The 115,343-nt window shown below is 47.6% G+C and carries 98 protein-coding genes, 3 tRNA genes, 1 other RNA gene and 1 riboswitch (1 of these 103 cut by a window edge); of the genes, 79 read left to right on the forward strand and 23 right to left on the reverse strand.

Annotation, left to right across the window (positions count from 1 at the left end):
* The first annotated feature begins 85 nt into the window (after window positions 1–85).
* The 4 genes from secG to CI595_RS06595 all read left to right on the forward strand — a co-directional run bounded on the left by secG (window position 86) and on the right by CI595_RS06595 (window position 4,822).
* Complete coding sequence (gene secG, locus CI595_RS06580) at window positions 86–322, forward strand: preprotein translocase subunit SecG (RefSeq protein ID WP_095172505.1); 237 nt, start codon at window positions 86–88, stop codon at window positions 320–322.
* A 76-nt stretch (window positions 323–398) separates the two neighbouring features.
* Window positions 399–2,627, forward strand: coding sequence for a ribonuclease R (rnr, locus tag CI595_RS06585; protein ID WP_187144002.1), 2,229 nt, complete (start codon window positions 399–401; stop codon window positions 2,625–2,627).
* 4 nt (window positions 2,628–2,631) lie between these two features.
* Window positions 2,632–3,099, forward strand: coding sequence for an SsrA-binding protein SmpB (gene smpB / locus CI595_RS06590; protein ID WP_095172506.1), 468 nt, complete (start codon window positions 2,632–2,634; stop codon window positions 3,097–3,099).
* Window positions 3,100–3,142: 43 nt separating this feature from the next.
* On the forward strand, window positions 3,143–4,822 hold the full coding sequence (locus CI595_RS06595; RefSeq protein WP_095172507.1) for a M3 family oligoendopeptidase: 1,680 nt from the start codon (window positions 3,143–3,145) through the stop codon (window positions 4,820–4,822).
* Between the two features lie 52 nt (window positions 4,823–4,874).
* Here the strand turns inward: CI595_RS06595 and CI595_RS06600 are convergent, their stop codons facing one another.
* The 7 genes from CI595_RS06600 to CI595_RS06625 form a co-directional block, all read right to left on the reverse strand.
* Complete coding sequence (locus CI595_RS06600; RefSeq protein WP_243135117.1) at window positions 4,875–5,882, reverse strand: ABC transporter permease; 1,008 nt, start codon at window positions 5,880–5,882, stop codon at window positions 4,875–4,877.
* The gene (locus CI595_RS06605; RefSeq protein ID WP_095172509.1) at window positions 5,879–6,871 is read right to left on the reverse strand and encodes an ABC transporter permease; all 993 of its coding nucleotides are present in this window, start codon (window positions 6,869–6,871) and stop codon (window positions 5,879–5,881) included. The genes CI595_RS06600 and CI595_RS06605 overlap by 4 nt, the downstream gene beginning before the upstream one ends.
* Window positions 6,871–7,716, reverse strand: a complete 846-nt coding sequence (locus CI595_RS06610) for an ABC transporter ATP-binding protein (RefSeq protein ID WP_095172510.1) — start codon at window positions 7,714–7,716, stop codon at window positions 6,871–6,873. The genes CI595_RS06605 and CI595_RS06610 overlap by 1 nt, the downstream gene beginning before the upstream one ends.
* A complete protein-coding gene (locus CI595_RS26330) occupies window positions 7,713–7,865 on the reverse strand; it encodes a hypothetical protein (protein ID WP_167388449.1) in 153 nt (50 codons plus the stop codon). The genes CI595_RS06610 and CI595_RS26330 overlap by 4 nt, the downstream gene beginning before the upstream one ends.
* Before the next feature lie 96 nt (window positions 7,866–7,961).
* The gene (locus tag CI595_RS06615) at window positions 7,962–9,041 is read right to left on the reverse strand and encodes a sensor histidine kinase (protein ID WP_330397256.1); all 1,080 of its coding nucleotides are present in this window, start codon (window positions 9,039–9,041) and stop codon (window positions 7,962–7,964) included.
* A 2-nt stretch (window positions 9,042–9,043) separates the two neighbouring features.
* Window positions 9,044–9,709 carry a response regulator transcription factor gene (locus CI595_RS06620; protein WP_095172512.1) on the reverse strand — a complete coding sequence of 222 codons (666 nt, stop codon included), beginning with the start codon at window positions 9,707–9,709 and terminating at the stop codon, window positions 9,044–9,046.
* A 286-nt stretch (window positions 9,710–9,995) separates the two neighbouring features.
* Window positions 9,996–10,319, reverse strand: coding sequence for a sporulation initiation factor Spo0A C-terminal domain-containing protein (locus tag CI595_RS06625; protein WP_095172513.1), 324 nt, complete (start codon window positions 10,317–10,319; stop codon window positions 9,996–9,998).
* Between the two features lie 240 nt (window positions 10,320–10,559).
* Here CI595_RS06625 and CI595_RS06630 point away from each other — a divergent pair, with 240 nt between their 5' ends.
* Window positions 10,560–11,048, forward strand: coding sequence for a GNAT family N-acetyltransferase (locus CI595_RS06630; protein WP_095172514.1), 489 nt, complete (start codon window positions 10,560–10,562; stop codon window positions 11,046–11,048).
* 211 nt (window positions 11,049–11,259) lie between these two features.
* Here CI595_RS06630 and ssrA read toward each other — a convergent pair.
* Window positions 11,260–11,611, reverse strand: a transfer-messenger RNA (tmRNA) gene (gene ssrA, locus CI595_RS06635).
* 187 nt (window positions 11,612–11,798) lie between these two features.
* Here ssrA and CI595_RS06640 point away from each other — a divergent pair.
* From CI595_RS06640 to CI595_RS06660, 5 genes are all read left to right on the forward strand, one after another.
* Window positions 11,799–12,569: a Tim44 domain-containing protein gene (locus CI595_RS06640; RefSeq protein ID WP_095172515.1), complete on the forward strand. Its 771-nt coding sequence runs from the start codon at window positions 11,799–11,801 to the stop codon at window positions 12,567–12,569.
* Window positions 12,570–12,897: 328 nt separating this feature from the next.
* Window positions 12,898–13,572, forward strand: a complete 675-nt coding sequence (locus CI595_RS06645) for a response regulator transcription factor (RefSeq protein WP_095172516.1) — start codon at window positions 12,898–12,900, stop codon at window positions 13,570–13,572.
* Window positions 13,573–13,575: 3 nt separating this feature from the next.
* Window positions 13,576–15,045, forward strand: coding sequence for a sensor histidine kinase (locus CI595_RS06650; protein ID WP_095172517.1), 1,470 nt, complete (start codon window positions 13,576–13,578; stop codon window positions 15,043–15,045).
* A gap of 93 nt (window positions 15,046–15,138) precedes the next feature.
* The gene (ung, locus tag CI595_RS06655) at window positions 15,139–15,813 is read left to right on the forward strand and encodes a uracil-DNA glycosylase (protein ID WP_095172518.1); all 675 of its coding nucleotides are present in this window, start codon (window positions 15,139–15,141) and stop codon (window positions 15,811–15,813) included.
* Window positions 15,814–15,827: 14 nt separating this feature from the next.
* Window positions 15,828–17,462, forward strand: a complete 1,635-nt coding sequence (locus CI595_RS06660; protein WP_095172519.1) for a putative polysaccharide biosynthesis protein — start codon at window positions 15,828–15,830, stop codon at window positions 17,460–17,462.
* A gap of 86 nt (window positions 17,463–17,548) precedes the next feature.
* Here CI595_RS06660 and CI595_RS06665 read toward each other — a convergent pair whose 3' ends face one another.
* Window positions 17,549–21,796 (reverse strand): 2-hydroxyacyl-CoA dehydratase, encoded by a 4,248-nt coding sequence (locus tag CI595_RS06665; protein WP_095172520.1) that lies wholly within the window; start codon window positions 21,794–21,796, stop codon window positions 17,549–17,551.
* A gap of 290 nt (window positions 21,797–22,086) precedes the next feature.
* On the opposite strand from CI595_RS06665, the gene tgt reads away from it, so the two are divergent.
* The 8 genes from tgt to CI595_RS26335 all read left to right on the forward strand — a co-directional run bounded on the left by tgt (window position 22,087) and on the right by CI595_RS26335 (window position 30,290).
* A complete protein-coding gene (gene tgt, locus CI595_RS06670; protein ID WP_095172521.1) occupies window positions 22,087–23,223 on the forward strand; it encodes a tRNA guanosine(34) transglycosylase Tgt in 1,137 nt (378 codons plus the stop codon).
* A gap of 115 nt (window positions 23,224–23,338) precedes the next feature.
* Complete coding sequence (gene yajC / locus CI595_RS06675) at window positions 23,339–23,662, forward strand: preprotein translocase subunit YajC (RefSeq protein WP_065541234.1); 324 nt, start codon at window positions 23,339–23,341, stop codon at window positions 23,660–23,662.
* Between the two features lie 121 nt (window positions 23,663–23,783).
* On the forward strand, window positions 23,784–24,452 hold the full coding sequence (gene sdaAB, locus CI595_RS06680) for an L-serine ammonia-lyase, iron-sulfur-dependent subunit beta (protein ID WP_095173227.1): 669 nt from the start codon (window positions 23,784–23,786) through the stop codon (window positions 24,450–24,452).
* A 9-nt stretch (window positions 24,453–24,461) separates the two neighbouring features.
* Window positions 24,462–25,337, forward strand: coding sequence for an L-serine ammonia-lyase, iron-sulfur-dependent, subunit alpha (gene sdaAA, locus CI595_RS06685; protein ID WP_095172522.1), 876 nt, complete (start codon window positions 24,462–24,464; stop codon window positions 25,335–25,337).
* A 70-nt stretch (window positions 25,338–25,407) separates the two neighbouring features.
* Window positions 25,408–26,268 carry an AraC family transcriptional regulator gene (locus tag CI595_RS06690; protein ID WP_242987149.1) on the forward strand — a complete coding sequence of 287 codons (861 nt, stop codon included), beginning with the start codon at window positions 25,408–25,410 and terminating at the stop codon, window positions 26,266–26,268.
* Window positions 26,269–26,483: 215 nt separating this feature from the next.
* Window positions 26,484–28,322 (forward strand): NAD(P)-binding protein, encoded by a 1,839-nt coding sequence (locus CI595_RS06695; protein WP_095172523.1) that lies wholly within the window; start codon window positions 26,484–26,486, stop codon window positions 28,320–28,322.
* On the forward strand, window positions 28,316–30,064 hold the full coding sequence (locus tag CI595_RS06700; RefSeq protein ID WP_095172524.1) for an NADH-dependent [FeFe] hydrogenase, group A6: 1,749 nt from the start codon (window positions 28,316–28,318) through the stop codon (window positions 30,062–30,064). Before CI595_RS06695 ends, CI595_RS06700 begins: the two co-directional genes overlap by 7 nt.
* A gap of 79 nt (window positions 30,065–30,143) precedes the next feature.
* The gene (locus tag CI595_RS26335; RefSeq protein WP_167388450.1) at window positions 30,144–30,290 is read left to right on the forward strand and encodes a hypothetical protein; all 147 of its coding nucleotides are present in this window, start codon (window positions 30,144–30,146) and stop codon (window positions 30,288–30,290) included.
* 68 nt (window positions 30,291–30,358) lie between these two features.
* Here CI595_RS26335 and CI595_RS06705 read toward each other — a convergent pair whose 3' ends face one another.
* The gene (locus CI595_RS06705) at window positions 30,359–30,820 is read right to left on the reverse strand and encodes a helix-turn-helix domain-containing protein (RefSeq protein WP_095172525.1); all 462 of its coding nucleotides are present in this window, start codon (window positions 30,818–30,820) and stop codon (window positions 30,359–30,361) included.
* A gap of 149 nt (window positions 30,821–30,969) precedes the next feature.
* Here CI595_RS06705 and CI595_RS06710 point away from each other — a divergent pair, with 149 nt between their 5' ends.
* The 5 genes from CI595_RS06710 (at window position 30,970) to CI595_RS06725 (ending at window position 34,887) form a co-directional block, all read left to right on the forward strand.
* Entirely contained in the window at window positions 30,970–31,161 is a 192-nt protein-coding gene (locus tag CI595_RS06710) for a helix-turn-helix transcriptional regulator (protein WP_095172526.1), read from the forward strand.
* A 235-nt stretch (window positions 31,162–31,396) separates the two neighbouring features.
* Complete coding sequence (locus CI595_RS06715; RefSeq protein ID WP_279233384.1) at window positions 31,397–32,914, forward strand: YfjI family protein; 1,518 nt, start codon at window positions 31,397–31,399, stop codon at window positions 32,912–32,914.
* 88 nt (window positions 32,915–33,002) lie between these two features.
* Window positions 33,003–33,146, forward strand: coding sequence for a hypothetical protein (locus CI595_RS25995; RefSeq protein WP_156087458.1), 144 nt, complete (start codon window positions 33,003–33,005; stop codon window positions 33,144–33,146).
* A gap of 402 nt (window positions 33,147–33,548) precedes the next feature.
* Window positions 33,549–34,034, forward strand: coding sequence for a hypothetical protein (locus tag CI595_RS06720; protein WP_095172528.1), 486 nt, complete (start codon window positions 33,549–33,551; stop codon window positions 34,032–34,034).
* Between the two features lie 7 nt (window positions 34,035–34,041).
* Window positions 34,042–34,887 (forward strand): phage major capsid protein, encoded by an 846-nt coding sequence (locus tag CI595_RS06725; RefSeq protein ID WP_095172529.1) that lies wholly within the window; start codon window positions 34,042–34,044, stop codon window positions 34,885–34,887.
* Between the two features lie 184 nt (window positions 34,888–35,071).
* Here the strand turns inward: CI595_RS06725 and CI595_RS06730 are convergent.
* A tRNA-Gly gene (locus CI595_RS06730) sits at window positions 35,072–35,142 on the reverse strand.
* Window positions 35,143–35,468: 326 nt separating this feature from the next.
* Here CI595_RS06730 and leuB point away from each other — a divergent pair.
* The 11 genes from leuB (at window position 35,469) to CI595_RS06785 (ending at window position 49,540) form a co-directional block, all read left to right on the forward strand.
* Window positions 35,469–36,551, forward strand: a complete 1,083-nt coding sequence (gene leuB / locus CI595_RS06735) for a 3-isopropylmalate dehydrogenase (RefSeq protein WP_095172530.1) — start codon at window positions 35,469–35,471, stop codon at window positions 36,549–36,551.
* Window positions 36,552–36,598: 47 nt separating this feature from the next.
* The gene (gene ilvD / locus CI595_RS06740; RefSeq protein WP_095172531.1) at window positions 36,599–38,266 is read left to right on the forward strand and encodes a dihydroxy-acid dehydratase; all 1,668 of its coding nucleotides are present in this window, start codon (window positions 36,599–36,601) and stop codon (window positions 38,264–38,266) included.
* Between the two features lie 35 nt (window positions 38,267–38,301).
* Window positions 38,302–39,987 carry a biosynthetic-type acetolactate synthase large subunit gene (ilvB, locus tag CI595_RS06745; RefSeq protein WP_095172532.1) on the forward strand — a complete coding sequence of 562 codons (1,686 nt, stop codon included), beginning with the start codon at window positions 38,302–38,304 and terminating at the stop codon, window positions 39,985–39,987.
* 171 nt (window positions 39,988–40,158) lie between these two features.
* On the forward strand, window positions 40,159–41,241 hold the full coding sequence (gene serC, locus CI595_RS06750; protein ID WP_095172533.1) for a 3-phosphoserine/phosphohydroxythreonine transaminase: 1,083 nt from the start codon (window positions 40,159–40,161) through the stop codon (window positions 41,239–41,241).
* A 2-nt stretch (window positions 41,242–41,243) separates the two neighbouring features.
* On the forward strand, window positions 41,244–42,407 hold the full coding sequence (locus tag CI595_RS06755) for a phosphoglycerate dehydrogenase (protein WP_095172534.1): 1,164 nt from the start codon (window positions 41,244–41,246) through the stop codon (window positions 42,405–42,407).
* Between the two features lie 500 nt (window positions 42,408–42,907).
* On the forward strand, window positions 42,908–44,143 hold the full coding sequence (locus tag CI595_RS06760) for a DUF1015 domain-containing protein (protein ID WP_095172535.1): 1,236 nt from the start codon (window positions 42,908–42,910) through the stop codon (window positions 44,141–44,143).
* A gap of 3 nt (window positions 44,144–44,146) precedes the next feature.
* A complete protein-coding gene (hydE, locus tag CI595_RS06765) occupies window positions 44,147–45,205 on the forward strand; it encodes a [FeFe] hydrogenase H-cluster radical SAM maturase HydE (protein ID WP_095172536.1) in 1,059 nt (352 codons plus the stop codon).
* 21 nt (window positions 45,206–45,226) lie between these two features.
* Entirely contained in the window at window positions 45,227–46,648 is a 1,422-nt protein-coding gene (gene hydG / locus CI595_RS06770) for a [FeFe] hydrogenase H-cluster radical SAM maturase HydG (protein ID WP_095172537.1), read from the forward strand.
* A gap of 13 nt (window positions 46,649–46,661) precedes the next feature.
* Window positions 46,662–47,849, forward strand: coding sequence for a [FeFe] hydrogenase H-cluster maturation GTPase HydF (hydF, locus tag CI595_RS06775; protein WP_095172538.1), 1,188 nt, complete (start codon window positions 46,662–46,664; stop codon window positions 47,847–47,849).
* A 48-nt stretch (window positions 47,850–47,897) separates the two neighbouring features.
* The gene (locus CI595_RS06780; RefSeq protein ID WP_095172539.1) at window positions 47,898–48,389 is read left to right on the forward strand and encodes a GNAT family N-acetyltransferase; all 492 of its coding nucleotides are present in this window, start codon (window positions 47,898–47,900) and stop codon (window positions 48,387–48,389) included.
* A 14-nt stretch (window positions 48,390–48,403) separates the two neighbouring features.
* Window positions 48,404–49,540: an alkaline phosphatase family protein gene (locus tag CI595_RS06785; RefSeq protein WP_243135118.1), complete on the forward strand. Its 1,137-nt coding sequence runs from the start codon at window positions 48,404–48,406 to the stop codon at window positions 49,538–49,540.
* Window positions 49,541–49,673: 133 nt separating this feature from the next.
* On the opposite strand, the gene CI595_RS06790 is transcribed toward CI595_RS06785, so the two are convergent.
* Genes CI595_RS06790 through CI595_RS06800 form a run of 3 tightly spaced genes read right to left on the reverse strand, consistent with a single transcriptional unit; the run spans window position 49,674 to window position 53,725 of the window.
* Window positions 49,674–51,362 (reverse strand): [FeFe] hydrogenase, group A, encoded by a 1,689-nt coding sequence (locus tag CI595_RS06790; protein ID WP_095172540.1) that lies wholly within the window; start codon window positions 51,360–51,362, stop codon window positions 49,674–49,676.
* A gap of 12 nt (window positions 51,363–51,374) precedes the next feature.
* Window positions 51,375–53,249, reverse strand: coding sequence for an NADH-ubiquinone oxidoreductase-F iron-sulfur binding region domain-containing protein (locus CI595_RS06795; RefSeq protein WP_095172541.1), 1,875 nt, complete (start codon window positions 53,247–53,249; stop codon window positions 51,375–51,377).
* Complete coding sequence (locus CI595_RS06800) at window positions 53,246–53,725, reverse strand: NADH-quinone oxidoreductase subunit NuoE family protein (protein ID WP_033143487.1); 480 nt, start codon at window positions 53,723–53,725, stop codon at window positions 53,246–53,248. Before CI595_RS06800 ends, CI595_RS06795 begins: the two co-directional genes overlap by 4 nt.
* Before the next feature lie 395 nt (window positions 53,726–54,120).
* Between CI595_RS06800 and CI595_RS06805 the strand changes: the two genes are divergently transcribed.
* The 9 genes from CI595_RS06805 to CI595_RS06845 all read left to right on the forward strand — a co-directional run bounded on the left by CI595_RS06805 (window position 54,121) and on the right by CI595_RS06845 (window position 64,156).
* Window positions 54,121–54,717 (forward strand): TetR/AcrR family transcriptional regulator, encoded by a 597-nt coding sequence (locus CI595_RS06805; protein ID WP_095172542.1) that lies wholly within the window; start codon window positions 54,121–54,123, stop codon window positions 54,715–54,717.
* Window positions 54,718–54,727: 10 nt separating this feature from the next.
* Window positions 54,728–55,252, forward strand: coding sequence for a flavodoxin domain-containing protein (locus tag CI595_RS06810; protein ID WP_095172543.1), 525 nt, complete (start codon window positions 54,728–54,730; stop codon window positions 55,250–55,252).
* 162 nt (window positions 55,253–55,414) lie between these two features.
* On the forward strand, window positions 55,415–56,908 hold the full coding sequence (locus CI595_RS06815; RefSeq protein WP_095172544.1) for an IMP dehydrogenase: 1,494 nt from the start codon (window positions 55,415–55,417) through the stop codon (window positions 56,906–56,908).
* 116 nt (window positions 56,909–57,024) lie between these two features.
* Window positions 57,025–60,396: a 1,4-alpha-glucan branching protein GlgB gene (glgB, locus tag CI595_RS06820; RefSeq protein ID WP_243135119.1), complete on the forward strand. Its 3,372-nt coding sequence runs from the start codon at window positions 57,025–57,027 to the stop codon at window positions 60,394–60,396.
* 11 nt (window positions 60,397–60,407) lie between these two features.
* Window positions 60,408–61,295, forward strand: a complete 888-nt coding sequence (locus CI595_RS06825; RefSeq protein WP_095172545.1) for a mechanosensitive ion channel family protein — start codon at window positions 60,408–60,410, stop codon at window positions 61,293–61,295.
* Window positions 61,292–61,981: a GerMN domain-containing protein gene (locus tag CI595_RS06830; RefSeq protein ID WP_095172546.1), complete on the forward strand. Its 690-nt coding sequence runs from the start codon at window positions 61,292–61,294 to the stop codon at window positions 61,979–61,981. The genes CI595_RS06825 and CI595_RS06830 overlap by 4 nt, the downstream gene beginning before the upstream one ends.
* 66 nt (window positions 61,982–62,047) lie before the next feature.
* The gene (locus CI595_RS06835; protein WP_095172547.1) at window positions 62,048–63,136 is read left to right on the forward strand and encodes an oxidoreductase; all 1,089 of its coding nucleotides are present in this window, start codon (window positions 62,048–62,050) and stop codon (window positions 63,134–63,136) included.
* An 82-nt stretch (window positions 63,137–63,218) separates the two neighbouring features.
* Complete coding sequence (bilS, locus tag CI595_RS06840) at window positions 63,219–63,743, forward strand: flavodoxin family protein BilS (protein ID WP_095172548.1); 525 nt, start codon at window positions 63,219–63,221, stop codon at window positions 63,741–63,743.
* A 5-nt stretch (window positions 63,744–63,748) separates the two neighbouring features.
* Complete coding sequence (locus CI595_RS06845) at window positions 63,749–64,156, forward strand: zinc ribbon domain-containing protein (RefSeq protein ID WP_187144013.1); 408 nt, start codon at window positions 63,749–63,751, stop codon at window positions 64,154–64,156.
* Between the two features lie 105 nt (window positions 64,157–64,261).
* Here the strand turns inward: CI595_RS06845 and CI595_RS06850 are convergent, their stop codons facing one another.
* The 3 genes from CI595_RS06850 to CI595_RS06860 all read right to left on the reverse strand — a co-directional run bounded on the left by CI595_RS06850 (window position 64,262) and on the right by CI595_RS06860 (window position 66,199).
* Window positions 64,262–65,194: an ATP-dependent DNA ligase gene (locus CI595_RS06850; RefSeq protein ID WP_095172550.1), complete on the reverse strand. Its 933-nt coding sequence runs from the start codon at window positions 65,192–65,194 to the stop codon at window positions 64,262–64,264.
* Window positions 65,191–66,000: a non-homologous end joining protein Ku gene (gene ku, locus CI595_RS06855; protein ID WP_095172551.1), complete on the reverse strand. Its 810-nt coding sequence runs from the start codon at window positions 65,998–66,000 to the stop codon at window positions 65,191–65,193. The genes CI595_RS06850 and ku overlap by 4 nt, the downstream gene beginning before the upstream one ends.
* Before the next feature lie 126 nt (window positions 66,001–66,126).
* Window positions 66,127–66,199 (reverse strand) — tRNA-Thr (locus CI595_RS06860).
* A gap of 232 nt (window positions 66,200–66,431) precedes the next feature.
* On the opposite strand from CI595_RS06860, the gene CI595_RS06865 reads away from it, so the two are divergent.
* From CI595_RS06865 to CI595_RS06915, 11 genes are all read left to right on the forward strand, one after another.
* Window positions 66,432–67,571, forward strand: coding sequence for an ABC transporter ATP-binding protein (locus CI595_RS06865; protein WP_242987145.1), 1,140 nt, complete (start codon window positions 66,432–66,434; stop codon window positions 67,569–67,571).
* A 2-nt stretch (window positions 67,572–67,573) separates the two neighbouring features.
* Window positions 67,574–68,431 carry an ABC transporter permease gene (locus tag CI595_RS06870; RefSeq protein WP_095172552.1) on the forward strand — a complete coding sequence of 286 codons (858 nt, stop codon included), beginning with the start codon at window positions 67,574–67,576 and terminating at the stop codon, window positions 68,429–68,431.
* Window positions 68,428–69,228: an ABC transporter permease gene (locus tag CI595_RS06875; RefSeq protein WP_095172553.1), complete on the forward strand. Its 801-nt coding sequence runs from the start codon at window positions 68,428–68,430 to the stop codon at window positions 69,226–69,228. The genes CI595_RS06870 and CI595_RS06875 overlap by 4 nt, the downstream gene beginning before the upstream one ends.
* 9 nt (window positions 69,229–69,237) lie before the next feature.
* Window positions 69,238–70,278 carry an ABC transporter substrate-binding protein gene (locus tag CI595_RS06880; RefSeq protein ID WP_095172554.1) on the forward strand — a complete coding sequence of 347 codons (1,041 nt, stop codon included), beginning with the start codon at window positions 69,238–69,240 and terminating at the stop codon, window positions 70,276–70,278.
* A gap of 20 nt (window positions 70,279–70,298) precedes the next feature.
* Window positions 70,299–70,892 (forward strand): hydrolase, encoded by a 594-nt coding sequence (locus tag CI595_RS06885; RefSeq protein ID WP_187144003.1) that lies wholly within the window; start codon window positions 70,299–70,301, stop codon window positions 70,890–70,892.
* 1 nt (window position 70,893) lies between these two features.
* A complete protein-coding gene (locus CI595_RS06890; RefSeq protein ID WP_187144004.1) occupies window positions 70,894–71,751 on the forward strand; it encodes a leucine-rich repeat protein in 858 nt (285 codons plus the stop codon).
* A gap of 45 nt (window positions 71,752–71,796) precedes the next feature.
* Window positions 71,797–73,164, forward strand: a complete 1,368-nt coding sequence (locus CI595_RS06895; protein WP_095172555.1) for a vWA domain-containing protein — start codon at window positions 71,797–71,799, stop codon at window positions 73,162–73,164.
* Window positions 73,154–74,674, forward strand: a complete 1,521-nt coding sequence (locus CI595_RS06900) for an ATP-binding protein (protein WP_095172556.1) — start codon at window positions 73,154–73,156, stop codon at window positions 74,672–74,674. Before CI595_RS06895 ends, CI595_RS06900 begins: the two co-directional genes overlap by 11 nt.
* A 135-nt stretch (window positions 74,675–74,809) precedes the next feature.
* Entirely contained in the window at window positions 74,810–75,514 is a 705-nt protein-coding gene (locus tag CI595_RS06905; RefSeq protein ID WP_095172557.1) for a LytR/AlgR family response regulator transcription factor, read from the forward strand.
* A gap of 21 nt (window positions 75,515–75,535) precedes the next feature.
* On the forward strand, window positions 75,536–76,852 hold the full coding sequence (locus CI595_RS06910; RefSeq protein ID WP_095172558.1) for a sensor histidine kinase: 1,317 nt from the start codon (window positions 75,536–75,538) through the stop codon (window positions 76,850–76,852).
* A gap of 2 nt (window positions 76,853–76,854) precedes the next feature.
* Window positions 76,855–77,277: a DUF3887 domain-containing protein gene (locus tag CI595_RS06915; protein ID WP_095172559.1), complete on the forward strand. Its 423-nt coding sequence runs from the start codon at window positions 76,855–76,857 to the stop codon at window positions 77,275–77,277.
* A gap of 113 nt (window positions 77,278–77,390) precedes the next feature.
* On the opposite strand, the gene trpB is transcribed toward CI595_RS06915, so the two are convergent.
* The gene (gene trpB / locus CI595_RS06920; protein ID WP_095172560.1) at window positions 77,391–78,614 is read right to left on the reverse strand and encodes a tryptophan synthase subunit beta; all 1,224 of its coding nucleotides are present in this window, start codon (window positions 78,612–78,614) and stop codon (window positions 77,391–77,393) included.
* A gap of 33 nt (window positions 78,615–78,647) precedes the next feature.
* Complete coding sequence (locus CI595_RS06925) at window positions 78,648–79,289, reverse strand: tetratricopeptide repeat protein (protein WP_095173233.1); 642 nt, start codon at window positions 79,287–79,289, stop codon at window positions 78,648–78,650.
* Between the two features lie 171 nt (window positions 79,290–79,460).
* Between CI595_RS06925 and CI595_RS06930 the strand changes: the two genes are divergently transcribed.
* The 5 genes from CI595_RS06930 to CI595_RS06950 all read left to right on the forward strand — a co-directional run bounded on the left by CI595_RS06930 (window position 79,461) and on the right by CI595_RS06950 (window position 83,783).
* A complete protein-coding gene (locus tag CI595_RS06930; protein WP_095172561.1) occupies window positions 79,461–80,201 on the forward strand; it encodes an ABC transporter ATP-binding protein in 741 nt (246 codons plus the stop codon).
* The gene (locus CI595_RS06935) at window positions 80,201–81,118 is read left to right on the forward strand and encodes a SufB/SufD family protein (RefSeq protein ID WP_095172562.1); all 918 of its coding nucleotides are present in this window, start codon (window positions 80,201–80,203) and stop codon (window positions 81,116–81,118) included. The genes CI595_RS06930 and CI595_RS06935 overlap by 1 nt, the downstream gene beginning before the upstream one ends.
* Before the next feature lie 295 nt (window positions 81,119–81,413).
* A complete protein-coding gene (locus tag CI595_RS06940) occupies window positions 81,414–82,352 on the forward strand; it encodes a lantibiotic ABC transporter (RefSeq protein WP_095172563.1) in 939 nt (312 codons plus the stop codon).
* Between the two features lie 205 nt (window positions 82,353–82,557).
* The gene (locus CI595_RS06945) at window positions 82,558–83,544 is read left to right on the forward strand and encodes an SPFH domain-containing protein (RefSeq protein ID WP_416385727.1); all 987 of its coding nucleotides are present in this window, start codon (window positions 82,558–82,560) and stop codon (window positions 83,542–83,544) included.
* A 41-nt stretch (window positions 83,545–83,585) separates the two neighbouring features.
* Window positions 83,586–83,783 (forward strand): type II toxin-antitoxin system antitoxin, encoded by a 198-nt coding sequence (locus CI595_RS06950; protein WP_095172565.1) that lies wholly within the window; start codon window positions 83,586–83,588, stop codon window positions 83,781–83,783.
* Window positions 83,784–83,845: 62 nt separating this feature from the next.
* Here the strand turns inward: CI595_RS06950 and CI595_RS06955 are convergent, their stop codons facing one another.
* Window positions 83,846–84,643: an ABC transporter permease gene (locus CI595_RS06955; protein ID WP_369861315.1), complete on the reverse strand. Its 798-nt coding sequence runs from the start codon at window positions 84,641–84,643 to the stop codon at window positions 83,846–83,848.
* A 1-nt stretch (window position 84,644) separates the two neighbouring features.
* Window positions 84,645–85,415, reverse strand: coding sequence for an ABC transporter ATP-binding protein (locus CI595_RS06960; RefSeq protein WP_095172567.1), 771 nt, complete (start codon window positions 85,413–85,415; stop codon window positions 84,645–84,647).
* A 270-nt stretch (window positions 85,416–85,685) separates the two neighbouring features.
* Here CI595_RS06960 and CI595_RS06965 point away from each other — a divergent pair, with 270 nt between their 5' ends.
* The 6 genes from CI595_RS06965 to CI595_RS06990 all read left to right on the forward strand — a co-directional run bounded on the left by CI595_RS06965 (window position 85,686) and on the right by CI595_RS06990 (window position 92,960).
* Window positions 85,686–86,684 (forward strand): 2-hydroxyacid dehydrogenase, encoded by a 999-nt coding sequence (locus CI595_RS06965; RefSeq protein ID WP_095172568.1) that lies wholly within the window; start codon window positions 85,686–85,688, stop codon window positions 86,682–86,684.
* A gap of 1 nt (window position 86,685) precedes the next feature.
* The gene (locus tag CI595_RS06970; RefSeq protein ID WP_095172569.1) at window positions 86,686–87,366 is read left to right on the forward strand and encodes an epoxyqueuosine reductase QueH; all 681 of its coding nucleotides are present in this window, start codon (window positions 86,686–86,688) and stop codon (window positions 87,364–87,366) included.
* Window positions 87,367–87,622: 256 nt separating this feature from the next.
* A complete protein-coding gene (argH, locus tag CI595_RS06975) occupies window positions 87,623–89,002 on the forward strand; it encodes an argininosuccinate lyase (protein ID WP_095172570.1) in 1,380 nt (459 codons plus the stop codon).
* A gap of 112 nt (window positions 89,003–89,114) precedes the next feature.
* A complete protein-coding gene (gene asd, locus CI595_RS06980; RefSeq protein ID WP_095172571.1) occupies window positions 89,115–90,200 on the forward strand; it encodes an aspartate-semialdehyde dehydrogenase in 1,086 nt (361 codons plus the stop codon).
* A gap of 58 nt (window positions 90,201–90,258) precedes the next feature.
* Complete coding sequence (locus CI595_RS06985) at window positions 90,259–92,280, forward strand: DNA topoisomerase (protein WP_095172572.1); 2,022 nt, start codon at window positions 90,259–90,261, stop codon at window positions 92,278–92,280.
* Between the two features lie 5 nt (window positions 92,281–92,285).
* On the forward strand, window positions 92,286–92,960 hold the full coding sequence (locus CI595_RS06990; protein WP_095172573.1) for an acyltransferase: 675 nt from the start codon (window positions 92,286–92,288) through the stop codon (window positions 92,958–92,960).
* Window positions 92,961–93,104: 144 nt separating this feature from the next.
* On the opposite strand, the gene CI595_RS06995 is transcribed toward CI595_RS06990, so the two are convergent.
* Window positions 93,105–93,716 (reverse strand): metal-dependent hydrolase, encoded by a 612-nt coding sequence (locus CI595_RS06995; RefSeq protein WP_095172574.1) that lies wholly within the window; start codon window positions 93,714–93,716, stop codon window positions 93,105–93,107.
* Window positions 93,717–93,840: 124 nt separating this feature from the next.
* On the reverse strand, window positions 93,841–94,599 hold the full coding sequence (locus tag CI595_RS07000) for a TraX family protein (protein WP_095172575.1): 759 nt from the start codon (window positions 94,597–94,599) through the stop codon (window positions 93,841–93,843).
* A gap of 227 nt (window positions 94,600–94,826) precedes the next feature.
* Between CI595_RS07000 and CI595_RS07005 the strand changes: the two genes are divergently transcribed.
* The 14 genes from CI595_RS07005 to CI595_RS07070 form a co-directional block, all read left to right on the forward strand.
* Window positions 94,827–94,899 (forward strand) — tRNA-Ala (locus tag CI595_RS07005).
* A gap of 332 nt (window positions 94,900–95,231) precedes the next feature.
* Entirely contained in the window at window positions 95,232–96,494 is a 1,263-nt protein-coding gene (locus CI595_RS07010) for a glycosyltransferase family 4 protein (protein ID WP_095172576.1), read from the forward strand.
* A 1-nt stretch (window position 96,495) separates the two neighbouring features.
* Window positions 96,496–97,587 (forward strand): glycosyltransferase family 4 protein, encoded by a 1,092-nt coding sequence (locus CI595_RS07015; protein WP_095172577.1) that lies wholly within the window; start codon window positions 96,496–96,498, stop codon window positions 97,585–97,587.
* The gene (locus tag CI595_RS07020) at window positions 97,557–98,150 is read left to right on the forward strand and encodes a TVP38/TMEM64 family protein (protein WP_095172578.1); all 594 of its coding nucleotides are present in this window, start codon (window positions 97,557–97,559) and stop codon (window positions 98,148–98,150) included. Before CI595_RS07015 ends, CI595_RS07020 begins: the two co-directional genes overlap by 31 nt.
* Before the next feature lie 256 nt (window positions 98,151–98,406).
* Entirely contained in the window at window positions 98,407–100,134 is a 1,728-nt protein-coding gene (locus CI595_RS07025) for a [Fe-Fe] hydrogenase large subunit C-terminal domain-containing protein (protein WP_095172579.1), read from the forward strand.
* The gene (locus CI595_RS07030; protein ID WP_095172580.1) at window positions 100,131–101,303 is read left to right on the forward strand and encodes a PP2C family protein-serine/threonine phosphatase; all 1,173 of its coding nucleotides are present in this window, start codon (window positions 100,131–100,133) and stop codon (window positions 101,301–101,303) included. Before CI595_RS07025 ends, CI595_RS07030 begins: the two co-directional genes overlap by 4 nt.
* A 292-nt stretch (window positions 101,304–101,595) precedes the next feature.
* Window positions 101,596–102,075 carry a complex I 24 kDa subunit family protein gene (locus CI595_RS07035; RefSeq protein ID WP_033143449.1) on the forward strand — a complete coding sequence of 160 codons (480 nt, stop codon included), beginning with the start codon at window positions 101,596–101,598 and terminating at the stop codon, window positions 102,073–102,075.
* Window positions 102,072–103,952 (forward strand): NADH-ubiquinone oxidoreductase-F iron-sulfur binding region domain-containing protein, encoded by a 1,881-nt coding sequence (locus CI595_RS07040; protein ID WP_095172581.1) that lies wholly within the window; start codon window positions 102,072–102,074, stop codon window positions 103,950–103,952. The genes CI595_RS07035 and CI595_RS07040 overlap by 4 nt, the downstream gene beginning before the upstream one ends.
* An 11-nt stretch (window positions 103,953–103,963) precedes the next feature.
* Complete coding sequence (fdhF, locus tag CI595_RS07045; RefSeq protein WP_095172582.1) at window positions 103,964–106,660, forward strand: formate dehydrogenase subunit alpha; 2,697 nt, start codon at window positions 103,964–103,966, stop codon at window positions 106,658–106,660.
* A 50-nt stretch (window positions 106,661–106,710) separates the two neighbouring features.
* A complete protein-coding gene (locus CI595_RS07050; protein ID WP_095172583.1) occupies window positions 106,711–107,946 on the forward strand; it encodes a molybdopterin molybdotransferase MoeA in 1,236 nt (411 codons plus the stop codon).
* A 68-nt stretch (window positions 107,947–108,014) separates the two neighbouring features.
* Window positions 108,015–109,430, forward strand: coding sequence for an NTP transferase domain-containing protein (locus tag CI595_RS07055; RefSeq protein WP_095172584.1), 1,416 nt, complete (start codon window positions 108,015–108,017; stop codon window positions 109,428–109,430).
* On the forward strand, window positions 109,427–109,741 hold the full coding sequence (locus tag CI595_RS07060) for a hypothetical protein (protein ID WP_095172585.1): 315 nt from the start codon (window positions 109,427–109,429) through the stop codon (window positions 109,739–109,741). Before CI595_RS07055 ends, CI595_RS07060 begins: the two co-directional genes overlap by 4 nt.
* Window positions 109,738–110,868, forward strand: coding sequence for a molybdopterin-guanine dinucleotide biosynthesis protein B (gene mobB / locus CI595_RS07065; RefSeq protein ID WP_095172586.1), 1,131 nt, complete (start codon window positions 109,738–109,740; stop codon window positions 110,866–110,868). The genes CI595_RS07060 and mobB overlap by 4 nt, the downstream gene beginning before the upstream one ends.
* 69 nt (window positions 110,869–110,937) lie before the next feature.
* Window positions 110,938–111,015: riboswitch (cyclic di-GMP riboswitch) on the forward strand.
* A gap of 106 nt (window positions 111,016–111,121) precedes the next feature.
* On the forward strand, window positions 111,122–115,343 hold the 5' portion of the coding sequence (locus tag CI595_RS07070; RefSeq protein WP_243135141.1) for a fibronectin type III domain-containing protein. 1,316 nt of this gene lie beyond the right edge of the window; 4,222 of the gene's 5,538 nt are visible here — the first part of the coding sequence; its start codon is at window positions 111,122–111,124; its stop codon lies off the right edge, out of view.

The raw sequence follows: 115,343 nt of genomic DNA on the forward strand, positions 1-115,343 counted from the left end.
AACAGGTCGGAATCGCCGAAAAACAGTTGAAATCTCGGAAATACTGTGATACACTAATTTTGTTTGACGATTAGGAGGTGTAATCATGGAAATTTTGAGAATTGTACTGACGATTTTATTCGTTATTGATTGTATTGGGTTGACCGTTATTATTCTGATGCAGGAAGGAAAATCTCAGGGACTGGGCACAATTGCCGGTGTAGCTGATACCTATTGGGGTAAAAACAAGGGCCGTTCTATGGAAGGGGCACTGGTTAAAGCCACAAAGATCATGGGAATTTTGTTCTTCGTTCTGGCACTGGTTTTGAATCTGAAATTTTAAGAGATGGCACTCTTGCAGTCACGCAAGGGTGTCATATTTTTATAGGCGGAATACGCCTTAAGTTAGGAGTAAATATTTGAAAAAAAATGCACAAGTAAAAAAACGCAGAAAGATGCTGTATGAAATCATGTGCTGCAAAGAGTACACGCCCATGCGGGCAAAGGACCTGGCAGTGCTTCTGCAGATTCCGGCAGGAAAAAGAGATGAGCTTCATAAAACCCTGGACATGCTGCTGGAGGAAGGCAAGATAAGCATCAACAAGCGGGGCCGCTATGAGGCGGTTAGAAAAGAAAGCGGGAAGAAAGAAAAAGAGCCTTCCCGTGAATATGAGAAGAAAAATAAAGGAAAACGGGAATTTTATCTGACCGGAATCTTTGTGGGCAATGCCAAGGGGTTTGGCTTTGTGGAAGTGGAAGGTGAGGCGGAAGATATTTTTATCCCGGAGGAACACACCGGTGATGCGCTCCACAAGGATACCGTGCAGGTGCGTATCTTAAAAGAGGAGCGTGACGGGCGCCGCAGGGAAGGCGCGGTGGTCAAGGTGCTGGAACGTGGAATGAAAGAAGTCGTGGGCACATATGAGAAAAGTGACAGTTTCGGCTTTCTGGTTCCTGACAACAGAAAATTCTCCAGGGATATCTTTATTCCCATGGAACATTCTATGGGGGCTGTCAGCGGTGATAAGGTGGTTACATCTATCCGTAATTATGGCACCAGAAGCAGAAATCCGGAGGGGAAAGTAAAGGAGATCCTGGGACATCAGGGCGAAAAAGGCGTGGATGTTATGTCAGTGGCCAGAAGTTATGACCTGCCTATGGAATTTCCGGAAAAGGTGCTGAACCAGGCAGAGAGAATCAAAGATTCCCTCAATGAGGGGGACTATTACGGACGCATGGATTTGAGAGACTGGACCATGGTTACCATTGACGGTGAAGATGCAAAAGACCTGGATGACGCCATCTCTGTTACCAAGGAAGGGGAATTTTACCACCTGGGAGTGCATATTGCCGATGTAAGTAATTATGTACAGTACAACAGCGCGCTTGACAGAGAAGCACTGAAAAGAGGTACCAGTGTCTACCTGGTTGACAGGGTCATTCCCATGCTGCCAAAAAAATTGTCCAATGGAATCTGTTCCCTGAATGCCGGTGAAGACCGCCTGGCACTGAGCTGTCTGATGGATATTGATAAGAAGGGCAATGTGATCGGCCATAAGATTGCCGAGACGGTCATCCATGTGGACAGGAGGATGACGTATACAAATGTGAAAAAGATTCTTCTTCATGAAGATGAGGAGATTACCAGGGAATACGCAGAGTTGGCGCCCATGTTCTTTCTCATGCAGGAACTGTCGGGAATTCTAAGAAAGAGAAGAGGAAAGCGGGGAGCCATTGATTTTGATTTTCCGGAAAGCAAGATCAAACTGGATGAGAACGGCAGGCCCACGGAGATATATTCTTATGAACAGAACGTGGCGACAGAGATCATCGAAGATTTTATGCTGCTGGCAAATGAGACGGTTGCGGAAGAGTATTATTTCAGGGATATTCCGTTTGTATACAGAACACATGATAATCCGGACCCGGAAAAGATGGAAGCAGTGCTTAGTATGGTACGCGGAACGGGAATTAAAGTGAAAAAGGCAAAACAGGAGATACACCCAAAAGAAGTACAGCGTATTCTGGATGAGATTGAGGGTATGGACTGTGAGCCGTTCTTTTCCAGACTACTTCTGCGTTCTATGAAACAGGCCAAATACACCACAGACTGCAGCGGGCATTTTGGACTGGCGGCCAGATATTACTGCCACTTCACCTCCCCGATCAGGAGATATCCTGACCTGCAGATACACCGGATCATAAAAGAGACCATTCATGGAAGGATGACCCAGGAGAAGAAAAAGCATTATGCTGATTTTTTGGATGCAGTGGCCAACCAGTCTAGTACCCTGGAGCGCAGGGCAGAGGAAGTGGAACGGGAAACTGTGAAAATGAAGAAGGCAGAATATATGGCAGCCCATCTCGGTGAGATCTTTGAGGGGACCATATCCGGTGTTATGGAGTGGGGACTATATGTGGAGCTTTTAAGTACTGTGGAAGGGCTGGTACATGTCAACACTCTGACAGATGACTACTATGTCTTTGACAGGGAACATTACAGTCTGACCGGTGAAACCACCAAGAGACAATATGTTATGGGACAAAAGATAAAGGTACGGGTAGAGAATGCGGATATCGTTACAAAGACAGTGGATTTTTCGCCAGTAACCGAGGAGAGTGCAGAAAAGGTGAGAGGAAAGGAATAAGATAATGGGAAAAGAATCAGGGATTCGTCTGATCGCAAACAACAAAAAAGCATATCATGATTATTTTATAGAGGATACCTATGAGGCAGGGATCGAGCTTGCAGGTACTGAGGTAAAGTCCATGCGCATGGGAAAATGCAGCATCAAGGAATCATTTATCCAGATTGACCGAGGTGAGGTCTTTGTTTATGGCATGCATATCAGTCCTTATGAAAAAGGGAACATCTTCAATAAAGATCCTCTCAGAACCAGAAAACTTTTGCTGCATCAGTATGAAATACGCAAGATTGCGGGAAAAATAGCAGAGAAAGGATATACTCTGGTACCGCTTAAAGTTTACTTTAAAGGCAGCCTTGTGAAAGTGGAGGTCGGAATCGCAAAAGGCAAGAAGCTGTACGATAAGAGACAGGATATTGCCAAAAAGGACCAGAAAAGGGAAGCTGAGCGGGAATTCAAAGTAAAGAACCTGTAAGAACCGCATAGTAATAAATCCAGTGAAAAGCGAGGAGACCAATATGAAATTTTGTGACATGCCCTATGAGAGAATTGACTTTGAGAAGGTAAAAGAGGAACTGCTGGGACTGATGGAAGCCTTTAAAATGGCGAAAAGCGCACAGGAACAGTTTGAGATCCATAAAAAATATTATCGGCTCTCAGATAAAGTGTCCACACAGGTGACCCTGGCATCCATCCGGCATAGTATGGATACCACAGACGCTTTTTATGAAAAAGAAAAGGCTTATTATGATGAGCAGGTTCCCGCTTACAGCAACTTATCTGTGGAATATTTGAAACTGCTGTATCATTCTTTGTACCGGGAGGAACTGGAGCAGATAATCGGGCCTGTAGCTTTTAAGAATATGGAACTTTCCTTCCGCTCTGTGAGTGAAGCGGTGATTCCCCTCATGCAGGAGGAAAATGCCCTGGTGACAGAGTATGAAAAACTGCTGGCCGGTGCAAAAATAGATTGGGATGGGGAGACTTTAAATCTGTCTCTGTTAGGTCCTTACCTCAAGCACAAAGACCCCGAAGTCCGAAGAAAAGCCTATGAAAAACAGAATGCGTTTTTTATGAGTATTGAGGACCGGTTGGATGAACTGTATGATAAGCTGGTAAAGAACAGGACGCTTCAGGCAAAAGAGCTGGGATTTGAAACCTATACAGAACTGGGATATCTGCGCATGCAGAGGAACAGTTACCAGAGAGAACAGGTGGAGAATTTAAGGCGGCAGGTAAAGGAAGTATTTGTTCCGTTCGCGGAAAGTCTGTGTGAGCAGAGGAGAAAGCGTCTGGGGCTTTCTAAGATGTATTTTTCAGATGAACAGGTGTATGGAACAAAAGGGAATCCCCAGCCTTTTGGTACACCGGAAGAGATTCTGGAAGCCGGACAGAAAATGTACGGGGAGCTTTCCAAAGAGACTAGAGAATTCTTTGATTTTATGATAGAGAATGAACTGCTGGACGTGTTTGGAAGAAAGACAAAAGCAGTAGGCGGATATATGACGTATATACCGGACTATAAGTCTCCGTTCATTTTTGCCAACTTTAACGGAACCAGTGATGATGTGAATGTGATTACCCACGAATGTGGTCATGCGTTTCAGGGATATCTGGCATCCGAAGACTTGATTCGTGAACACGCAGATATCGGTATGGAGACTGCAGAGATCCATTCCATGTCTATGGAATTCTTTGCAGAACCTTGGTATTCACTGTTTTTTGCAGGAGAAGAGGCAAAGGCATATCAGGAAATGCATCTGGAGGATGCGGTTCTATTTATCCCGTACGGCTGCATGGTGGATGAATTCCAGCACCGGATTTATGATAAACCGGATATGACGCCGGCTGAAAGAAAATCCGTTTGGAAGGAGCTGGAACATGTCTATAAGCCTCATTTGGATTACGGCAGCCTGCAGTTCTTTGCGGATGGCGGTTACTGGCAGAGACAGCATCATATATACAGTTTTCCTCTCTACTATATCGACTATGTGATCGCACAGCTCTGTGCATTTGAATATAAAAATAAAATGCAGGAGAATTATGAGGAGGCTTGGAAGAGTTATTTAAAGCTCTGCAGACTATCTGCCTCAGATTACTTTGAAAATCTTCTTCAGAAAGCCGGTCTGCGCTCCCCCTTTGAGGATGGGTGTATCCGGGAAATAGTTGATAAATTAAGAAAAGATATCTCCAGATAAAAGAAACGGCCGGGGATTGTCCGGCCGCTGTAAAGCATATGAGTTTTCCTGCCTAGGAACTTTTGCGGTGATTTATAAAAAGATATACGGTCAGCCAGACAATACAGTGAAACAGAAGCACACAGATGTATTCCGGTATTTGTCTGGCAGACCCGGTTATGAGATCCAGAATTCCGTAAAAAGCCGCGCTGGATGGCAGCAGATACGTTAAGGTATACAGAACGCTGTCTTTTGAAAGAACCAGATAGAACAGCACCGGAGGTGCGAGAAACAGTATCATAATTATCTTGATGCAGACAATCCCGGACATAAGCCCATCTGAAAATTGTCCAATGAACAATCCCACAAGAGCAGCTAAGAAAGCGGACAACATAATGATCAAGACCAAGGGGAGCATCATGCGGGATTGTATATGCGTACAGATTAATGCTGTGAGAACAGCGGACAGCACGGCACCCATATACCCAAGAGAAATTTTCTGGACCATATAGTTCATCTTAGTCATAGGTATCACTTCATTAACAAATCCAATACCATCTTCTTTTTCGCTGATCATATTCATAGCATTGAATGTACACCCCATGAACAGTGCAGTTACCAGTGTAATGGCGGTCAAAAGTGATCTTAAACTATCATTGCTTTTGCCCGGCTGAATATCCATTTCATAGGAGGATAGTTTTAAGCGCTCCTTATATAGCTGTGGGAGGGTATTTCCTATAACAGTATTTACTTCCAGTTCATCACCGGAAAGAATAGCTGTAATGTCCTCTCCTTTTTGTATCACTCCAATAAGCTGTGTGGAAGGTTCATTGACTGCGATCCTCAGATCTCCCATATTCTCAAAAGTTTCCACCCGGCCTATGCTCTGAAGCCAAGAGGCAGTATCAGGTCTGAGATTTCCTTTGACGGCAGCAAAAGCAGTTTCACTGACAGAGGTGAAGCCAATGCTTGACAGCAGGTTGATAGCTAATCCGGCCAGGATAGGAAGGAGAAAGGTCAGAATACACATCTTGTCCCGGCGAATGTTTTTTAATTGAAATTTTATCCCAAGCAATGTCATCCCTCCTTTGCCATTTCCCGAACCAGTGCCTGGCGGACGGCTGTAAACAATAGGATAATAGCAGCTGTACAGGCAGTATAGTAGAGAATTCCCGCCGGTTTTACACCGAAGTATGCGTTTTTCATAGCCATAAACAGGTGATACATAGGATGGTACACGATCCAGTCCAAGGAAATACCCGTCTGTCCTACAAGAAATACAGGTGTTGTGATAAATACGGCAAATATAAGATACAGAAGAGAAAACTGCCGGAAACCCTGCAGGCATATAGCAAAGAAGAAGCCAGTAAGTGCCATGATAGCCGAAAGGATACCTGCCTGGACCATAACTGCAGGCAGTACAGAAAATCCCCCCAAAAGTCCCAGGTTTATCAGTGTGAGCAAAATGGAGAAGATTAAGTCTGCCAGAACGAAGAGTGTCAGTTTTGTGAGAATAAAGGCTGTCCGGCTTACCGGCAGTGTACTGTGTACCCGGATCACCCCCATCTGTTTTTCTTTGTATAGTGTTGAGGCCAGGCCAAGAAAACCTACCGCGGACAATTCAAAAAAGAGAAACTCGCAGGTGATCTCCCGCCGGCTTTTCATCTCTTTGTCATGAGCGCCTATGATTTCAGCTTTTGTTCGGTCTATAGAAGAAAGCAGTGACACTGCATAAGCTGCCCGGCTGTTGTCTGTGCTCTCCAAACCGGAAGAGACCATATATATCCGCGGAATCTGACCTGAAGCGTCGATGCCTACGGCATAGCCGTCTGAACAGGCTTCCTGCAGTTGCTTGAGGGTATCTGCTTTCACGGTTTTTTGTGCGGCTACAGTTTGAATGCCGTGAGGATCATAGAGGTATACCGGGTAAATTTCCTGATCCAGGCGTACATAGACCAGATGGATATAGCTGGAGTAGAGAATTAGGGAACCAAGCGCCAGCAGGAAAAACTTTGAAGCCACCATCAGGCGCAGATCTTTTTTAGCCAAAGACAACAGCGCATGTCCCATTATATCAGCCCCTTTCCTGTATATTGGATAAAGATGTCCTCTAAAGTCGGTTCTTTTGTATGGATACTTATGATCTTATCATGGGGAAATGGGAAAGCCTGGGTCAGCCGGGGCAGTTCAAGACTGAGAGAACAGCGTTTGTTTTCGTAGGTATATACGATTTCCGCTGCATTGCCGCTCCTTTGCTCTTTTAACCTTTTAGGTGTGTCCAGCGCTTTGATCTCACCGTCGGCAATAAAAGCCACCCTGTCACACAGCAGGTCAGCGTCCATCATGTTATGGGTGGTGAGAAAGACAGTAGTGCCTTTTCGGCGTTCCTGCTCAATGATCTTCCGAAACAGGACTGCACCTGATGGGTCAAGTCCACTGGTTGGTTCATCCAGAAACAGTAGTCTGGGATGATTCATCAAAGCTCTGGCCATACTGACACGCTGTCTCATTCCTTTTGAATAAGAAGATACCGGTTTTTTCAAAAAATCTTTTTTAAATTCCAACATCTCTAAAAGTTCCATTGCATCCCTTCTTTTACCCGCCGGATAGAAAGAGGCAAAATAATTCAGGTTATCGAGAGCGCTCAAATTAGTATAAAGATATGGAAATTCAAAAAGAACACCTATTTCATTCCGGAAGTCCTTTTGGCCTTCATTTGGTTTTTGTCCGAAAAGTGACACCTCACCATGGTAACCCCCAAGGATTCCTGTTAATATCTTCTGCGTTGTGGATTTGCCGGAACCATTTGGTCCCAAAAATCCGAAAATTTCTCCGTCTGTCACAGAGAATGTAAGGCCATGCAGCGTTTCACGGGCCTTTTTATAAGAAAAGCGCAAGTCTTTCACGTCGATCATGATCCTTCCCCCCATTTATCTTTCTGCTGTCTCTCTTTATCCGAACGGTGTCTGCTCCACCATTTCACAAAAATAACTTTAAGAGGTAAGGAGAGTATGAAAATCACAGTGAGCATAAGCCACCAATACCATTTAAGTCCTAATAACATAAAATCACCTCCCTTGTATAAGAGAGTTTATACAGGGAAGGTGAAGTCAGTATGAGGCTGCTGTGAAGTTCATGTGAAATTATGCCTTGCAGTTGGTTATGTGAGAAAGGGAAAGGAAAAGTAGAATTCTACCCCGTTATCCAGATTTTGTACCCCATAAGGAGCCTGATAGAGGCAGAGAACCTGAGCTACAATTGCCAGTCCTAAGCCGGAGCCGCTGCCGGCAGTATTTTGTCCGCGGTAGAACTTGGACCAGATTTTGGGAAGATCCTCATCCGGGATCGGGCAGCACTGGTTATATAGGGAAAAGAGCAGTTCCTTTTCCGTACAGCTTATTGTAAGACGGATTTCTCCCTTTTTTTGGACATTTTTTCCGGCGTTTTCAAAGAGATTGTCCAGCACCTGTTCCATGCGTTTGGGGTCTGCCTGAATGAGAACGGGATGATCGGGAAGCTGGTAAGTGAAACGATAATCACGATCCGGGGTGTCGAGAAGAAGGCGGCCTGCAGATGTCTCTGCCAGTTCAATGAAATCAAAGGTTTCATCTAAAAGCTCTGCGGAACCGGCTTCCATTGCAGACAGATCCAGCAGTGATACAAGCATACGGTTGATCCGGTCCTCAGCAGATAATATGGCATGGATATACTGCTGCTTTTTTGTATCATCCACCTCGTCTATTAACCCTTCTGCATAGGCACGTATAAGTCCCAGGGGCGTTTTCATTTGGTGAGACAGGTTATCAGTCAGCTCTTTTCTCTGAGCCTGCAGGAGCCGTTCTTTCTGCATATCCTTTTCAAGCTGGATATTTGCACACTCCAGTTTCTGCAGAGCATCCTGCAGATTAGCGGACATGGTATTCAGGTTTTGTGAAAGTCTGCCAAACTCATCATTAGACTTGATTTGGCAGCGCGCAGTAAGATCCAGACGAGCCATTCGCTCGGCTTCCCGGTTAATTTCATTTAAAGGTTTAGAGATCAGACGACCAAACAGATGATCTATACTTGTGATAACGGCTGCCATAAGAATAAACCATATCAGAAAGGCGAAACTGCGGTTTGTGGGAAGCTCTGAAGTAAAAAGGTAGAATAAAACAATGATTCCTCCCACCAGTTTTGAAAGCAGAAGGGTTTTTTTGCGGACAGTGTTCAAGTGAAATGCAGATACTATTTTTTCCATAGTCATACCTCAAACTTATAACCGGAGCGGATAAGGGTTACAATATGCTGTCCTTCACTGCCCAGCTTTTGGCGCAGGGTTTTCATATGGGTATCCACTGTTCTGGTATTTCCCTCAAAATCATATCCCCAGATACGGTTAAGGAGCTGGTCACGGGAAAAGACCTGATTTTTATTCAGCATAAAGAGGCGCAGCAGTTCAAATTCTTTATGAGTCAGAACCGTGTCCCTGCCGCAGACGGTGACCGTGTGGGAGGAGAGCTGCATTACGATTTCCCCGGCTGTTACAATATCATGGGGATTGACGGACATGGCCCGGCGCAGAAGGACATTGATTTTTGCGAGAAGTAATTTAGGGCTGAAGGGCTTTGTGATATAATCGTCAGCTCCGTACTCATAGCCTTTTAATTTATCTGTCTCGCTGTCTTTTGCTGTGAGAAAAATGATGGGAATATTACACATTTCCCTGGCGATTCGGCATACAGAGAGTCCGTCCAGATGGGGCATCATAATATCAAGCACTGCCAAATCTACAGGATTGTTTTTCAAGATTGTCACAGCGTCTATACCGTCATCAGCCGTTATACAGGTATGTCCGCCGCGGCGCATATAGTCCGTAAGGATTTCCTGCATACCTTTTTCATCCTCTGCTATTAATAAGAGAGCCATTTTTGCCTCCTTTTGTATTTGCTTTATCCTGTAAGGACCTGTCATAATATAGTAGAAAAGGTACGGACAGGGACTTACCTGTGTCAGCGGTCATGAAATCCGCTGGATTCGATTTCATTATATTACGTTCTAAAAGGGAATGCAAACAGAAAGAGAGCTGTCCACTTAGGAGGCATCAGATCACATATCATCCGGCAGACAGCCCTTTTTAGGTGATGTGCATTGGTGTGAGATTTATTTTTGCATTCAGGACAGGTAATTCAGTTATGGAGAAATCCGCGGTAATTCATTTATTGCAGTACACTTTGTAGGCAATAATATCTATGAATTCGCTGTTTGAAGGGCATCTGGAGAGTTTATACCCGGATAGTTCCTGCAGATATGCTTTATTATTATCCCAGCATTTTTCTATTACAGTCCGGATGTCGCGTTCCACACTGACTTTGGTAACCCCATATTTATGGGCAATGACAGGGTAGATATCCTTTGTCACTTTAAGACACTCATCATAATTTTCGGCGGCAATATGAATGGCGTCCAGCAGATAGCGGTACCCCTTATATTTTGATGTGATGCCGAATTGGCGTATGATTCTATCCTTTGTATGCATATTTATTAACCCTCCTCATATTTTCTATAATATTATAGAGGAGAAAGCTGTCAAGGAAGGAAAGTTCGACATTATAATACAAAAAAAGACCTCCGGTCCCTTTTTTTTCACCCTGCCGGACCGTTTAGGCACGGGCCAGTGTTTGACAGTTTAACCTTGCAATAGTAAAATTGTCCTGTAGCGTCATCGTATTAAAAAAGTACATCATGTATTCTATGGAATGCGGAAAGGCGGGATATTATGGCAGCAGCCAAAAGAGCCATGGATTTCGTACCGGCGAAGCCGGAAGATACACGGAGTCTGCGTCTTCTTGCTTGGAAGTCAGAAGCTCACTGGGGATATAAAAAAGAATTTATGGAGGTATTTGACCATAAGTTTAATATCACAGAACAGTTTATTTTAGAAAATCCGGTTTATGTGTGCCGGGAAGGTGGGAACCCAGCTGCATTTTGGGGCCTGAGGCGGAATGCAGAACAAGGGGAGCTGGAATACTTTTATGTGGCGGAGCAGGAGATTGGCAGAGGATACGGAACGCAGATGTGGAACCATATGACTGGCTGGTGCAAGGCACAGGGGATTCTAACAATACATTTTGTCACCAGCCCTCAGGCCACAGGATTTTATGAAAAAATGGGTGCCGTACAGGATGGAGAGTCAAAATCTATAGTGGACAATCGGCCGGTTCCGCATTTTGTATATGATATCAACAACAGCCAGACATTCCGGTGAACATCGCACGGGGAGTATTGGTGTAATGGGTCTAAATAAAAGGGCTCCCTTATAATAAAGGAACCCTTTGTCATTGGAGTAAAACGTAACGATCCGAATGCTGTGAAAAGTTCGGATCCGTTACATTTTAAGTAAAGCAGAGCCATTGAATCCAAACTTCATCCGGATTCAATGGCTCTGTGCAGGTAAGCCGCTTCCGGCGGCTTACATATAGTGGACCTGGCGGGAATCGAACCCGCGTCCGAAAGTCTATCCCTTGAGGCATCTCCCATCACAGTCATTCTTTTAACATTCCCTTATACAACCGCCGGATGACAGGCTGATGTACTTAGTAGCTTCATAAATCTTTTACTTTCTCAAAGCTTTGAAAGTAAAGGGCCCTGCAAAGTCGATGCCGGATTCCCAGGCAGCAGGTGACCTGGGGCCGACAAGCTGCAATTAGGCAGCTAACGCTAAATTATTATTGTCTGCGTTTATATTTAAGTTCCAGGTTGGTACGCAGTCCCGGAGTCTGCGGATGGCTTCCTCAACTTCAAAACCCCCGTCGAAACCAGTACAAGCCCATTTCTGGACTTCACTGTGGAAGTGTATTATAGATTATCACTTTATTATGATTTTGTCAAGGAGAAATGAAAAAAGTTTACCAGTCTTGACAGATATTTATGTCTGGGATAGACTTATTAAAAAGAAATAAAAGGGGAGAGCATAGTATCCGGGCAGCATGACGGTTTCTTTGCAGATTTGGGAAATATGAAGTTTTTTAATAAAAAAAGAAAATTGCGGCATGGTTTTTTGCTTTTGGCAATACTGATGATCATTCTTGCAGTGCCTGTCTGGGGACGGGCCGGCGGAGGGGGAAGCTCAGGAGGCGGCGGAAGTTCAGGAGGCGGGGGCGGATACAGCGGCAGCTCCGGCGGAGGCAGTTACCACAGCGGCCGTTCCTCATCCCGCAGCAATTTAGTGGGAAATATTGTTTTCGGGGTCAATGCCGTTTTGATCACCTGCGGCGGAGCTATTGTGTTTGCCCTTAAATCAAAAAAGGCGGCCATGAAAAGCAAAAATTTAATGCGGCAGTATGAAAAAATCGGCGGTAACTGGGATTACCGGGAAGTGCAGCGTCAGGTAGAGGAAGCCTACTTTCAGATCCAGGAGTGCTGGAGGCGGATGGATGCAGGCTACGCGGCGGCTTATCTCAGCGAAGAACTGCTGGAAGACTTTAATATGAAAATCCAGTGGATGGAAGTGAGGGAGGAAGCGGTGGTTCAGAAGCATGTAAAGCTTTTGAGCGCTGTGCCTGTGAGTGCTTACGATGAGCTGGGGGAGGAAAACGATTGTATCTGGTATCTGATCCACGGCAGTATGGTGGGCTATTATATGAACAGGAACACAAGGATCTGTGTGCGCGGCAACACAAAAAAAGAGAGCTTTTATGAATACTGGAAATTTATTTACCGAAATGAACGCTGGGTACTGCATGAGATCAGGCAGCAGGATGAAATGGATATCAATCAGTTTATATAAAATTAATTGTGGGTTACCATTCACAGCCGCTGTCCCGTCAAGTGCTTTTTAGGTGTCTGCTTATGAAGCCCCTAAGGCCGCCAGCGGGGTATGGTGCAAAATACTCGATTTATGTGTATCGTGAAACGTATTAATATTACTGTTCACAGATTCAACAAAATTTTCTGATATATTTAAGTACATACAATGGAACGATTCAGCCGCCAGGCAGAATCCCATGGCCAAAAGTTTTTATATGGATTTTTGCCAGTGATTGTAAAGGAAATGAACCGTTATCATAGAGTAGATCGGACAGATAAGTCTGCAGAGATAGAAAGAGGGAACCGATATGGAAAAATGCAAAATACTGGTAGTGGATGATGAGAGCAGGATGCGCAAGCTGGTGCGGGACTTCCTGGTAAAGAAAGATTTCGAGGTGCTGGAGGCCGGCGACGGTGAGGAGGCACTGGATATTTTTTATGCTACAAAGGATATTGCTCTTTTGATCCTTGATGTGATGATGCCTAAGATGGACGGCTGGGAAGTGTGCAGGGAAATCCGCAGGGAGTCAAAGGTTCCCATCATCATGCTGACTGCCAGAGGCGATGAGAGGGACGAGCTTTTGGGATTTGAGCTGGGGGTGGATGAGTATATTGCAAAGCCTTTCAGCCCCAAGATATTGGTTGCCAGAGTGGAGGCTATTCTGAGAAGAGCCAATATCTGCGGAAACAGTGATGTTTTGTCGGCGGGTGGTATTGAGGTGAACAAAGCTTCCCATATTGCCACTATTGACGGGCAGTCCATGGAGTTGAGCTATAAGGAATTTGAACTGTTGACGTATTTCCTGGAAAACCAGGGAATAGCACTTTCCAGAGAGAAAATCCTGAATTCTGTATGGAATTACGATTATTTTGGAGATGCCCGTACCATTGACACCCACGTAAAAAAGCTTCGCAGCAAACTGGGAGATAAGGGTGAATACATTAAAACAATCTGGGGCATGGGATACAAGTTCGAGGTATAAAACATGAGAAAATCAATTAAGGTGCGTCTGGCAGTATCTTTTATCGGAATTATGCTTTTATCGCTCTTGTCTATTACGGCGGTGAACCGTTTGTTTTTGGAGAAATATTATATTTCCAGAAAAGCGGATTCTCTGGAAACCGTATATAAAGCATTAAACGAACAGGCTTATAATGACCCGGAGGGCAGGACGCACCTGCAGGGACTCTGTATTGAAAAAAATATTTCCTGGGTACTTGTGGATGTGAGCACACAGGACTGGACCATCATAGCCAATGACGGGCGTAATCCCGATCTGCTGGCTACCAGGCTTCTATTTGGATATATCTGGGGAATGATGCCGGAAAACAGGGAGGTCATTACAGACAATGATTCCTACACGCTGGAGCAGAATACAGACGACAAAGAGAACGTAGTCTATCTGGACATGTGGGGTGTGATGAAGAACCGAAAGTGTGCCTTTTTGATCCGTATGCCCATGGCAAGTATCCGGGACAGTGTGGAGATCTCGAATATATTCTATATTTATATAGGACTTCTTGTGATCATGATTAGCAGTGCTGCAATTTGGTTTATGAGCAAGAGGATCACAAAACCGCTGTTGGAACTGACGGAGATCTCAAGGCGTATGAGTAATCTGGATTTTGAAGCCAGATATGAAGGCGGAGGCGAGGATGAGATCGGCACGTTGGGCCAGAACTTCAACAAGATGTCCGAGGAATTGGAGCATACCATATCTGAACTGAAAACAGCCAACAATGAACTGCAGGAGGATATTGAGCAGAAGAAACAGATTGATGAGATGCGCAAGGAATTCCTTTCTAATGTTTCTCATGAGCTGAAGACCCCTATTGCGCTGATCCAGGGGTATGCTGAGGGATTGAAGGAATGTATCAATGACGATGCGGAGAGCAGGGAGTTTTACTGTGATGTGATCATGGATGAATCTGCAAAGATGAACAATATGGTAAAAAAACTACTGACCCTGAATCATCTGGAATTCGGCAATGACCAGGCTGCCATGGAACGATTTGATCTGACAGACCTGGTAAGGGGCGTGGTACAGTCTGCGCAGTTGCTGGCAGACCAGAAAGGCGCCCAGATCTCCTTCCCCCAGTCTGAGCCTGTGTACGTGTGGGGAGATGAATTCAAAGTGGAGGAAGTGGTGACAAATTATGTGTCCAATGCCCTGAATCATGTGGATGGAGAGATGAAGATTGAAGTGAAGATGATGAGAAGGGAAAACCATGTGCGCCTCTCTGTCTTCAATACAGGAAAACCTATCCCGGAGGAGGAACTGGATAAAATCTGGATAAAATTCTATAAGGTGGACAAGGCACGGACCCGGGAGTACGGGGGAAGCGGTATTGGATTGTCAATTGTAAAGGCTATTATGGAGAGTATGCATCAGAAGTTCGGCGTGGTCAACTATGACAACGGTGTGGAATTTTGGTTTGAACTGGAAGAAAAGTGATGACGGAAAGAGGATGACAGGCGACACCTCCTTGCATTTTTCGATGGATTCTGCTAAACTAGAGAACATGATAAAAATGCAGGAGGGATGATTATGCCGCCTTTACAGGGAGAATGGCTGGAGGCTTTGAAGCCGGAATTCGGAAAAACATATTATAAACAATTGTTCGCCAAGGTGGGGCAGGAGTACCAGATGAGAAAGATATTCCCCACACCGGATGATATTTTCAATGCATTTCATTTTACCCCTTTAGATCAGGTAAAAGTGGTCATATTGGGACAGGATCCTTATCACAATGACGGGCAGGCTCACGGCCTGTGTTTTTCTGTCAAGCCGGATGTGGAAATCCCCCCTTCTCTGGTGAATATTTACCAGGAACTTCAGGAAGACTGCGGCTGTTATATACCCAACAACGGATATCTGGAGAAATGGGCAAAACAGGGTGTTTTGCTTTTGAATACAGTTCTGACTGTACGGGCTCACCAGGCCAATTCTCACAGAGGGATCGGCTGGGAGGAGTTTACGGATGCGGCGATCCGTATTCTGGATGAACAGGACCGTCCCATGGTATTCCTTTTGTGGGGAAGACCGGCACAGATGAAAAAGAGTATGCTGCACAATCCAAACCACCTGATTCTGGAAGCACCTCATCCAAGTCCGCTGTCTGCATTCCGCGGATTTTTCGGATGCCGTCATTTCAGCAAGGCAAATGCCTTTTTGCAGGAACATGGCCTGGAGCCAATTGACTGGCAGATAGAAAACAGATAAAGGAATTTGGACAAATGGGTAAAAAGAATAGTAATACATTAGTGAAAAATGCGTCTTTTTTAATGGTTGCGGCGCTGATATCTAAGATTATCGGAATGATATACAAAAGTCCCTTGTCTTCGCTCCTGGGAAGAGAGAGCTTTGCCTGCTTCCAGTTCGCGCAGAATGTATATTTTATCCTGCTGATGATCGCATCCTTCAGTATTCCGCAGGCTGTATCCAAGATCATGTCGGAGCGGATCGCATTCAAAAGATACAGAGACGCGCAGAGGGTGTTTAAGGGCGCTCTTTTATATGCAGTGATAGCCGGAGGCGCTGTTGCCCTCATATGTGTGTTCGGTGCTTCGATCCTGGTACCGGACAGCGTGGCAAATGCCAGACTGGCGCTTCAGATGCTGGCCCCTACTATTTTCATATCGGGTATTCTTGGGGTGTTCAGAGGATATTTCCAGGCCTACAGGAATATGATGCCCACGTCTATCTCGCAAATCGTAGAACAGATAGCGGTTGCGGTTGTGGCACTATTGATGGCCAATTTTATGGTTCATCATTTTGCAGGTGCAGGGGAAGATACGCTGCAGAGATGGAGCGCAGCCGGGGCGACCATTGGTACGGGAGCCGGTGTTACGGCAGCGCTTCTTTTTATGCTGTTTGTGTACAGCGTGAACAGGAAGACGATCAACCGCAGGATTGCCAGGGACAAGGTTTCTGTGGATGAGAGCTATCAGCAGGTCATGAGAAATATTGTGCTGATCGTGGCGCCCATCATTCTCAGCGCATTTATTTATAATGTGAATGGTTATATCAATGGTGTGATGTACACCAGCATTTCAGATTTCAGAGGTATGGATAATAGCCAGGTAAAAGTTCTGTATGCAGAGTTTGGATTTTTTATGACTCTGATCAATATTCCCCTGACGCTGGCTAGTACGGCTCCTACCTCCATGATTCCGGAGGTGTCCGCCCATTATGCCACAGGGGATGTGAAAGGTGCCATTGAGAAGATAAATAATGCCACATGGATCAGTATGCTGATTTCCATGCCGGCTTCCGTGGGGCTTGCCGTGCTGGCACAGCCGGTAACCGCTCTGCTTTTCCCTTCCACAGAAGGCGTAGCGGGACAATTGATGGTGCTTGGGGTGATCACGGTTATCCTGAACAGTACATCCAATATATCAAATGGGGTTCTGCAGGGCATCGGAAGGGCTAATGTCCCCATGATCAACGCGGCAATTTCCCTGGCTGTGGATATTGTATTTTTGGCGGTCCTGCTGTTTTTTACCGATGCGGGAATCTATGCCGTGGTCATTGCCATGATCGTATATGCCATTGTTATGTGTGTGCTCAATGACAGGGCCCTGAAGAAATACCTGGGATATCAGAATCCATGGAAATATGCTTACCTGCCTCCGTTTTTGGCAACAATCCCCATGGGGATCGTTGCGTTTGCCGTGTACAAAGGTGTGAGATTTCTGGTAAGATCACTGCCGCACTCCAATCTGCTGGCCTTGATCCCTTCGATTGCGCTGGCTGCTGCCGTGTATTTCATTTCCTATCTCTTTATTGCAAAACCATCCAGACAGGAACTTCTGTCCCTGCCGGGAGGGACAAAGCTTATAGTGCTGGCCCAAAAACTGAGGATCATCTGACAAGATCATAAGAAAATCATAAGAAAAGCCAGCGGGCATATCATCCTATGCAGTGATATGCCCGCTGGCTTATTCTTTTTTATCGGTCACTGCATCTTTTTGAATGCAGTGGACAGCATCAGCTTAATGCGGTTCAGCTGGTTTACCTCGCTGGCACCTGGATCATAGTCAATGGCAACAATATTGGCATCCGGATAATCCTTACGGATGGCCTTGATAACGCCTTTGCCCACAATGTGGTTGGGCAGACAGCCGAAAGGCTGTGTACACACAATATTAGGTGCTCCGCTGTGGATCAGTTCCATCATCTCTCCGGTCAAAAACCATCCCTCTCCGGTCTGGTTGCCGATAGATACAATGGGGGCTGCCATTTTTGCCAAGTCCTTGATGTTGGCAGATGGAGTAAAATGTTTGCTTTTGGCAAACTCTTTGTTGGCTGCCCCTCTGATAAATTCAATGGCTTTGATGCCCATATTGGCAGTTTTTGCAGAGGTTTTCTTGAATCCTAAATATTTTGCCTTGAAATTCTGGTTATAGAAGCAATAGCATAAAAAGTCGATCAAATCCGGGCAGACAGGTTCTGCCCCTTCTTTTTCCAGAAGCTCTGCCAGATGGTTATTGGCAGCAGGCAGGAATTTTACCAGAATTTCTCCTACAATACCTACTCTCGGTTTTTTCTCACCGGTGATGGGCAGCGTGTCAAATTCCCGGATCATCTGTCGGCAGATGCGGTTGAACTGCCCAAAAGTAATGTGTTTGGCGCTTATGAAACGGATACAGCGCTTCTCCCATTTGCGGTGCAGGGCATTGGCGGAGCCTTTGACGGCCTCGTAGGGGCGCATACGGTAGAGGCATTTCATAAGTATGTCTCCGAACACTGCGCCGAACGCCAGTCTGGAGGCCAGTTTAGCGGTGATCTTAAATCCGGGGTTTTCCTCCAGCCCGCTTAAATTGATGGAAATAACCGGTATGTAGGACATATTTGCCTTGGCAAGTGCCCTTCGGATAAATCCGATATAGTTGGAGGCACGGCATCCGCCTCCGGTCTGTGACATAATGATCGCTACCTTGTGCAGATCGTATTTGCCGGACAAGAGTGCCTGCATGATCTGGCCCACCACCATCAGGGAGGGATAACAGGCATCATTGTTCACGTATTTGAGGCCAACATCCACAGCTTCCTTGTTGTCATTGGGAAGCACTTCCAGATTGTACCCGCTGGCATTGAACGCTGCCTGCAGGATGGAAAAATGGATGGGTGACATCTGGGGGCACAGAATCGTATATTTTTTCCTCATCTCAGGTGTGAATACCACCTTTTTGATGGAGGAGGGTGATATTTTCCGTTTGATATGCTGTTCTTCCTTGACCCGGAGGGCAGCGATCAGAGAGCGGACACGGATGCGGGCAGCACCCAGGTTATTCACCTCATCTATTTTCAGGCAGGTGTAAATTTTGCCGCTGTCTGCCAGGATCTCATTTACCTGGTCTGTGGTCACGGCATCCAGTCCGCAGCCGAAGGAGTTTAACTGAATCAGATCCAGATTTTCTTTTTCCTTCACAAAGTTGGCGGCAGCGTAAAGCCTGGTGTGGTACATCCATTGGTCATTGACGCGCAGGGGGCGTTCAATAGGTGCCAGATGAGAGACAGAATCCTCTGTCAGTACGGCAATGCCGTAGGAGTTGATCAAGTCCGGGATACCGTGATGGATCTCCGGATCAATGTGGTATGGCCTTCCGGCCAGCACGATACCGCGTCTTCCTGTCTTATCCAGATAGCGGAGAGTCTCCTCACCTTTCCTGCGAATATCTTCCCTGCACTTGGCCATTTCTTTCCAGGCGGCATGGGCAGCGTCAGATACTTCTGTGGAGGGAATGTCTTTAAACTCTTCCAGCAGCCGCTCTGTGATGGTGTCCTCATTGGTCATGGCTAAGAACGGGTTGTGGAAATGGATTTCCGGATCATTCAGTTCGTCAATGTTATTCTTTATATTCTCCGCATAGGAGGTGACGATGGGGCAGTTGTAATGGTTAATGGAATCCTCAAATTCTTCCCTCTCGTACGGAATACAGGGGTAGAAGATATATTTGACCCCCTGTTTGATGAGCCACGATACATGTCCGTGAGCCAGTTTTGCAGGGTAGCACTCTGATTCACTGGGAATGGACTCAATGCCGAGTTCATATATCTTTCTGGTTGAGGTGGGGGAGAGTACCACCTGATATCCCAGCCTGGTAAAGAACGTATACCAGAAAGGATAGTTTTCAAACATGTTCAGGACTCTAGGGATGCCCACCTTTCCTCTGGGAGCTTTATCCTCTGTCAGCGGCTCATAGGAGAACAGCATTTTATATTTATATTCAAACAGATTGGGAATATGGTCCTTGTTCTTCTCTTTGCCGATTCCCCGCTCGCAGCGGTTGCCGGAGATATACTGGCGTCCGCCTGAGAATTTGTTGATGGTCAGACGGCAGTTATTGGTACAGCCCCTGCAGTTTGCCATGGTGGTTTTATACTGGAGACTGTTGATCTTTTCAATAGGAAGCATGGTAGTTTCCTGGCCTGCCGTATAGCGCTCCCTTGCGATGAGGGCAGCACCGAAAGCGCCCATGATCCCGGCAATGTCCGGACGTATGGCTTCACAGCCCGCAATGCGCTCAAAGCTTCTCAAAACAGCGTCATTATAGAAAGTTCCGCCCTGTACGACAATGTGTTTTCCCAGCTCAGAGGCATCGGAAACCTTGATAACTTTATACAATGCATTTTTTATAACGGAATATGCCAGTCCTGCGGAGATGTCTGATACCTCCGCACCTTCTTTTTGTGCCTGTTTTACTTTGGAATTCATGAAAACAGTACATCTGGTTCCAAGGTCAATAGGATTTTTGGCAAAAAGAGCGGCTTTTGCAAAGTCCTGTACACTGTAATTCAGGGAATTGGCAAAGGTCTCGATAAAGGAGCCGCAGCCGGAGGAGCAGGCTTCATTTAGCTGCACGCTGTCCACAGTATGGTTCTTTATCTTGATACATTTCATATCCTGACCGCCGATATCCAGGATACAGTCCACCTCAGGGTCAAAGAAAGCGGCTGCATAGTAGTGGGATACGGTCTCCACTTCCCCCTCATCCAAAAGAAGGGCCGCCTTGATCAGTGCCTCTCCGTAGCCGGTGGAACAGGAGTATGCGATTTTGGCTTCCCGGGGAAGGTGGCTGTAAATTTCCTGAATGGCACGGATACTGGTTGCCAGGGGATTGCCGTTGTTGTTGCTGTAAAAGGAGTAGAGCAGGGAACCATCTTCCCCGACCAGGGCTGCCTTTGTTGTGGTGGAGCCTGCGTCTATACCAAGATAGCAGTTTCCGCTGTAGCCGGAGAGTTCGTCGGTTTTCACATTGTAATGACTCTGGCGCTCATTGAATTTGTCATAATCCGCCCTGGAGGCAAACAGAGGTTCCATACGGTTGACCTCAAATTCCATATGTATATTGGCTGACAGCCTGTCGCGCATGGCAGTGACGGATACGCCGGGCGCATCCTTTTTTGCATTCAGCGCAGATCCTATAGCTGCGAACAGATGGGAATTGTCAGGTACAATGGTATACTCCTCATCCAGCTTCAGTGTCCGGATAAACGCTGTCTTCAGTTCAGACAAAAAGTGAAGCGGGCCGCCCAGAAATGCCACATGGCCGCGGATTGGCTTTCCGCAGGCAAGGCCGCTGATGGTCTGGTTGACCACAGCCTGGAAAATGGAGGCTGACAGGTCCTCCTTCGTAGCGCCCTCGTTGATCAGCGGCTGGATGTCTGTCTTGGCAAACACGCCGCAGCGGGCAGCGATGGGATAAAGCGCCTTGTAATTTTTAGCGTATTCATTCAGGCCTGCGGCATCGGTCTGCAGCAGGGAGGCCATCTGGTCAATAAAAGAACCGGTTCCTCCGGCACAGATGCCGTTCATACGCTGTTCAATATTTCCGCCTTCAAAATAAATGATCTTTGCATCCTCCCCGCCAAGCTCAATGGCTACGTCGGTTCTGGGAGCCAGTTCCTGTAGGGAGGAGGACACAGCGATAACCTCCTGCACAAAGGGAACCTCCAGATGTTTTGCGAGTGTAAGCCCGCCGGAACCGGTGATCACCGGAAGGACTAAAAATTCTCCTAATTGTTTATAAGCCTTATCCAGCAGTCCAGCCAGTGTATTCTGAATGTCTGCAAAGTGGCGTTCATAATCGGAGAAAAGGATTTCTTTTTCTTCATTTAGAACTGCGATTTTTACTGTGGTGGAACCAATATCAATTCCAAGACGGTATACATCTGCAATATTTTTATTATCTGCTGACATGGTCAGGAGACCTCCTTCATAATAAATGGACGGATTTTATGCCGTCATATATGCGTTTCTTCTTATTTATATAGTGCTATAGAAAATCATTTAACATTATACGACAATATTTCTAAAAATACAATTGCTATTTTGAAATTGGATTATTTTAGTTATATATAAGAGGGAAAGAAAATATTCCAGCCGGTTGCGTTTACATTTCCCTTATGGTAGAATAAGCCAGATGTAACTGTTCATCAGATATACAGTTACGGGCAAAAGGATTACGTTTAGAAAGAGGAAATTGTTATATGTACAAGATACTGAAACAGGAAGGCATGGCAAAACGCGCCCATTTTGAAACAGTGCACGGCACGGTGGAGACCCCTGTCTTTATGAACGTGGGCACAGTGGCTGCGATCAAGGGCGCAGTTGCCACAACGGACCTGCATGAAATAGGAACGCAGATAGAATTGTCAAACACATATCATCTCCATGTTCGCCCGGGTGACCAGGTAGTGAAAAAACTGGGCGGACTCCATAAATTTATGAACTGGGACAGACCCATACTCACGGATTCCGGCGGATTTCAGGTGTTTTCCCTGTCAAAGCTGCGGAAGATCAAAGAGGAAGGCGTTTATTTTAACTCCCACATTGACGGACATAAGATTTTTATGGGACCAGAGGAAAGTATGCAGATACAGTCCAACCTGGCGTCCACCATTGCCATGGCGTTTGATGAGTGTCCATCCTCTGTGGCAGACCGAAAATACGTTCAGGACTCTGTGGACAGGACCACAAGATGGCTTGCCCGGTGTAAGGATGAGATGGCACGGCTGAATGCAAAAGAAGATACTATCAATCCCCAGCAGATGCTGTTCGGCATTAATCAGGGCGCAGTATATGATGATATCCGTATCGCACATGCAAAAGAGATTGCCAAAATGGACCTTGACGGTTATGCAGTTGGGGGGCTTGCTGTGGGGGAGAGCCATGAGGAAATGTACCGGATCCTGGACAGTGTGGTGCCCTATCTTCCCACAGATAAGCCCACATATCTGATGGGTGTGGGAACACCGGCCAACATTTTGGAAGGTGTATCCAGAGGCGTGGATTTCTTTGACTGTGTATACCCAAGCCGGAATGGACGCCATGGCCACGTGTACACGAATTTTGGAAAACTCAATCTGTTCAACGCTAAATATGAACTGGATTCCCGCCCGATCGAGGAGGGATGCCAGTGCCCGGCCTGCAGAAGTTACAGCAGGGCCTATATCCGCCATCTTCTGAAGGCTAAGGAAATGCTGGGAATGCGTCTGTGTGTACTGCACAACCTGTATTTCTACAATACTATGATGACGGAAATACGCCAGGCTCTTGATGAAGGGCACTATGAGGACTATAAACAGCAGAAGCTGGAGCGCATGGCAGCAGGTCCTAAGGCATAAAAACAGAAAAAACGTGTAAAATATATAAAAAAACCTGAAAAACACTTGAAGAAATAAGGGAAATTGTGTATTATTGTAATAACGTTCAAAAATATAATTTGCAGGAGGAACAAAAATGTTATTAGGACAGGCAAGCGCAGGCGGCGCCGGCGCATGGGCAACCATGTTACTGCCGCTGGTTGTATTTTTTCTTTTAATGTATTTCATGATCATGAGACCGCAGAAAAAGGAACAGCAGAGAGTAAAATCCATGTTATCTTCTATGGAAGTAGGCGACAGTGTGGTAACCACAAGCGGTTTTTACGGAATCTTAATTGATATTACGGATGAAGATGTTATCGTAGAATTCGGAAACAACAGAAACTGCAGAATCCCTATGAGAAAAGCGGCTATCGCAGAAGTTGAGAAAGCCGGAGACGGAATCGCAGAAAAAGAGTAATTCAGAAGATTGAAAAGCAAGACAGGTGTTGCAGGAAAAATGGTTCTGCGGCGCCTGTTTTTTCGTGAATGAGAAACGGTCCCTTGATGGAAACAGGGACAGAATATGGAGAAATACGAACATGGCATTTATCAGTTTATTTGATGTGATCGGGCCAAATATGGTGGGACCTTCCAGCTCTCACACCGCTGGTGCGGCATCTATGGCTCTTCTTGCGCGGAGGCTTTTTCCGGGCAGGATAAAAAAAGTGCGTTTTACCCTGTATGGTTCCTTTGCCCAGACATACCGGGGGCACGGTACAGACCGGGCGCTTCTGGGAGGTATCATGGGATTTCAGACAGATGATCTGCGGATCAGGGATTCCCTGACACTGGCCAGGGAGCAGGGGCTTTGCTATGAATTTATAACCAGCAGCGAACTGGGAGATGAACACCCGAATACTGCGGATATGGATATGGAGGGCACCGGCGGAGAGCATCTTTTTGTGCGTGGTGTTTCCCTGGGCGGCGGCAAGGTGAAAATTGTCCGTTTGAATCAGATAGAAGTGGATTTTACAGGGGAGTACAGCACACTGGTTGTCAGTCAGACAGACAAGCCGGGTGTGGTGGCACATATTACCAAGGCTCTGAGCGAGAAGAATGTAAATATTGCATTTATGCGCCTTTACCGGGAGGAGAGAGGTGCCAGGGCCTATACCATTGTGGAGTCTGATGAAAAAATACCGGAGGACGTGACAGATAAGATCAGGGAAAATCCCTGTGTCTCCAACGTGATTCTGGTACAGATATAGGAGGATAGGATGGAATTCAATCAGGGCAGTGAACTTTTAGATCTATGCAGGGAGCAGGACATGCCCATCTCCAGGGTCATGAAGCTTAGGGAGACGGAATTTTCCCGGATTTCAGAGGAGGAAGTGGAGGAGAAAATGATAAAATCCCTGAATATCATGCGCCGTTCCGCAAAAGAGCCTCTGACCGATCCCAAACCCTCCGTGGGCGGTCTGATCGGGGGAGAATCTCGCAAGCTTCATCAGCACGCTTTGGCGGGAAGGTCTGTCTGCGGGACGGTGCTTCAGCGTGCGATCACTTATGCTATGGCAGTTCTGGAGGTCAATGCCTCCATGGGTGTGATCGTGGCCGCGCCTACAGCTGGCTCTTCCGGTGTGGTACCGGGAGTGCTTCTGGCTCTGCAGGAAGAATATGATTTGGCGGAAAAAGAGGTTTTAAACGGACTTTACACAGCAGGGGCTATCGGATACCTGCTTATGCGGAATGCCTCTGTGGCAGGCGCGGAAGCGGGGTGTCAGGCGGAGGTGGGCGCAGCATCAGCCATGGCAGCAGCGGCTGCGGTGGAGATGATGGGAGGCACACCCAAGCAGTGTCTGGATGCGGCCTCTGTGGCAATATCCAACCTGCTTGGTCTGGTCTGTGATCCCATAGCCGGCCTTGTGGAGTACCCATGTCAGAACAGGAACAGTGTGGGGGCAGCGAATGCGCTGATCTGTGCGGAGCAGACCCTTGCGGGGATCCCGGCAGTGATTCCTTTTGACGAGATGGCCCAGGCTATGTATCATGTGGGCAGAAGTCTTCCCTTTGAACTGCGGGAAAGCGCACTGGGCGGCTGTGCGGCAACCCCTGCTGCATGCAGACGTACTTGCGAGATCTTTGGAAACTGAGGGTTAAGAGGTGCATTTTCCACACCGACATTTTCCGTAGAAGATTTATCGGACAGATAAGCAGTGAAGGATGTATTATATATATAAGGCAGGTGAAGATATGGAGTGGATGCAGCGGATAAACCGGGTGATGGACTATGTGGAGGAGCATCTTCGGGATGAGATTTGTGAGGAAGAGATCAGTAAGATCATGGCGTGTCCGTATCAGAACTTTCAGAGTCTGTTCGGACAGGTGACAAACATTAGTTTTTCTGAATATATCAGAAGGCGCAAGCTGACTATGGCGGCATATGATTTGCAGAATACCGATGAGAAAGTGTTGGATATAGCACTGAAATATGGATATCAGTCAGGAGATGCTTTCCGTGTGGCATTCCGCAAAATGCATGGTGTCAATCCCACGGAGGTGAGACAGAATGCTGTTCCGCTGATGTTTTACTGCAGGCTTGAATTTCAGATAACTGTAAAGGGGGTAGAGTCTATGAGGTATACGATTGAAGACAAGAAGGCATTTCAGGTACTTGGAACAAGAATGACCACGCCGTACGGAGGCGGTACCTGGGCAGTGGTGAAGAGCGACGGTACCAACGAAAAGATGAAAGATATCAGCGGAGATTTTTTTGACCTGGGGCTGTGTTTTGGATTTCAGGAGGACGGCAGCAATGATTATATGTGTGCTGTCCTTTGGGATGGGCCCAAGGTAGAGGGATTTGTAACATATCAGTACCCGCCGGCAACGTGGCTTATTTTCCAGACAAAGGGGAAGATCTCAGACAATATACTGGGGAATTTATGGCGGCAGATCAATCAGGAATTTCTGCCCCAGAGCCAGTATGACAAATGCGGACTCCCCACTATTGAAAGATATGTTTTTTGGAATGAAGCTGAGGATGCAGGGGAAGTGGAAGTTTGGATACCGGTGAAATATTAATTGAGGATGTCTCATATCTATAACAGGGTATGAGACATTTTTTGTATAAAAAAGTCTGGGGAGTACCCTTAAATTATTAGAAAATTATTAAAATATCACAAAATATGTTGACGGTATTATACAAAAATGATAATTTTAAGATATAACAATTTACAATAGCAGCATATAAAAGTATGCGGCGTGTTAGCTGTACGGCGGCTCAATTGGAGGTAGATATGAGCAGATTAAGTATGATTACACAAAACAGTGCGCAGCGGACGGTGGAGGAACTTTATAAGGATCTGGAGCGGCGAATCGTTGCCAGCCCGCCGGGGTTATGTCCGGTGGATATGGCGGCATCTTTCCTGAAAATGTGCCATGCCCAGTCCTGTGGAAAATGTGTTCCCTGCCGTGTGGGGCTGGGGCAGCTGGAAAAACTGTTTGAGGATGTGCTGGATGGAGATGCCACTCTGGAGACGATAGAAGTCATTGAGAGGACGGCCAGAAGTATTTTCTATTCCGCCGACTGTGCCATCGGCTATGAAGCAGCCAAGATGGTGCTGAAGGGGATCAGAGGGTTCCGGGAGGATTTTGAAGAACATATATTGAGAGGCAGATGTTCCTGTAACTTGAATCAGCCGGTACCGTGTGTATCCCAATGTCCGGCCGGTGTGGATATTCCCGGTTACATTGCCCTTGTCAGGGAGGGCAGATACGCAGACGCAGTGCGCCTGATACGCAAGGACAATCCCATGCCTGCAGTATGTGGTCTTATTTGTGAACATCCCTGCGAAGTCCGGTGCCGCAGGACTATGCTGGATGACCCCATCAATATCAGAGGTCTGAAGCGTTTTGCGGTAGAACATGCAGGGGAAGTGCCTGTGCCCAAAGCTGCGCCGGCTACAGGGAAGAAGATCGCGGTCATCGGAGGCGGCCCGGGTGGTATCAGCGCGGCTTATTACCTGGCTTTAATGGGACATAAGGTGACAATCTATGAAAAGGAAAAACAGCTGGGCGGTATGCTGAGGTACGGGATCCCGAACTACAGGCTTCCGAGAGAGGTTTTGGATCAGGAAATAAACCAGCTTCTCAGTGTAGGGATTGATGTTGTCACGGAGGCAGATGTGGGGGAGAAGCCATATCTGCTGCAGGATATCCGCCCCCAGTATGATGCCATTTACATAGCCATTGGTGCCCATACAGACAGAAAAATAGGAATGGAGGGGGAAGATGCCGAAGGTGTAATGTCCGCGGTGGAAATGCTCCGCAGTATCGGTGACGGGGAGATGCCGGACTTTAAGGACAGAGACATTATCGTGATCGGCGGTGGCAATGTAGCCATGGATGTGGCCCGTTCCGCGGTGCGTCTGGGAGCAAAACGCGTGCGCATTGCCTACAGAAGAAGGAAAGTGGATATGACGGCCCTCCCGGAGGAAGTGGAAGGGGCCGTTGCGGAAGGATGCGAGGTCCTGGACCTTCATGCGCCGCTTTCTATAGAAAAGGATGAACAGGGCAAAGTTTCAGCACTCTGGGTACAGCCTCAGCTCATTGGAAAGATCAAAAACGGAAGACCATCTCCGGGGGATGCGGATGTGCCGAAACTCCGTCTTCCCTGTGATCAAATCCTGGTGGCTATCGGACAAGGCATTGATTCCCGGCATTTTGGGGAATCAGGCATTCCCATCACAAGAGGCGCTGCCATTGATGCCTTTGACTGGAGCGGCGTGAAGGACGCTGCAGGGGTATTTGCCGGAGGGGACTGTGTGACCGGACCGGCCACTGTGATCCGCGCTATAGCGGCGGGAAAAGTGGCGGCTGCCAATATTGATGAATTTCTGGGATATAACCACAGCATCACAAGCGGTGTGGAGATTCCCAGAGTACGTCTCCATGACCGCCCCACCTGCGGCCGCGTGAATATGAAGGAACGTGAAGCATCCGAAAGAGTGAAGGATATGGAACTGATTGAATGCGGTATGACTTCTGAGGAGGCTTCCCAGGAGGCAAGACGCTGTCTGCGCTGTGACCACTTCGGTTTCGGTGTGTTTAAGGGAGGCAGGGTGGAAAAATGGTGAATACAGAGAGAGTAAAATTGACGATTGACGGGATACAGATAGAGGCTGACAGACACAGCACCATCCTTCAGGCAGCCGCTCTTGCAGGAATCAAGATTCCCACTCTGTGCTATCTGAAAGATATCAATGAGATTGGTGCATGCCGTGTCTGTGTTGTGGAAGTGGAAGGCTATGCAAAGCTGGTAACAGCCTGTAACAACCGGGTAAAAGAGGGCATGGTGGTCCATACCAACAGTCCAAAAGCCAGAAAGACCAGAAGGACAAATGTACAGCTTATCCTATCCCAGCACAACAGTAACTGTGCCTACTGTGTCAGAAGCGGAAACTGCTCCCTGCAGAGTGTGGCAAATGATCTGAATATCATGGATGTTCCTTTTGTAAAGGAATTGCCAAAGAACTGCTGGAATATGGATTTTCCCTTGATACGGGATCATACAAAATGCATCAAGTGTATGCGGTGTGTGCAGATATGCGATAAGATCCAGTCTGTCAATATCTGGGATGTGGTAAATACAGGTTCAAGGACAACCGTGGATGTGTCCGGAAACAGAAAGATTGACGAGTCAGACTGTGCAGTCTGCGGCCAGTGCATCACCCATTGTCCTGTAGGGGCACTGCGTGAGCGTGACGATACCGAACGCGTGCTGGATGCCATTGCCGATAAGGACAAGATCACGGTGGTCCAGATCGCGCCTGCTGTGCGTGCGGCCTGGGGAGAATCCATTGGTCTGGCACCGGAATTCGCTACTATTAAGAGACTGGCCTCAGCTCTGCGGAAAATGGGATTTGACTATATCTTTGATACGGATTTCAGTGCAGATTTGACCATTATGGAGGAAGGCAGCGAGTTTCTGGAAAAACTGAAGAATAAGGAGAATGAGAAATTCCCCATGTTTACATCCTGCTGCCCCGGCTGGGTGCGTTTTATGAAATCTCAATATCCGGAGCTGGTGGATCAGCTTTCTACAGCAAAATCACCGCAGCAGATGTTCGGTGCTGTTGTGAAGACCTATTATGCAAGATTACTGGATGTGGACCCGGAGAGGATTTTCTGTCTGTCTATAATGCCGTGTGTGGCGAAGAAACAGGAATGTGCACTTCCCACTATGCGGGACGCAGGAGCGGGGCAGGATGTGGATGCATCTCTGACCACCAGGGAAGTGGACCGATTGATCCGCATGTTCCATATACTTCCTGAGACACTGCGGGAGGAGGAACTGGATATGCCTCTCGGTGTGGGTTCCGGCGCGGGCGTTATTTTTGGCGCTACCGGCGGTGTTATGGAGGCAGCTTTGCGAAGTGCTTACTATCTTGTGACCAGCAAGAACCCGGAACCGGATGCATTTCGGGCCGTCCGTGGCATGGATGGCTGGAAAGAGGCGGAATTTAATCTGGCAGGTACCATTCTCAAAGTAGCAGTTGCCAGTGGCCTGGGCAATACCAGAAAACTGATGAAAGCCCTTAGAAAAGGAAAGGTATCTTACGATTTTGTAGAGATCATGGCCTGTCCCGGCGGATGTGCCGGCGGTGGCGGCCAGCCTATCCATGACGGACAGGAGCTTGCAGGGGACAGGGGGCAGATACTGTACGGCCTGGATAAGGTCAGCAATATCCGTTTTTCCCATGAAAATCCGTCTGTGATAAAATGCTATGAGGATTTTCTGGAAAAGCCTTTGTCTCACAAAGCCCATGAACTGCTGCATACCGACCATCACGGATGGAGGATGCCCGGAGAAGAGTGAGCATTCGGAAATAACACATAAAATCCGTGGCCTTTGGGGATACTGTGTGTGAAAAACACTCTAATGCCGAGGTGACAAAATGGATAAAAAACAACAGGAAGCGTTAAACAGAAAAAAATCAAATGAAACTTTCAACAGCATTACCCAGAAAGTAAAACCCGAGAATCAGAACCAGCAGCATAATGCCAAATCTGAGGCTGTGGAGCCGAAAATCAGGCAGGTTTAAAATCGTGCTGCAAAAAAGTATAAAAACCTGCTAACAAAAGTCAATGCTTTTCTAGCAGGTTTTTATGCTTAGAAAGTCGGTATTTCTCTTGAACTACTTAATAGCTTTTCCATATTATAACATATGTCTTTGTCACAGCGCAGCGCCATATCCTGAAAATCTGATTGGTTCACATAGAAACGAAATCCTTGGCTGTCAGTTATCGTTAAGCCGTGAATATCTTTATTTTCTATTTTATAATTATGTGTTTTTAATATCTCAATAAGAAGTTCTTCTCTTTTTGCATCCTTATCTTTGATCCATTCCCAAGTGCTTTTTATTTTTTCCGATTCTGACATTTCTTCTAAAAAAACTGAAATATGGATATTAAGAGCAGCCGCGATCTTTTGCAGCTGTTCTATTTTGGGCTGGCGTTTTCCGGCTTCATATTGAGCGATCATTTGAGGAGATACTCCAAGAGAACTGCCCAATGCTTTTTGCGTCATTTTTGCTGTTTTTCTTGCGTTGCGGATTTTTTCACCGATCGTCATTTTAAATTCACCTCCCAATCTTCTTTCTATAATAGCATGGTAAAGACAGAAAATAAAGCAAAAGATTAAAAAAAGATATTGACTAAAGCATAAGATTGAGGTATGATGAAAAAGTAGTTAAGCAAATGCTTTATATTGGAGGTGAAAAAATGAGAATTGACAGAGTGAAACTGGTGACAGAACTGGCCAAAAGGGATATGACACAGAAAAAACTGGCAGAGATCGCGGGAATTTCCAGAGCTACAGTCAACTATATTAGAGGCGGAAAAAATTGTTCTGATGAAGTGGGAGAAAAAATTGCAAAGGCTTTAGGTGTTGATATAACTGAAATTTCTGAATGAAATACCTGGTGGGTGTGTGGTGTATGATGAACAGCCTGGGGATAGCAATAGTGGAAGAAAGGTGGTTGGGAGAATGTCAACGCAATACATAGGGGCCAAAAAAGTGGTGGGAGCTTTGGAGGTGGCAGAAAAAGAGAAATGTGGTTATGGCGGCAATCAGACAGCAGGTGAGTAAATGAAAGTAAATGGAGAATTGGATAATGGTCTTGTCCGTTACAAGTCTAAGAGCGAAATTATGTATTCTGATAGATTTGCGGGTTTTGTGGGTTTTGCGGGGGCAGATATTTCTAAACTTCCACTTTTTAAAACGGAATTGCTGCCTTCTGCTATTAGAGGTTTTTCTGATTCTTTGATAGAAAGTCTGCAAGTATCCTCTGGAATGGTTGCTCCGGCTGTAATGACCGTAGGTTGTTTAGGAATCCAGAAAAAGTATAGCGTCCATCCACTTCCGGACTGGTATGAACCGGGAAACCTGTATACTGCTATTGTAGCAGAAGCTTCTGAGAGGAAAAGTCCTGCTATGAAGGAAATCATGAAGCCGGTCTATGATTATGAGAGGAAGGAAAATGAGAAGCTGGCTTCTGAAATCGCCATATATGAGACAAAAAAGAAAATTCTTGAAGGAAAGATTGCAAACATCACAAAATCAGCAGTGCGTCCCTATAAAAAAAGTACAGAGGATAAACACTTTGATGTGGAGATATTGACAGATCTACAGCAGGAACTAAATGAGTTGGAAGAGGTAACACCTATAAGATTAGTGGCGGATGATGTAACTATGGAAGTTTTAGGAAAACTGATGGAGCAGAACCGGGAACGGATAGGCATCTTCTCCACAGAGGGCGGTATCTTTAACACACTGGCAGGAAGGTATAGTGATAAGACTGTAATTGATATTGTGCTGAAAGGCTATTCCGGTGACAGATTCGCGCAGGACAGAGTTACAAGGGCCGGCCAGACGCTGGACCATCCGTTAATAGCTATCCTTTTGTATGTACAGCCAATAGTCATAAAAGAAATAATGGATAACAGTGAATTTGTAGGCAGAGGATTGAATGCAAGATTCCTGTACAGCATACCTCCATCAACTATAGGAGAAAGGAAATACCGCGTGAAACAGATCAGTGATCTTGACAGGGCAGATTACTGCGACGTGATACAAAGACTGTTAGCCATACCTGTCCCGGATAAACCAAAAGCCATAGAACTGGAAGAAGAAGCTGACAGATTAGCAGAAGATTTTTTTTATGAGATAGAAGATAAAATGAAGGAAAGTTCCACAGAGTTCAAGGCTTGGCTTGGTAAGCTGCATGGAACCACAATGAGAATAGCGCTGGTCCTTCACTGCTTTGAATACATTGAGCGATCAGAGTATCATAAGATCAGCGAGCAGACCATGAGTAATGCTATTGGGATCGGAAGGTATTTCCGGTCCCACGCAGAAGCCGCGTTTAGCATAATGGGACTAACAGATCCTTCTGAGGTGAGAGACGCAAAATATATTCTGAAGCGCATAGATTCTACTGGTCTGATGGAAATAAAATTGAGGGATTTGCACGATGTTTGCCGGGATAGAAAAGGTATGGAGAAAAAAGGAGGAATGATACCCGGATTACAATGCCTGATAGAGCACGGCTATATCCGTATCCAGAAGTCAATACCCGCCACACAAAACCCGCAAAAGGGGGGCAGACCATCAGAAATTGTGTATGTAAATCCGGAGTATATCAGATGGAAGAAGAAAAAGGTATGATCAGAATAAAATCAGGTGTCAGGAACAGAAGAGGGGAGTTGTAATATATGTATTATCAACCAGTAAAAACAGAAGGAAGTGATGTAGCGTGATAAAAATAAAAATTTCCTATCAGACACCCCAGGAGCTTCAGGCGGTGATAAAACTTTTGCATCCGGTTATCAAAACCTGCAAAGTGGCAAAGGAACAGCAGGGGAAATATAAAAGGGCATATATAGTATTGGTGGTGTGATTGAAAAGATATGGCAGCAATAACGTCTATGACGGGATATCCCACTTTATGGTGTGAAAACGGCACAGAGGAATACTTTAAGCTATAAAAAATCTATTAAAAATACAAAGAAAAGACTTGCATATTTACTATTTATCTGATATAATTGTTTTATAACAAATAGAATAATTTTAGTACCCCAGCGGTTCATCTCTTTTCTGCTGGAAGTCTTGTATGAGGCGTGGGAACAGCTTAAGTCGTGGAATACGATTAAGGCCGTTCCTGCGCCTTTTCTATTTGTTTATTCCTTTTCTTCATTTAGATTTTTTAACAGTTTCGCATGGCGCACACCCGGCCGGGCAGCGGGGGATATCTGCCTGTATATAAAATAGTCCACTGGACGTTAAACAGGAAGGCAAGAGCATGGAAGAAAACATGAGTGTTACGGAGCAGACCACCCAGGCTGAGAACATGGGGAATGAAGCGGAAGTACAGGGAGCCGCCCAGGAAAATAAGGGGAAAGGACAGAAATTATTCACCCAGGAAGAGGTGAACGGTTTTGTTCAATCCCGGATTTCCAGAATGAAAGGGCAGATAGAGAAAGAAAGCAAAGCAGAGTATGAGCAGAAATTCACAGAACTGCAGGTCCGGGAGATGAAACTTTTGGTTAGGGAAAAACTGGATGAGCGGGGGATGTCCCGTGAATTAGCTGATATCATTACCTGTACGGATGAAGATGATTTAAACAGTAAATTAGATGTATTGAATAAAATATATGGCAGTAAAGCAAATGAAAAACAGACGCCCATGCCGGGATTCCGGGTTGGGGCCGTGCCGGAGGGTAATAGCTCATATCGTACCGGCACTGACCCGTTAAGACAGGCTATGGGGCTTAACAGAAAGGATTGATGAATAAATGGCAATTGATTTAGTAACACAATATCTCCCTTATGTGGATGAATTGTTTTCAACAGAAAGTAAAAAATCCCTGTTGACTAACCAGGATTTATCCTGGACAGGGGCACATACGATCAAGGTGTACAAAGTCACGACTGCATCTATGAATGATTATGGGCGTACCGGTCCGAAATCAGGGGAGTGGTCAAGATATGGTAAAGTGCAGGGGCTGGATGCTACCACAGAGGAATTTACACTGAAGAATGACCGCTCGTTTACTTTTGCAATTGATAAGCTGGATAAGGAGGAAACCAGTGACCAGCTGGCCGCTGCATCAGCACTTGCACGGCAGGTGAGGGAGGTTGTGATTCCGGAAGTTGACACTTATGTCTATGGTATCATGACAGCTAATGCAGGGCACAAACCTGCAGCCGTGGTATTGACCCCTGATAATATCTATACGGAGATTATTAAGGCCAGCAATGCCCTGGACAACTCAGAAGTGCCGGAAACAGGCCGTGTACTCCTGGTAACGCCCGATACTTATCTGCTGATGAAACAGTGTAAAGATATCACAATGGAGACTGATATCGGAAATGACATGAGATTAAAAGGTGTCATTGCCAATCTGGATGGAGCCGTGGTAATTAAAATACCATCAAAGAGACTGCCTGAAGGATTTGGGTTTATGCTGGCCCACCCAGTGGCAACCGTAGCCCCCACTAAGCTGGAGGATTATAAGACCCACCAGGATCCGCCGGGAATTTCCGGTGAGCTGGTAGAGGGCCGCATCTGCTACGATGCTTTCGTTTTAGAAAATAAGACAGAAGCTATCTATTATCAGGCACAGACTATAACAGCATAAAGATAATAAAGTGCCCCGGACTTTCTGATATGGATCGTCCGGGGCATTTGAATGGGTAAAAATAGGACAATACAGATAGAGTGCAGACTAGGACAAGAGCATATAGATCAATTAGGAGATATTACCAGAGACAAATAAAAAAGGCCTGAACCACTGTATATACAGTACATTCAGCCTTTCAATAAGCAGATAACGGGAATCGAACCCGCCTCTCCAGCTTGGGAAGCTGGCGTTCTACCGATGAACTATATCTGCATACAAGTATAATTAAGGAAAATGAAATCCCCAGACATGCACCAGCCTGCGCGTGTTCCTCCGGGATATTCATATGTGTGAACCGAGACACCGCAGATACGGGCGTAACCGCTAACCGCACTCCTCCCGGAACTGATGCGTTGAGAGTATTATAATCCAAAATATTGCTATTTGCAAGAGTAATTTTGAACTGTTATAGCTTATATAACGAAAAAGAATAGCAGACTGCCTTATTATGCCTTGAAATATAAGCGAAAAAGGATTATCATAATTAAAATACTATATTGCGATAACATACGACAATTGTACGACAGGAGGAGAATCTCATGAACTATAAAATTGCATTGATCCCAGGTGATGGAATCGGACCCGAGATTGTGGCAGAGGCTAAAAAGGTGCTGGATCAGGTATGCAGAGTCTACGGCCACAGCTTTTCTTATGAGGAGGTGCTTCTGGGCGGAGCTTCCATTGATGTGCACGGTGTGCCGCTGACAGATGAGGCTGTGGAGACTGCAAAAGCTTCGGATGCTGTGCTTATGGGGTCCATAGGAGGAGATGCCAAAACCTCTCCCTGGTATCAGCTGGAGCCTTCAAAACGTCCGGAGGCAGGACTTTTAGCAATCAGAAAAGCCCTGAATCTGTTCGCCAATCTACGTCCGGCCTATCTGTACGATGAACTGAAAGGTGCCTGCCCTCTTAAGGAGGAAGTGATCGGCGATGGATTTGATATGATCATTGTCAGAGAGCTGACCGGCGGCCTGTATTTTGGTGAGAGAAAAACCGTGGTGGAAAACGGTGTGACAACAGCCGTTGATACCCTTACATACAATGAAAATGAAATTCGCAGGATTGCTGTCAAGGCTTTTGATATTGCCATGAAAAGAAATAAAAAAGTCACAAGCGTGGACAAAGCCAATGTACTGGATTCCTCCAGACTCTGGAGAAAGGTAGTGGAAGAGGTGGCAAAAGACTATCCGGAGGTGGCACTGGAACACATGCTGGTGGACAATTGTGCTATGCAGCTTGTCCATGATCCGGGTCAGTTCGATGTCATTCTCACAGAGAATATGTTCGGTGATATTTTGTCTGACGAAGCCAGCATGGTGACAGGTTCCATCGGAATGCTCTCCTCAGCCAGCTTAAATGAGACAAAATTCGGGCTTTATGAGCCGAGCCACGGTTCGGCTCCTGATATTGCGGGAAAAGGAATTGCCAACCCCCTTGCAACTATCTTATCAGCAGCCATGATGCTGCGCTACTCTCTGGACCTGGACAAAGAGGCAGATGCTGTGGAAGCAGCTGTACAGAAAGTCCTCACTGAGGGTTACCGCACAGTGGATATTATGGCAGACGGTATGAAACAGGTGGGTACCAAAGAGATGGGAGATCTGATCGCAGAGAGGATCTGAGATTTGAATGAGATAAGATCGGATAACAGAAAGGATTGTGAAAGAGTATGAGAAGTGATGCAGTAAAAACAGGCATGCAGCAGGCACCGCACCGTTCCCTGTTCAATGCCCTTGGAATGACAAAAGAGGAGCTGGAGAGGCCGCTGGTTGGTATTGTCAGCTCCTACAATGAGATTGTACCGGGCCACATGAACCTGGATAAAATTGTGGATGCCGTAAAATTAGGTGTTGCTATGGCAGGGGGAACCCCTATCATGTTTCCGGCTATTGCTGTCTGCGATGGTATTGCCATGGGACATACAGGAATGAAATATTCTCTGGTAACCAGAGATTTGATCGCAGATTCCACAGAGGCCATGGCTATGGCACATCAGTTTGACGCTCTGGTCATGGTGCCCAACTGTGACAAGAATGTGCCGGGCCTTTTGATGGCAGCAGCCAGGATCAATGTACCGACTGTATTTGTAAGCGGCGGCCCCATGCTGGCAGGCCGTGTGCATGGGCAGAAGAGAAGTCTTTCCTCCATGTTCGAGGCTGTGGGTTCCTACAGTGCGGGAACCATGACAGCAGAGGAAGTGGAAGAGTTTGAAAATAAAGTATGCCCCACCTGCGGCTCCTGTTCCGGTATGTACACTGCAAACAGCATGAACTGCCTGACTGAGGTGCTGGGTATGGGATTAAAAGGAAACGGTACCATTCCGGCTGTATATTCCGAGAGGATCAAACTGGCAAAACATGCAGGGATGCAGGTAATGGAAATGTACAGACAGAATATCCGGCCCCGGGATATTATGACAAAAGACGCTATCATGAATGCTCTGACTGTTGACATGGCTCTTGGATGTTCCACCAACAGTATGCTGCATCTGCCGGCGATCGCCCATGAGATCGGATGGGATTTTGATATTACCTTCGCTAATGAAGTGAGTGCGAAGACGCCCAACCTGTGTCATCTGGCACCTGCAGGCCCCACCTACATAGAAGACTTAAATGAGGCCGGCGGTGTATATGCAGTCATGAACGAGCTTACGAAAAAAGACCTGCTGAATCTAGACTGTATGACAGTGACGGGAAAAACAGTAGGTGAAAATATCAAGGATTGCGAAAACAGGAACCCGGAAGTTATCCGTCCTGTAGAGAACCCTTACAGCCAGACAGGTGGTCTTGCGGTCCTGACCGGTAATCTGGCACCGGACGGCGGGGTGGTAAAACGCTCTGCAGTCTGTGAGGAGATGATGATGCACGAAGGTCCTGCGAGAGTCTTTGACTGCGAGGAAGATGCCATTGATGCCATCAAAGGCGGCAAAATCGTGGCAGGGGATGTTGTGGTGATCCGTTATGAGGGGCCAAAGGGTGGTCCCGGCATGAGAGAGATGCTGAACCCAACATCCGCTATTGCAGGTATGGGACTTGGTTCCAGCGTGGCCCTGATCACGGACGGACGGTTCTCCGGTGCATCCCGTGGGGCTTCTATTGGCCATATTTCTCCGGAGGCAGCCGTAGGCGGCCCTATTGCCCTTGTGAAAGAGGGAGATATCATCCGCATCAATATTCCGGAAAATAAGCTGGAACTGGCAGTTTCAGAGGCGGAAATGGATAAGAGAAAAGCTGAGTGGCAGCCAAGAGAGCCGAAAGTGAACACAGGATACCTGGCACGCTATGCGGCTATGGTAACCAGCGGAAACAGGGGTGCCGTTCTGGAAATCCAGAAATAAAAACAAAAAAAGATAACGGTTGGGAGGATTTCAATATGCAGTTGACAGGAGCAGAAATAGTAATCGAATGTTTAAAAGAGCAGGGTGTAGATACCGTTTTTGGTTATCCGGGCGGAACGATTCTGAATATTTATGATGAGTTATACAAACACAGCCATGAGATTCATCACGTACTCACTTCCCACGAGCAGGGAGCAGCCCATGCAGCGGACGGCTATGCCCGTTCCACAGGAAAAGTGGGGGTATGTTTTGCAACCAGCGGCCCAGGTGCCACCAACCTTGTGACAGGGATCGCAACAGCGCACATGGACTCTGTCCCCGTCGTTGCCATTACCTGTAATGTGGGGGTTCCCCTTCTTGGAAAGGACAGTTTCCAGGAGGTGGACATAGCAGGCGTTGTTATGCCTATTACAAAACACAGTTTTATTGTAAAAGACGTGAAGAAGCTGGCAAAAACCATCCGCCGTGCTTTTGTCATTGCGAAGAGCGGACGTCCCGGCCCGGTCCTTGTGGATATTACCAAGGATGTAACCGCGGCCAAGACAGAATTTGAAAACATAGTGCCAAAGCCGGTAAAACCCTCAGTGGCTGAGATTGAAGAGGCAGATCTGACGAAAGCTGCAGATATGATCCGGGAGGCAAAGCGCCCCTTCATTTTTGTTGGTGGTGGAGCCATTGCAGCGGATGCCTGGGAGGAGCTGCGCGTTTTAGCCCACAAAATCCAGGCACCTGTGACCGATTCCCTTATGGGAAAAGGTGCGTTTTCCGGGGAAGATGAGTTGTATACAGGTATGCTGGGGATGCATGGAACCAAGGCTTCCAATCTGGGTGTGACAAAATGCGACCTGCTCATTACCGTCGGAGCCAGATTCAGCGACCGTGTAACCGGCAATACCAGAAACTTTGCCAGAAACGCAAAGGTGATCCAGATTGATGTAGATGCGGCGGAAATCAATAAAAACGTGCTGGTTGACTGCAGTGTTGTGGGAGATGCCAGGGAAGTGCTGAAACGCCTCAATGACATGCTGGAGCAGAAAGAACATAAAGAATGGCTGGAATACGTTGAGGACCTGAAAGAAAAATATCCTCTGCGCTACAATGAGGAAGGTTTAAGCGGTCCGGCCATAATTGAGGAAATCTACCGTCAGACAAAAGGCGATGCCATTATCGTTACAGAAGTGGGTCAGCATCAGATGTGGGCTGCCCAGTATTACAAATATAAAACACCCCGCACATTTTTGTCCTCAGGCGGACTGGGAACCATGGGCTACGGTCTTGGTGCAGCCATAGGTGCCAAGATGGGCAATCCTGACAAGGTAGTTATCAATGTGGCGGGAGACGGCTGTTTCCGCATGAATATGAATGAAATTGCAACCGCTACAAGAAATGATGTTCCTCTCATTCAGGTAGTCATCAACAACCAGGTCCTGGGAATGGTTCGGCAGTGGCAAACTTTGTTCTATGAAGGCAGATATTCCAATACAGTATTAAAGGATAAAGTTGATTTTGTAAAATTGGCGGAAGCTATGGGGGCAGTGGGAATCCGCGTGACCACAAAGGAAGAACTCAGGGAAGCCTTAGCAAAAGCCATTGCGTTAAATACAACGGTTGTTCTGGACTGCATGATCGACAGCGACGATAAGGTATTTCCAATGGTGCCGGCAGGAGCCAACATTGAGGATGCATTTGACGAGGAAGACCTGAAAGCAAAACAGAAATAGCATGTCTTTTGCAGAAAGACAAATGTTTTTATTGACAATAATATAACAAAGGGGTAGAATACTTCTTGTCAAGCAATTTATGCCACGTGTCCTCAAAAAGGGCATGTGGCGTTACTATTAGAAGTGCTTTAGAGAGATATAAGAGTAAAGCAATAGAGGAGGAAATGACAAGTGAGCAGAGTTTATAACTTTTCAGCAGGGCCGGCGGTTCTGCCGGAGGAAGTGCTGCAGGAAGCAGCAGCAGAGATGCTGGATTATAAGGGAACAGGCATGTCCGTCATGGAGATGAGCCACCGTTCCAAAGCGTTCGAGGATATCATACATACTGCAGAGGCAGATTTGAGAGAACTGCTGCATATTCCTGACAACTATAAAGTATTATTTCTGCAGGGCGGTGCCCACCAGCAGTTCGCCATGATTCCCATGAATCTGATGAAAAATAAAGTGGCTGACTACATTGTCACAGGCCAGTGGGCGAAAAAGGCATGGCAGGAGGCACAGAAGTATGGGACTGCAAACAAGATTGCGTCCTCTGAGGATAAGACATTTTCCTATATTCCCGATTGTTCTGACCTTCCCATAAGCCCGGATGCGGATTATGTATATATCTGCGAAAACAACACGATCTACGGAACCAAGTTTAAAACACTGCCAAATACAAAAGGCAAAACTCTGGTAGCGGATGTTTCCTCCTGCTTCCTCTCCGAACCTATGGATGTGGAAAAATACGGTATTATTTACGGCGGCGCACAGAAGAATATCGGTCCTGCCGGAGTGGTGATCGCCATCATCCGCGAGGATTTGATCACAGAGGATGTGCTTCCCGGAACACCAACCATGCTGACATACAAGACACATGCAGATGCAGAGTCCTTGTACAACACACCTAACTGCTACGGTATCTATATGTGCGGCAAGGTATTCCAGTGGCTGAAGAAACAGGGCGGACTGGAAGCCATGAAAGAGCATAATGAGAAAAAAGCCAAAATCCTTTATGATTACCTGGATGAGAGCGCGATGTTTAAAGGAACCGTGGAACCGGATTCCCGCTCTCTTATGAACGTGCCTTTTGTCACGGGAGATAAAGAGTTGGATGCAAAGTTTATCAAAGAGGCTTCAGCGGCGGGATTTGTTAACCTGAAAGGCCACAGAAGCGTAGGAGGAATGCGTGCCAGTATTTATAATGCCATGCCTTTAAAAGGTGTGGAGGCTCTGGTTGCTTTCATGAAAAAATTTGAAAAGGAGAACGTTTGATCATGTACAGATATCACTGCTTAAATCCAATTTCCGGTGTGGGACTGGAGCATTTCCCGGCCAAATACGAGAGTACAGACAATATATCGGATGCCGACGCTGTGCTGGTGAGAAGTGCAAACATGCATGAGATGGATCTTCCGAAGAATGTGGTTGCTATCGCCAGGGCAGGTGCGGGTGTCAACAATATTCCTTTGGAGGAGTGTGCAAAGGACGGTGTGGTAGTCTTCAACACACCAGGGGCCAACGCCAACGGTGTAAAAGAGATGGTCATTGCCGGAATGCTGCTGGCATCCAGAGATATTGTGGGTGGTATTGAATGGCTGGAGCATCAGGATGCCACGGAAGATATCGGAAAACTGGCTGAGAAAAAGAAAAAACAGTTTGCCGGCTGTGAGATCAGCGGCAGAAAGCTGGGGATTATCGGCCTCGGAGCCATCGGTGTAAAGGTGGCAAACGCAGCCGTACATCTTGGAATGGAAGTATACGGTTATGACCCGTTTATCTCTGTGGACGCAGCGTGGAATCTTTCCAGAAGTATCCATCACATCAATGATCTGAATGTGATCTACAAGGAATGTGATTATATCACCATCCATGTGCCGCTGATCGAATCTACAAGAAAGATGATCGGCGCGGATGAGATCGCCCAGATGAAAGAGGGCGTGGTTCTTCTGAACTTTGCAAGAGATCTGCTGGTAGATGAGGAAGCTCTGGCGGAGGCACTGAAAGAGGGCAAAGTAAAAAAATATGTGACAGACTTTGCCAACCCGCTGGTGACCAGCACACCCAATACTCTGGTAACTCCCCATCTGGGAGCATCCACAGAGGAATCGGAAGACAACTGTGCGGTGATGGCAGTGAAACAGCTTATGGACTTTCTGGAAAACGGAAATATCAAGAATTCCGTAAACTATCCGGACTGTGATACAGGTGCCTGTGTGGATGTGGGAAGAGTTGCCATCAACCACAAAAACATTCCAAACATGATCAGTCAGTTTACCAGAGTACTGGGTGATGCGGGTGTGAATATATCCAACATGACTAATAAGAGTAAAGGTGACTTTGCTTATACACTCCTTGATGTGTCCACCCCTATACCGCGTGAGGTCGCAAAAGAGCTGAAAAATATACATGGTGTGTATCGTGTTCGTATAGTAAAATAATAGCTGTGATGTAACGGTTCAGTACCCTCACAGTTGCAGGCAAAGATCCATGCAGAATCGCCTTTGGCGATGGGATTTTTGCTTGGCTGTGGTACACTTTCTTACGGTCAGCGCAGTGAATGCGCAGACCTACGGAATAGTTACGCTGTGATACTAATTTTGGCAGCATGAGTCATTGTCGGGCCTGTCTTGAAACTTCGGTTTCAGGGCAGGCTTTTTGCATAAATAATTGTGCCTATTTCATTGTATTTTAAGACTATATACGGTATAATTTTACTATAGCGTTATAAAAAGACATCAATATATTTGGGGTGTGAAAATGAGCAGAAAAATGAAAAAACCGGAAACATTCATACAGAAGAGAGTCCGCAGCGCAAAGCGGATAAAATCTTTTTGCGGTGCGCTTAGAAGGAATCATAAGCGGCTTGGGAAGGTATTCCATGGTGTCTGCGAAGTCGCTGCCCATGTTATGGAGAAAAAATTATAAAGGAGAGCAGATAATGGCGGTAGTAAAACCATTTTGTGCAGTGCGTCCCCAGGAAAATCTGGCATCAAAGATCGCCGCACTGCCTTATGATGTATATAACAGAAAAGAGGCGAAAGAGGAAACCGAAAAAAATCCGTATTCTTTTTTGAAAATTGACCGGCCGGAGACACAGTTTCCGGATGATGTGGATATGTATGCACCTGAGGTTTACAAAAAGGCCAGAAAGATATTCTGGAACATGATGGAAGACGGAGATTTTCTTCAGGATGTGGACCCGAATTTTTATCTCTATGAACTGACCAGAAACGGACATGTACAGACAGGGATCGTGGCTTGTGCTTCCATTGATGATTACATGAACGGCATCATCAAAAAACATGAGAATACCAGGGTGGAGAAAGAGCTGGACCGCATTCGCCACGTGGATGTACTGGAGGCACAGACAGGTCCTATTTTCTTGGCTTACCGTGCAAATGCGGATTTCAGACACCTGATAGAGGTGAAAAAGAAGGATTTCCCTATTTTTAACTTTGTATCAGAGGATGGGATCCGGCACAGGGGATGGATGATCTATGAGTCGGCCATGACCCACAAGATAGAAAAAACCTTCCGGGCCATGGACAGCATTTATATTGCGGACGGTCATCACAGGGCAGCCTCAGCCATTAAAGCGGGGCTGAAACGGCGCCAGGAGAATCCCAATTATACAGGCAGGGAGCCGTTCAATTATTTCCTGTGTACCCTGTTTGCGGATGAGGAGCTGGAAATCCTGGATTATAACCGGGTGGTGAAAGACTTAAACGGCTGTTCCGAGGAGGAGTTCCTGGAAAAAGTAAGAGAACGATTCTATGTATCAGAACCCGGAACAGAAGCGGTATCTCCCCGGCAAAAGGGTGAATTCGGCATGTATCTGGGTGACAGATGGTATACACTCAACATAAAGGACGAATATCGTTCCCCGGATGTGGTGGACGGACTGGATGTGGCTTTGCTGCAGAACAATCTGCTGGAGCCTGTGCTGGGAATCCGGGAGCCGGCAAAAGACCCCCGCATTGATTTTATCGGAGGGATCCGGGGGCTGGGTGAGCTGGAAAAACGTGTTTTGACAGACTGTAAAGCAGCTTTTTCCATGTACCCCACTTCCATGGCAGAGCTTTTTGCTGTTGCAGATGCCGGAAAGCTCATGCCGCCAAAATCCACCTGGTTTGAGCCTAAACTCAGAAGCGGACTGTTTATCCACAGGATATAGAATATGAGAGAGCATTTATATGATAAGATCGATCGTCTGGAAGCAGGGGAATCCCTGGACAGGGAGACCTATACGGAGCTGATCGAAAAGCGGGATGAGGAACTTGCCGGTTATCTGTTTGCTAAAGCAGCACAGATGCGGGAGAAATTTTACGGCAGCCGTATTTACATAAGAGGACTGATTGAGTTTACCAATTACTGCAGAAACGACTGTTATTACTGCGGGATCCGAAAAGGGAACCGCAGGGCAGAGCGTTACCGCCTTGAGAGGGAAGAAATCCTAGAGTGCTGCACAAAGGGCTATTCTCTTGGCTTCCGAACTTTTGTGCTGCAGGGGGGTGAGGACCCCTGGTATACGGATGACAGGATCACAGAACTGGTCCGTACCATAAAGAAAAAATACAGCGACTGTGCTGTGACTCTCTCCGTTGGGGAAAAGGAGAGGGAGAGTTATGAACGGTATTTTGAAGCAGGGGCGGACCGGTATCTGCTCAGACATGAGACAATCTGCGAAAAACACTATAAAACCCTGCATCCGCCTTCCATGTCCTATGCTCACAGGCAGGAATGCCTGAAAAATCTAAAGGATATTGGATTTCAGACAGGATGCGGTTTCATGGTGGGAACACCGGGACAGACGGCGGAGGATCTGGCAGATGAACTGCTCTTTTTAAAAGAATTCCAGCCAGCCATGGTGGGGATCGGGCCTTTTATTCCGCACAGGGACACTCCTTTGGGGAATCAGGCACCGGGAAGCGCAGAGCTTACCCTGTATCTGCTGGGATTGATCCGTCTGCTGCTTCCAAAAGTCCTTCTGCCTGCCACAACTGCCCTTGGAACCATTTCCCATGACGGGCGGGAGCGGGGGATACTGGCAGGGGCCAATGTGGTGATGCCAAACTTATCGGCTTCACTGGTACAGGGAAAATACGAACTGTACGACCATAAGATTTACACAGGCGCAGAAAATGCCGCCGAACTGGAACTTCTTCGCAGCCGCATGAAAAAAATCGGCTGTGAAGTGACTGTAGACCGGGGAGACACTAAAATGGATACCCGGTAAAGAGAAAAGGAGAGGGTAAAAATGAGTTACGATCCGAAATCACTGAAAGCAGAGGAATTTATTTCTCACGAAGAAATCCAGGAGACACTTGCCTATGCTGAGGCAAATAAGCACAATGAGGCGCTTATTGACCAGATCATTGAGAAGGCAAAGCTTCGTAAGGGCCTGACCCACAGGGAAGCTTCCGTACTGCTTAACTGCGACATCGAGGAGAAGAACCAGGAGATCTATAAACTGGCTGAACAGATTAAAAAGGATTTCTACGGGAACCGGATTGTTATGTTTGCGCCCCTTTATCTGTCCAATTACTGTATCAACGGCTGTGTGTACTGTCCCTATCACAGGAAAAACAAACATATAGCAAGAAAGAAACTGACACAGGAGGAGATCGTAAAAGAGGTAACAGCTCTGCAGGATATGGGCCATAAGCGCCTTGCCCTGGAAGCGGGCGAGGACCCTCAGAACAATCCCATTGAATACATACTGGAGAGCATCAAAACCATTTACAGCATCAAACATAAAAACGGAGCCATCCGCCGTGTCAACGTAAATATTGCCGCCACCACAGTGGAGGATTACAGAAAACTGAAAGATGCCGGTATTGGCACCTACATCCTCTTCCAGGAGACCTACCACAAAGAGAGCTACAAGAAGCTTCATCCCACAGGACCAAAGAGCAATTACGATTATCACACCGAGGCCATGGACAGAGCGATGGAAGGCGGTATCGACGATGTAGGTCTTGGGGTACTGTTCGGGCTGGAGATGTACCGCTATGAATTTGCAGGGCTTCTTATGCATGCAGAGCATCTGGAAGCTGTCCATGGTGTGGGACCTCACACCATCAGTGTTCCGAGAGTGAAACATGCGGACGATATAGATCCCTCTGCGTTTGATAACGGCATTGATGATGATATCTTCGCCAAATTGGTTGCCTGTATCCGAATTGCAGTGCCGTATACAGGCATGATCATTTCCACAAGGGAAAGCAAAGAGTGCAGGGAGAGAGTGCTTCACCTGGGGATCTCCCAGATCAGCGGCGCTTCCAGAACAAGTGTGGGTGGTTACAGCGAACCGGAACCGGAAGATGAGAATTCCGAACAGTTCGATGTGTCTGATAAGAGAACCCTGGACGAGGTGGTGCACTGGCTGATGGATATGAAATATATCCCCAGCTTCTGTACCGCATGTTACAGGGAAGGCAGAACGGGGGACCGGTTTATGAGTCTGTGTAAGACAGGACAGATCCAGAACTGCTGTCATCCCAATGCGCTGATGACCCTGAAAGAGTTCCTCATGGACTATGCAAGCCCAGAGACAAGAAAGATCGGGGAAGAGCTGATCCAATCTGAGCTTGTGAACATTCCAAGGGAAAGGACAAGGGAGATCGTAGTGGAACGCCTGGCAAAGATTGAAAATGGAGAGAGGGATTTCCGTTTCTGAGAGGAGGATACACATGAGTCTGAATGCAGCACCCTCCGCAAACCGGGTACATATCAGCTTTTTCGGACGCCGTAACACCGGAAAGTCCAGCCTGCTCAATGCGGTTACCGGACAGGATATGGCAGTGGTATCTGATGTTAAAGGGACAACTACCGATCCGGTGCAAAAAGCTATGGAGCTTCTGCCAATAGGCCCTGTTTTACTGATTGATACGCCGGGGATGGATGATGACCAGGAAGGCCTTGGCATCCTCAGAGTAAAGAAAGCAGAGCAGGTGCTCCACAAAACCGATGTTGCAGTCCTGGTTGCAGAGGCAGGGAAAGAACTGACCTCCATGGAACGGCAGTTAATAGAACTCTTTGAGAAGAGAGGGCTGCCTTATCTGCTGGTCTATAACAAGATGGATTTACTGTCGGAGGAAAAAATACCGGAGACAGACCATGAAATCTATGTGAGTGCCCAGAAAGGCATCCATATCTTTGAACTGAAGGAGAAACTGGGAAGCCTTGCAGGAGAAGGGCAGGAGCATCCCCTTGTAAAGGATTTGGTATCACCGGGGGATTTTGTGCTCCTGGTGATCCCCATTGATAAAGCAGCGCCGAAGGGCAGACTGATCTTGCCGCAGCAGCAGGTCATCAGGGAACTTTTGGATACCGGAGCAGTGCCTCTTGCCGTACAGGATGACAGGGTGGAGGATGTGCTGGGGCGTCTTGGGGAGAAACCGCGGCTTGTGATTACGGACAGTCAGGTGTTCGGCAAAGTGAGCAGAGCAGTTCCGGCGGCTATACCGCTCACTTCTTTCTCTATTTTATTTGCGCGGTACAAAGGGATTTTGGACGGTGCACTGAAAGGCGCGTATACGCTTGATGATCTGAAGGACCAAGATAAAGTGCTGATCAGTGAAGGCTGTACCCATCACCGGCAGTGCAATGATATCGGCACTGTGAAGATGCCCCGCTGGATTGAAACGCATACCGGAAAGAAGCCGGAGTTTGTCTTTACCTCCGGAACCGGATTTCCGGAAGATTTGACACCGTACCGGCTGGTGGTGCACTGTGGAGGCTGTATGCTCAATGAGCGTGAAATGCAGTGGCGCAGAAATCAGGCTGTCTCACAGGGAGTGCCCATGACAAATTACGGCATAGCCATTGCGCATATGAACGGTATTTTGCAGCGGAGCCTGGAAATATTCCGGCGATGAGTAACGGATACAGGGACAGATCACTGTACCGGGCGGGAGGGTATCTTTATGGAGTTTGTTGCGATTGATGAGACAAACCGGGAATGCGTCAATGAATTTATAGAAAGCCAATGGCATGCAGCGGAGATGGTCATACGCGGCAGTGTTGTGGATATGACCGGGACAGAGGGCATTGTTGTCTGGGAAAAGGGAAATATTGTGGGACTTCTGACGTATTTGATCAGGGACGGCATCTGTGAAATCGTATCCCTGGACAGCCGCCAGGAGGGCAGAGGCATCGGAAGGACCTTAATTGAGAAGATAAAAGAGACTGCAAGAAGGAAAAAATGCAGAAGGCTTGTGGTGATCACAACAAATGACAATATCCAGGCCATACGGTTTTACCAGCGCTGCGGGTTTGATATGGCCCATCTGTATCACAATGCCCTGAACCTTTCAAGAAAGCTGAAACCGGAGATTCCTCTTATAGGGGCAAACGGAATTCCTCTGATGCATGAGATAGAATTTGTAATGGATCTGGAACCGTTGAGGAATAGATAGGGAAAAATGCTCCAATGGGAAAGAAATATGAAAAAGCAGAAGCAGGAGGACGAGAGATGTATGCAGATTACAGTAATGGCCTGGTGAATTTGTCCTGTTCTGTTTTAAAACGTTTTGGTGCTCGCTACAGCCATAAGACTTTACCCTGTGTGGACGAATGGATGAAAAAAGGGTATAAGAATATTGTAGTGGTTCTGTTGGATGGGATGGGCTGCGATGCACTGGAGTTTCATCTGAAACAAGATGGATTCTTTAAAGCGCATGATAGATGTCATATCTCATCTGTTTTTCCGCCCACTACAACGGCGGCTACCACTACCATGGAAAGCGGGCTGACACCAGTGGAACATGGGTGGCTGGGATGGAGTCTGTACTTCAGTGAAATCCATAAGATTGTAAATGCCTTTACGAATCAGGACCAGTATAAAAGAATTCCGGCAGAAGATTACCATGTTGCCAGTCGTTATATTCCTTACACAAATGTTTATGAGAAGATAAACCGGGCAGGGATTGGACATGGATATAGCGTGTCCCACTTTGGCACTCATAAAATAGAAACCTTGGATGAGATGTGCGATGAAGTTGTCAGACTTTGCGGACAGGCAGGTGAAAAATATATTTATGCCTACTGGGAAGAACCGGACAGTACCATGCATGACACAGGATGCCATAGTGAAAAGGTGACAGAACAGCTGCAGTATCTGGAAGAGAAGATCGCCATGATGTCTGAGCAATTGAATGACACGTTATTGATGGTCACAGCCGACCATGGTCATATTGATCTTTCCCATTATATTTTGACAGATTATCCGGAAATGATGGAAATGTTGAGATTTCCCATATCAGTGGAAGCCAGAGCATCGGCATTCTATGTTAAAAAAGAATTTCTGCATGAATTTGAGGAAAGATTTAACCGGAATTTTGGAAAAGACTTCCTTTTGTTTTCAGCTGAAGAAATGTTGGAAAAACAGATTTTTGGAGATGGAGTGCCTCATAAAAAATTCCGGGAGCTGTCCGGTGATTATCTGGCTGTGGGGATTTCCGATAAGGGGTTTGCCTATTCCGAAAATCTTCCTATGTTCCGTTCTAATCATGCTGGTATGACAGAACAGGAGATGATGGTTCCCCTTATCGTGGTGGAAAGGCCCTAAAAATAAATATTTATGCAAAAAAAAGAACTTTCTGTCCTGCCGTAAGACGGCCAGGCAGAAAGTTCTTTTGCTGCAGCGGGGGTACTAAAATCCCGCTGCACTATTTTTATATACTGTTTTTTACAGATCCACTTTAGTAACTGTCATTATGCAGCAGTTCATGCTCTTTGCCCTTTAACAGAGTATCATATAGTGACATGATCAGCGGATTTTCGTCAGCCTTACGGATACTGGTAACATTGTCCGCTTTGTAGAGGCCGTCTTTTCTGGCTGCTTTTGTGCGGTCTCCGGCTCTCGGCGGCTGACCGCCTCCCATGATACAGCCGCGGCGGCAGGCCATGATCTCCACAATGTGGTAGTGGGCTTCGCCGCTCTTGATCCTCTCCATGACAGTCTGGGCGTTTGCCAGACCACTGGCTACACAGACATTCAGCGGAATGCCTTTGTAAGTGACGGAGAATTCCTTGATACCCTCTTCTCCCCGGGCGCCTGTTTCCGCAACGGTATCCATGGTTGCCTTGTCATGCTTGTCTGCAAAACGGCGGAGCATAGCTTCTGTCACACCACCCGTTACGCCAAAGATAACACCGGCACCGGAACCAAAACCGAACGGCATGTCACAAGCTTCCGGAATCAGAGTCGGGAACTCAATACCGGAGTTTTTGATCATTCGGATTAATTCTGTGGTAGTGATAACAATATCTGTGTTCTGCTCTCCGTGGGTAAAACTGTTTGGACGAATGGCTTCCATCTTCTTAGCTGTACACGGCATAATGGAAACAACCACTGTCTTTTTGCCCTGGTTCTTTTCATAACCTCTGTAATATTCTTTGATGACTGCAGAGAACATTTCCTGAGGAGAACGGCAGGTGGAGAGGTTGTTCTTATACTCCGGATACTGGTCGCAGAGGAATTTCACCCATGCGGGACAGCAGGAGGTGAACAGCGGAAGTTTTGAGCTGTCACCCAGACGCTCCAGAAATTCCTTGGACTCTTCCATAATTGTCAAATCCGCGCTGAACGCAGTATCATAAACTTCATCAAATCCCATACGGTGCAGGACAGCTACCAGCTTGCCCATGACACTGTTTCCTTTGTCAAGGCCAAAGGCATCCCCTACTGCAACACGTACGGCCGGAGCTACTTGGGCTACAACCCTTGTATCCGGATCAGCAATGGCTTCCCACACTTCATCCATGTGGGTCTTGATGCTGATGGCTCCGGTAGGACAGTAGATACGGCACTGGCCGCAGCTTACACAGTCAGTCTCAGCCAGGGTCTTATTGAATGCCGGCATTGCCATGGCGTCGGTTCCGCGGAAAGCGAATCCCAGAACGCCCAGCCCCTGGATCTCGGAACAGGCACGCACACAGTCGCCGCAGAGAATACATTTGTTGGGGTCCCTGACAATAGAGGGAGAGCTGGTATCCAGTGGACGGATTTCCCTTGTGTTCTGGAAACGCACATCCGTGATATTCATTCTGTGGGCCAGATCCTGCAGTACGCATTCGCCGCTCTTTACACAGGTGGTACAGTCACGGCAGTGGGCGGAGAGCAGAAGCTCCACGATCAGTTTTCTGTATTTCTTGATCCTTCCGGAATTGGTGTAGATGACCATTCCATCTCTGGGAACCTCTGAGCAGGAGGCAAAGGTACGTCCCCTGTCATCCTCCACAGTACAGAGCCGGCAGGCGCCGAAGGTGGAAACCTCAGAGTGATAGCAGAGTGTCGGAAGATTGATTCCAGCTTTCCGGATGACGGAAAGCACATTTTTTTCATCGGTAAATTCTACTTTTCTACCGTCAATCGTCATATATCCCATATTAAAACCCTCCTATGCTTCCACGTAAATGGCATCAAAGGCACAGTTGTCTTTGCAGGCACCGCACTTGATACACAATTCGTTGTCAATATGATAAGCTTGCTTGCGCACGCCGGTGATCGCTCCCACCGGACAGTTCTTCGCACATTTTCCGCAGCCTTTACAGAACTCCGGATTGATAAGGAAGCGGCGCATGGCAGTACAGCATTTGGCAGCACATTTGTGTTCCAGAATGTGCTCCTCGTACTCATTGCGGAAGGTTTTTAAGGTGCTGATGACAGGAAGCGGGGCACTCTTTCCGAGTCCGCACAGAGCCATATTCTTGACCATGGCTGCCAGCTCTTCCAGGGTATCCAGATCCTCGATGACTCCTTTTCCGTCTACGATACGTTCCAGGATCTCCAGCATACGTTTGGTCCCTTCACGGCAGGGAACACATTTTCCGCAGGATTCCCTCTGGGTAAAGCTCATGAAGAACCGGGCAACCTCAACCATACAGGTGTTCTCGTCCATAACAACAAGTCCGCCGGAACCCATGATGGCATCGTATTTTTTAACACTGTCAAAGTCCAGACCCACATCCAGGTGCTCAGCCGTAAGACATCCGCCGGAGGGACCGCCAATCTGTACGGCTTTAAATTCTCCGCCGCCTTTGATGCCGCCGCCGATATCATAGATCATCTCACGCAGTGAGGTTCCCATGGGAACTTCGATCAGGCCTGTGTTCTCAATGGAACCGGTGATGGAGAATGTCTTTGTTCCGGGGCTTCCTTCTGTTCCTATGGTGCGGAACCAGTCAGCTCCTTTCATGACAATACCGGGAACATTGGCGAATGTTTCCACATTGTTCAGAACAGTAGGTTTGGCCCAAAGACCCTGGTCAACCGTTCTGGGGGGTTTTACACGGGGCATACCTCTGTCGCCCTCAATGGAAGCGGTCAGAGCGGAACCCTCGCCGCAGACAAAGGCACCGGCGCCCCGGTTGATATGCATATGGAAACAGAAATCCGTTCCGAGGATATTGTCTCCCAGCAGGCCCTTTTCCTCGGCCTGTGCCATGGCGTGTGTGAGCCTTTCTACAGAGAGCGGATATTCTGCACGCACATAGATATAACCGTCCTGTGCACTGACTGCGTAGGCGGCAATGGTCATTCCTTCGATGAGACGGTAGGGGTCACCTTCCATAACGCTTCCATCCATGAACGCGCCCGGGTCACCCTCGTCGCCGTTACAGACAACATAGTGTTCCTTTACGTCTGTGTGGGCAGCCACCTGTTTCCATTTCTTTCCGGTAGGGAATCCGCCGCCGCCTCTTCCCCGCAGACCGGATTTGTCCACTTCGTCAATGACATCTCTCGGAGACATGTCAAAAAGGGCTTTTGACAGGGCGCTGTAGCCGCCGGAAGCTATGTACTCATCCAGGGATTCCGCGTCAAAGCGCCCGCAGTTTTCCAGTGTGATCCTGGTCTGTTTGGCAATGAAGGGGATATCGTCCGGTGTAGGGAAGGATTCTTCCCCTTTTTTGTAGAACAGGCGTTCCACAGGTTCCTTGTTCAGGACAGTACGTTTGAAGATTTCTTCGCAGTCATCCATCTGTACTTTTACATATTGATAATGCAGGGGTTCAATCCTCATCAGGGGGCCTAATTCACAGATACCCTGGCAGCCGGTCTTCACCACTCCGATGTGGGGGACATGGCCTTCAAATTCTACGGAAACACCGGGCATGTCTTTGCAGAGCTCCTGCATTTTTTCATAGATTTTCTGTGAGCCGGTAGCGACACAGCCGGTTCCGGCGCAGATTAAGATACGGCATTCAAAAGAATCAATCTGTTTCTGGGCGGCCTCCTGCTCTTTTTTCAGAGCCTCTCTGTTTTCGATCATCATACGCTATCACCTCTCAATTCTGTGAGTAATTCCAATGCTTTTTCCGGCGTCATAGTCGGGTGTACTTCATTGTTCACGGTGAGTGTAGGAGCCAGCCCGCAGGCACCCAGGCAGGAAACAGTCTCCACAGTAAAAAGCATATCGTCTGTAGTGTGTTTCTTCTTGCTCAGGCCCAGCTCTTTTTGAAGGGCTTCCAGAATGGGCATGGATTTGCGGACATGACAGGCAGTTCCGTCACAGACTTTGATGATGTACTTTCCTTTGGGTTCAAAGGAAAAGTTTTCGTAAAATGTGGCAACACTGTAAGCTTTGGCTTCTTTCACCCCAATTTCTTTTGCCACGTAGGTCAACAGTTCGCCTGGCAGATAACGGTATTCTGCCTGAATGTCCTGCATGATGGGAATCAGTGCACTTGGCTTGCGGCCATAATGGCTAATGATTTCGTCCGTCTTCTGGTAGTAGCTCTTGTCAAGCATTCAGATACCTCCTTTAGATTTAATCATTCATGACAATAGAGAGTGAATGTGCTCTCTACTGTATTACAGTACACTTCCGCATGTGCGTTTGGGTATTTTTGCACATATACCTGTCCCCTAATTATATAATGTTAAGCGGAAATAAACAATAAATATTTTGAAAAAAACATAAAAATATACAAATTCATGAATGGTACCATAAAATTTGTATTTATACTTTCATGTACTGCTGTCTGCTCACGGTTTACGCAGGCCATCCTTCTTATACAGCAGCACTTTTCGGGCAGCATCTCCTTTAAAATTGTCTTCCGGAGCAGAGATCCGGTATTGACTATACTAACGATTGTTAGTATAATAAAAACTAACAATCGTTAGTTTGCGAGGAGGCAGGAGAGATGACAACAAAAGACAAGATTTTAAAGGAGGCCTTTTATCTGTTTTCAGAGCGGGGGTTTCATGCGGTTTCTGTCAGGGATATAGCCAGGGCTGTGGGGATCAAAGAGAGCTCTCTTTATAACCATTTCAAAAACAAGCAGGATATTTTTGACCGTATCGTGGATGTCCAGTGGGAGAATGCCAAGGCGTATTTCCGAGATAAGGAACTGCCCTTTGCCAAGGGCGATAACACAGAGATGTTTGAGGAGCGGGATATGGACAGGCTTGTGGAGAAGGTATTGTCCGTGTTTGCTTTTTTCTTTGAGGATGAGGAGAATGTGAGGTTTAGGCGGCTTCTGATCTTAAGTCAATACGAAAACCCCAGGGCAAAGGGGATCTATATCCAATTCTACAGGGAGTATATGCTGGAGTTTCAAAGCAGTCTGTTTTTGAGCCTTATGGATGCAGGGGTGCTGGAAAGAAGGGATCCGCGGATACTTGCACTGGAATTTTACGGGCCGGTTTTTTTACTGCTGCACACCTGCGAGGGTCTTAAGGAAGCGGGACCTGAATTTGAGAAACATTTGAGACAATTTATAAAAGTTTATGGAAAGTAGAGGATAAAAAATGAATATATTAGTGGTTTACAGTTCAAAGACAGGATTTACAGAGCGATATGCGGGCTGGATTGGGGAAAGGATACCCTGCACCTGTGTGAAAGCAAAGGAAGCGGAAGAAATAGATATTGAAAAGTATGACGTGATCCTATATGGCGGAGGTTTTTACGGAGGGCAGATCCAGGGGATCGCATGGCTGAAAAATAGGATTCCCCGGTTGCAGGGGAAGAGGATGGCGGTTTTTGCCACAGGTGCCACCCCGGAGGACTCCCCGGAGGTTGAAAAGGCGTTTGCTCAAAACTTAACAGAGGAGGAGCAAAAGGCAATTCCCTGTTTTTATCTGCAGAGCGGACTAAATTATGAAAAAATGGATTGGAAACTCCGGATGATGATGAAGCTTTTCTCAAAGATGATGGAAAAGAAGAAGGATAAAACCGAACAGGAAAAAATGATGGCAGCCTGTCTGAAAAATTCTTTTGACGTGGCGGATAAAAATAACCTGGAACCGCTGCTCCATTGGATCATGGAACAGTAAAGCAAAGGGGGACAGAGCAGGCTGTGGGACACAGAGCAAACCGTAACCAAAGCATTGAGATGGCATGGCTGAAACACAGGTGTTTTCATTGACAAAGAAGAACTGCCTGTGCTAGTATCAAACAAAACCAGAAACGTATTGAATACGAAAAGGAGAATTGACATGGCATTTTATTATGAGGAGCCGTCCAGAACATTTAGCGAGTACCTTTTGATCCCGGGTTATTCATCCACGCATTGCGTACCGTCCCAGGTGAATCTGAAAACCCCTTTGGTCAAATTCAGAAAAGGGGAGGACCCGGCGCTGTCTATTAACATTCCTATGGTTTCTGCAGTGATGCAGTCTGTTTCAGATGATAATCTGGCGGTGGCCCTTGCGCAGGAAGGCGGGCTTTCCTTTATCTATGGTTCCCAGCCGGTGGAAAAACAGGCGGAGATGGTGAAAAAAGTGAAACGGTACCGTGCCGGATTTGTGGTGAGCGATTCCAATGTGTCTCCTGAAATGACCCTTCAGGATGTTCTTCGTCTGACAGAGCAGACAGGCCATTCCACCATTGCGGTGACAGAGGACGGCGGACCCGGCGGGAAACTGCTTGGTATTGTCACCAACAAGGATTACCGGGTAAGCCGCATGGACCTTGATCTAAAAGTAAAAGAATTCATGACAAAACTGGACGACCTTGTATACGCAGAGGAGGAGACGACTCTGAAGGAAGCAAATGACATTATCTGGGAACACAAAATAAATTGTCTGCCTCTGGTGAACAAGAACCGGGAACTGGTGTACCTGGTCTTCAGAAAGGATTATGATACTCATAAAAAGAATGAAAATGAGCTGATAGACAGTCACAAACGCTATATGGTAGGGGCAGGGATCAACACCAGGGATTATGAAACCCGTGTTCCGGCTCTGATAAATGCAGGTGCGGATGTGCTCTGTATTGACAGCTCTGAAGGCTTTTCGGAGTGGCAGAAGATCACCATTGACTATATCAGAAAAAACTATGGGAATGATGTAAAGGTAGGAGCCGGAAATGTGGTGGATGCGGAAGGCTTCCGTTTTCTTGCCGATGCAGGTGCTGATTTTGTAAAAGTGGGGATCGGCGGCGGCGCGATCTGTATTACCCGGGAGCAGAAAGGCATCGGAAGAGGCCAGGCAACTGCAGTGATCGAGGTGGCAAAGGCCAGAGATGAATATTTTGAGGAGACGGGGATTTATATTCCTATCTGTTCTGACGGAGGCATTGTGCACGATTATCACATTACCCTGGCATTGGCCATGGGCGCTGACTTTATCATGCTTGGAAGATATTTTGCCAGATTTGATGAGAGCCCTACGAAAAAAGTCAATATCAACGGAAGTTATATGAAGGAATACTGGGGTGAGGGCAGCGCCAGAGCCAGGAACTGGCAGCGGTATGATATAGGAGGAGAGAAAAAGCTTTCTTTTGAGGAAGGCGTGGACTCCCTGGTGCCTTATGCGGGAAGTTTAAAGGATAATGTGAGCCTGACGCTGAGCAAGGTGCGTTCCACCATGTGCAACTGCGGCGCGCTTACGATTCCGGAACTGCAGGAAAAGGCTAAAATAACGCTGGTATCCTCTACAAGCATTGTGGAAGGCGGCGCGCATGATGTTATGCTGCGTGACCAAAGATAAGGGTGTATGAACAGCTGCCCGCAGCCGGCAGCAAAATTGTACAGACGGACCCGTTTTCATCCAAGGTTTACTTTTTAACGCTTTAATGATAAAATGTAACAAAAGGAGGGTGTTTTATGTCTGACAAATTATATGAATTGATGGATTGGCCTGAAATAGAGGCTATTGTATATTCCGAGGAAAGTGAACCGCGCCGCATTCTGGGGCCACGTGTGACAAAGGACGGCATCCTGATTCAGTGTTTTTTACCCGGTGCTGTGCAGGCGAAAATCCTGCTTACAAAAGAGAAACAAACGTATGATATGGTGATGGAAGATGAAGCTGGTTTTTTCGCTGTTCTGATTCCGGGAAATAAAATACCGAAATATAAAGTGGAAATGCAGGACGGGGAAGGAAATAAAAAGCAGTTCTATGACCCCTATGCCTTTGAAACGAAAATCAGCCTGGATGAGGAACAGCAGTTCTGCGCAGGTATCTGTTATGAAATTTATGAGAAACTGGGCGCGCATACCATGACCATAAATGGGGTATCCGGTGTGTATTTTGCAGTCTGGGCACCCAATGCCCTTCGTGTTTCCGTGGTTGGTGATTTTAACCATTGGGACGGCAGGATCCATCAGATGAACCGTCTGGCTGTATCCGGGATTTTTGAATTATTTATACCCGGGATCAAACCGGGCGCCCTGTACAAATATGAGCTCAAGGCAAAGGGCTCCCTTGTTTACTTAAAAGCAGACCCCTACGGAAACCAGGCGGAGCTGCGCCCGAAAACAGCTTCTATCGTGGCGGATCTGAACCATTACCAGTGGCAGGATGACCAGTGGATGAAGGACAGAAAACATATCAATGACGAGAAAAAGCCCATGCTGGTCTATGAGATGCATTTAGGCTCCTGGATAAAACCGGAGGAAGAGGGTAAACTGTTCTGTAATTACCGGGATATTGCTCCGAAGCTTGCAGAATATTTAAAAGATATGGGGTACACACACGTAGAGCTTATGCCGGTTATGGAGCATCCCTATGATGCTTCCTGGGGATATCAGGTGACCGGGTATTATGCGCCTACCAGCAGATACGGAACCTGTGAGGACTTCATGTATTTTATGGATTATCTGCACCGGCAGGGGATTGGTGTGATCCTCGACTGGGTGCCTGCGCATTTCCCGAAGGATACACCGGGGCTTCCAAATTTTGACGGTACCTGTCTGTATGAGCATCTGGACCCAAGGCAGGGGATGCATCCTCATTGGGGAACATTGATCTACAATTACGGAAGACCGCAGGTGAGAAACTTCCTTATTTCCAATGCACTTTTCTGGGTAGAGAAGTTTCATGCAGATGGCATCCGTATGGATGCGGTTGCTTCCATGCTTTATCTGGACTACGGAAAGAATGACGGGGAGTGGGTTCCAAACATCTATGGAGGCAACGAGAATCTGGAGGCAATCGAATTTCTGAAGCATCTCAATTCCATTTTTAAGAAAAGACATCCGGACGCGCTTCTGATCGCGGAGGAGTCTACTGCCTGGCCGAAGATTACCGGCAGTATTGAGGACGAGGGCCTGGGCTTTGATATGAAGTGGAATATGGGCTGGATGAATGACTTTATTGACTATATGAAAAAAGATCCGCTGTTTCGCGGAGGTGCTCACGATGAACTGACATTCAGCATGGTTTATGCGTACAGTGAAAAGTTCCTTTTAAGTCTGTCCCATGATGAGGTGGTACATTTAAAAGGCTCTTTACTTATGAAGATGCCGGGGGACAAGGCGGAGAAGTTCGCAAATTTGCGTGCAGCATATGGCTTTATGGCAGTACATCCCGGCAAGAAGCTGTTGTTCATGGGACAGGAATTTGCCCAGGAGAGAGAGTGGTCTGAGGAGAGAAGCCTTGACTGGGATCTTCTGGAACAGTCCCAACACCAGCAGTTTAAAAACTATGTGAAAGCGCTCTGGAATTTCTACAAAGGCCATCCGGCTCTGTTTGAACTGGATTATGACACGGAAGGGTTTGAGTGGATCAACCACATGGAATCCGAGAAAAACATGCTGACATTTATCAGGAAAACGAAAAAGAAAGAGGAGCAGCTGGTGATCGTGTGCAACTTCTCGTCTCTGGCATATGAAAAATACCAGATGGGAGTTCCGTATCCCGGTAAATACAAAGAAATCTTTAACAGTGATGCCGTGGAATTTGGCGGAACCGGCGTGAGAAATGCCAGGGTGAAATCCTCCAAACGGGCAGAATGCGATGAAAGAAAGAATTCCATCGTGATAGATGTTGCGCCGTTTTCTGTACAGATCTTCTCCTTTACAAAAGAGGAGAGAAAGACAACCGCTAAGGCATCTTCCGGGAAAGCTGTGAAAGATACGGCGTCTGTGAAAGCACCTGCAAAGAGGAAAGCTAAGACGACAGCAAAGAATGCCGAGATCAAGGGAAAGTCCGGAGTATCAAAAGTCCGTGTAGAGCTGGAAAAGAAAATTGAAGAGGAGCGGAAAAAAGAGCTGGAGCAGCAGGCGTTGCAAATAGCTGCGGCAGGGAAAACTGCAGAAAAGGCAGGCTCCGGGAAAGCTGAGGCAGAGACGGCAGACACCCAAATTGTTGCAAAGGCGGAGACCGGGAAAACAGCATCAGGGACAAAAGCTAAAAATTCAGCCAAATCGAAAGCTACAGCAGATCCGGATGCAAAAAAGCTGTCCGCAAAGCCGAAAGCTGAGAAAATACAGGAAGAACCGGATGCAAAAAAGATAGCCGCTAAACCGGAATCTGAGAAAATAGAGGCAAAACCGGATGCGAAAAAGATAGCCGCAAAGCCGGATGCCGAGAAGATAGAGGCAAAACCGGATGCGAAAAAGATAGCCGCAAAACCGGAATCTGAGAAAATAGAGGCAAAACCGGATGCAAAAAAGATAGCCGCTAAACCGGAAGCTGAGAAGATAGCCGCAAAGCCGGATGCGAAAAAGATAGCTGCAAAGCCGGAATCTGAGAAGATAGAGGCAAAGCCGGATGCGAAAAAGATAGCTGCAAAGCCGGAATCTGAGAAGATAGCCGCAAAGCCGGATGCGAAAAAGATAGCCGCAAAGCCGGAAGCTGAGAAGATAGCCGCTAAACCGGAAGCTGAGAAGATAGAAGCAAAGCCAGAGGCAAAAAAGATAGCCGCTAAACCGGAAGCTGGGAAGATAGAGGCAAAACCAGAAGCGAAAACGATAGCTGCAACAGCAGAGGCGGAGATTACGGAAGCAACGCCAGCTGCGAAAGAGACAGCTGCAAAACCGGAGGCTGAGAAGACTGAGGCAAAACCGGAAGCTGTGCAGGCGGAAGAAGACAAGCAGTCTGTAAGTCCTGCAGTGGAAAAGGCAGAGAAGGTTTCTGCGGCAGCAGCGAAAGCAGAAGAGACAAAAACAGCGGAGACAGGAAAGGCCGGTACACAGACCGTCCGGACAACCTCCAAAAAGAAAACAACGAGAAAGACAACCAAGAAAAAATAAGGATGAACTAAATGACAGGAATATTGGCAAGCAGCATAAATTTAGAAAAAATCTGGAACCATATCAGTGCCCAGATACCTGCCGTGGAAGCCTTTGCGTGGAAGGTGATCCTGGCGATCGTCATCTATTTTATAGCCAGCAAGGTGATCGTCAAGATATGCGCCATCATACGGGCAGCCATGAACAAGGCAGGTGCGGATACCGGTGTCATCCAGTTTTTGACCTCTTTTGTAAAAACTGCCCTGTACTTCCTGCTGATCGTAAGTATTGCAGTCCGTTTTGGGATTAAGGAATCTTCTATTGCAGCATTGCTGGCATCCGGTGGTGTAGCCATTGGTCTGGCACTGCAGGGCGGTCTGTCAAACCTGGCAGGCGGAGTCATCATCATGCTTCTGCGGCCCTTCACAGTGGGAGACTATATTATAGAGAATACCAACAGCCAGGAGGGAACTGTGGTGAAGATCGATCTGTTTTACACCACTCTCTCCACTGTGGACAACAGACGGATCACCATACCGAACGGAAATATCACCAATTCCAGCATTGTCAATGTGACATCCCAGGATAAACGGAAGCTGGAGATCAAAGTGATGATTGGCTACCAGTCAGATTTAAAAAAGGCAAAAGGGATCCTGGAAACACTGCTTCATGCGGATCCTGCTATAATGTCTGAGCAGGAGATGCTGGTATTCGTGGATGAACTGGCGGATGACGGCGTGATCCTGGGACTCAGGGCATGGGTGAAAACGGAAGATTACTGGCCTGCAAAATGGAGACTGAATGAGGAAATTAAACTGACATTTGATGAGGAAAACATTGATATTCCATATCCGCAGCTTGATGTGCATATCAAGTCCGGATTGCCGGAGGCTTTTGGCAGAGAGGAGCGCAGCCTATGAAACACAGAAAATCATGTATTGCCATCCTGCTTTGCGCCGTGATGATATTCGGCACTGCAGGATGCAGCAATACCCAGGATACAGATGCGAAAACCCAGACGGAGTCAAAAGAGGAGCAAAAGGACACAGAACAGGAAAAGAAAGAAAATCCGGATAAGGAAGTAAAAAAGGAAGATCCGCAGACCGATAAGAAAGAAAACGCAGAGACGAAAGAGGAGACAGGGACGCAGGACGGAGAGAAAGAGGCAGTGAAGAGCGATGCCGATGTGCAGGAATCGCAGGAAGAGAGCGTCCCGGTACAGACAGGGCAGGCGTTTATTTATGTTCCCGATGAAAATGCGGAAGGCTGGGATGTAAACCAGGTGGAAATCCCTCAGGTATCTGCGGATGCGCTGATTGGGCAGCTGGTGGGGGCAGGCGTTCTGACAGACAGTATAACCGTGCAAAATTTTGAGGAGACTGAGGAAGAAGGGCAGTATGTCCTGAAACTGGATCTGTCCTCAAATTTTAAAGACAGTATACGTTCTATGGGGACCGCAGGCGAGATCCTCACCATCGGCGCTGTTGTCAATTCATTTCTGGATACCTATCAGGCAGAAGCAATCCAGATTACAGTGGACGGCAGCACATTGGAAACAGGCCACGAGGTATATGAAGGATTTATGACACATATGGATTATCAGTAGCGAAAGGTGCAGCGCCGGAGTGTATTCCGGCTGCTGCATTTTCAGATTGAACGGGAGTGGTTGGCTATGAAAAAACTATTTGAACCATTACAGATAAAAAAGGTGAAGATAAAAAACAGAATCTGTTTTCCGCCGGTGGTATGTTATGCCTGGGGCACAGAGGAAGGCTATGTAACACAGGAAAATGTGGAGCATTACCGAAATGTGGCAAAAGGGCAGACAGGACTGATCATACAGGAAGCCACATGTGTGGACAGGAGCGGAAAACTTGTTTCTAACCAGCTTGGTATCTGGGAGGATGGCCAGATAAAGGGACTGTCGGAGATCGTGGACGCGGTACATAAAGAAGGATGTCCGATCTTTATCCAGATCCATCATGCAGGTGTCTCAGGCCTGGATGGAGATCTGGCCTGTCCCAGTGATTACAGTTTTTACAAAGACGGTGTCAAAAAGATCGGGAAAGAGATGACTGCAGAGGAGATACATAAAGTCCAGCAGGCGTTTACAGATGCGGCAGTCCGTGCCTGGAAAGCAGGGTATGACGGTGTGGAACTGCACGGATGCCACCAATATCTCATGTGTGAATTTTTTAACCGCTGGGTAAACCGCAGACAGGATGTATACGGAGAACACAGGGAACTGTTTGCAGTGGAAATCCTGCGTGCCATAAAAGAGAAGGTGCCGGAGGATTTTGTGGTGGGGATCCGCCTGGGAGGCTTTGAGCCAAGGCTTGAGGATGGCATCAGACATGCGGAGATACTGGAAAAGGAAGGCATAGATTTTATTGATGTATCCTATGGTTTTTCCGGTGAGGATGACCCAAAAGCTCCCGTGGATTTTCCCTATGAAACATGTATTTACGCGGCAGCTCAAATCAAACGCGCTGTTTCGGTTCCCGTTTTCGCGGTAAATGGGATCACGGACCCTGAAATGGCACAGGACATTCTGGAGCGTACCGATGTGGATATGGTGGATATTGCCAGGGGGATCATTGTGAACTACAATTGGGCCAAGGACGCCATGGAAGGCAGAGATACCGGAAAATGTCTGCACTGCAGGCGCTGTCTGTGGTGTGAAAACCCGGATACCTGCACCGGAAGAAAAATCCTCAGGAAAAATCTGCAGGGGAAAAAGGAATTTATAGACAATTTATAATTTTTAAGACACAGGAAATATCTATTTGTCTTTCATCGTGTTATTATGAATATATCGTAAAAATGAGAGAGGATGATACCACATGAAGACGCAGGTGTTGTATAAAAGCAGAACAGGCAATACGGAGAAGCTGGCAAAGGCCATATTTGCAGCAGTGCCGGGCTCAGATAAGGACATTGCCCGGCTGGACGGGCAGACAGACTATGATATGGCGGACATTTATTTTATCGGTTTCTGGACGGACAGGGGAAGTGCCAGCGTGGAAGTGCTGGATTACCTGGGATCCCTGCAGGGAAAGAAGATTGTATTGTTCGGCACTTGCGGAATGGGAGAAAGCCCGGAATACTTTAAAAAGATCGAGGAGAATATCCGGGTCTTCATAGAGGATGACAATGAATATCTGGGTGCCTTTATCTGCCAGGGGAAGATGCCTATCCAGGTCAGGGAAAAATACAACCGCATGAGAAATGGTGGCAATGATAAGCAGGTGGATGCCATGATACGGAACTTTGATATGGCTATGCTGCATCCCGATATGGATGACCTGGAGCATGCCCGCCGGTTTGTCAGCGGAATATATGAATCATTAGAGAAGGATGGAATTTGACGATCATGAAAGAAAAATTTGCAAAGTTTATGGCAGGACGTTACGGCACGGACAGGCTGAACCAGTTTATGCTGATCGTACTTTTGGTCTGCGCTGTTATCAATATGTTCATCAGGAATGGATATGTTTCCATACTGCTGACTTCCTGGGAGATCCTTTTGATTGTATTTATATACATCAGGATGTTTTCAAGGAATATTACAAAGCGTTATGCTGAGAATCAGAAATATCTCACTGTTGAGAATAAGGTGCGTCACTTTTTCGGCCAGAAAAAGTATATCCAGCAGCAGAGAAAGGATTACCACATTTACTCCTGCCCAAACTGCAAACAAAAGATCCGCATTCCCAAGGGAAAGGGCAAGGTGAGTGTGCGATGCCCGAAATGTGGAACGGAATTTGTGAAAAACAGTTAGAAATGAACCGTGACCTTTCTCACCGGACAGCATAATATAGCCCCGGCTCTGTACTTGCCTCCAATGATCAGATTTTGGTGGCACAGAGCCGGGGCTTGGATTTCGTCACAGACATTCTTCCGGACGTTTATCATATCTCAGCCCTTTAAAGACCGATTGATGTCTTTCGTCACTTCCCACTCTGGGCATATATTTCACTACACCTACTAATTTCGGCTGTATCCAGACTGCCTCCTCATTTCCATGACCGCCCGGCGTACCGGCGGGAGGATAACCGGATGGTAATTTTAGCAATTGCGCTAACGTATCGGTTCCTACCCCCATTGTTACATGTCCTTCATAGACGATAACGTGATCTTTATATTTACCGAGAACAAGGCTGATCATATTATTTTGTTTTTGGATATATCCACAGATAATAAAATCATCATCCAGCATCCGTTTTATTTTTATCCAGTCTTTCGTGCGTTTATCCTGTATATAGAGACTGTCCTTTCGCTTGGCAACTATCCCTTCTAACTCCTGCTGTTCTGCCATCTGATAAAAGGCTGTACCATTGCCCTCCACATATCTTGATAAAACCAACCGTTCGGATTCCGAGAAGGCTTTTTGCAGAAGAACCTTTCTGTCCGATAATGGTAGTGCCGTTACGTCCCTGTCTTTATAATACAAGATATCAAACGCAACGAATGTAGCGGGAAACTGTTTTGACGCAAGTTCAATTTTAAATGTATTCGTTGTAAGACTGCGGCGTTGGATCTCAAAGAAGTCAGGCCTGCCATTTTTTAATATCATCAGTTCACCGTCGAGAATGCATTTTTCTCTGGCTTGTGTCCATAATTCTTTTAACTCCGGCACTTTCAGTAACATTTTTTCATTTCGTTTATTTCTCAACTCTGTTTTGCCGCTTGGGTCCAAATAAGCAATGCATCTTTCGCCGTCCCATTTCAGCTCATAAATATACGCATCATCATCGAACGCATTCCCCTCTTGTCCAATGAGCATTGGTTTGACATTTTTGGTCTCAAAATCAATCATGCTGTGGCTTTCCTGGTCCTGCGTTTTTTAGGCGGGGTATTGTCTCCGTTTGTACCTACCTGATTAAGTGATTTTTGCAATGCCTCCATCAGATCGATCACATTTGATGGTCTTTCTTCCGGGGCTGCAGTGATCTCCTCACCATTGATCTTAGCTTCTATAATTTCTCTTAACCTTTTCTGATATTCATTATGATACTGCTCGGGGTTAAAATTCTGTACCATAGAATTCACTAAGGTTTTTGCCATGTTCATTTCCGGCTCAGTTAGGTCCGGATGAGCAATGTCCTTTGGCATTTCCTTAATTTCATCTGCAAAGAACATAGTCTCAATTAGAATTTCTTCCGCGGTGGGTATCAGCGCGAGAAGTTTTTCGGATTGTCCTAATACTGCTTTTGCAACTGCCACCTTTTTCTCCTCATACATTGCCCGCCTAAGTAATTCATAGGCCTTGTCACCACCCAGTTCCGGCACTGCATGATAAGTCTTGTCATAGAATACCGGGGGGATGCTGCTCAAATCGGCAAAATGTATAATCTGCACTGTGCGGTCTTTTTCGGTCTTGGCTTTCTCAAAATCGGCATCCGTCATTGTCACGTATTGCCCCGGGGCAAACTCGAAACCTTTTATGATATCCTGTGTTCCCACTTCTTTACCGCAATTGGCACAAACCTTCTTGTATTTGACTCTTGATCCATCTTCCTTACATAGCTGGTTAAAGTGTATATCACTATCCTGCGTCGCTGTATGGAGCGCTACAGGAATATGAACTAACCCAAATGAGATTGCTGCTTTTTGTGCTGCCATTTTTTCCACATCCTTTTTCTTTTTAGTATTTACGGTATACATAAAAATTAAAACTGGTTAAAAATGGCCGGCACTGTAACCGTGACGGCAAAAAAAAGAACCCTGCATAAATACAGGATTCCTGAAAGCTGGAAATGAGACTCGAACTCACGACCCCTTCATTACGAGTGAAGTGCTCTACCGACTGAGCTATTCCAGCTTGTGTTTCACACACAAATGATATTATACACGATTTTGAGAAAATTTCAACTATTTTTTACAAATTTTGTCCTATATTTTGCACAGGGCATTATTTTAGGTCAGTGGTCAAAGGAAAATCTGTTCGTAAAATGGATGAATTCTCTCTGAATTACGTGTCGGTAATTGACAACTCCGAACATTTGTGCCATTATATACCAGAGATAGTTTATTAAGATAAAGAAGGACACTACATGAACGATATACGACACCCGCAGGAAAATCCCGCAGATTTGGACCGGACAGGTGCGGGAAAAGATAAGTTATTGGAATTAAAAGGAATCAGTAAGAGTTTCGGTACCACAGATGTGCTCCGGGACATTGACCTCTCCATTGAAAGAGGGGAATTTATCACATTTTTAGGCGCATCCGGCTGCGGAAAAACCACAACCCTGCGTATCATCGCCGGGCTGGAGATGCCGGATAAAGGTCAGGTGATTCTGGAAGGCAGAGATGTGACCCTACTGGAACCTCATCAGAGAGATGTAAATACCGTGTTCCAGAATTATGCCCTGTTTCCCCATATGAATGTGGAGGCAAACATTGGCTATGGCCTGAAAATCCGCAAGGTTCCCAAGAATGAGATCAAAGAAAAAGTGAGAAAAATGCTGGACCTGGTCCAGCTCTCCGGTTATGAAAAACGTATGCCCTCAGAACTGTCAGGGGGGCAGAAACAGAGAGTTGCTATTGCCCGCTCTCTGATCAACAGTCCTAAGCTTTTGCTTTTGGACGAGCCTTTGGGCGCCCTGGACTTAAAACTGCGAAGAGCCATGCAGACAGAACTGAAACGGCTGCAGAAAAAGCTGGGCATCACCTTCCTGTACATAACCCATGACCAGGAGGAGGCAATCAATATGTCAGACCGTATTGTGGTCATGCGGGACGGGCAGTTTGAGCAGATCGGAACCCCGGATGAGATCTACAACCGCCCAAAGACCAGTTATGTGGCAGATTTTGTGGGCAACGCCAATATTATCTCCGGTGTTGTGGAGCGTATAGATGGGGAGCTGACAGATATCCGTGTGAACAGCCGCCTCATTACAGCCAAAACGGTGGACGGCCTGAAAGAAGGCGGCCGGGCAGTGGTGGCGGTGAGAAGGGAAAATATCAAAGTCTGCCGTCAGTGCAAAAAGGGCCTTCCGGCAGTGATCACAGATAAATCCTTTAATGCCGGACAGCTTCACATGGTCTTTAAACTGGAGGACGGCAAGGAAGTGGTTGCCAGCCATTACGGTATAGATACGGATTTGACCGTGGACCAGAAAGTCTGTGTGGGATGGGAACCGGAACACGCTGTCTTTGTGGATATGGATGAAGCGGCACAGGGGGCATGAGGATGGAAAAAAAGAAAAAATCAGGACTGTTTCTGACGGTTGCGCCCCTCTATATCTTCACCCTGGTCTTTGTGGCAGGCCCCCTGCTCTATATGATAGCACTGAGCTTTGCCACAAACAGCGACGGGTGGGGAACCGTGTGGAAATTCACCCTGGAAAATTATAAAAAGATAGCAGACCCTGTTTACCTAAAGAGTTTTACCCAGTCTTTCCAGCTTGCGTTTACCAGTACCATCTGTATTACGTTTCTGGGATATCCCTTCGGATACTTTATGGCAAAGCAGTCCGCAAAATGGAAGAAGAGGATCATGCTGCTGATCATGGTGCCTTTCTGGACCAGTTCCCTGATCCGTATGTACGGATGGATCATCCTGCTCCAGGCGAAAGGTGTCTTTAACACGCTGTTAATGAAGCTGGGCATTATCCAGGAGCCTCTGAAGATCCTATATTCCTACCCCGCAGTGGTCATTGGTATGATTTATGCCCTGCTGCCCTTTATGGTCCTGTCCGTGTATTCCAGCGTGGAAAAAATGGACTGGTCCTTGGTGGAAGCCGCAAGGGATCTGGGCGCCAGCCGTGCGAAGGCATTTATGACGGTTACGCTGAAGCTGACGCTGCCGGGACTCCTGACAGGTGTGATCCTGTCCTTTGTGCCGTCCATGGGACTGTTTTTTATTGCAGATATTCTGGGAGGAAATAAAATCGTTCTGGTGGGAAGCGTCATTCAGGACCAGCTCACAAGAGGCAGCAATTGGCCCTTTGCAGCGGCCCTGGCAGTGGTGCTTATGGCACTTACTTCCATCATGATCTACCTGTACCGGAAAATAACCCATGTAAAAGATTTGGAGGGATTCTTTTGAGAAAAAAACATAAGCTGTCAGGCATTTATCTGGCGGTCCTGCTGCTCATCATGTATCTCCCCATTGTGATGGTGGTGATATTTTCCTTTAATGAGTCCAAGCTGACAGCCAGCTTTACAGGATTTTCTTTGAAATGGTATGAAACGCTCTGGCACGACAGGGATATCAAAGAGGCGCTTTTCAACAGCATACTTCTGGGTGTCATAAGCTGCGCAATCTCCGCGGTCATCGGAACCCTGGGCGCTGTGGGGATGGCGCGGGCGGATTATAAGACAAAAGGCATGATGGAGTATCTGTCCACGGTTCCCATTATGATTCCGGAAATCATTCTGGGCATGGTATTTCTTGCCTTTTTCTCCTTATTAAACCTGCCTTTTGGTATGACAACCCTGGTAATTGCGCATACTACATTTTGTATTCCTTATATATTTATGATGGTGAAGGCAAGGCTTGTGGGAATTGACAGGTCTTTGGAGGAGGCCGCCCGGGATCTGGGGGCATCTCAGATCCGGACCTTTTTTGACATAACACTGCCGCTGATCATGCCGGCAGTCCTGTCGGGAAGCCTGCTTGCATTTGCCATGTCCTTTGATGATGTGGTCATCAGTATTTTTGTAAACGGTCCAAGGCTCAACACCCTCCCGGTGAAAGTTTACACCCAGTTAAAGACAGGGGTGACGCCGGAGATCAATGCGCTTTGCACCATAATTTTAGCGGCCATCGTACTGGTCCTGGGCATTTCTGCTTTGTTGCAGAAGAGGCAGGAACGCAGACGGGGAGAACTTTCAGAAAGATGAGGTAATAATATGAAGAGAAGATTGGCAGCCCTTACACTGTGTTTTGCAATGGCAGCTTCCATGCTTGCCGGATGCGGTGAGAAAGAGGAAGATGACAACAAGGAACTGGTCCTCTACACCTGGGAGGGCCTTTTCCCCCAGGAGGTCCTGGATGGTTTCGAGGAAGAGACCGGGATCAAGATCATAAGTTCCAACTTTGATACAAATGAGACCATGCTGGAAAAGATCCAGCAGACAGACGGAAAAGACTATGACATTGTTGTGGGTGATGACTACATTATTGAGCAGATCGTGAAAAACGGTCTGGCTAAAAAGCTGGACACATCACAAATCGGTAATTTAAAGAATATCAATCCCCTGTACCAGAGTCAGTTCTATGACCCGGACAATGAATATACCATTCCTCACGGAGCTGGTATTCCTCTGATCGTATACGATCCGGAACAGATAGACTTTGAGATCAAGGGATATGAGGATTTGTGGAATCCCAAACTGGAAGATAAGATCGCCATGATCGGCAGCTATCGCGCTGTCAATGGATTTGTACTTCAGACCATGGGAAAATCCATGAATGAGGAAGACGTACAGGTCATTGAACAGGCCGGGGAAAAATTAAAAGAGCTGGCTCCCAATATCCGAATGATCCAGGACAGTGATACTCAGAACGCCCTGTTAAACGGTGAGGCAGCCGTTGCATATCTCTACACCTCCCAGGTGACGGCAGCTCTGGCAGAGAACCCGGATTTGAAGGTGGTTTACCCGGAAGAAGGCCTGGGATTTGGCATCATGAATCTGTTTGTTCCAAAAAATGCGCCGGATGAGCTGAATGCGTACAAATTCCTGGATTACATTCTGGAACCGGAAGTTGCCGCTAAATGCTTTAATGCACTGGGATATTACTGTACCACCCAGGCAGCCGATGATTTGGTGAATCCCAACCTGGTCGTTCCGGATTCCGTGACAAAAGGCGAAATTGTGCAGAACGTGAGCGGGGAAGCCAATGAGGCTTATGAGAAAAACTGGACAGAATTCAAAGCTGCATGTGACTAAGGAAAAAGGAGGTACATACAATGCAGACAAAAGTGACAAGAGAGAAAGCATTAGAACTTCTGAAAAAATACAATAAAGAGGAATTCCATATCCTCCATGCTCTGACTGTGGAAGGCGTTATGCGCTGGTATGCAGGGGAGATGGGATTTGGGGATGAGGCTGATTTCTGGGCTTTGGCAGGCTTGCTGCACGATGTGGATTTTGAGCAGTTCCCGGAGGAACACTGCAAGAAAGCGCCGGAGCTTTTGGCCAAGATCAATGCGGAGGACGAGCTTATCCACGCAGTGGTAAGCCATGGATACGGACTTTGTTCTGAGGTGAAGCCGGAGCATCTTATGGAAAAGATCATGTTTGCGTCTGATGAGCTTACAGGTCTGATCTGGGCAGCAGCAAAAATGCGTCCCTCCAAAAGTGTCATGGACATGGAAGTGTCCAGCGTTAAGAAAAAATTCAAGGACAAGAGGTTTGCAGCCGGCTGTTCCAGAGACGTGATCAAGACCGGTGCCGAGATGCTGGGCTGGGAACTGACAGAGTTATTTGACAAGACCATATTGGCTATGCGTTCCTGTGAAGCTTCCGTGGCCCGGGAGTGTGAAGAGCTGGTAGCACAGTGATATGAATGATAAATATGAGATGAATAAGGGCAAAAGGGATGCGGAAGCATCCTTTTTGCCTGCTTACTATTATTCCCCCTGGAAAGAGGGAAGGACAAAAGAAGAGCAGGAACTTCTGCTGGGTGCAGAGGAGATGGAGATTGCGGACGGTGTGGAGGAAATTGGGAACTACACCTTTTATGGCTGTGGAAATTTAAGGCGTCTCTCGTTCACGGATTCCCTGAAGCGTATCGGCGGCGGTTCCTTTACCGGTTGTTCTGCGCTGAGGGAGCTGCAGGTCCTCATGGAGAAAGGAGCCAAAAGCTGTATAACGGATGTGGTAGCGGAAACCTTTCACGAGGTGTTTGTGGTGATCACGTTCAGGGGGACAAAGGACAGCGCCAGACTGGTATTCCCGGAGTATTATGAGGAGGGTGTGGAGAACACACCGGCCAGGATCCTGGAGACACATTTTCATGGTTCCGGATACCGCTACCGCCAGTGTTTTACAGAAAAACGTGTGGATTATCACCGCTATGACAGTTTGTTTGAGGTGGCAAAGGTATATGAAAAATCTGAGATCCTGATCCCTATGGCCATGGGGCGTCTCAGGTATCCCTATGAACTGGAGGATAAGGCAAAATTAGCGTATGCCGCGTATGTAAGAGAGCATCTGGAGGAGACGGGAGATTATTTCCTGAAACAACAGGACTGGCACAGCGCCCTGTCTTATCTGGCAGAAGAAGTATTGCAGAGATCTGACGAGATGGAGCGGCTTTTGTACCGGGCTTCCCGGATCGGACAGACAGAGGCCGTGAGTCTTTTGATGGATGAGAAGAGAAAGCGGTTTGGCAGGATCGTAAAGTCCTTTGAATTTTAACACGTAACGGTGAAGGCACCCAACCGTTACAGATGGAGTAGAGATATGGCACAGGAAATGGAAAAACGAATCAACGAAGTGTGCGTCAGAATTCTGGCAGCCTCCAAAAGCGAGCTTTATCTGCACATGCGTTTTCTGGATGTGGCCCTTGCCGCGTTTTCTTATGTGCAGGATCCGGAGATGGAGACCCTGGGAACAGACGGGGTTTACTTATACTATGATCCGGCGTATTTGGGCGGCCTGTACCGGCGGGGACGCGGGGAAGTCAACCGGGCGTATCTGCATATGGTGTTTCACTGTATATTTGCCCATCCGTGGAAGGATGTGCGGCGAAGGAAAAAAAGGGCTTGCGGACTGCTGGGGGAAGATCTGGCGGATCTTTTGTGGGAGGTCTCCTGTGATATTGCCAGTGAGGCAATGATCGATAGTATCCCCCTGCACTGTGTGCGCCGCCCCGCGTCTGTTTTGCGGAGGGAGACTTACGCGGTACTTGGACGGAAGCGCAGGGTTCTTAACGCGGAAGGCGTTTTTACCGCTCTTTTGGAGGAGAGTCCGGACCTTGAGCGGCTTCAGCAACTCAGAGGAGAATTTTATGTGGACGACCACAGCTTTTGGTCCGGCGGGAAAAGAAAGACGCCAAACCAGAGGCCAAAAGAAAACTGGGATGACATCCGCAATAAGATGGAGACAGAACTGCAGAGTTTTGGACAGGACAGCGCCACGGGAGCCTCGGAGGGGCTTTTGGAGCAGATCAAGGTGGAGAACAGGGATTCCTATGATTACCGCAGATTCCTGCAGAAATTTGCCGTGCTGAAAGAAGAACAGCAGATCGACCCGGATTCTTTTGATTACGGGTTCTACAGTTATGGGCTTTCCCTGTACGGCAATATGCCTCTCATTGAGCCGCAGGAGAGCCGGGAGGTAAAAAAGGTGGAGGAATTTGTCATTGCCATTGACACCTCCATGTCTTGTTCCGGTGAGCTGGTGAAGGCCTTTCTGAAAGAGACGTATTCCATTCTGAGGGAGACGGAGAGTTTTTTCAGGAAGATCAATATCCACTTGATCCAGTGCGACGAGATTGTGAGGTGTGATGACAAGATCACCTCCGGGGAGGAACTGGAGGCCTATATGGAACATCTGGAACTTTTAGGCCAGGGGGGAACGGATTTCAGGCCGGTATTCACCTATGTGGAGGAGCTTCTGGCAAAGAGAGAGTTCACAAGCCTGAAAGGGCTTTTGTATTTCACCGACGGCAAAGGGATCTATCCCCGGAAAATGCCCCGGTATGAGACAGCTTTTGTGCTGATGCAGAAAGAATTTGAGGAAGTAGACGTGCCCCCCTGGGCCATTAAGATCTATCTGGACCAGGAGGAAATGGAGGCATACAAAGAGGGAATCAGGGATGAACATTAAACGAGCGAAACAGGAAATTAAGGACGCCATTGAGGCGTATCTGATCAAGGACGAATATGGGGAATACTGTATTCCCGCCATCCGGCAGCGCCCCATTCTGCTCATGGGCCCTCCGGGAATCGGAAAGACACAGATCATGGAGCAGATCGCCAGGGAATGTGAGATCAATCTGGTATCTTATACCATTACCCATCACACCAGGCAGAGCGCTGTAGGGCTTCCTTTTATCAAAGAGAAGGACTATGGCGGAAAGGTCCACTCTGTGACAGAATACACCATGAGCGAAATTATCGCCTCTGTGTATGACAAGATGGAGGAGACAAAGATCAGGGAAGGGATTCTCTTTATTGATGAGATCAACTGTGTGTCAGAGACCCTTGCCCCCACTATGCTGCAGTTTTTGCAGTGTAAGACCTTTGGAAACCAGTCTGTGCCAAAGGGGTGGATGATCGTGGCAGCCGGAAATCCGCCGGAGTACAATAAATCGGTCCGGGAGTTTGATGTGGTGACTCTTGACAGAATCCGCAGGATCGACGTGGAGGAGGACTTCGGTGTGTGGAAGGAGTATGCCTACAGTGCAGGCATCCATCCCGCCGTGATCTCTTACCTGGATATCCATAAAGAAAATTTTTACCGCATGGAGACCAGTGTGGACGGGCGTATGTTCGCCACAGCCAGAGGATGGGAGGATTTATCCCAGTTCCTCTATGCCTATGAAAAGCTGGGAAAGCGGGCTGACAGGGAAGTGGTGGGACAGTATATCCAACACGGGAAGGCAGCCAGGGATTTTGCCAACTATCTGGAACTTTTTGAGAAATACAGGACAGACTATCAGATCGAGGAGGTGCTGGCAGGCCGTTTTGAAAAATTTGCAGTGGATAAGCTGAGGCAGGCATCCTTTGATGAGAGATTCAGTGTGGTGGGGCTGCTTGTAGGCCGCCTGGGAACCGGGTTCTATGCATATTACGAGAGAGATCTGTATGTTACGGTCCTCTATGAAAAGCTAAAGGACTGGAAACGAGAGATGGAAGAAGGCAATTCCCCGTCCGGGTCCCTGACAGCCATCCTTGGGCGGGAGCAGGAGGAATATGACAGGAAAGAAAATGCAGGCCAGTTTACAACGCCCGCCCGTCATGGGGCCGTAAAGATCATGGAGTTTTTAAAAGCCCGTCAAAAGGAGACGGAGGCATATGAGAGGGAAGGCTTGGCCTGGGAAGAAATATTTTCAGGGGCAGCCGGGCATTTCAGGCAGGAATCCGAAGAGCGGGAAAACCTTATAGAGGAGATTGGCAGCGCGCTGCAAAATGCCTTTGATTTTCTGGAGCAGGCATTTGGGGACAGCCAGGAGATGGTTATCTTCATCACGGAACTGAACACAAATCCCTACAGCATCCGGTTTATCAGTGAGAACGGATGTGACAGTTATTACAGGTATAATAAAAAACTGCTCTTTGAAGAGGAGCAGATGAGTATTTTAAAAGAGCTGGATGATATCGAGACGGATCTATGATCCGACCGGCTCCCGATGGGTCTGCAAACGGTTACATCTTATGTACCTTTTTCCATACCCTGTGCAGAATGGATTGAGTGGGACAAGGGATTGGGATATAATGAAAAAACAGATAAAGACAACAGGAGGAGAAAGATGCGTATAGCAGTGTGTGATGATGATGAGACTGCGGTATCTTTTTTAAGAGGACTGATAGAGACTTATCCAAAGCAGGGACTCTGTGTGGATGGATACAGCAGCGGGGAGGAACTGCTTGGCGCCGGACGTATCTATGACATGATCTTTCTGGATATTGACATGAAGGGCATAGACGGGATTGAAACGGCCAGGAGGATCCGCGCCCATGACAGGAAAGTGAAGATCGTATATGTGACCTCTTATAAGGAGTATGCAGGCAGAGCCTTTTCTGTCCATGCCTTTGGATATCTTCTAAAACCTGTGAAGCAGGAGAAGGTATGGAAGCAGGTGGAAGATGCCATGCTCTGGCAGGAGGAGGAGGCGCCTGAGGTAAAGCAGGTGGAGTTTACCACAGCAGAGGGTCTTGTACGGCTTCCCGTGGATGCGATCTATTATTTTGAGTATCAGAACCGGCGCATTTTTATAAAGACAAAGGATGTGATCCATGAAATGCGGGGAAAGATATCCGATATTGCCGGTAAGATGGCTCAATACGGATTTTCGGTTCCTCATAAGAGTTTTGTGGTGAACCTGTACCATGTGAAAAATATCAGGGGATATGAGATCCTCATGATGAATGGTGAATGGATTCCTCTGTCCCAAAAACAGGCCGTGCAGTTCAAAGAAAAACTCAGTCTATATCTGGCAGATAAAATGAGTTAGGAAGAAGGTGGCAGCAGGATAATGAATGATATTCTGACAGCAGCGGATCTGTCTGTACTGGGATTTTTGTTTTATTGGTTTATGAATCGAATCGGGGAGCGCCGTCTGAAGAAAGCATGGATTTATCCGGCAGCCTACGTGGTGTTTGCACTTTTCTATTTACTGACGCAGTTATCGCGGAGTGACGGGTTTGTTGTTTTCTCTGTGATACTGCTTGTATTTTTCTTGGAAACCTTACTGTTTAAGCCAAATGGACCGGCATACTTTTATTGTCTGGTATATTGTATCGGATATTTTCTCTGCCAGATCACAAGTGTCTATACAGTACAGTGGATCTTTACAAATATAACTACAGTAAATCTCATACGGGTGGGTTTTGAGAAGATTGACAATATGCATTTGATCCTTCTCCTGATCAAATGGTTTACGGAGTTTTTCTGGACCTTTTTCATGATAACAGTGTTAAAAAAGAAAGATGAGGAGGACAACGGATTTTTTTACTATAAATCCCAATATTTTCTCTTTCTGCTGCTTCCCGCATTTTCTGTTGTATTTATGATATCCATCATCTGGATGAGTGCGGATTTCTTTGTGCTCAGGTATGGGTACGGTCTGGTGATACTGAATATTATCCTGATATTTTCCGTTAATCTGATGCTGTTATATCTTTTCAGACAGACAGGAAAGGGAAGCCGGGCACTCAGGGATGAGAAGCTCTACAAACAGGAGTCAGAGCTGCTTTACCAGCACTATAAAACTCTGGAGGAGAGTTACCGGAGTTCCAGAAAGGCCATACATGACGCCAAAAACCATATGCAGGCGGTTGCCCGTCTCTATGAAACCGGAGAGACCGAAAAGGCAAAGACCTATGCAGAGGATGTATTTCATCTGCTGAATCAGACGGGACATACCTGGTATACGGACAACAGGATGCTGAATATCATTTTAAATGAGAAGCTGGGACAGGAATCCATGCGGGATACAAGACTGGAGCTGGATATCTGTGACAGGTGCCTGGACAGGATCCGGGAGATTGATATTACCACCATTTTCGCAAATCTTCTGGATAATGCAGTGGAGGCCATAGGGGATGGGGGATCAAAATACTTTTCCCTCCAAATACAAAACATCCACTCTTTTCTTGTGATCAAAATGGTAAACTCAAAAGGAAAAAAGAAAGAGAAAGCGGTACAGAGGCATCAGCACTTGGGACTGCAGAATGTGAAGAGTGCTCTTTTAAAATATGAGGGGACCATGAAAATATCTCAGACAGACAAAGAGTTTCAGGTTAGTATCATGATACCGGATGAACAAAAGGAAATGGAAAGGGGAGGGTGACAATGAAAAAAATCCGGAAAATGGGTCTTCTGCTCTGTGTGGTTTGTATGCTGGGCGTCCTCACGGCAGGATGCGGAAGCAGTCTTTCCGACAAATTTGATGAGGATGAGGTCAGACAAGCTGCGGAAACCATGGTGAGCCAAGTGAATTCCGGGGAACTGGAGAGTGTATACGAAGATACTTTTGCCCCGGTCATGCAGCAGGCGATCGCCCTTGAACAGCTCCAGGAAAATCTGGACTATGTCTTTGATAAGCTGGGGGAGTTTGAATCTTTTGAAAAGGTAAGTGTGACGGGAGGCCAGGACAAGGATACGGAGGAACCCTACGCGGTGGCAGTGCTTCTGGTAAAATATGAGGATGGAAAAGCCCAGTACACCGTTACCTTTGATTCAGCTATGAAGTGTATCGGATTTTACGTCAAATAGAAAATACGCAATATGTGGCAAATGCCGCCCGGACAGTCTTCTCAGTAAGGCTGTTCAGGCGGTATTTTACAGATAAAAGCATTTTTGCTTTTGAGCGGAAACGCAGTCAGTCTTTATTCAAAGAACTGTTCCCCATAACCGTAATGTTCTACCACATAGTCAATATCCTTGTCACCGCGTCCGCTTAAATTGACAAGAATAGAGCCTTGTTTCATTTCTTTGGCCTTGCGCATAGCGTACGCAACTGCGTGGGAGCTCTCGATTGCGGGGATAATACCCTCTGTGCGGGACAGCTTGAAGAAAGCATCCATGGCTTCCTCATCGCTGACGGTATCGTACTGCACTCTGCCCAGGTCACGGAGGAATGCGTGTTCCGGTCCAACAGAAGGATAGTCAAGACCGCTTGCAATGGAGTATACAGGAGCCGGTTCGCCCTTGTCGTCCTTCAGCATGATACTTTCAAATCCGTGCATAACACCCTTTTCTCCATACTGCATGGAGGCAGCATGGTCGCCCATTTTTGTGCCTCTGCCCAGAGGCTCCACACCTACAATGTCCACAGGGTCATCCACGAAAGGAACGAACATGCCGATAGAGTTGCTGCCGCCACCCACGCTGGCGCATACCACGTCGGGAAGCAGGCCTGTCATTTCCTTAAACTGTTCTTTTGCCTCCTCGCCCACTATGTACTGGAAATCCCTGACCATGAGAGGGAAGGGATGGGGGCCCACTGCGGAACCGATGCAGTAGATGGAGTCCTTATAATTTTTCGCATAAGATTCAAAGGCAGAGTCAACCGCTTCTTTCAGAGTTTTATTTCCGTGTGTGACGGGAACCACTTTGGCGCCCAGGATTTTCATGCGGGTAACATTGGGAGCCTGTTTAGCTATGTCCACCTCACCCATGTGCACCTCACACTCTAATCCAAAGAAGGCCGCCGCCGTAGCGATGGCTACACCGTGCTGTCCGGCTCCGGTCTCTGCGATCAGACGTTTTTTGCCGATGAATTTGGCCAGCAGTCCCTCGCCCATGCAGTGGTTCAGCTTGTGGGCTCCGGTGTGGTTCAGATCCTCTCTTTTCAGATAGATCTGGCAGTTGCCGATGGTCCTTGAAAGGCGCTCACAGTGATAGACCGGCGTGGGCCTTCCCTGGAATTCCTTGCGGATGCGGCGCAGCTCGCTGATGAACTGGGAGGAATGGCAGATGGTCTGGTACGCATCCGCGATCTCCTCAAAAGCCGGAACCAGCTCTTCGGTCAGGTAAGCACCGCCATAAGGGCCGAAGCGGCCGTTTCTGTCAGGGTAATGTCTCAGATAAGTTCTGTAATCTACTTCCATGGTTGTTTTCTCCTTTATGTGCATTCAAAAATTTTATTCTTGCTGGCCGTTAAGGGCATCCTTTGCCAGTTTAAAGCCGTTTTGTGCTGCTTTGGCCAGCCACAGATCTGCCTTCGCCTCGTCCTTTTCCACACCCTCCCCGTACCGGTAGAGGATTGAGAGATTGTACTGTGCGGCAGGGATATTGGCGTTTGCTGCCTTTTCAAAAAGCTGGAATGCCCGCTGCGTGCTCTCGGGCACAGCCTGACCGCTTAAAAAATATCCGCCCATGCAGCACATGGCCCGGTAATCACCCTGTTCCCCGGCTTTTTTGTACCATCCAAAGGCTTTTTCGTAATCCTGTTTTGTTCCGATTCCCTCCTCATAACATCTGGCAAGGTTATACTGGGCATTTTTACTGCCGGTCTCAGCGGCACGTTTGATATAAGTAAAGGCTTTTCGGTCATCTTTGTCCACGCCTTTTCCCTGGGCGTAGAGAAATCCCAGATGCAGCAGTGCGTCCGCATGGTCTTTCTCGGCGGCTTTTTCATACCACCGGGCTGCCTGGGCGAAATCCACCAGGGTGTGTATTCCGTTTTCATAGTAATAGCCCACAGCATACTGCAGATCCTTCTGACCGTTTTCAGCCAGGATCATCAGTTCTTCCAGGGTAAAATCCATATTTTTTGCGTCCATTGAAAATATCTCCATTTTTCTTTTGACAAATTTTGTAATATAGTGTACTGTTTTTGTAGGAATTAAATCCACGGTTGGCGCCTGTAACATTCGGCCATTGTTGATATTATAACATAGGAACCGGGATTTATAAACATAAAATGATGAAGATGACATCGGAGGAAATGAAAAATGCTGGAGCTGAGGGATGTCTCCTTCAAGGTGGAAGAGGAGACAAAAGAAAAAGGGATTCTGGAGCGCGTAAGTTTCACTCTGGAAGACAACAAGTTTATTGCCATTACAGGGCCAAACGGCGGCGGAAAATCAACGCTGGCCAAGATCATTGCCGGTATTGAGAAGCCCACAGAGGGCAGGATCTATCTGGACGGTGAGGATATCACGGATTTAAATATAACGGAGAGAGCGAGAAAAGGTATCAGCTATGCGTTTCAGCAGCCGGTGCGCTTTAAAGGTGTAACGGTGCTTGACTTGATCCGCCTGGCGTCAGGGGAAAACATTACGGTCTCCGGAGCCTGTCAGTACCTTTCAGAGGTGGGATTGTGTGCAAAAGACTATATTAACAGGGAAGTCAATGCAAGCCTTTCCGGCGGGGAGATGAAGAGGATTGAGATCGCCACGGTCATGGCAAGGGGCACCAGGATGTCCGTATTTGACGAACCTGAGGCCGGTATTGACCTGTGGAGCTTTCAGAACCTGATCCATGTGTTTGAGAATATGCACAGAGAGATCCACGGCTCCATTTTGATCATTTCACACCAGGAGAGGATCCTGAACATTGCGGATGAGATCCTGGTGATCGCGGACGGAAAACTGGTGAGCCGCGGAAGCAAGGATGAAGTGCTTCCCGCTTTGCTGGAAGGCGTGGATGACTATTCCGGCTGTAAAATCTGGAAGGACGGGGGAGTGAAATAATGGACGCAATACAGAAACAGTTATTAGAGGCAGTTGCCGGGCTGCATGAAATCCCGGTGGGAGCCTACAACATCCGGGCAAACGGAAAGAGTGAAGGCAGAAACAGTACGGAACATATAGAGATCACCACCCGGGAAGAAGGGGACGGGATCACCATCCGCATCAAGGACGGTACAAAAAAGGAGAGTGTCCACATTCCGGTGGTCATGAGCCAGGCAGGGCTTCAGGAAGTGGTCTACAATGACTTTTATGTGGGGGACAACTGTGATGTGACCATCATTGCAGGCTGCGGCATCCACAACGGGGGAGACGCATCCAGCAAACACGACGGGATCCACAGCTTTTTCATCGGAAAGAATTCCAGAGTAAAATATGTGGAGAAGCATTACGGCAGCGGGGACGGCAAAGGCCAGCGCATTATGAACCCTGAGACCATCATTGAGGTTGGGGAGAACAGTGTCATGGAGATGGACACCGTGCAGATCAAAGGTGTGGATTCCACCAAGCGCATGACCAGGGCAAAATTGCTGGAAGGCGCCAGTCTGAAGGTGATGGAGCGCCTTATGACCCACGGGACCCAGGATGCGGAGAGCCGTTTTATTGTGGATATGGACGGAGCGGATTCAGGTGCCAATATTATATCACGTTCCGTGGCGAAGGATGATTCCAGCCAGCTTTTCCAGTCTGTGCTCAACGGAAATGCAGCGTGCAGCGGCCATACAGAATGTGATGCCATTATTGTGGGGAACGCTAAGATCAGCTCCATTCCGGAGATAACCGCCAACAGCTCCGACGCGGCGCTCATCCATGAGGCAGCCATCGGAAAGATTGCGGGAGAGCAGATCGTTAAACTCATGACTTTGGGCCTTACAGAGGAAGAGGCGGAAGCCCAGATCATCAATGGTTTCTTAAAGTAAAACAGTAAAAGATTACAGGTTACTGTACACTCCGTGTCCAGTAACACGCTTCGCGATGCACAGATATGGAGCATTCTGCCCCATATCGCGCTGGCTGCCTCGGGATTTTCATGCTTCCGGCATGAAAACGCCTCCCGGTACAGTGGCCTGTGTACAGTAACCTGAATAGTAACAGCCGGGCAGGTATACGGGACAAAACCGTATACAACTGCCCGGTTTTGTGCTATAGTTGGGTTAGTAACAGCGGCGTGTTGCCATTGGGGAACAAAAAACATATTTATAGGGAGAGGTTTTTATGATTTACAACAATGTACGCCATGAGTGCAATCTGTATAATTTTTTCTTTGCACCAAGAGGGAACCGGAGGATGATGGAACTGGGAAGAAAGATCTCCCAGATGTATTTAAACCCGTTTGACCGTATCATCGGCATTATCGGTGCCAAGGACTCCGGAAAAAGTATGATGATCCAGGGGATGTTTCCGGGAATCCAGGTTGTGGACGGGGACGATGAATACGACATTACCAACATGCCCCTTTTGAATGCGGATGATGTGGGATTCTATACCCCACGGACCTTCCATGTGGATGCCAGGGCAGCAAGAAAATATGTGAAGCTGGAGACCATCGCTGAGGCGATCATAAGGGTGACTTCTCAGCACAAGAGAGTGATCGTGGAGCATTTTGAGATCCTGTATCCAATCCTGAAAAGGAATGCGGATCTGATGATCGGGATCGGCGAGGAGGTCATTGTGACGCGGCCGTCCCTGTTCGGCCCGCTGCCGCAGAATATTGCGGATATTGTGTTCAAATCCCTGATCTACAGGAAAATGGCACACAGTGCGGAGGATCTATTCGGCTATGTAGTGAGAGATATTGAGCGGCCAAGCTATGTCCGGGCTGATATCCGCCACGGGTTTATGCTGGATTACTCGGAAAAACCGGAGAATTTTGACCTGGTGGAGATTGAGAAGAAGATGAAAGAGCTTATAGACCGGGATTTGCCTATCACCTATTATGACGAGGAGCATGTGAAGATCGGAGATGACGTCATTTCCTGTACAGGCCCCCTGATGCATGTGGAGAGCACAGGGAAGATTGAGGGATTTTCATTGGTAAAAGAATTTTTCTATGATTCCAAGTTCGGCTATTATATGGTTGCCGGAACGGTGGGACATAAGGAAGAGGAAGCCAGTGACAAACTGAATACGATTGATATACTGGAAGAGGTATAAAAGAAACAAGACCATCGAAAACCGGAAACGGGGCAGATGGTCTTGTTTTTTACACAGAGAGAGGTTTTCATTGACAAGATAGGAATAATATAGTATTATGATGATATCAAAAAGATATCAAATTAATAACTGCAGCAAGCAGTCTTTTCAAGAGGAGGAAATGATCATGGAAGAAAAAGACGGAATCAGTCCAAGGGATAAGAATGTGGAGGAAAAAGTCCTGCACCCCATGTCAGGTATGGGTATGTTGTTTCTTTTGATCCTGGCGCTTGTGGGAAGTGTTGCGCTGATGATTTTTTCAGGAGCGGTTCTTTCTGATGTCAGCGGCACGCTTACCGGTATCGGGATAACAGCGGCGATCCTGATCTTCTGTGCGGCCTGTGTGGGTTTTGCGGGCCTGAAGGTCATCAATCCCAATGAGGCGCTGGTTCTGGCACTGTTCGGTAAATATTACGGAACCTTGAACCAGAATGGATTTTACTGGGTGAATCCTTTTGTGACAGGTATCAACCCCACCGTAAGAGCAATGGGCAGCGCCAGTTCCACAGTTCTCAAAGGGATGGGGATTGAAGCGGAACAGAAGAATACAGAGGCAAAAGCCAACAAGAAAGTCTCTCTGAAGACCATGACGCTGGACAATAAAAAACAAAAGGTCAATGATGAACTGGGAAATCCCATTGAGATTGGCACGGTTGTCATTTGGAAAGTGGAAAATGCTACAAAGGCTGTATTTAATGTGGAGAATTACAAAGACTATCTGTCTATCCAGTGTGATGCCATCACAAGGAACGCAGCCAGAAGGTATCCATATGACACCAGTGAAGGCGGAGATGAGCGCTCTCTTCGCGGCAGCAGCCAGGAAGTAGCGAGTATCATGCAGGAGGAGCTGCAGCAGAAAGTGATAGATGCGGGGATTGAGATCTTGGAAATGCGCATCACACATCTGGCCTACGCTCCGGAAATCGCATCAGCCATGCTGCAGAGACAGCAGGCAGCAGCCATCATTGATGCACGGCAGAAGATTGTGGAAGGTGCTGTCAGCATGGTGGAGATGGCCCTTCAGAAATTGAACGACAAAGATATCGTGGATCTGGATGAAGAGCGCAAGGCAGCTATGGTCAGCAACCTGCTGGTTGTCCTCTGCGGTAATAAAGATGCCCAGCCCATTGTCAACAGCGGTTCCCTGTATTAGGCAGGGCAGTGACTGTGAACAGTAACAGGAGTGATGCCTTCATGGAAAACAAACCGAAGGAAAAGCAAAAAAAACAGGTTCCCCTGCGGCTCTCCGCATCTCTTTACAATGACCTGGCCCAGTGGGCGGAGGATGACTTCCGCTCCGTCAACGGCCAGATCGAATATCTGCTGACCGAATGCGTAAAGCACAGAAAGCGGAGTCGGAAAAGCGCCACAGAGGAACCGGAGGCAGAATGAAGAAAATCCAGGCAGCGGCCAATTGATGAGCCGTGTATGCCTGGATTTTTTCCATGTGTATTTCAGAAATGTTTCCTGTATTTTTTTTCCGCTACGTTGATCAGGCTGTATAAAACAGCAGCGATGATACATAGAATAACAATGCTCATGATCATGGTATCCAGTTTGAATACCTGACTGGAATAAATGATCAGATATCCAAGTCCCCGTTTGCTTCCGATCATCTCTCCGATCACCACGCCGATCAGGCAGAGGCCGATATTGACTTTCATAATGCTGAGGATCAGCGGTACGGAGGATGGAAGGACCACTTTAAAAAGGGCATCCTTTTTCGTGCCCCTCAGTGTGGAAATCAGTTTCAGTTTATCCGGGTCCGTGCCGCAGAAGCCAGTGTACAGATTCAGGATCGCCCCAAAGATTGCTACAGACAGGCCGGCAACGATGATGGTCTTAATGTTGCTGCCCAGCCACACGATCAAAAGCGGTGCCAGGGCTGATTTGGGCAGACTGTTCAGAACTACCAGATACGGCTCCAGAATGGAGGAAAGCTTCGGAAAACACCACAGAAGCACCGCAATGGCAATACCAAACACAGTGACTAGGGCGAAACTGGCAATGGTCTCCCAGAGTGTGACGCCCGTGTGTACGGCAAGTGTTCCGTCCAGTATCATGTGGTACATGGCCGTGACCACCTGGGAAGGGCTGGAGAAGATAAAAGAATCAATAAGGCCAAGTCTTGCGCTGCCCTCCCAGAGCGCCAGAAAAGCCAGGAATATGAGGATGCGGATAAGCCGCACAATCTGGGAATCACGCCTTAATTTCCGCAGATAATTCCTCTGTCCTCTGGACATCGTAGTCATTTCAGCCATTGTGGTTTAGCTCCTTCCATATTTCATTAAAATAATTTTTGAACTCCGGAGCGCTGCGGGAGGTAAAAGGCGTGCGGTTATCGATGGTGAGTACGATGGGGATGATCTTTTTAATGGTGGCGGGACGTTTGTCAAGGATGATCACCCGGTCTGCCATGCTTATGGCTTCCGAGATATCATGAGTCACCAGAATGGCGGTTTTCTCCTCCCGCTTGATGATCTTCCCAATGTCATCCCCCACAGAGAGGCGTGTCTGATAATCCAGAGCAGAAAACGGTTCATCCAGGAGCAGCAGATCAGGCTCCAAAGCCAGTGTGCGGATCAACGCGGCACGCTGCCGCATACCTCCGGAAAGCTGGGACGGGCGGGAGTCTTTGAATTTATCTAGGCCGTAATCAGCCAGCAGATGATTGACTTTATCTCTGGAATTTGGGGAGTTCTTTTTCTGTATTTCCAGCCCTAACAGGACATTGCTGTAAATGGTGCGCCATTCAAAGAGGTGGTCTTTTTGCAGCATGTAACCGATATTTGTCACCGATTCACTGAGCGGTTTTTTATTCAGAAGGATTTCGCCTTCTTCCGGGGTGAGCAGACCGCAGAGCATATCCAGAAGCGTGGATTTTCCGCAGCCGGAGGGACCTACGATCGCCAGGAATTCTCCTTTTTCCACAGAAAAAGATATATGGGACAGAGCGGGTGTTTCACCGGATTTTGTATGATAGGCATAACTGACATCTTTTACTTCTAAAAGAGGTGTATCCATAAGTTGTCATTCCTTTCTTATTTCTATTGGCAGGCAGGTGTGAGACTGTCTGTTTTTGGGGATGGTGATCAGCAGTTACGGTCCACGGCACCGCATTTATTGAAGGGCTGTGAATTCGTAACATACAGTATCATATGATAAAAAGCCGGGGGTTGACATATGGGAATGGGATGCACTTGTGTTTTTCTTTGATTATTGATAAAATAAGTACGGATTGGGAAACCTATCCGGTAACGGAAACATGATCTGACAAGAACAGGAGGCAAAATCATGAGAATTTTATTTTTTGACACCAAGAACTACGACAGGGCATCCTTTGATAAACAACTGGAAAATTATCCGGGAATAGAGATCGACTATCTGAAAACAGACCTGGCACCCAAGACGGCGCCGCTGGCAAAAGGGTTTGACGCCGTGTGTGCTTTTGTAAGCTCCGACGTGGGGGCAGAGACGGTGACAGCGCTCCATGAGGCGGGAGTAAAGTTGATCCTTATGCGCTGCGCGGGATTTAACAATGTGGATCTGGAGAAAGCGGGAGAGTATGGCATCCGGGTTATGCGCGTGCCGGGCTACTCTCCGGAAGCCGTGGCGGAACATGCCATGGCGCTGGCACTTACAGCGAACCGCAGGATCCATAAGGCATATGTAAAAGTCCGGGAAAATGATTTCAGCTTAAGCGGCCTGATGGGATTTAACTTTTACCAGAAGACAGCAGGTATTGTGGGAACTGGAAAAATCGGTGCGGCCATGGCGAAAATCTGCCGCGGTTTCGGTATGAAGGTCATTGCCTATGATGTATACCAGAATCCGGACCTGGATTTTGCCGAATATGTCTCTTTGGATGAACTGCTTAAAAGAAGTGACCTGATCTCCCTGCACTGCCCGCTGATGGACAGCACCTACCACCTGATCAACCGGGAGACCATCGCAAAAATGAAGGACGGAGTGGTACTGGTCAACACCTCGAGAGGCGGACTTGTGAAGACAGAAGATCTGATCGAGGGGATCCGTGCCCGCAAATTCTTCGGTGTAGGCCTGGATGTGTACGAGGAGGAGACAAAGAACGTATTTGAGGACCGCTCAGATGAAATCCTGGAGCATTCCACAACGGCAAGGCTCCTCTCTTTCCCCAATGTAATGATCACCTCCCATCAGGGATTCTTTACCCAGGAAGCCCTTGCGGCTATTTCCCAGACTACCCTGGACAATGCAGCTGCATTTGAAAAAGGGGAGACTAACAGCAATGAAGTGCTGAAAAGGGAATCATAACATGGACCGGAAAAGAAACTACCAGAGAGAACTGGAAAAAATCCTGGAACAGATAAAAAAGGAAGAAAGAGTTCCCACTTTGTTCCTGCACAGCTGCTGCGCTCCATGCAGCAGCTATGTGCTGGAATATCTGTCACAGTATTTTGAGATAACCGATTTTTTCTACAATCCCAATATTTCGCCCGAAAAGGAATATGAGAAGCGGGAGGAGGAGCTTGAGCGGCTCATAGAGTCCATGCCCTTTGTACATAAGCCGAAGTTTTTTAAGGGGGAGTATTGCCCTGAGAAATTTTATGCCATGGCAGAAGGGATGGAAGATATCCCGGAGGGAGGCAGGCGCTGCTTTGCCTGCTATGAAATGCGCATGGAGGAGGCGGCAAGACTTGCGGCAGAGGGAGGATATGATTATTTCACCACAACCCTGTCTATCAGCCCCCTGAAAAATGCGGTAAAGATCAATGAGATAGGAGAAAGGCTGGAAGAGAAATATCATGTCCGGCATCTGCCGTCAGATTTTAAAAAGAAAAACGGGTATAAGCGTTCGACAGAGCTTTCCACAGAATATGGCCTGTACCGGCAGGATTTCTGCGGCTGTGTATTCTCTAAAAGGGAACGTGACAAGAGAGAAGCGGAAAAGGGTAACAGTTCAGACAAGCTGAACGGTTACGCATCCAGCCATTGAAAATCGCTTCGCGATGGACCGGATAAAGCCGGCACTACTTTTTCATACGGTCAGCGCAGTAAATGCGCAGATCTGTCTGAACTGTTAGGGAAAAGGGACAGCAGTGATATGGAAAAATTTCTTGCACGGCACCAAAGATAATGATAAACTGTTACCCATAAGCCGGATAGGCGGCTTACGGCTGCAGCGGGGCGCAGGATCCCGGGATAGCCGGAACAAAAAATAAATCAATTTGTAAAAAGTGAGGTACATAAAGATGGCTCAGTTATGGGGCGGACGTTTCACCAAGGAGACGGACCAGTTGGTATATAATTTCAATGCGTCGTTAAGTTTTGACAATAAGCTCTACAAACAGGACATTACAGGGAGTATGGCACATGCCGCGATGCTTGCAAAGCAGGGCATAATCACGGAGGAGGAGAAGGGGACGATCCTGGAAGGCCTGAAAGGGATCCTTGCGGATATAGAAAGCGGAGCACTTGCCTTTTCCCCTGAGTATGAAGATATCCACAGTTTTGTGGAGGCGAATCTGATCAGCCGCTGCGGTGATGTGGGCAAAAAACTGCACACAGGCAGAAGCCGCAACGACCAGGTGGCCCTTGATATGAAGATGTATGTGAGGGATGAGATCGGGGAGATCGACATCCTCTTAAAAGAACTGCTGGAGTCCATTTATAAGGTTATGGATGAGAATGTACATACTTACATGCCGGGTTTCACCCATCTGCAGAAAGCGCAGCCTGTGACACTGGCACATCACTTCGGCGCGTATTTTGAGATGTTCAAGCGCGACAGGAGCCGTATGGCGGACGCGAAAAAACGTCTGAACCTCTGCCCTCTCGGAAGCGGCGCCCTGGCGGGGACCACCTATCCTCTTGACAGGGAATTTACAGCAGAGGCTCTGGGGTTTGACGGGCCGACTTTGAACAGCATGGACTCTGTAGCTGACAGGGACTACCTGATCGAGCTTTTGTCAGGCCTGTCCACCATTATGATGCACCTGAGCCGTTTCTGTGAGGAGATCATCCTGTGGAACTCCAATGAATACCGTTTTGTGGAGATTGATGACGGGTACAGCACAGGCAGCAGTATCATGCCCCAGAAAAAAAACCCGGATATTGCCGAGCTGGTAAGAGGAAAGACAGGCCGTGTCTATGGCGCGCTCATGTCCATTTTGACTACCATGAAAGGCATTCCTCTGGCATACAATAAAGATATGCAGGAAGACAAGGAATTTACCTTTGATGCCATTGATACCGTGAAAGGCTGCATCGCTTTATTTAACGGTATGATCGCCACCATGTCCTTCTGCAGGGAAAATATGGAAAAGAGTGCAAAGAACGGCTTTACCAATGCCACTGACGCCGCAGACTACCTGGTGAACCATGGCGTGCCGTTTCGGGATGCCCACGGTATTGTGGGCCGCCTGGTGCTTGCCTGCATCGAGAAAAATATCTCCCTGGATGAGATGAGCCTTTCGGAGTATCAGGAGATCAGTCCGGTGTTCAAAGAGGATATCTATGAGGCGATCAGCATGAAGAACTGTGTGGAGAAGAGAAATACCATCGGTGCTCCTGGTGAGGCTGCCATGAAGCAGGTTCTTGCACTGCACAAAAAATATCTGGAAGAAAACTAAAAAATGCTTGCTTTTTTCCTGGATTTGTTATAGTATTGTTTAGGAAAAACAAATGTGCGCACGGGAAGAACAAACCCTCCGCACAGAATACATAGACGAGGAGAATTGCCGTATGAGTGAGAAATTAAGAGTGGGTATCTTAGGCGCAACAGGAATGGTAGGACAGAGATTTATCTCTCTGCTGGAAGATCATCCTTGGTTTGAGGTGGTAACTGTGGCAGCCAGTGCAAGAAGCGCAGGCAGGACATATGAGGAGGCTGTAGGCGGCCGCTGGAAAATGGATACACCCATGCCGGAAGCTGTGAAAAAGCTGGAAGTCATGAATGTATCTGAGGTGGAGAAAGTGGCATCCACCGTTGACTTTGTATTCTCTGCTGTTGATATGAGCAAAGAGGAGATCAAAGCCATCGAGGAAGCATACGCAAAGACAGAGACACCGGTCGTGTCCAACAACAGCGCACACCGCTGGACACCGGACGTACCTATGGTAGTGCCGGAGATCAATCCGGAGCACTTTGATGTCATTGAATTCCAGAAAAAACGTCTGGGGACCACAAAAGGCTTCATTGCCGTAAAACCCAACTGTTCCATTCAGAGCTACGCACCGGTGCTCACAGCATGGAGAGAATTTGAGCCATACGAAGTAGTGGCAACCACTTATCAGGCAATCTCCGGAGCAGGCAAGACCTTCAAGGACTGGCCGGAAATGCAGGGAAATGTGATCCCCTTCATCGGTGGTGAGGAAGAGAAAAGCGAGCAGGAACCTCTCCGTCTCTGGGGTGAGATTAAAGACGGCGTGATCGAGAAGGCAGCAGAGCCTGTTATCACTACCCAGTGTGTGCGTGTGCCGGTGCTGAACGGACACACAGCAGCCGTATTTGTAAAATTCAGAAAAAACCCAACCAAAGAGCAGTTGATCGAAAAGATGGTGAACTTTAAAGGGGCTCCTCAGGAATTAGACCTGCCAAGCGCTCCCAAACAGTTCATCCGCTATATGGAAGAAGACAACCGTCCGCAGGTTACCCTGGATGTTGATTATGAAAATGGAATGGGTGTAACGGTAGGTCGTCTGAGAGAGGACAGTGTATATGATTACAAGTTCATCGGCCTTTCTCACAACACCGTGCGCGGCGCTGCCGGCGGTGCTGTCCTTTGTGCAGAGACACTGAAAGCCAAAGGATTTATCACAAAAAAATAAAACTTTAAGTCAGACCGGGGAGCTCCCTCCGGTCTGATTGCATGGAAGAGGAGCTTTTATGAATAAATCTTTATTTATCGCAGAAAAGCCCAGTGTGGCACAGGAATTTGCCAGGGCTCTCAAAGTCCAGACCTCCCGTCATGACGGGTATCTGGAGTCAGAGAACACCATTGTCACCTGGTGTGTAGGTCATCTGGTCACCATGAGCTATCCGGAAAAATATGACATGAAATATAAAAAGTGGAGTCTGGAGACCCTGCCTTTTCTGCCTGAAGAATTTAAATACGAAGTCATACCGTCCGTATCCAAACAGTTTCAGATCGTGAGCGGACTTCTTAACCGGGATGACGTTTCCACCATATATGTCTGTACCGACTCCGGGCGGGAGGGAGAGTACATCTACCGCCTGGTTGCCATGATGGCAGATGTAAAAGACAAGGATCAGAAGAGGGTGTGGATCGACTCCCAGACAGAAGAAGAGATACTCAGGGGAATCCGGGAGGCAAAGGATCTAAGTGCCTATGATAATTTATCTGCCTCCGCTTATCTGCGGGCCAAGGAAGATTATCTGATGGGCATTAATTTCTCCAGGCTTCTCTCTTTAAAATATGGCAATGCCATATCTAATTACCTGGGCAGCAAATACCAGGCCATATCTGTGGGCCGTGTCATGACCTGTGTTATGGGCATGGTGGTGCGCCGGGAACGGGAGATCCGTGAATTTGTAAAAACACCCTTTTACCGTGTGCTGGGCAGTTTTTCGGCGGGCGGACACCCCTTTGACGGGGAGTGGCGGGCCGTGGAGGGCAGCCGGTATTTCGGGTCGCCTTATCTCTATAAGGAGAATGGATTCAAAGAGCGGAAACATGCGGAGGAATTGAAGGCCATTTTGTCGGCTGATCCTCCTTTTAAGGCTGTGGTGGAGAAGATCGAGAAGAAAAAGGAAAATAAAAATCCGCCGCTCCTCTTTAACCTGGCAGAGCTTCAGAATGAATGCTCCCGCTTATTTAAGATCAGCCCGGATGAGACTTTGAAAATAGTCCAGGAGCTGTATGAGAAAAAACTGGTCACTTACCCCAGAACAGATGCCCGCGTGCTCTCCACCGCGGTAGCAAAAGAGATACAGAAAAACATCGGCGGTCTGCGCGGGTATGTGCACGGAAAGCCGTTTGCGGAGGAGATCCTGGCAGAGGGCAGTTATAAGAATCTGGCGAAGACAAGGTATGTCAATGACAAGCAGATCACAGACCACTATGCCATTATCCCCACAGGACAGGGAATGGGTGCTTTGGGCAGCCTTCATCCCTCTGCGGCGAAGGTTTATGAGACTGTGGTGCGCAGGTTTCTAAGTATTTTTTACCCTCCTGCTGTTTACCAGAAGGTGAGTATTGTGTCGGTGATTCAAAAGGAAAGACTGTTTTCCTCTTTTAAGATACTGGTCTCAGAGGGATACCTGAAGGTGGTGCAGAACTCCTTTGCCAAAAAGAAGGAGGAGAGCGCCCAGGAGGAAGGGGAGCAGACAGAGGATACCAGCTTCTTGGAAATACTGCAGACCATCAAAAAGGGCAGTGAGCTGGATATCACGGATTTTCAGATAAAAGAGGGCGAGACATCCCCGCCGAAACGTTACACCTCAGGTTCCATGATCCTGGCTATGGAAAATGCCGGGCAGCTCATTGAGGACGAGGAGCTGAGAGCACAGATAAAGGGCAGCGGAATCGGCACCAGTGCCACCAGGGCGGAAATTTTGAAAAAGCTTATGACCATCAAATATCTGGCCCTGAATAAGAAGACACAGGTCATCACCCCCACTTTGCTGGGAGAGATGATCTTTGATGTGGTCAACGCCTCCATCCGTTCCCTGCTGAACCCGGAGCTTACGGCAAGCTGGGAGAAGGGACTTACTTATGTGGCTGAGGGGGAGATCACCCCGGACGAATACATGGAAAAGCTGGAGAATTTTGTCAGAAGCAGAACCCAGGGCGTGCTGGGACTGAGAAATCAACTGGCGCTGAAGCAATTTTTTGACGCGGCGGCCGTATATTACAAAAAAGCCGGAAAATCCGGCGGAAAGAGGTAAAGAGAATGGAACAGTTAAAAATCAGTGAATTATACAGTGATCTAAACCAGACAATGGCAAAAGAACTTCTGGAAAGCAAGACCTATCCCTGGGAAGTGCTTCCCTTCATCAGTGAATTTATCGTAAAACTGGGCAGCACGCTCAGTGAGGAAGAGTATGAGAAAAGAGGGGAGAATGTGTGGATCGCCAAGTCCGCAAAGGTTGCTCCCACGGCATTCATCAATGGTCCTGCGATCATCGGGAAAGACGCGGAAGTACGCCACTGCGCATTTATCCGCGGAAATGCGCTGGTTGGGGAAGGGGCTGTTGTGGGGAATTCCACAGAGCTTAAAAATGTGATCCTGTTCAACAAAGTACAGGTTCCCCACTACAATTACGTGGGGGATTCTGTTCTGGGATTTAAGTCACACATGGGGGCAGGCTCCATCACCTCCAATGTAAAGTCCGATAAAAAACTGGTGGTTGTAAAAGGTGCATCAGAAAAGATTGAGACAGGGCTGAAAAAATTCGGCGCCATGCTGGGGGATGAAGTGGAAGTGGGATGCGGTTCTGTACTGAATCCGGGAACTGTGATCGGAAGCCACAGCAACATTTATCCTCTGTCCTCAGTGCGCGGAATGGTTCCGGCGAATAGTATCTACAAGAATAAGAACGAAGTGGTGGAGAAGATAGAAGAATAGGACAATGACCGATCCGGTCTGCCGGATTTTCATAATGGAGCGTGGCCTTTTAGGACCACGCTCCTTTTCTTAAACGGTGTGGAGTTTGGAGAGGAGTTCTCTGTCTTTGCCTGCCTTTAGGCTTGCATGGGGGCTCTCATGCGGTCAGATAAAATAGATCCGGTATAAAAGAAACAAAAGCATAGCAGAGAGGACTGCCAGACCTGCATAGAACAAAGCTTTGCTTACCGGTCCGTTAGCATGGCACAGGTCCAGGCTGATGCCGAATTTAAGTGGGTATAAAATACGCACATTTTTGTAGTTGAGCATATCGATCAGCATGTGAGAGAGCATGGCTACAAAAAAATAAGGGGTAAGGTCCGGGAAAATTCCATACACAATACCGCTCAGGATCACCAGTGCGGGCAGGGAATGCATGAAGGACCTGTGCGGCCGGTTCTTTCCAAAGGTGCACACACCAAGGAACAGCAGAAAACTTACGGCGAGTCTGTATATGCTGCTCTCTTTTTGAAAACGGTATCGGATTCCCACATTCCATTTCCACTCGGCAAAGAGCAGAGCGGCGATGACCAATAAGGTGAGTATGGAGATTTTGTTTAGCTGTTCTCTGGAATCCGAGGTTGTTACGTCAATATCGCTGATGACTGAGCCGATGGCGGCTGTACCCAGACATAATAATAAACTGCTTAAGGTTTGCGGCTGCGTTACGCAGATGGCAGCCGCAGTACCTACAGATAGATGTGTTTTTCCTGTCATATGTACTCCAATCCTTAGGACGGATGTGGGGAGGCCGTCCTTTTTCTTTATGTTATTTAAGCTTGTTAGATTCGTTTCCCCATTTCGGTATTCTTTCTTGCAGGGTTGCAAAGAGAGAAAGAGATCAGTATTTCAAAAGGGCATAGCGTATGAGGAAGAGCAGCATCAAATGTACCGGGTAAAAGAGGTAGAAAAAGTATTTGATCTTCCGGCCCCTCTGTCCGTTATACATGTTGATAGGGATAAAAGCCAGGCAGGCGGGTGCTTCCCACAGCAGAGAGAGGCAGCCGGCAATGGTCCTTTCCAGGGGATAGCTCTGGAACAGATACAGTATGATAATGAGAATGACGCCTTTATAACTGTAATCTGTCTTTAAAAGATATCCCAGAAGAAGACCGGCCCCGGCAGCCACAAGTGCCAGTGCAGGCATTCTTTTGCGGGCTTCATCCATAGCCATGAGTGTAAGAAATCCGATCAGCAGGGTGATCATTACATTTTGATAAGAAAACTCCAGGACGCTGCCGTTAAAGCATAGATCGAAAGGGATCTCCGAGAGAAGGGCAAACAGGGCAAGCCGCAGTGCGTATTTTTTTCTGTCAGAGGTGTGGATAAACCCTTCGACAAGCAGAAAACAGAATATGGGAAAAGCAATGCGGCCTGTTTTTCTGAGTGCCCAGTCAATTTTCCATATAAGAAGTGTATTTTCATAGGAAAGGGCCTGGGGCAGATTCATCTGATAGGCCTGCATGTATCCTTTTTCCAGGATGACGGCACCGATATGGTCGATCAGCATGGTGACTATGGCAATAATCTTCAGTGTGGATCCCGAAAAAACAGGGGGCAGAAGCTGCCAGCGGGATGGGCGGAATGATTTTTTGGGCATATTGTGTCTCCTTTATGTGATATTTCCTACCTATCATATAACTGAATCAGGTAATTTGGCAAGATATGTTTCATATTTATAGATGCTGCTTTTGAGAGAACACTGCATTTCGGCGCAGCCTGATTTTGGAGGCTTGTGCATGGCGCAGCGTTCCCTTGGGAAAATTTTATTTTTATACTTCCATTTTTGATAACTATATGCTATAATAACATCGTTGTAAATCTTAAGGGGCATTAGCGCAGCTGGGAGCGCGCCACAATGGCATTGTGGAGGTCACGGGTTCGAATCCCGTATGCTCCATACCTGATTTGAAACCCGCTGTTTAGCGGGTTTTTTTGTATAGTTATTAAAATCGGAAATGAAAATAGTATCCGACCGCAAAGTCAGATGCTATGATGTTAACGGCTTCTGGCTGCTGCCAGGAGCCGTTGCTGTTCTTTGAGCGTTCTACCTTACATTTGGGCTGCTTCTTCATCAGACATACCCCCTTGGACTGATGTCTTTTACTGAAACACAGTGAATTCTTCTGACTTTCTTTAGAAAATTTTTAAAAATCCGCCGACCATTTCTTTAAGTCTTCCGTTTAAGATGAATATAACCTAAGACAAGGAGAAAACAAAGGGGGACTTTTGATGAAGATATTGATTACAACAGACTGGTACAAACCTATTGTCAACGGAGTAGTCACCTCTGTTCTCAATCTGAAGAGAGAATTAGAAGAGCGCGGACACGAGGTGAGGGTTCTGACACTCTCCGAGACCGGAGCTTCTTATAGAGATAATGAAGTATATTATGTGAAATCTATGGATCTGGGAAGCATATATCCCAATGCCAGAGCGGTTCTTCCGTACAGCAATCCTTATATCAGTGAGCTGATCGATTGGGAGCCGGATGTGGTTCATTCCCAGTGTGAATTTATGACATTCCAGTATGCCTCCAAGATCAGCAGAAGATGCGGATGCCCGCTCCTTCACACCTACCACACCATTTATGCGGACTACATGCATTATCTTCCGGGTGTTCTGGGCAGATATACAGCAGGCCGGAAGGCAGGCAAAAAGGCGGTAGCTGAATTTTCCAGAACCATTCTGAACCGGACGGACCGTGTGATCGCTCCAACCGGGAAAGTGAAGGATATCCTTTCCACTTATCAGGTAAAGCCGGCCATTGATGTGATCCCAAGCGGCATAGACTTAAGAAAATTCAGTGGGACACTGAGCCGCGGGGAAAAGGATGCAAGAAAAGAGGCTTTGGGTATTCCGAAACAGAACAAGGTCCTTGTCAGTGTGGGAAGGCTGGCAAAAGAGAAAAATCTGGAGGAAATCCTGGAATACTTTGCAAGACTATTAGCGGAAGGCAGAGAAAACCTTACACTTCTGATCGCAGGGGACGGGCCTGACAGAGAGAATCTGGAATATCAGTCAAAGCAGTTGGGCATAGAAGAGAATGTCTGCTTTACCGGGATGGTTGCCCCTAAGGAAGTGTGGGCTTACTATCAGTTGGGAGACATCTTTGTATGTGCCTCCAAAAGTGAGACACAGGGGATTACTTATATTGAGGCTCTTGCAAGCGGTGTCCCTGCACTGTGCAGAAAAGACGAATGTCTGGACGGAGTCATAGCGGACGGCTGCAATGGCTTCCAGTATGAGACGTATGAGTATTTCCGTATGCATCTTTTATATCTTCTGGAAAATGAAGAGAGAAGACAGGAGATGGCAAAAATGGCAAAAGAGATGGCGGAAGAATTTTCAACCTGGAACTTCTGTACCATGGTAGAACGTGCTTACAGGGCTGCCTGCGAGGAAAAAGAGCAGATTCCCGTATTTCAAAGAGACACGGAACATGCTGCCTGGGGACGGGCAATGATGAAACGTATGATGAGGAGGGTTTCCTGATATGATGAAAATAAATATGATGTCAAAAGCAGATATGGTAAAAGGGCAGGGTGTCCTTTCCGCCCATGATGAGCAGGTGGCGCTGGCGGCACAGGTTTTAAAAGGAAAGTTTGAAGTGCTGCACAACGCAAAGGAGTCCTGTGAGATCACACATTATCATTCTATCAACCCGGAATTTTATCTGGGCATAGGGCGCAGGAAACGGCAGGGAAAAACGGTGGGTTATGTACATTTTCTTCCTGAGACCGTGGAGAACAGCATCCATCTGCCCCAATTTATGAAAAAGATCTTCTACCGCTATATGCTTTCCTTCTACAAAAGAATGGATAAGCTGGTGACGGTCAATCCCTATTTTATTGAGCGTCTGGCGCATTACGGAATACCGAAAGAGCGGGTGACGTATATTCCCAATGTGGTGTCAGAGGAGGATTTTTATCCCCTTCCCCGTGAGGAGAGAGCACGTATACGCAGGGAATACCGTATCAGCAAAGATGCGTTTACCGTGTTGTGTGTGGGACAGCTCCAAAAGCGGAAAGGTGTGGTTGACTTTGTGGAGGCAGCTGAAAAAATGCCGGACTGCATGTTTGTCTGGGCAGGCGGATTTTCCTTTGGCCGGATTTCCGATGGGTATGAGGAAATCAGGAAAATGATGAAACATCTTCCGCCGAATGTGCGTTTTTTGGGGATTGTGGACAGGGAGAAAATGAACGAAATCTACAATATGGCAGATGTGATGTTCCTGCCGTCCTACGAGGAACTCTTCCCCATGACCATACTGGAATCCATGAATTGTGCAATCCCGGTCCTGGTGCGGAACCTTCCAATCTATGATCCGATACTGTTTGATTACGCACTCAGAGGAGACAATATGGAAGCTTTTGTGAGCACGTTAAAACAGCTCAGGGAGGAGCCGGATTTTTATCAGAGAAGTGCCCATGCCTCCTTTGCGGGACATGAATGCTACAGCAGGGAGCATGTTGGGCAGATGTGGAAGGAATATTATGAAAAAACAGCGGCGGAGGTAAAGCGTCCGGTCCCTGTGCGGCAGAGAGGAGGAAAAGTGTGGAGACAAAAAGAACAGCAGTTCTCATGAACCTCTGTACCGTCGCGGGACTGATCGGAATGGGATTTTTCATTTTCTATGGGGTGCAGAACAGGATCTTTGTATCAAAAGATGCCCTGGAACTTTTTCTTCATGACTGTGGTATGTGGGCTCCGGTCCTGTTTGTTCTGATCCAGATCGTCCAGGTAGTGATCCCCATCCTGCCGGGCGCCATAGGATGTCTTGGCGGGGTGCTGATATTTGGCCCTGTGTGGGGATTTGTATATAATTACATTGGCATCAGCATTGGCTCTGTATTGGCTTTCCTGCTCTCCAGACAGTACGGCAGACCTTTCGTACGGAATATGATCGGTGAGAAGAATTATGATAAATACATTGGATGGCTGAGCAAGGGGAATGGGTTTGACAAGGCGTTTGCGGTGGCGATCTTCCTTCCCGTGGCCCCTGACGACCTGTTGTGTTATATTGCAGGACTGACCAGGATGACGTTAAAGAAATTTACAGCCATTATCATTCTGGGTAAGCCCGGGTCAATTCTCCTATACAGCCTGGGCCTTACAGGTATCATGGAGGTCTTAAAAATGATCTTCTGATAAGGATAACGTCCCTTTTGCGGAGCATAAAGCTGCGGCAGAAGGGGCGTTTTTCCGTGTATAATATGTAGAGTCAGAGCAGTTACAAAGATACAGTATGCATGACGAGGTGTCATTTATTGTGGGAAAATTACAAATAAAAAGAAAAATTGAGGAATGAATATTGTATAAATCCAATGATTCATGTATAATGAAATAGATAATTCTAAGCAATATTAACAATCTGCATCATACTGTGCGGACGGAAAAGGAAATTATGTGGATTCTTAAATTTAAACCGGTAGACTGTAAAAATTGTTATAAGTGTGTACGCCATTGTCCGGTGAAGGCCATCAGGATCAAGGATCATCAGGCACAGATCATGCAGGATGACTGTATTCTCTGTGAAAGGTGTACCATCATCTGTCCCCAGCATGCAAAGGCGGAGAAAAATGATGTACCCAGCCTGAAGCGGATGATCGGGGAAGGGTATCCGCTTGTAGCAAGTGTGAATCCCGCCTATGTGGCGAAATTCGGACCAGGCAGTTTTCCGGCACTTCAGGAAGCATTTCTGAAACTGGGATTTGCGGATGCCAGAGAAGCTGCGGAAGGTACATATCTGGTGAGAAGGGAATACGAACGGATCCTCCAGGAGGGTCAAATGGATGTGATGATCACTTCTGTATGTCCCGCGGTGGTGCGTCTGGTGCGGAGTAAATATCCCAAGCTTGCCAAATATCTGCTTCCGGTATTGTCCCCTATGCAGACGCATGCAAAGTATCTGAAAGAGAAGAACAGGGATTGTATTCCTGTATACATAAGCCCCTGTATCTCTCCGGTTGCGGAAATTTCTGAAAAGAACAATTATTCTGCCTATGTTATATCCTTTGAAGAGCTGGACTCCTGGATGGAGGAAAGCGGCATCCGGGTGGAGCATAAGCAGGAGGAACCCAGTCCAAAGCTTTCCAGGATGCGCGCCATGAGCGGTGGTATTACGAGGATTATCAGAAAAAATGAAGATTACACCTATTTAAGTATAGATGGTGTGGAAAACTGTATGCAGGTTCTGGACGAACTGCAGGAGGGAAAGATACATAAATGCTTCCTGGAGCTTAATATCTGTGAGGGCGGCTGCATCGGAGGCCCTTCCTTTCAGAAAGATAAGAGACGCAGAATGAAAAGCTCCATAGATGTGATGGCTGCTTCCATGAAAGACCCTTTCCGGCCGGAGGATGAGGCTGATTTTAATCTTCCCATGGATCTGAACCTGGAGAGGGAGTTTATTGAAAAAGAGGTCACGCATCCCAATCCCACAGAGGAAGAACTTCAGGAAATCCTGAAAAAGATGGGAAAGGCCACCCACCAAAAGGAATTAAACTGCGGAGCCTGCGGATACAACACCTGCAGGGAAAAAGCCATTGCTATTTTCCAGAACAAAGCGGAAATCTCCATGTGCATTCCTTATATGAGGGAGCGGGAGGCAAGCTATGCCAACAAGATCATCAACTCCATGCCGGGAATGCTGGTGACGGTCAATACGGATCTGGAAGTGGTGCAGCTTAACAAGGCGGCCATGGATCTATTTGATATCAGAAGAAAAAAGGCCATTATAGGGCAGCCGGTGTCCAAGCTTATGGATGACTATGCGTTTGTAAATATGCTGGCATTCGGAAAGGGTTTTACCCAGGATAAGATTTTTGTGGAGGAATACAAGGTCTATCTGGAACGTGTCCTCACGTATGATAAGAGTAACGGACTGATCATCTGCATTATGAAAAATGTCACAAAAGAAGTGGCACAGCAGCAGGAGGTGCGCCGCACCAGGATTATGGCTGCTCAGATGGCAGATAAACTGGCAGACGAACAGCTCCGTATCGTCCATCAGATCGCAGAGCTTTTAGGGGAGACCGCAGCCGGCACCAAGGTGGCTGTGGAGAAGTTAAAGGAGACGATCCTCACAGAGCAGGAGAAGCCCAAAACAGATGATCCGGAGGAGTGGTTATGAAGATACACTTTGACAACCTCTTTGCGGATTTTGGACATGTCAGCCTGAACAAAAAGAAAGAATCCCTCTGCGGAGATTATTATATTACAGAGGAAAAAGGCTCAGACACGGTACTGGTCCTCTCAGACGGCCTGGGCAGCGGGGTGAAAGCCAATATTCTGGCAACGCTCACAGCCAAAATGCTCTGTACTATGATGATCAAGAAACTGCCTCTTGACGATGCCGTGGAGGCTATTGCCAAAACGCTTCCCGTGTGTCATGTGCGGAATATGGCGTACTCTACCTTTACCGCCCTGAAGATCAGCGGCAGACAGGCATATCTGGCCCAGTATGACAACCCGGGTCTCATTCTTTTAAGAGATGGAAAGTCCGCGGCATATCCGGAGACCGCGCATAATATCGGGGAAAAAGAAATCCGGGAGGCAGAGTTTACCCTGGAAAAAGACGATGTGCTCATCCTCATGTCAGACGGCGTCACCAATGCCGGAATGGGAAAGACAACAGACGGAGGGTGGGGGCGGGATGACGTAGTCCGTTTTTGTGAACAAAAATATAAAAAAGATATGTCAGCCCAAGAGCTGGCAGCCCATATCGCCAGCGCCTGTGTTGACCTGAATTTAGATGAGACAGATGATGATATCACAGTTCTGGTGATTAAATTATGTGAGCGGGCAGTTACCAATCTGATGATAGGACCGCCCAGTCAGATGGAAAAAGACGAAGCTTTTTTGAGATTGTTTTTTGGATCACCCGGAAAGCATATTGTGTGCGGAGGGACCACAGCGGCGTTTGTGGCAGATTATCTGGGTGAGAGTTTAACAGCGCTTGAAGACACCAGATGCGATGATATTCCGGCCATGTCCGCCCTAAAAGGTGTGGATCTGGTGACAGAGGGACTTCTGACCATCCGGCGTTTGAATATATATGCCAACCGTTATTTAAAAGACGGGCTGGCCGTGCTTGGTTTCGGCAGGAAAAAGGATGCAGCCGCAAGGCTTCTGGAGGAGCTTTTTGAGAATTCCACAGACATCCGTATCTTTTTCGGGAACGCCAGAAATCCGGCAAACACGGAACTTCACATAGACGCAGGAGAAAAGCTGCGGCTGACCTATCACCTGAAGGATTGTCTGGAGAAGGCAGGCAGACATGTGAAGATGAAGATTTGGTAATGGCTCCGTTCCTTGAAAGGATGGGACCGGGCCGCAATATTCGGTAGTCATTTGGCACTTTGGAAGGCGGACATTCGTAACCGTTCAGACAAGCTGGACCGTTACACATCCAGCCATTAAAAATCGCTTCGCGATGGGCTGGATGCCTGCTGGTACTACTTTTTCATACGGTCAGCGCAGTATATGCGCAGACCTGTCTGAACTGTTACGGACATTCAGCATTTGAACAAAAATGTGCGGGTCCATCTTCCAGGGTGCCAGAGGTAATATATTATATATAGGAGGGTAATATATGTTAGACCAATCTTACTACGAAAAGGCAGATGAGATCATTGGGCGGTACGGAAAGAAACCGTCATCCCTGATTCCGATCATGCAGGACATTCAGGGTGAATACCGCTATCTGCCGGGGGAACTGCTCACTTACACTGCACAGCAGATCGGGGTGACAGAGGCAAAAGCTTACAGCGTTGCAACTTTTTATGAGAATTTCTCTTTTGAGCCAAAGGGAAAATATGTCATTAAAGTCTGCGATGGAACGGCGTGCCATGTGAGAAAATCTATGCCGATCCTGGAAGCGCTCTACAAAGAGCTGGGACTGAGCAAAAAGAAACATACCACCGATGATATGATCTTTACGGTGGAAACAGTATCCTGTCTGGGTGCATGCGGGCTGGCTCCCACTCTCATGGTCAATGAGGAAGTGCATCCCAAGATGTCACCGGAAAAAGTAGTTGCGTTAGTGCAGGAATTGAGAGGTGAAGGCGCATGATGATTTCAAACAAAGCAGAACTTGACAAGTGCAGGGAAGCGGCAGAGCAGGAGCTGCAGTCTTATGGATGCAGGATCCTTGTCTGTTCCGGTACAGGATGTATTGCTACGGGTTCCGAGAAAATCTATCAAAAGATGATGGAGATTGTTGGGAATACCCCCAATGTCACCATTGAATTTGCACCCCATGATGAAAAAGAGCATGTGGGCGTCAAGAGAACAGGATGCCAGGGATTCTGTGAATTCGGTCCCCTGGTGCGTATCCAGAAGGGCGACAAAGTGGTGCAGTACATAAAGGTTCAGCCGGATGACTGCCAGGAAATATTTGACCATACCGTTATGGGTGACGGTCTTGTGGACAGACTTCTCTACAAGAAAGAGGAAAAGACCTATGTACAGCCTGATGAGATCCCTTTCATTGCAAAACAGACACGTATCGTGCTGGAAAACTGCGGCAGATTTGACGCAGAATCCATTGATGAATATATAGCAGCGGGCGGATTTAAAGCCCTGGAAAAAGTGCTGTTTGATATGAAACCTGAGGATGTTGTGGAGGAAGTGGACCAGTCCGGCCTGCGCGGAAGAGGCGGCGGCGGATTCCCCACCGGAAGGAAATGGAAACAGGTTGCTGCGCAGGAAGAAAAAGAGCGCTATGTGGTCTGCAACGGTGACGAGGGTGACCCGGGAGCATTCATGGACGGTTCCGTTATGGAAGGGGATCCTTTCAAGCTTATCGAAGGTATGATGATCGCCGGATACGCAGTAGGTTCCGCTGAGGGATATATCTATGTGCGTGCCGAGTACCCCAACTCTGTGGCAAGACTGAAACACGCCATTGCAGTGATGGAGGAGAGAAATCTTCTGGGAGAGAACATTCTGGGAACAGATTTTGCCTTCCATATGCATATCAACCGGGGCGCCGGTGCCTTTGTCTGCGGCGAAGGTTCGGCTCTGACTGCTTCCATAGAAGGCAACAGAGGATTCCCGCGTACCAAACCGCCAAGAACGGTTGATCATGGTCTGTGGGCAAAACCAACGGTCCTGAACAATGTGGAGACCTATGCTAATGTTCCTAAGATCATCTTAAAGGGACATGAGTGGTTCCGTACGATCGGAACAGAGGGAAGCCCGGGAACCAAGACCTTCTCCCTGACGGGTTCCATTGAGAATACCGGCCTGATCGAAGTTCCCATGGGAACCACCCTGCGGGAGATCATTTATGAGATCGGCGGCGGCCTTCAGGAAGGTTCTGAATTCAAAGCAGTGCAGATCGGCGGACCGTCCGGCGGATGTCTGACCACACAGCATTTGGATGAGCCTCTTGATTTTGACTCTGTTAAGAAATTCGGCGCTATTGTGGGTTCCGGCGGACTTGTTGTTATGAACACGGACACCTGTATGGTGGAAGTGGCAAGATTTTTCATGAGCTTTACCCAGAGAGAATCCTGTGGAAAATGTGTTCCCTGCCGTATCGGTACCAAGAGAATGCTGGAGATCCTTGAAAAGATCGTAGCAGGAAAAGGCGAGCCGGAAGACCTTGACAAGCTGGAAGAGATTGCAAAGAGTGTAAAAGACTTGTCTCTGTGCGGTCTTGGCAAGAGTGCACCCCTTCCTGTACTGAGTACCATCCGTATGTTCCGCGACGAATATATGGAGCATATTGTGGATAAGAAATGTGCTTCCCATACCTGTACAGCGCTTCGGAACTACTATATTGATCCGGAAAAATGTAAGGGATGTACCAAGTGTGCAAGAAATTGCCCGGTTGGCGCCATCACCGGCGAGAAGAAAGAGCCGCATACCATCGATACCGCAAAATGTATCAAATGCGGAGCATGTATAGAGAACTGCAGTTTCGATGCAATTGAGGTAAGATAGGAGGAGAGAGAATGATTCATGTTACGATAGACGGAATTCCTGTAGAAGTCGAGAAGGGGACTACCATCTTACAGGCTGCAGAGAAAGCCGGTGTGAAAATCCCTACATTATGTTATATCAAAGACCTGCTTCCTGACGGTTCCTGCCGTATGTGTATGGTGGAGATCGAGAACAGGGGAAGAAAGAAAATGGATACCGCATGTTCCTGCCATGTAAGCGAGGGCGATGTGATCGAGACCATGAGCGAGAAAGTGGTGGAGTCCAGAAGGACGATTCTGAACCTGCTTTTGTCCAATCACAAGACAGACTGCTTCTCCTGTGCCCAGAACGGCAGATGTAAGCTGCAGGATTACTGTGTGGAATACGGCGTAGAGAAAACCACCTTTGCGGGAGAGATGACAGAGTTCCCGGTGGATGATTCCAACCCGTTCTTTACTTATGATCCCAACCTGTGTATCCTTTGCCACAGATGTGTGAATACCTGTAATAAAGTGGTAGGACGCGGAGCCATTGACACCATGGAGAGAGGATTTGAGTCCTCAGTGGGAACACCGTTCGGTGTGCCGATCAGAAAAAGTACCTGCGAGTCCTGCGGAAACTGTGTGGAGGCATGTCCTACCGGAGCACTTTCCTCCAAGAGAAGAAAATCCTTCCGTCCGTGGCAGATTGACAAGAAGGTCCTTACCACCTGCCCGCACTGCGGTACCGGATGCCAGTTCTATCTGGTGGTAAAAGACAACAAGGTAGTGGACGTGGAACCGGCCAACGGACCGTCCAATAAAAATCTGCTCTGCGTAAAAGGACGCAGCGGTTCCTTTGACTTTGTACATTCTGCTGACCGAGTGAAATACCCGCTCATCAAGAACAAAGAGACCGGAGAATTTGAGCGGGCAAGCTGGGACGAGGCACTGGATCTGGTGGCTTCCAAATTCATGGAGATCAAGAAACAGTATGGCTCAGAATCCCTGGCAGGTTTTGCATGTTCCCGTTCACCAAACGAGGATATCTACATGGTCCAGAAGATGGTGAGAACCTGCTTTGGAACCAACAACACAGATAACTGTGCACGTGTATGCCATTCCGCGTCTGTGGCGGGCCTTGCTATGACGCTGGGTTCAGGCGCTATGACTAACCCGGTTGCGGATATCACCCAGAAACCGGACCTGATCATGATGGTAGGCTCCAACCCGGAGGAAGCACATCCGGTTATCGGTATGCAGATCCGTCAGGCTGTGCAGAGGGGCTGCAAATTGATCGTGGTTGACCCACGTGACATTGACCTGTCCAAGAAAGCAGACATCCATCTGAAATTAAGACCTGGCACCAATGTTGCATTTGCCAACGGCATTATGCATGTGATCATCGAGGAAGGCCTTCAGGATATGAAGTTCATCGAAGAGAGAACAGAAGGCTATGAGAAGATCAAAGAGATTGTAAAAGATTATACCCCGGAAAGAGTTGGGGAAATCTGCCACATAGACCCTGAAGATCTGAGAAGAGCTGCCATCATGTACGCGAAAGCGGACAAAGCTCCCATCATCTACTGTCTGGGTGTTACGGAGCATTCCACCGGTACGGAGGGCGTTATGTCCATGTCCAACATGGCTCTGCTGGTAGGCAAGCTTGGACGTGAGGGATGCGGTGTCAACCCGATCCGCGGACAGAACAATGTACAGGGAGCCTGCGACATGGGAGCAGGTCCGAAAGATTATCCGGGATATCAGAAAGTGGAAAATCCGGAAGTACGGGAGAAATTCGAGAAGGCATGGGGTGTGAAGCTGAATCCAAACAATGGTCTTCACTCTACAGAAGTATTCCCGGCTGCTATTGAAGGAAAGGTGAAAGGCCTGTACATTTACGGGGAAGATCCCATTGTCACAGACCCGGATACCCACCACATTATCAAAGCCCTGGAAAACCTCGATTTCTTTGTGATCCAGGAGCTGTTCATGACAGAGACCGCGCAGTATGCGGATGTTATCCTTCCCGGTGTCAGCTATGCGGAGAAAGAGGGTACCTTTACCAATACAGAGCGCCGTGTGCAGAGAGTACGCCCGGCAGTGAAGCTGGACGGCGAAATGAGACTGGATACAGACATTATCATTGACCTGATGAACCGCATGGGTTATGCACAGCCGCATATGACCTCCGCTGAGATCATGGATGAGATTGCATCCGTGACTCCAAGCTACGGCGGAATCAGTCATGCAAGGCTGGATGCAGGTGAGAGCCTGCAGTGGCCGTGTCCGACAAAGGACCATCCCGGAACCCCGATCCTGCATGTGGGCAAATTCTCAAGAGGACTTGCCATGTTCTATCCTGCAGAGTATGTTCCGTCTGCAGAGCTTCCGGATGAGGAATATCCCATCATCATGATGACAGGCCGTATGCTGTATCACTATACCACAAGAGCCATGACCGGAAGAACACCGGGCCTGATGGAGATCCAGGGCACTTCTTATATTGAGATGAACTACAAAGATGCGGATGCACTGGGGATCAAAAATGGTGACAAGGTAAAAGTATCTTCCAGGCGTGGTCAGATCGAATCCACTGCGAGAGTCGGACGCAAGGTTTCCCAGGGCGAGTCCTGGATGCCGTTCCACTTCCCGGATGGAAATGCAAACTGGCTGACGAATGCGGCACTGGACAAATATGCGAGAATACCGGAATATAAGGTATGCGCGATCAAAATTGAGAAGGCATAAGTGACGGTCCGGCTGACGGGATCGTTGCAGACTGAACGGAGACAACAGATATGGCACAGAACTATCCAAAGAGAATAGAATTGCAGGAAGGCATAGACCTGCTCCTCTCTCATACAGAGAGGATGGGACGGGAAAAGGTGGCAGTCAATGAGGCATACGGCAGGATTTTGGCCTGCCGGGTACGGGCAAAAGAAAATATCCCTCCCTTTGACCGCTCTCCCTATGACGGCTATGCCATCCGCTCTGCGGATGTTGCAGGTGCAGGACATGACACGCCGGTGACTCTGAGAATTATCGAGGAGGTACCGGCGGGGCATGCCCCCGAAAAAGTGATAGGGCCTATGGAGGCAGTAAAAATACTGACCGGAGCACCTATCCCTCAGGGAGCCGATGCTGTGGAAAAATATGAAGACACTTCCTTTACTGAAAAGGAAGTGTGTTTCTTTTCCCCCATTGCTTCGGGGAGCAACATCGTAAAAGCAGGGGAAGATGTAAAAAAAGGCGAGATCGTCATGGAGGAAGGCGAGTATTTAAGCCCGGCATCCGTGGGGCTTCTTGCAGGTCTTGGGTATGGAGAGGTGGAAGTCTTCAAAAAACCCACAGTCAAGATCATCAGTACCGGGGACGAGCTTCTGCAGGTATCGGAGGAGCTGAAACCTGGTAAAATAAGAAACAGCAGTGCCTATATGCTGCAGGGATTCCTGCGGCAGTGGGGAATTACAGCGGATATTTACGGAATTGTCAGGGATGACCAGGCAGCGATCGAGGATGCACTGACAACATGTCTTCAGGATGCGGACTGTGTTATCACAACCGGAGGTGCATCTGTGGGAGACTATGATCTGGCCCTTGCCTCCATGGAGGGAATCGACGCAGAGGTGCTTTTCTGGCAGGTGAAGATGAAACCGGGAATGGCAACTTTAGCATCCGTGAAGGATGGAAAACTACTTTTAGGGCTTTCCGGCAACCCTTCCGCAGCGGCGGCCGCGCTGTTTTTGCTGGGGCTTCCCGCATTCCGCAAAATGTGCGGCAAAAAGGAATATAAAGTGCCCTGCATTCCCGTATGTCTTCCGGATGGATTTCCGAAGAAGAGTCCCGGGGGAAGGATCATCCCGGGTATTCTGGAATTTGATCAGGGCAGGGTATGTTTAAACACCAGGAAGAATCAGGCAAACGGTATGGTCAGTCCATGGGGCGGCTGCAATCTGATCGGTATGATCCCAAAAGGTTCCGGCGTGCTTTTGCCGGGGACAACCATTGATGCGCTGTATCTGGGAGAGAACTAGAGGTGTGGAAAGGGCCATTGCAGCAACAGTTTTGGTGTCAGCTTAGGATATGAACGAGGTTTAGGTGTATGATAAAGACAGCAGCGGGGATTCTGGTTGGAGGAAAGAGCAGCAGAATGGGAAGAAATAAGGCGTCCCTTACATGGAATGGGAACACATTTCTGCACACTCTTATAGAGGCCTGCCGGGATTTCCCAGAAATCTATGTTTCGGTGGATGATAGGAGTAAATATCAGGATTTATCCTGCACGGTTGTGGAGGATGAGGAGAGGGGATACGGTCCCTTAGAGGGGATCTACCAGATATTAAAGCAGATGGATGCACCGTATGCTGTGATGCTCGCCACTGATATGCCCATGATAAGCCCGGAATTTCTTCAGGCGCTGGTGTCACGTCTTACCGGTGAGGAAGACTGCCTGGTGCTCAGAAAAGAAGGAAGACCTCAGCCTCTGTGCAGTGTGTACGCAAAGCGGATTCTTCCCACAGTGGAAAAAATGCGCAGAGACCGGGAACACAAGCCCGGACTTTTGTTCCAGCGGGTGAACACCCGGTATGTGGATCTGGAAGAATTGGGATTTGGAGAGGCAGTCATTGCCAATGTGAACACACCCGAAGAATATGAACAGCTCTGTTTTTGCTATGGCAGAAGACTTCAGGAATTTGCCCCTTTTGTCAGGGAAAAGTTGAGCCATGGAAAGGTACTGGTATGTTATCTGGACGGAGTGGGGTACCGGATGTATAAAAGTGCAGCGGACAAAGGCAGTGTGCCCTTTATGAGCCGCAGCTTTTCCGTGATCCCGGTGAGGACCGTGGAGCCGCCGGTGACAAATCCTGCCATGGCAACCATGATAACAGGGGAGCTGCCTGTTGTGCACGGCGTATATTCCAGAAAAGACAGGGAACTGCGGGTTCCCACTTTGTTTGCAAATAGGAGCAGGGAGGATACTGCCTTTTTGGAGGGAGATACCAGAATTTTAAAGACAGAACTGCCGCCAAGACTTCATGCGGCAGCAAAAGGAAAAGGATGCGATCATTGGATTTACCAGGCTGCATGCAGAGCAGCCAAAGATGGAAAAGAGTTTATTTTTGCCCATTTCCATGAGATTGATGACGCGGCCCATGGGTTTGGCCCGTACAGTTCTGCGTGTATGGAAAAACTGCAAGAGGCGGACAGATATATAGAGGAACTTTCTAAGATTTTTTCCGGAGAGATCCTGCTGATCAGCGACCATGGAATGCATGAGACCCGGGACGGAGGCAATCACGGGGAGACCGTCTGCCCAAGTGACGAAGAAGACAAGCATGAGAGATCTTCCTGTCTGTGTGCCGCGGAAGATAAGCATGAGAGATCTTCCGGTCTGTATGCCGCGGAAGATAAGCATGAGGGATCTTCCTGTCTGTATGCCGCGGAAGATAGGCATGAGAGATCTTCCTGTCTGTATGCCATGGAGGACATGCTTGCAATCTGGGGTGAGCGGATATGAAAGTAAACAGTGAATTGTTTGAGGGCATTTTTCCTGTGAGGCTGGAGGGGAAGAATGCAGATGGAGAGGAATATTCATACCGGGCTTTTTCGGTGAGAGAGGTGCTGGGCAGTTTATCTGCAGATACGCTTGTGGAATTCATAAGCCGGGACGGCGGGGGTGCTGCCGTATCCGGTGAGGAGATCCTTACAGGGCAGGTGTACTTGGCTGAGGATGGGGATGCGTACCGTCTGATCCTCCCAAAAGACAGGCACCGAAGACGCTGGTGTAAACATATAATTGAAATAATGCAAGAGGAGGGTGACAGTTGAAAATCTGTACAATTGTTGGTGTGAGAAAATCCGGTAAGACCACAACCGTCACCGGACTTATAAAAGAACTGAAAAAGAGGGGGTACCGGGTGGGAACCGTAAAAAGTGTGTTCTGCCCCGAATTTTCCCTGGACACATCTGACAGCAATACATGGAGACACAGGGAGGCGGGCGCTGACCTTGTCTGCGTGAAAGGGAAAAAGGAGACGGACATTCTCCTTCCGGCGGACAGCAGCGGGGATTTCTATGAAAAACTGCCTGTGGATTTTCTACTGCTGGAGGGCGAGTATGAACTCTGCGTGCCCAGGATTATCTGCGCGCACAAGGATGCGGAGGTTCAGGAGCGTCTGACAGAGGAAACGATTGCCGTGGCAGGCAGGCTGGCAGGAGAAACGAAGACATACGGCGGGCTCAGGGTCTATCACTCTGTGGAGGAAATCCATGAGCTGGCAGATTTACTGGAAACACTTCCGGAAGCAGGATTTCCACTGAGAAAGCGTCCCATGTTCCAAAAGGCTGCAGCTTTTTGTCAGTGCGGCTGTCACAAGGCTGAGAAAAAGCTGGCCCATAAGAAAAAACTCACGGCCCATCCGGCCGGGACGGACAGAAAGCATATTTTCCTGACAGGGGAAAAAGGAGTCGGCAAGAGCACACTTTTGAACCGCATAGTGGAAAAGCTGGGAATTGTGCCTGTGGGCTACCAAACACTGCCTTATGAAATCGGCGGTGTCCAGAAGGGATTTTACCTGCACAGTCTTATGCCTATGGGGGAATATGAAAATGACAGCCCAATTCTCATCCGAACCGGTAAGGGAATGAAGACAGCCATCCCGGAAACCTTTGAGACACTGGGCACTGCGGTGATGCGAAAGGTGAAGGACATGCCGGAGAAAACAGCCCTGATAGATGAACTGGGGAAAGCGGAGGCGGAGGCGCCTGGGTTCCAGGAAGCATTGTTTTCCTGTCTGGATACCCAGAGTCTTGTCCTGGGAGTCCTGCAGAAAAAGACAGGCGCTTTTACGCAGGCAGTTGCAGAGAGACCGGATGTGGAGGTTTATGAAGTCACAGAAAGGAACAGAGAACTGCTGTTGGATGAAATCTGTAAAAAAGTCAAGGGATTTCTTTAAAAATACTTGACTAAAATTGTTAGATTAGGTATTCTTATACCAGTGATACTGATGATAAAGTATTATAAAAAAATAAAGGGGCAAAACTGTCGTAAGGCAGTGACGCAAAGCCACGGGTCCCAAGGGAGGGACAGCCGGGCTGCAGACGTGGATGGACAGGTGTATTCTGTCCGTCTGTTGTCTTTATGAAAAAACGATATCCCTGGATATCGTTTTTTTGGCCCTGAAAAGGGAAGGAGAATAGAAATTGAAAATGAAAAAGTTATGTGCCTGGCTGCTTGTATCCGGTATGCTTCTGCAGACACCCGGAACCACCGTATTTGCCGCCGGGCCGGGGCAGAGCGGGAGATTTTTAAATGCTGCCGGACAGACCCGGAGGGAAGAGGCAGGCATCAGCCTGCTGACAGAAAAGCAGGAAAAACAGGCGGAGGTACCGAGGAAAGGTGAGGCGCCGGGAGACCGGGCAGGAACGCCAACGGCAGGTGAGACGTCGGGAGACCAGGCAGCAGCGCCAACGGCAGGGGAGATGCCGGGAGACCAGGCAGGAGTGCCAGCGGCAGGTGAGACGCCGGGAGACCAGGCAGGAGCGCCGACTACAGGTGAGACGTCGGGAGACCAGGCAGGAGCGCCGACTATAGGTGAGACGCCGGGAGACCAGGCAGGAGCGCCGACTACAGGTGAGACATCAGGAGACCGGACGGAAGCGCCGACGGCAGGTGAGACGTCAGGAGGCCAGACAGAAGCTCCGAAGAAAGAAGAGACACCGGGCAGCCGGGAGGAGTCAGGGAAACAGGCCGGTGCGCAGGAGGGGGAAACAGTACCCGGATCGGAAGCAGGGAATAGGACGCTGCAAGGCCAGCTCCATCTGAGCCTGATCTACACGCTTCCATACAGTGACCCGGAGAGCTTGAACGGCGGATTGCAGGCGGTCCTTACAAACGGAGACCAGCAGTTTCGCGCGGCTTTTTCCATGCAGGAGGGGGAGCGCGTTTCTAAAAAGGCGGAGGCTTCTTTTGTGGATCTGGAACCCGGAGAATATCATCTTCGCATAAGCGGGGGCAGTTTTGCCGCATATGATCAGGACGTGGAAATACAGGCCATGGATCAAAAGATGCAGTTTCTGGATGTCTATACCGGAATGGATTTATCTGATATGGAAAAACATCCCGGTGTGATAGGATACGGGGATGTGGATCAAGACGGCGTTATAGATGAAAACGATAAGACCCGGCTGATCCAAGCCATACATGAGGAAAATACAGATTCCGTATATGACTTAAATCAAGACCGGCAAGTGGATTTAGTGGATCTGCAATGGTTCTCTTACAGCTATGGCTATGAGAAAACAGAAGCCTATGTGACAAGGAGCTATCTTCCGGATGAGATAACAGCCAACGTAGGTGCCTCCACCCAGGTGGCAGAGGGAAGTGTAGAGAGCATTTTGAGCAATGACGGAAGTGTTTCCCTAAAGCCTGCAAACGATGAGGAGATTTCAGCGGAAAATCCTGTGGAACTGCAGCTTGATCTGGAAAAGCGTTCCGACATACTGGCAGGCGCTCTGGTGCTGACCCCGCCAAGGGATTCCGCCAATATCATCCAGGCAGGGACCGTGACGGTAGAGTATACAGATGAGAACGGAGAGACGCAGACCATAGAGGCCTCCATAAGCGGCGCAGCTATGTTTGCCCTCACAGCGGCACAGGCAGTCATGGAGCCGGACGGCACCATTATTGTAAATCTGGGAAAACAGGTTGCCATCAAGAAGGTAGTCATCAAGGTGACTGATACCGGAGGAAGTAAACTGGCGGATATCTCCAAGGTTGAATTCCTCAACGGAATGGAGGACAGGATTCCTGCTCCGGTCATGAACATTCCTGACCAGGTAAAAGCTGAGCCGGGGGATAAGAAATTTACTGTGACCTGGAACGCACAGACCAATGTGGCGGGATATGAAGTTATGGTAAAAAAAGACGGGAAAAGCAAGGTCTACCCCACTGCAGAGAGTAGTATCCTTATCACAAGCTTTGGCACGGAAAAAATGAAAAACAATGAGGAATATACAGTCCAGGTCCGCTCCGTGAACGGGGACTGGAGCAGTGCGTATTCTGAAGCAGTGACGGTGATCCCGAAACCTTCAAAAGCTCCTGACGCGCCGGAAAATGTGAATATTGCCGGAGGCTACAGAAAGCTGGATATCACCTGGAAGCAGATGGAGGATACAGATTCCTACACACTCTATTACAGGGAAAAAGGAACAGAAGCGTTTGAAAAGAAAGAGGAGATCAAGCAGAATAAATATCAGCTTACCGATTTAAAAGACGGCACCACATATGAGATCTGTCTTACGGGAACAAATGAAATGGGAACCAGCGGCAAGTCAAAGATATATGCAGGTGAGACAACGGATATTAATCCTGCGGTTACCTCCAATTACAAACTGATCAATACGCCTTTGGAGGGAGGGGGACTCACCGCGCATATTACATCCATTGATTACCCTTCCGCAAAGCCTGAGACAGATGCGGCGGTTGCAGATAATGATTACACCACTTCCTGGAGCCTGGACTCCTGGGATGCAGGCGGTTTCAATGCAGGAAAGCCATCCCCCATCATTACCTTTGACCAGAGCTATGAGATGGACAGGCTGGTGGTAGTCCCGGATGAAAAACAGCAGTATGCCTATGGGTATGCGAAGACAAGATATTGGGATGAAAACGGTACTGAGAAAATGATCGACGGCCATTTCACCCAGAAAAAGAGCGTGAACGGTAAAGTATATTATGAATTTAATTATTCCCAGCCATTTAAGGCAAAACGAATCCAGATAAACTTTGCCATGGCATGGGCGCCCTCAGACGGAAGGGTTTCCATAGCGGAGATGAAGTTCTACTATTATGACAGTCTGGAAAAAGATGTGGACGGGTTGTTTGCGGATGCCATGCACGTGGAACTGCGGGAGGATGTAACAGCCGCTGTCATTGAGGAATTGGAAAAAAGAGCGGACACGCCGGATGAAGTGACAGGTGATCATCATCCGAAACGAGAGCTTCTGCTTTCCGACCTGGCCTATGCAAAAGAACTTCTCAACGACAAAAATGCAGGAAGGGTTATGAAGGTAGATACCTCCGTGACCAAGAAAAAAGACGGCGCTCTGGGATTTTCCGGCGGCCTGAATGCATGGCAGCCTCTCGGCATCAGCGCCCATGCAGGGGAAGAACTGGCAGTGTATGTGGGAAGAGATGACGCGGATCTGGGTGCCAATACAAACCTGAATCTGATTGCCACACAGTACCATGCGGAGTCAGGAAACTGGAGCAAGGTGGTTGTGCAGAATCTGAAGAACGGCAAAAATGAAGTGACGATCCCTCAGATAGGAAGCTTAAACACAGAACACGGCGGCAGTCTCTATGTGGAATTCACGGGAAATAATGACGCACTGAATATGAGCGTGCGTGTAAGCGGAGGACAGGAGATACCCAAGCTTGACCTGTCAGGCGCAGCAGATGAGACGGAGGCCAAGGATGCTGTAAGGGCTTATGTGGAAAAACTCAATACATATGTTCCGAAGATCGCAGAGCAGCACAAGAAACTGCACGAAGGCAAGAAAGAGAGCGGCTGTGACTACAGCTATGACAAACAGAACTGTATTCTGGGGGCAACGGACATTGTGCTGGACCAGATGATGTATTCTGTTTCAGCGGAACAGATCCTGAACGGTATTAACAGCAGACTGAAAAGCCAGGGAAAAGACATCACTCCGGATGATCAGACAGAAGTATTATACGAATCCTGCCAGGCTATGGAACAGATGGTGACACTGTTTTATCAGCATAAGGGTCTGGGAGATTATCATGGTGACAAGACACTGACTGCACAGTATGGCAGCAAAAACAGCCTGCCGTCCAGCCGTCTGAACATACGGTATATGAGAATGTTTTCCGGTGCCTTTATGTATGCCGGCGGACTCCATATCGGGATCGAGTGGGGCAGTATTGCCGGGCTTGCGCGCAGCGTGCCGGTGCAGAGTGACAACGGCAGATATGTGAGCGGACAGTTGTTTGGATGGGGAATTGCCCATGAGATAGGCCATATCATCAATCAGCCTTCTTATGCCATTGCCGAGATAACCAATAACTATTATTCTATTCTGGCGCAGGCAAAGGAAACAAATGATTCTGTGCGGTATAAATATGAGGATGTATATAAAAAGGTCACCTCAGGTACAAAAGGCCGCGCGGAAAATGTATTCACAAGCCTTGCCATGTACTGGCAGCTCCATCTGGCATATGATGACGGATATAATTATAAGACCTATGAAAATTATGAGGAACAGTTTAACAGCCTTTTCTTTGCAAGAGTGGATGCTTATGCAAGGAATACAGCGATCGCGCCGGCTCCGAACGGAATCGCGCTGACAATCCCGAAAGATACAGACAATACCCTGATGCGTCTTTCCTGTGCAGCTGCCGAAAAAA

It is taken from the genome of Blautia hominis, from assembly GCA_002270465.1.
In the GTDB taxonomy this organism is placed as follows: Bacteria; Bacillota; Clostridia; order Lachnospirales; family Lachnospiraceae; genus Blautia; species Blautia hominis.

Coding starts and splice junctions, on each gene's coding strand:
- CI595_RS06755 (WP_095172534.1), top strand. CDS start 41,244: ATGTACAGATATCACTGCTTAAATCCAATTTCCGGTGTGGGACTGGAG.
- yajC (WP_065541234.1), top strand. CDS start 23,339: ATGTTATTAGGACAGGCAAGCGCAGGCGGCGCCGGCGCATGGGCAACC.
- CI595_RS06965 (WP_095172568.1), top strand. CDS start 85,686: ATGAGAATTTTATTTTTTGACACCAAGAACTACGACAGGGCATCCTTT.
- CI595_RS06915 (WP_095172559.1), top strand. CDS start 76,855: ATGAAAAAAATCCGGAAAATGGGTCTTCTGCTCTGTGTGGTTTGTATG.
- CI595_RS07040 (WP_095172581.1), top strand. CDS start 102,072: ATGATGATTTCAAACAAAGCAGAACTTGACAAGTGCAGGGAAGCGGCA.
- CI595_RS06960 (WP_095172567.1), bottom strand. CDS start 85,415: ATGGATACACCTCTTTTAGAAGTAAAAGATGTCAGTTATGCCTATCAT.
- CI595_RS06895 (WP_095172555.1), top strand. CDS start 71,797: ATGGCACAGGAAATGGAAAAACGAATCAACGAAGTGTGCGTCAGAATT.
- hydG (WP_095172537.1), top strand. CDS start 45,227: ATGAGTTACGATCCGAAATCACTGAAAGCAGAGGAATTTATTTCTCAC.
- CI595_RS06600 (WP_243135117.1), bottom strand. CDS start 5,882: ATGACATTGCTTGGGATAAAATTTCAATTAAAAAACATTCGCCGGGAC.
- CI595_RS07010 (WP_095172576.1), top strand. CDS start 95,232: ATGAAGATATTGATTACAACAGACTGGTACAAACCTATTGTCAACGGA.
- CI595_RS06885 (WP_187144003.1), top strand. CDS start 70,299: ATGCAGACAAAAGTGACAAGAGAGAAAGCATTAGAACTTCTGAAAAAA.
- CI595_RS06785 (WP_243135118.1), top strand. CDS start 48,404: ATGGGAAAGAAATATGAAAAAGCAGAAGCAGGAGGACGAGAGATGTAT.
- CI595_RS06700 (WP_095172524.1), top strand. CDS start 28,316: ATGGTGAATACAGAGAGAGTAAAATTGACGATTGACGGGATACAGATA.
- CI595_RS06620 (WP_095172512.1), bottom strand. CDS start 9,709: ATGGCTCTCTTATTAATAGCAGAGGATGAAAAAGGTATGCAGGAAATC.
- leuB (WP_095172530.1), top strand. CDS start 35,469: ATGAACTATAAAATTGCATTGATCCCAGGTGATGGAATCGGACCCGAG.
- CI595_RS07030 (WP_095172580.1), top strand. CDS start 100,131: ATGAAGATACACTTTGACAACCTCTTTGCGGATTTTGGACATGTCAGC.
- CI595_RS07000 (WP_095172575.1), bottom strand. CDS start 94,599: ATGCCCAAAAAATCATTCCGCCCATCCCGCTGGCAGCTTCTGCCCCCT.
- CI595_RS06815 (WP_095172544.1), top strand. CDS start 55,415: ATGGCATTTTATTATGAGGAGCCGTCCAGAACATTTAGCGAGTACCTT.
- CI595_RS06690 (WP_242987149.1), top strand. CDS start 25,408: ATGTATTATATATATAAGGCAGGTGAAGATATGGAGTGGATGCAGCGG.
- CI595_RS06760 (WP_095172535.1), top strand. CDS start 42,908: ATGGCGGTAGTAAAACCATTTTGTGCAGTGCGTCCCCAGGAAAATCTG.
- smpB (WP_095172506.1), top strand. CDS start 2,632: ATGGGAAAAGAATCAGGGATTCGTCTGATCGCAAACAACAAAAAAGCA.
- CI595_RS06610 (WP_095172510.1), bottom strand. CDS start 7,716: ATGATCGACGTGAAAGACTTGCGCTTTTCTTATAAAAAGGCCCGTGAA.
- CI595_RS06625 (WP_095172513.1), bottom strand. CDS start 10,319: ATGCATACAAAGGATAGAATCATACGCCAATTCGGCATCACATCAAAA.
- CI595_RS06705 (WP_095172525.1), bottom strand. CDS start 30,820: ATGACGATCGGTGAAAAAATCCGCAACGCAAGAAAAACAGCAAAAATG.
- CI595_RS06825 (WP_095172545.1), top strand. CDS start 60,408: ATGACAGGAATATTGGCAAGCAGCATAAATTTAGAAAAAATCTGGAAC.
- CI595_RS06790 (WP_095172540.1), bottom strand. CDS start 51,362: ATGGGATATATGACGATTGACGGTAGAAAAGTAGAATTTACCGATGAA.
- CI595_RS06695 (WP_095172523.1), top strand. CDS start 26,484: ATGAGCAGATTAAGTATGATTACACAAAACAGTGCGCAGCGGACGGTG.
- CI595_RS06845 (WP_187144013.1), top strand. CDS start 63,749: ATGAAAGAAAAATTTGCAAAGTTTATGGCAGGACGTTACGGCACGGAC.
- ung (WP_095172518.1), top strand. CDS start 15,139: ATGCCGCCTTTACAGGGAGAATGGCTGGAGGCTTTGAAGCCGGAATTC.
- CI595_RS06605 (WP_095172509.1), bottom strand. CDS start 6,871: ATGGGACATGCGCTGTTGTCTTTGGCTAAAAAAGATCTGCGCCTGATG.
- secG (WP_095172505.1), top strand. CDS start 86: ATGGAAATTTTGAGAATTGTACTGACGATTTTATTCGTTATTGATTGT.
- CI595_RS06950 (WP_095172565.1), top strand. CDS start 83,586: ATGGAAAACAAACCGAAGGAAAAGCAAAAAAAACAGGTTCCCCTGCGG.
- fdhF (WP_095172582.1), top strand. CDS start 103,964: ATGATTCATGTTACGATAGACGGAATTCCTGTAGAAGTCGAGAAGGGG.
- CI595_RS06905 (WP_095172557.1), top strand. CDS start 74,810: ATGCGTATAGCAGTGTGTGATGATGATGAGACTGCGGTATCTTTTTTA.
- CI595_RS06780 (WP_095172539.1), top strand. CDS start 47,898: ATGGAGTTTGTTGCGATTGATGAGACAAACCGGGAATGCGTCAATGAA.
- ku (WP_095172551.1), bottom strand. CDS start 66,000: ATGGCAGCACAAAAAGCAGCAATCTCATTTGGGTTAGTTCATATTCCT.
- CI595_RS06880 (WP_095172554.1), top strand. CDS start 69,238: ATGAAGAGAAGATTGGCAGCCCTTACACTGTGTTTTGCAATGGCAGCT.
- CI595_RS06870 (WP_095172552.1), top strand. CDS start 67,574: ATGGAAAAAAAGAAAAAATCAGGACTGTTTCTGACGGTTGCGCCCCTC.
- CI595_RS06805 (WP_095172542.1), top strand. CDS start 54,121: ATGACAACAAAAGACAAGATTTTAAAGGAGGCCTTTTATCTGTTTTCA.
- CI595_RS26330 (WP_167388449.1), bottom strand. CDS start 7,865: ATGTTATTAGGACTTAAATGGTATTGGTGGCTTATGCTCACTGTGATT.
- hydE (WP_095172536.1), top strand. CDS start 44,147: ATGAGAGAGCATTTATATGATAAGATCGATCGTCTGGAAGCAGGGGAA.
- CI595_RS06925 (WP_095173233.1), bottom strand. CDS start 79,289: ATGGACGCAAAAAATATGGATTTTACCCTGGAAGAACTGATGATCCTG.
- CI595_RS06725 (WP_095172529.1), top strand. CDS start 34,042: ATGGCAATTGATTTAGTAACACAATATCTCCCTTATGTGGATGAATTG.
- CI595_RS06865 (WP_242987145.1), top strand. CDS start 66,432: ATGAACGATATACGACACCCGCAGGAAAATCCCGCAGATTTGGACCGG.
- ilvB (WP_095172532.1), top strand. CDS start 38,302: ATGCAGTTGACAGGAGCAGAAATAGTAATCGAATGTTTAAAAGAGCAG.
- CI595_RS06990 (WP_095172573.1), top strand. CDS start 92,286: ATGGAACAGTTAAAAATCAGTGAATTATACAGTGATCTAAACCAGACA.
- CI595_RS07060 (WP_095172585.1), top strand. CDS start 109,427: ATGAAAGTAAACAGTGAATTGTTTGAGGGCATTTTTCCTGTGAGGCTG.
- CI595_RS06795 (WP_095172541.1), bottom strand. CDS start 53,249: ATGATGATCGAAAACAGAGAGGCTCTGAAAAAAGAGCAGGAGGCCGCC.
- CI595_RS06615 (WP_330397256.1), bottom strand. CDS start 9,041: ATGGAAAAAATAGTATCTGCATTTCACTTGAACACTGTCCGCAAAAAA.
- CI595_RS06660 (WP_095172519.1), top strand. CDS start 15,828: ATGGGTAAAAAGAATAGTAATACATTAGTGAAAAATGCGTCTTTTTTA.
- CI595_RS06955 (WP_369861315.1), bottom strand. CDS start 84,643: ATGACTACGATGTCCAGAGGACAGAGGAATTATCTGCGGAAATTAAGG.
- CI595_RS06800 (WP_033143487.1), bottom strand. CDS start 53,725: ATGCTTGACAAGAGCTACTACCAGAAGACGGACGAAATCATTAGCCAT.
- CI595_RS06910 (WP_095172558.1), top strand. CDS start 75,536: ATGAATGATATTCTGACAGCAGCGGATCTGTCTGTACTGGGATTTTTG.
- CI595_RS06595 (WP_095172507.1), top strand. CDS start 3,143: ATGAAATTTTGTGACATGCCCTATGAGAGAATTGACTTTGAGAAGGTA.
- CI595_RS06665 (WP_095172520.1), bottom strand. CDS start 21,796: ATGTCAGCAGATAATAAAAATATTGCAGATGTATACCGTCTTGGAATT.
- CI595_RS06940 (WP_095172563.1), top strand. CDS start 81,414: ATGATTTACAACAATGTACGCCATGAGTGCAATCTGTATAATTTTTTC.
- hydF (WP_095172538.1), top strand. CDS start 46,662: ATGAGTCTGAATGCAGCACCCTCCGCAAACCGGGTACATATCAGCTTT.
- trpB (WP_095172560.1), bottom strand. CDS start 78,614: ATGGAAGTAGATTACAGAACTTATCTGAGACATTACCCTGACAGAAAC.
- CI595_RS06970 (WP_095172569.1), top strand. CDS start 86,686: ATGGACCGGAAAAGAAACTACCAGAGAGAACTGGAAAAAATCCTGGAA.
- CI595_RS06650 (WP_095172517.1), top strand. CDS start 13,576: ATGAGAAAATCAATTAAGGTGCGTCTGGCAGTATCTTTTATCGGAATT.
- CI595_RS06810 (WP_095172543.1), top strand. CDS start 54,728: ATGAATATATTAGTGGTTTACAGTTCAAAGACAGGATTTACAGAGCGA.
- CI595_RS06830 (WP_095172546.1), top strand. CDS start 61,292: ATGAAACACAGAAAATCATGTATTGCCATCCTGCTTTGCGCCGTGATG.
- CI595_RS06890 (WP_187144004.1), top strand. CDS start 70,894: ATGAATGATAAATATGAGATGAATAAGGGCAAAAGGGATGCGGAAGCA.
- CI595_RS06935 (WP_095172562.1), top strand. CDS start 80,201: ATGGACGCAATACAGAAACAGTTATTAGAGGCAGTTGCCGGGCTGCAT.
- ilvD (WP_095172531.1), top strand. CDS start 36,599: ATGAGAAGTGATGCAGTAAAAACAGGCATGCAGCAGGCACCGCACCGT.
- asd (WP_095172571.1), top strand. CDS start 89,115: ATGAGTGAGAAATTAAGAGTGGGTATCTTAGGCGCAACAGGAATGGTA.
- CI595_RS26335 (WP_167388450.1), top strand. CDS start 30,144: ATGGATAAAAAACAACAGGAAGCGTTAAACAGAAAAAAATCAAATGAA.
- sdaAB (WP_095173227.1), top strand. CDS start 23,784: ATGGCATTTATCAGTTTATTTGATGTGATCGGGCCAAATATGGTGGGA.
- CI595_RS06930 (WP_095172561.1), top strand. CDS start 79,461: ATGCTGGAGCTGAGGGATGTCTCCTTCAAGGTGGAAGAGGAGACAAAA.
- CI595_RS06850 (WP_095172550.1), bottom strand. CDS start 65,194: ATGATTGATTTTGAGACCAAAAATGTCAAACCAATGCTCATTGGACAA.
- CI595_RS06835 (WP_095172547.1), top strand. CDS start 62,048: ATGAAAAAACTATTTGAACCATTACAGATAAAAAAGGTGAAGATAAAA.
- sdaAA (WP_095172522.1), top strand. CDS start 24,462: ATGGAATTCAATCAGGGCAGTGAACTTTTAGATCTATGCAGGGAGCAG.
- CI595_RS06645 (WP_095172516.1), top strand. CDS start 12,898: ATGGAAAAATGCAAAATACTGGTAGTGGATGATGAGAGCAGGATGCGC.
- CI595_RS06715 (WP_279233384.1), top strand. CDS start 31,397: ATGTATTCTGATAGATTTGCGGGTTTTGTGGGTTTTGCGGGGGCAGAT.
- CI595_RS06630 (WP_095172514.1), top strand. CDS start 10,560: ATGGCAGCAGCCAAAAGAGCCATGGATTTCGTACCGGCGAAGCCGGAA.
- CI595_RS06640 (WP_095172515.1), top strand. CDS start 11,799: ATGAAGTTTTTTAATAAAAAAAGAAAATTGCGGCATGGTTTTTTGCTT.
- bilS (WP_095172548.1), top strand. CDS start 63,219: ATGAAGACGCAGGTGTTGTATAAAAGCAGAACAGGCAATACGGAGAAG.
- CI595_RS07025 (WP_095172579.1), top strand. CDS start 98,407: ATGTGGATTCTTAAATTTAAACCGGTAGACTGTAAAAATTGTTATAAG.
- glgB (WP_243135119.1), top strand. CDS start 57,025: ATGTCTGACAAATTATATGAATTGATGGATTGGCCTGAAATAGAGGCT.
- CI595_RS06995 (WP_095172574.1), bottom strand. CDS start 93,716: ATGACAGGAAAAACACATCTATCTGTAGGTACTGCGGCTGCCATCTGC.
- CI595_RS07035 (WP_033143449.1), top strand. CDS start 101,596: ATGTTAGACCAATCTTACTACGAAAAGGCAGATGAGATCATTGGGCGG.
- CI595_RS06720 (WP_095172528.1), top strand. CDS start 33,549: ATGGAAGAAAACATGAGTGTTACGGAGCAGACCACCCAGGCTGAGAAC.
- CI595_RS06985 (WP_095172572.1), top strand. CDS start 90,259: ATGAATAAATCTTTATTTATCGCAGAAAAGCCCAGTGTGGCACAGGAA.
- argH (WP_095172570.1), top strand. CDS start 87,623: ATGGCTCAGTTATGGGGCGGACGTTTCACCAAGGAGACGGACCAGTTG.
- CI595_RS07015 (WP_095172577.1), top strand. CDS start 96,496: ATGATGAAAATAAATATGATGTCAAAAGCAGATATGGTAAAAGGGCAG.
- CI595_RS06900 (WP_095172556.1), top strand. CDS start 73,154: ATGAACATTAAACGAGCGAAACAGGAAATTAAGGACGCCATTGAGGCG.
- CI595_RS07055 (WP_095172584.1), top strand. CDS start 108,015: ATGATAAAGACAGCAGCGGGGATTCTGGTTGGAGGAAAGAGCAGCAGA.
- tgt (WP_095172521.1), top strand. CDS start 22,087: ATGTACAAGATACTGAAACAGGAAGGCATGGCAAAACGCGCCCATTTT.
- CI595_RS06710 (WP_095172526.1), top strand. CDS start 30,970: ATGAGAATTGACAGAGTGAAACTGGTGACAGAACTGGCCAAAAGGGAT.
- CI595_RS07050 (WP_095172583.1), top strand. CDS start 106,711: ATGGCACAGAACTATCCAAAGAGAATAGAATTGCAGGAAGGCATAGAC.